Here is a 115,343-nt window from a genome sequence, read left to right as displayed (position 1 = left end):
CGGACATGCGTTGCCAGATAATCTTCAAAGCTGGCGGTAAAGTATTGTGCCAGGGCGGCAATGATAAAAACAGAAACGACCAGAATAAGCAGAAAGATACGTAAAGGAAACGCCAGACTGCGGAAAAAAGGAAACCGTGTTTTATTTTTCTGTTCTGTCATCACATTTTTCCTCACCGACGTTAACTAAAACTAATTTCTCATTGTAGTTGTAATTAAAATGTTCTATTTACACGTTATGGTATAAAACATGATCGTTGCAGATTCCCCACCTTAAATCAATTAAACAAATTAAAACCACACCTTATTTTAGGGTTAAATTAATTAAAAAACTTAAAACCATAAAACACATTAAAACCTTCTAACTTATTGTGAAATAAATCAAAAATTACCTCCAAAATACCCCTTACGATGTATGCAGCAGGGAAAAAAAGAAATACTCCGTAATAAAAAACCATTCCCTTCAATTGCAAACAAAACGTTATCAGGTTGCTAAACAGAGCAACAAAAACAGAAACCCAGTAACAAATATAGCATCGGGGCTCTATTCACTATGTTCGGTAATAATATATTCACGCAAGTTAAACGCTCAGAAAATAAAAAGATGGCGGCTATCGCGCAATTTCTGAAAGAGAATGATTTGAGCGTAGATACGACCGTCGAAGTATTTATCACCGTCACCCGTGACGACCGTCTGATTGCCTGCGGTGGTATCGCTGGGAATATTATTAAGTGTGTCGCAATCTGTGAATCTGTCCGCGGCGAGGGTTTAGCGCTAACGCTGGCGACCGAGTTAATCAACCTTGCCTATGAACGCCATTGTACGCACCTCTTCATCTATACCAAAACCGAGTACGAATCGCTGTTTAAACAGTGCGGTTTTTCTACGCTCACCAGCGTTCCCGGCATTATGGTATTGATGGAAAACAGCACCACACGTCTGAAACGCTACGCCGAATCACTGGCAAAACAGCGTCATGATGGGAAAAAAATTGGCTGTATCGTCATGAACGCCAACCCCTTCACCAACGGACACCGTTTTCTGATCCAACAGGCAGCCGCGCAATGTGACTGGCTGCATCTGTTTTTGGTGAAAGAAGATACCTCACGTTTTCCGTATGAAGACCGCCTGGATCTGGTGCTTAAAGGAACAAAAGACATTCCACGTTTAACCGTGCATCGCGGTTCGGAGTACATCATTTCCCGCGCCACGTTCCCGTGTTACTTCATCAAAGAGCAGAGCGTTATTAACCACTGCTACACCGAAATAGACCTGAAAATCTTCCGCCAGTATCTGGCTCCGGCTCTCGGCGTCACGCACCGCTTCGTCGGTACTGAGCCGTATTGCACTGTCACCTCCCAGTATAACAACGATATGCGTTACTGGCTGGAGACCCCAACGCTTCCCGCCCCGCCGATTGAACTGGTGGAAATTGAGCGGCTGTGTTTCCAGGAGATGCCGATTTCCGCCTCCTGGGTGCGCAAGCTGCTGGTTAAAAAAGATCTCACGGCTATCGCATCCCTGGTCCCTGACGCCACGCTGCAGTATCTGCAAAGCATGGTTGAACGAGCCTCATCGGGTGCGGCAGTCCGCCAAAATACCCCCGCATTAGCAACAGGTGAAAAATGAAAATAAACCAGGCAGCCGTCGCAGGCACACTCGAGTCCGGTGATGTGATGATTCGCATCGCCCCACTCGATTCGCAGGATATTGACCTGCAGGTTAACAGTAGCGTCGAAAAGCAGTTCGGTGATGCCATACGGGCCACCATTCTGGACGTTCTGTCCCGCTACAACGTACGCGGCGTGCAATTGAATGTTGATGATAAAGGCGCACTGGACTGCATTTTACGTGCGCGACTGGAAGCACTACTGGCCCGCGCTGGCGGTATTCCGGCACTGCCATGGGAGGATTGCCAGTGATTTCCGAATCTTTGCAACAACGTAAAACCCGTACTCGCCGCAGCATGTTGTTCGTACCGGGCGCCAATGCCGCCATGGTCAGCAACTCGTTCATCTACCCGGCAGATGCGCTGATGTTCGACCTGGAAGACTCTGTCGCGTTGCGTGAAAAAGATACCGCTCGCCGCATGGTGTACCACGCGCTGCAGCATCCGCTGTATCACGACGTTGAAACCATCGTGCGTGTAAACGCACTCGACTCCGAATGGGGAATCAACGACCTTGAAGCTGTGGTACGCGGCGGTGCTGACATCGTACGTTTACCGAAGACCGATACCGCGAAGGATGTCATCGACATCGAAAGCGAAATTCTGCGTATCGAAAACGCCTGTGGCCGTGAGCCAGGCAGCACCGGTCTGTTAGCCGCCATCGAATCGCCGTTAGGCATTACTCGCGCGGTAGAAATTGCCCATGCTTCCGAACGTCTGATCGGTATTGCCCTGGGTGCGGAAGACTATGTACGTAACCTGCGCACTGAGCGCTCACCGGAAGGTACTGAACTGCTGTTTGCCCGCTGCTCTATTTTGCAGGCTGCACGTTCTGCCGGTATTCAGGCGTTCGACACCGTGTATTCCGATGCCAACAACGAAGCGGGTTTCCTGCACGAAGCCGCACACATCAAGCAACTGGGTTTTGACGGCAAATCGCTCATCAACCCGCGCCAGATCGAACTCCTGCATAACCTGTACGCCCCAACGCGCAAAGAGCTGGCTCACGCCCGTCTGGTTGTGGAAGCCGCTGAAGCCGCTGCTCGCGAAGGTCGTGGCGTAGTTTCCCTGAACGGCAAAATGGTCGACAGCCCGGTTATCGAGCGCGCCCTTCTGGTTATCTCCCGTGCAGAACTTTCCGGCATTCGCGAAGAATAAGGCAAAAAAATGACGCAGAAAATCGAACAGTCTCAACGCCAGGATCGCGTGGCGACCTGGAGCCGTCATGCAGAAAGTGAGCTTTCCGCTTACCAGAGCACCGCAAAAGTAGAATTGCAGGCGCAAAAACCGCGCGACAAAAAGCTGTGCGCTAACCTGGAAGACGCTATTCGTCGTTCAGGTTTACAGGATGGTATGACCATCTCTTTCCACCACGCTTTTCGTGGTGGCGATCTGACGATTAACCTGGTGATGGACGCCATCGCCAATATGGGCTTTAAAAATCTGACGCTGGCCTCCAGCTCTCTGAGCGACTGTCATGCTCCACTGGTTGAGCACATCCGTCAGGGCGTGGTTAGCCGCATTTATACCTCCGGTCTGCGTGGTCCGCTGGCGGAAGAAATCTCACGTGGCCTGTTGGCCGAACCGGTACAAATTCACTCCCACGGTGGCCGTGTGCACCTGGTGCAAAGTGGGGAGCTCAGCATTGATGTGGCGTTCCTCGGCGTGCCGTCCTGCGACCAGTTTGGCAACGCCAACGGTTATACCGGTAAAGCGTGCTGCGGCTCACTGGGCTATGCCCGCGTAGACGCCGAAAACGCGAAACAGGTTGTCCTGCTGACTGAACAGCTGCTGACCTATCCGCATAACCCGGCCAGCATTACGCAGGATCAGGTAGATCTGATCGTGCAGATCGATCAGGTTGGCGATGCTGACAAAATTGGTGCCGATGCGACCCGCATGACCACCAACCCGCGTGAACTGTTAATCGCCCGTAGCGCGGCTGAGGTCATTGCTAATTCCGGCTACTTCAACGAAGGCTTCTCACTGCAGACAGGAACCGGCGGCGCCTCTCTGGCCGTTACGCGTTTCCTGGAAGACAAAATGCGCAGCCGCGATATCCGTGCCGACTTCGCGCTGGGCGGCATTACCGCTACCATCGTTGACCTGCACGAAAAAGGCCTGATTCGCAAACTGCTGGACGTTCAGAGCTTTGACCGTAACGCCGCGGAATCGCTGGCCCGCAATCCAAACCATATCGAAATCAGTGCCAACCAGTATGCCAACTGGAGCTCAAAAGGCGCATCCGTCGATCGTCTGGACGTCGTGGTGCTCAGCGCGCTGGAAGTTGATACCAGCTTCAACGTGAACGTACTAACCGGTTCTGACGGCGTACTGCGCGGCGCATCCGGCGGTCACTGCGATACCGCGGTTGCCGCTGCGTTGTCTATCATCGTCGCGCCGCTGGTTCGCGGACGCATCCCGACCCTGGTTGATAACGTGCTGACCTGTGTAACCCCAGGCTCCAGCGTTGACATTCTGGTCACTGACCACGGTATCGCCGTCAACCCTGCACGTCCGGAACTGGCAGAACGTCTGAAAGAAGCCGGTATGAAAGTGGTGTCCATTGAAAGGCTGCGCGAACGTGCACAGCAGCTCACCGGTCAGCCACGCGCTATCGAATTCACTGACCGCGTGATTGCCGTTGTGCGTTACCGCGATGGTTCAGTGATTGACGTTGTGCATCAGGTGAAGGAATAAACCATGCACCTGCTCCCTGAATACGCCACCCGACACGCGGTTTCCATTCCCGAGCTGCTCGCCAGCCGCGATGAGAGACAGGCAAGGCAACAGGAGTGGCTGACACGCCACTCTGCGCCGCTGGTCTCGTTTACCGTCGTCGCACCGGGACCGATTAAAGACAGCGAATTAACCCGTCATATCTTTAATCACGGCGTAACCGCCTTGCTCGCGTTGGCGGAACAATCCACCTGGATTGTCAGGGAGCAAACAGCGCTGGTTTCTGCCAGCGGTCCAGAAGGTCTTTTGTCTATTGAGGCTCCGGCCCACGACCTCAAGCTCGCCACAATTGAACTTGAGCATTCACACCCGCTGGGACGGCTATGGGACATCGATGTCCTGACCCCTGAAGGGGAAATTCTGTCCCGGCGTCATTTCGCACTCCCTGCCCGCCGCTGTCTGCTGTGCGAGCAAAGTGCTGCCGACTGTGCGCGGGGTAAAACCCACGCGCTTTCCGACTTACTCACTCAGATGGAGGCACTGCTGCATGATGCCGATTCCCGCAACATCAACCAATAACGCAGTCCTCCCTCTGGATCTGCCTGATGCTTACGCAACGCTTGCGTGGCGCGCCATGTTGACTGAAGTCAACCTGTCGCCCAAACCCGGTCTGGTAGATCGTATTAACAACGGCGCGCATAAAGATATGGCGCTGGAAGATTTTCATCGCAGCGCTGAAGCGATTCAGTCATGGCTGCCACGTTTTATTGAATATGGGGCGTTTAGCGCACAGCTGTCGCCTGAGGATGTATTGAAAGGACTGCGCCCGCTGGGCATGGCCTGCGAAGCCGATATGTTCCGCGCCACCGCCGGGGTGAACACCCATAAAGGGAGCATCTTTTCACTGGGACTGCTGTGCGCCGCCATTGGCCGCCTGCACCAGCTCCAACTCACTGTTACCGCTGAAACCATTTGCTCTACGGCAGCAACATTTTGCCGTGGCCTGACCGAGCGCGAACTGCGCCAGAACAATCAACAACTCACGGCTGGCCAACGTCTTTATCAGCAACTGGGATTAACCGGCGCACGGGGCGAAGCCGAAGCGGGATATCCGCTAGTCATCCAGCATGCCCTGCCGCACTACCGCGCACTGCTGACTCAGGGCCGCGACCCTGAACTGGCGTTACTCGACACATTATTGCTGCTGATGTCTATCAACGGCGACACCAACGTGGCTTCACGTGGCGGCGCAGAAGGTCTGCGTTGGCTACAGCAGCAGGCCACCGCCCTGATGCAGCAAGGGGGGATTCGTACCCCTGCCGATCTCGAATATCTACACCAGTTCGACCAACAGTGCATTGAACGCAACCTCAGTCCCGGAGGCTGCGCCGATCTGCTGATCGTCACCTGGTTTTTAGCTCAGATTTCACAAGTTCATCATTATCACAATTAAAGATCCTTTCCGGAGAATCACACACATGTCTTTAGCAAAAGATAAAATATGGAAGTTACTGGCCCCATTGGTCGTCATGGGTGTCATGTTTCTTATCCCCGTCCCTGATGGAATGCCTCCACAGGCCTGGCACTACTTTGCCGTATTCGTGGCAATGATTGTCGGTATGATCCTTGAGCCAATCCCGGCAACAGCGATCAGCTTTATCGCCGTAACGATCTGCGTTATCGGCAGCAACTATCTGCTGTTTGATGCTTCAGAACTGGCCGACCCGGCGTTTAAAGCGGGCAAGCAAGCGCTGAAATGGGGTCTGGCTGGCTTCTCCAGCACCACCGTGTGGTTGGTGTTTGGTGCGTTTATCTTCGCACTGGGTTATGAAGTCACCGGTCTGGGCCGTCGTATCGCGCTGTTCCTGGTGAAATTCATGGGTAAACGTACCCTGACGCTTGGCTATGCGATTGTTATCATCGACATTCTGCTGGCACCGTTTACTCCATCTAACACCGCGCGTACCGGTGGCACCGTATTCCCGGTAATCAAAAACCTGCCGCCGTTGTTTAAATCATTCCCGAACGATCCTTCCGCGCGCCGTATCGGTGGATATTTGATGTGGATGATGGTCATCAGTACCAGCCTGAGCTCCTCAATGTTCGTGACCGGCGCTGCACCTAACGTACTGGGTCTGGAATTCGTCAACAAAATTGCCGGTATTCAAATCAGCTGGTTGCAGTGGTTCCTTAGCTTCCTGCCGGTCGGTATTATTTTGCTGATCGTTGCTCCGTGGCTGTCATACGTTCTGTACAAACCAGAAGTTACTCACAGTGCTGAAGTTGCCGCTTGGGCCGGTGATGAACTGAAAGGCATGGGTAAACTGACCCGTAAAGAGATAACGCTGATCGGTCTGGTATTGCTCAGTCTGGGTCTGTGGGTCTTCGGTGGTAAACTGATTGATGCAACCGCAGTGGGCCTGCTGGCTGTTTCCCTGATGCTGGCGCTGCACGTTGTACCGTGGAAAGACATTACCCGTTATAACAGCGCATGGAACACTCTGGTTAACCTCGCCACGCTGGTCGTTATGGCGAATGGTTTAACCCGTTCAGGCTTCATCGACTGGTTCGCCAACACTATGAGCACGCACCTGGAAGGCTTCTCGCCTAACGCGACCGTGATCGTTCTGGTACTGGTGTTCTACTTTGCTCACTACCTGTTTGCCAGCCTTTCCGCTCACACCGCCACCATGCTGCCGGTTATTCTGGCCGTCGGTAAAGGTATCCCGGGCGTCCCGATGGAACACCTGTGTATCCTGCTGGTACTGTCCATCGGTATCATGGGCTGTCTGACTCCATATGCAACAGGCCCTGGCGTTATCATCTACGGCTGTGGTTATGTGAAGTCAAAAGACTACTGGCGTCTGGGTGCTATCTTCGGCGTTATCTACATCGCTATGCTTCTGCTGGTCGGCTGGCCGATTCTGGCAATGTGGAGCTAATCATCCCGGTTCACGCCTGATGAAAATGATGCCAGTCAGCTAAACCTGACTGGCATTTTTTATGATTAAATAGATGATATTCAGAATTTATATAAGTGTCCGAAATCATCATGACATCAACATGGCGTTATTCTTCGTTGCTGGCAGCACTCCTGCTGCCAGTTTCTGCAGCTCAAGCCGATGAACTTCAGGCAAAACAGTACGCTGATTTTGACAGCTACGTGCTGGCTCTCTCCTGGCAAACCGGATTTTGTCAGAGCCAACACGAGCGTAATCGTCAGGAGCCTGACGAATGTCGTTTGCAAAAAGAGAGCGCAGACAAAGCGGATTTCCTGACCGTTCACGGTTTATGGCCCAGTCTGCCTAAATCCATTGCCGCCCGTGGAGTAGACAATCGCCGTTGGATGCGTTTTGGCTGCGCGACTCGCCCCATTCCCAACCTGCCTGAAGCCCGCGCAAGCCGTAAATGCGCGGCCCCCGAAACCGGACTGTCGCTGGAAAGCGCGGCAAAACTCAGCGCTGTAATGCCCGGTGCTGGAGGGAGATCCTGTCTGGAACGTTACGAATATGCCAAACATGGCGCGTGTTTCGGTTTTGATCCCGACACATACTTCGGCACTATGGTACGGCTGAATAATGAGGTTAAGAACAGCGAGATGGGCAAATTCCTGGCGGAAAACTACGGCAAAACCGTCAGCCGTAACGCATTTGACGCCGCCGTTGCCAAAAGCTGGGGCAAAGAGAACGTCAAAGCTGTGAAGCTAAGCTGCCACGGTAATCCAGCGTATCTCACTGAGATCCAGTTATCCCTGAAAGCCGACAACATCAACCAGACGTTATCTGCCCAGTCATTCTTACCGCAACCGCATCCGGGTAACTGCGGTAAACAGTTTATTATCGACAAAGTCGGATACTGAAACTTGCGACCGACGCTGCGAGCTGGCGTCGGTCCGTAAACTTAGCGTTTTGCACGGGCGTCCGGGCGAACTAAATCAAAACGGTGTGTTTCACTGATCGAATAATACGCCGTTGGCCCACCTGCACGCAGCACCGGCTTCGCTTTCGCCGTCTGATAGATGCCGTCTTCCAGGAGCGTTTCATCTATGTGAATGCCTACCACTTCCCCCAACACCAGCCAGGTATCAACCGGTGAGCCATCAGCAGTAGTTAGTTGCAGAGTTTGCGATAAACGACACTCAAAATTGACCGGGCTTTGCGCCACGCGCGGCACGTTGACTATCCGGCTATCTGCCTTGCTAAGCCCGGCGGCAAAAAACTCGTCCTCACCGTGCGGCAAGCTGGCTGACGTTTCGTTCATCGCAGTGGCCAGCTCAAGAGTCGTCAGGTTCCAGACAAATTCACCGGTTTCGATAATATTCTGCACGCTGTCTTTCCAGCCGCTGCTGGCGAAACCGATAATCGGCGGGTGATAGTTGAAACAGTTAAAGAAACTGTATGGTGCCAGATTGTGCCGACCGTTGCTGTCACGCGACGCAATCCAGCCAATCGGGCGCGGTCCAATGATGGCATTTAGCGGATCATGCGGTAAGCCGTGTCCCTGTGACGGTTGATAGAAATACATAGCGTTCCCTGTTGAAGTTAACGTCAGCGCAGCACAAATTATGCTTCGCTCATCCCCCTGGAAAAAGAAGATCAGCGTAGAACAATCTGCCAACGATTACGACTGAATAAAGTTGAGCAGGTCACCGTTGATCTGTTGCTTATGGGTGGTGCAAATGCCATGCGAGCCGCCGACATATACCTTCAATTGCGAGTCCGGCAGTATTTCCGCCGCGACCTTTCCGCAGGTTTCAAACGGGACAATCTGATCGTCATCACCGTGGATCACCAGCGTCGGGATGGTCATCTTTTTGAGGTCTTCACGCAGATCTGTTTCCGAAAACGCGTGTATACAGTCGTACAACGCTTTGATGGAACCTTGTAAACCTTGTTCAACAAAGCTTTCGCGAACGGCTTTCGACTCTTTTGCGCCAGGACGGTTGTAGCCATAGAATGCAGCGGTCAGTTCATAGAAAAAGGCTGCGCGATCGTTCACAACCCCCTCACGGATGCCATCGAATACCTCTTTCGGCACGCCATTTGGGTTAAAGTCAGTCTTGATCATGATGGGCGTCACTGCGCCAATTAACACCGCTTTTGCCACCCGCTGCGTCCCATGCCGGCCAATATAACGAGCCACTTCCCCACCGCCGGTAGAGTGTCCAACATGTACGGCATCTTTAAGATTGAGATGCGCGGTAAGTTCAGCCAGGTCATCAGCATACTGATCCATATGATGACCATCCCAGGGTTGGGCCGAACGCCCATGTCCACGCCTGTCATGGGCGATCACACGAAATCCTTTCGATCCAAGGAACAGCATCTGATCTTCAAACGCGTCTGCCGTCAGCGGCCAACCGTGACTGAACACAATAGGTTGTCCACTTCCCCAGTCTTTAAAATGCAAATAGCTGCCGTCTTTCAAGGTAAGTTTGTCGTACTGGCTCATGAGATCTCCTGTCGCGGAACACTGAGTTGTTTGACGCGCCCGCAGCGAGCGCTTAAAAAGCATAATGCAAATTGGAGAACGATCACGTTTTTCGGCTAAAATCACACCATATGCGACAATATTGATGATTTACCTGAATGTGAACTAAATCACTTCAAACATGGGGTAAGTCTCAGTATCATCATAAAAGCTAAACCCTTGCCGCCTGACGGTGAGGGTTTTCTTTTGGGATTATTTACCTGCGCACCCGCAGTATCGACGACATGGAGTAATAAATGTCCAGACCAACTATCATCATTAACGACCTCGATGCGGAACGCATTGACCGCCTGTTGGAGCAACCTGCGTTTGCTGGTTTACCGATTGCCGACGCCCTTAACGCCGAGCTGGATCGTGCCCAAATGTGTTCTCCAGAAACCATGCCGCACGACGTCGTGACCATGAACAGCCGCGTGAAATTCCGCAATCTGAGTGATGGCGAAGTCCGTGTGCGTACCCTGGTGTATCCGGCCACTATGACTGACAGCAGCACACAGCTTTCGGTAATGGCACCTGTCGGCGCTGCACTTCTGGGGCTGCGCGTTGGTGATACCATTCACTGGGAACTGCCAGGCGGGACCTCAACGCACCTCGAAGTTATCGAGCTTGAGTACCAGCCTGAAGCTGCAGGCGACTACCTGCGCTAACTCTGTCTTATCAAAGCCACTCGCTTTATCTTACAGGGGATGCATCCGCATCCTCTTTCCGGTTAGATCTCCCTGCTCCTCGCTTCCTTTCCTGTTCGCAAAACATAAATCTGTGTCGTGACTGACAGAATCATTTTTAATACTATGCTGTTATGTGTTCATGTAATGACAAGGAGAATGTTTATGTACAACACAATCATAATGCCTGTTGATGTATTCGAAATGGAACTGAGCGACAAGGCTATTCGCCATGCAGAATTTCTGGCCCAGGATAAAGGGGTTATCCATCTGCTGCATGTGCTGCCAGGCTCAGCGAGCTTAAGCCTGCACCGCTTTGCAGCCGATGTCCGTCGTTTTGAAGAACATCTGCAACACGAAGCGGAAACCCGTCTGCAAACGATGGTCGGTCACTTCAGCATCGATCCTTCCCGTATTAAGCAACATGTCCGCTTTGGCAGCGTACGTGACGTGGTCAACGAGTTGGGTGAAGAGTTGAATGCGGATGTCGTTGTCATTGGGTCGCGTAACCCATCAATCAGCACCCATCTGCTCGGCTCAAACGCTTCCAGCGTTGTCCGTCACGCGACTTTGCCAGTGCTGGTTGTTCGTTAACAGCCACTGATTTGATAAAGAAAACCCCTGCCAGGTTAACGCCTGACAGGGGTTTTTATAGTGCAGGTGAGTCTTACTTTTTTTATGCTACTGTCGTGCGAATCAGATAATCAAACGAACTTAACGAAGCCTTCGCGCCTTCACCTGTCGCGATGATAATCTGCTTATACGGTACGGTTGTGCAGTCGCCGGCAGCGAAAACGCCTTTCACGCTGGTTTCGCACTTGGCATCGATGATGATTTCACCCATACGGTTACGTTCAACGGCACCTTCCAGCCAGTTGGTGTTCGGCAGCAGACCAATCTGAACAAAGATACCTGCCAGTTCCACATTGTGAACATCGCCGCTCACACGGTCACGATACTCCAGGCCAGTAACTTTGCTGCCATCGCCTTTCACTTCTGTCGTTTGCGCATTCAGAATGATGTCGACGTTTTTCAGACTGCGAAGCTTATTTTGCAGCACCTGGTCGGCCTTCATTTCAGGAGCAAATTCCAGCAGCGTCACATGTTCAACAATACCTGCCAGGTCGATAGCCGCTTCAACGCCGGAGTTACCGCCGCCAATCACCGCAACACGCTTGCCTTTAAACAGCGGACCATCACAGTGCGGGCAGTAGGTTACGCCTTTGGTGCGATACTGATCTTCGCCCGGAACGTTCATGTTGCGCCATTTCGCGCCGGTGGCGATGATAATGCTGCGTGCTTTCAGCACCGCGCCGGAGGCCGTTTCAATCTGATGTAGACCGCCTTCCTGCGCTGCCGGGACCAGTTTGCTTGCGCTCTGGCTGTCGATCACATCAACATCATAATCATCAACGTGTGCTTTCAGCGCGCCTGCCAGTTTCTGACCTTCGGTTTTCGGCACCGAGATGTAGTTTTCAATATCTACAGTATCAAGAACCTGACCGCCAAAACGCTCGCCCATCAGACCGGTGCGAATGCCTTTACGTGCAGAGTACACCGCTGCCGCCGCACCTGCAGGACCAGAGCCGACAATCAACACGTCATAAGCATCGCGCTTATTCAGCTCTTCAGCCGCACGTTTTTCTGCGCCAGTATCCACTTTCGCCACGATCTCAGTCAGCGTCATACGTCCCTGACCGAACTCTTTGCCGTTCATAAATACCGCCGGAACACCCATCACGTTACGATCGGTGATTTCGTTCTGGAATGTACCGCCGTCAATCGCCGTATGCTTGATACGTGGGTTCAGCACCGCCATCAGGTTCAGCGCCTGCACCACATCCGGGCAGTTATGGCAGGAAAGCGAATAATAGGTTTCAAATTCAAAATCACCGTCGAGATCGCGGATCTGCTCCAGCAACGTCTGCGCCTCTTTTGAGGGATGGCCGCCAGTCCACAACAGCGCCAGCACCAGAGAGGTAAACTCATGTCCCAGCGGAGAACCGGCAAAACGCGGTCCCTGGTGAGAACCGGGATTGGTAATAAGGAACGATGGCTTACGCACCGCCAGAGTATTGTCTTCTTTGAAGGTGACTTTTTCTGACAGTTCAGCAATTTCAGTCAGCAGTTCCTTAATTTCTGCCGATTTAGCGCTGTCATCCAGCGTCGCAATCAGCTCAACAGGTTTGGTCAGTTTCTCAAGGTAAGCCCTGAGCTGGGTTTTCATATTTGTGTCGAGCATTCTTCTTCCCTCTCTGAAAACATCATCATGCAAGCCGATTTTGCGGGACTGCATTAATGCAACTTGCGTCATGGTGCTGGAATGAAACAGGCGCAAATTTGCGCCTGTGGAATGCCGGATGCACTACGTTTATCCGGCCTACAAACTATGCGACTTAGATTTTACCAACCAGGTCCAGAGATGGCGCTAAGGTTGCTTCACCTTCTTTCCATTTCGCCGGGCAAACTTCACCTGGGTGGGAAGCGACGTACTGTGCGGCTTTGATTTTACGCAGCAGGTCAGACGCATCACGGCCGATACCTTCAGCAGTAACTTCGATTGCCTGGATGATACCCTGCGGGTCAACAACGAAGGTTGCGCGGTCAGCCAGACCTTCATCTTCACGCATGTTGTCGAAGTTACGGGTCAGGGCGCCAGTCGGGTCGCCGATCATCGCGTATTTGATTTTTGCGATGGTTTCAGAGCTGCTGTGCCATGCTTTGTGGGTGAAGTGGGTGTCGGTAGACACGGAATACACATCTACGCCCAGTTTCTGCAGTTCTTCATAGTGGTCAGCCACATCGCCCAGCTCGGTCGGGCATACGAAAGTAAAGTCAGCCGGGTAGAAGAAGAAGACGCTCCAGCGACCTTCGGTATCTTTCTCGGTTACTTCGATGAACTCACCGTTTTTGAACGCCTGGTTTTTGAAAGGTTTAATTTTGGTATTAATCAAAGACATCTGTACTTCCTCCGTGTTTTCGTTGAGAGATAAGTTAACGAAAATCTCTTCGCAGGGCTAATGCGTTTCCTTTATCAAATCAATAAGCGTTAACTAACAACCCACTCAAACTCATGTTGTGAACCTAAAGATAAAAGTAAAAAAGGCCCCCTTTGCAGGGAGCCTCATTACCCGAGCTACCCGCAGGTAACGTCAGTGCCAGCAGGGCTGGCTATGTGTTGCGCTCTACATTACCTTAACAAAGGTCGTAACAGCGATGGGGATTACATCACCCAACTCAAGAAAGGGCAATCGACAGACCGTCGATCTTACCTATGGCTGTGATAGGTTTTGCAATCAAGCCCCCTTTCCTGCTGATTTTATAAGGAAAATCAATGTTTAAACGCACCTTACTCTTAACTCTTCTCCCCGCTATCGTGCACGCAGAGGAGCTCCCTGCCCCAGTTAAAGCCATTGAGAAACAGGGAATTACCATCCTGAAGCCCTTCGACGCGCCGGGAGGAATGAAAGGCTATCTGGGAAAATACCAGGACATGGGGGTCACTATCTATGTCACACCTGACGGTAAACATGCCATCTCCGGCTACATGTATAATGAAAAAGGCGAAAACCTCAGTAATGCGCTCATAGAAAAAGAGATCTATGCCCCTGCCGGACGTGAGATGTGGCAGCGAATGGAAAAAGCGTCCTGGATTCTTGACGGAAAAAAAGAGGCCCCGGTCATTGTCTACGTGTTTGCCGATCCTTTCTGCCCCTATTGCAAACAGTTCTGGCAGCAGGCGCGTCCGTGGGTAGATTCCGGGAAAGTTCAGCTACGTACACTGCTGGTTGGCGTGATCAAACCCGAAAGTCCAGCAACTGCTGCAGCGATCCTCGCAACTAAAGATCCGGCTAAAACCTGGCATGACTATGAAGCCTCCGGCGGGAAAATGAAGCTGGAAATCCCAACTTCGGTCCATCCTGAACAGATGAAGGTACTGAATATCAACCAAAAACTCATGGATGATTTAGGTGCTAACGTGACGCCTGCTATCTACTACATGAGTAAAGACGATACGTTACAACAGGAAGTGGGATTACCCGATAAAGATAAATTAAATATTATTATGGGAAATAAATAAAGGTAACAGAATGAGTGATTGTTATGGTTCTCATTTCAATCACTCTTTTAAATGTATTTTTATCGTAACCATCACGCAATCTGTGTTATTTTAGTTTAAGTTAATTATTCATTAAGTACACAAGCATAAATTTTAAGAATGATTAGAATTTAAATTATTCAATAATTGAATTATTCAACATATTACCATCACGGGAAGGTATGCATGGCTAACCTCTATGACCTCAAAAAATTCGATCTTAACCTGTTGGTAATTTTTGAATGTATTTATCAACATTTGAGCATCAGTAAAGCTGCGGCCACACTGTATATCACCCCTTCAGCCGTCAGCCAGTCATTACAGCGACTGCGGACACAGTTTAACGACCCCTTGTTTATTCGCTCCGGCAAAGGCATTACGCCCACGGTCACAGGGGTAAATCTTCATCTTCACCTTGAAAAGAATCTTAATAATCTGGAACAAACCATCAATATCATGCACGGTTCCAGCCTGAAAAATAAATTTGTAATCTACAGTCCGCAAATTACAACCAATCTGAATGTGACATCTTTAATTAATAACCTCAGAGAAAACTCAGATATTGAAATTGAGCATCATGATATATTGATGTCAGCAGAATCGGCTGAAAATATCCTTGCCTATCGTAAAGCCGATCTGGTTATTTCAATAACACCGATCCACAATCGGTCTATTGTATGCACTCAGTTCAAGACCATTGAGTGTGTTTTAGTATGCAGCGGCAACCACCCCAGAATAAATGAAGCGAGTACGCTCAAACAAATTCAGCAAGAGCAATTTACATATTTTTCGTCTGAAGATCAGGGGATTAAAGACTATCGTTCCCGTGCCAGTGAATCGATGGCATTCCATAAAGTGGGGTTTAGTAGCGACTCCTTACTCTCAATTGCTAACGTTATCGCCACTACGGATATTATTGGTGTAATCCCCAAACAAATTTATGAACTCTATCAACCAGCATTGAAATTTAAAGAAATTAAAACCGATTTTGAATTGCCAAAAATCAAATTATTCATCATGTATAACCGCGCATCACTGAATAATAAAGCCTTTGCAGATTACATAAACAAACTGTCTTTAGATAGTTAATGATAACGCATTTAAATTCACATGAATTATACAACAGCACAATAGCATACAAATAATTAATGCATTTAAATATTGCATGCCGCAAGAAAAAGCCTATTTTATTACGGACATTTATTATGGTTGCAAATAATAAAAATTCGATATAGGTTTTGTATGTCTGTTTATAAAATACCGCTGGATAAAAATGTTCTGCAAGCTGCGCAGGAACGTATCGCATGGACACTTGAATCCTTGCCGCGTGTCTGCGTTTCTTTCTCTGGGGGTAAAGATTCAGGGCTAATGTTGCATCTGACCAGCGCCATTGCCCGTCAGTTACAGAAAAAAATAAACGTCTTATTTATCGACTGGGAGGCTCAGTTTTCCTGCACTATCGACTATGTCCAGGCGCTACGCGAGAGTTATTCCGATGTCATCGAAGAATTTTATTGGGTTGCATTGCCGCTGACGACGCAAAATTCACTGTCACAATTTCAGCCTGAATGGCAATGCTGGGAACCAGGCACTCAATGGGTGCGCCAACCGCCCGCAGATGCCATAACCGATCCCGAATATTTCTCTTTCTACCAACCCGGTATGACTTTCGAGCAATTTGTTCGTGAGTTCGCTGACTGGTTTTCGCAGAAACGACCGGCAGCCATGATGGTCGGGATCCGCGCCGACGAGTCATATAATCGTTTCGTCGCCATTGCGAACTCGAAAAAACAGCGTTTTGCCGATGATAAACCCTGGACCACCAGCGCCCCCGGCGGGCATACCTGGTATATTTATCCGATTTATGACTGGAAAACTGCAGACATCTGGACGTGGTTTGCGAAGTCAAGACTCCCTTGTAATCCCCTGTACAACCTGATGTATCAGGCGGGTGTTCCCACACGATATATGCGCATCTGCGAACCCTTTGGACCAGAACAACGCCAGGGACTGTGGCTTTACCATGTTATTGAGCCTGAACGCTGGGCGATGATGTGCTCCCGCGTCAGCGGGGTAAAAAGTGGCGGGATATATGCTGGTCAGGACAACCATTTTTACGGTCACCGCAAAATATTAAAACCCGAACATTTAAGCTGGCAGGAATACGCCATGCTGTTATTGAAGAGTATGCCGGAAACGACCGCTGAACATTACCGCAATAAAATCGCCGTCTATTTACAGTGGTATAAGAAAAAAGGCATGGAGAATATCCCACAAACCCAGGAAAGAGATATTGGTTCAGTGGATATTCCGTCGTGGCGGCGTATCTGCAAGGTCCTGCTGAATAACGACTATTGGTGCCGGGCACTCTCATTTAGTCCAACGAAACCCAAAAACTATCAACGTTACAATGAGCGCATGAAAACAAAACGCCAGGAATGGGGACTCTTATGCAACAACGATTAACTCAGGAACTCCTCGGCTTTCTTTCTGGTTTATCAGAACCAGAGAGAATTGAAGCCATAAATGAATTCAGAAAAGCAATACACAGCGTCAGTCCCTTCCGCGAGGAGCCCGTAGATTGCGTACTTTGGGTTAAAAATGATCATATTTCACCCAATGACTACAACCCCAATAACGTTGCGCCACCGGAGAAAAAGCTGCTGCTGAAGTCCCTCGAGGCTGACGGGTTTACGCAGCCCATTGTAGTGGTTCACTCAACGGCTGAAGAATACGAAATTGTCGACGGTTTCCACCGCCACGAGTTAGGTAAAGCCAAAGCCTCACTGAGGCCCAGGCTGAAAGGATATCTGCCGGTTGCCTGTTTAGAACGCGAACGCCATGAGCGAATGGCGGCAACCATTCGCCACAACCGCGCTCGCGGGCGTCATCAAATCCACGCCATGTCCGAGATTGTCCGCGAGCTATCGCAACTGGGATGGAGTGAAGAAAGAATTGGCAAGGATCTCGGTATGGACAACGACGAGGTGTTACGCCTGAAGCAAATCAACGGCCTGCAAGCGTTGTTTGCCGACCGTCGATTCTCCAAAGCCTGGACCGTGAAATAGCTACAGCGAAACCAGACGCTCGGCTGCCGCTAACAGCGTCGATTCTTGCTTGGCAAAACAGAGGCGAATCAGTTTATGCGGGAAAGGATCGGCGCAGAACACCGACAGCGGGATTGCCGCAACGCCCACTTCAGTGGTCAGCCACTGGCAAAACTCCACGTCGTTAAGCGAGGAAACGGCGCTGTAATCGACCAGTAAAAAGTACGTGCCTTCACACGGCAGAATTTCCAGTCGGCTGTCACGCAACGCGTTCACCAACACGTCGCGTTTTTTCTGATAAAACGCGGGCAGTTCGCGATAGTGTGCAGGATCTTCTCGTAGCATATCCGCCAGTGCGAGCTGAGCCGGCGTGTTGACGGAAAACGTCAGATACTGGTGCACTTTTCGTAGCTCAGCGCTAATGGCGGCTGGCGCAACGCAGTATCCGACCTTCCAGCCGGTCATGTGGTAGGTCTTACCAAACGATGAAACAGCAATAGCGCGTTCCCGCAGCTCTGAATGTGCCAGCACGCTGGCATGCCCCTGTTTGGCGAAACAGATATGCTCATACACTTCGTCGCTGATGACAAAGATCTCGCGTTCTTTAATCGCCTGCCATAGCGCGTCGAAATCGGCGTGATGCCACACAGTGGCAGAAGGGTTATGCGGCGTGTTCAGGATAACCAATCGGGTACGGTCGCTGAGTAAGGCACCAAACGCCTGCCAGTCGACGCGAAAAGCCGGTGGTTGCAGGGCGATACGTTTAACCACACCGCCGGATAATTCAACCGCAGGCGCATAGCTGTCGTAGCTCGGGTCAAAACAAATCACCTCATCACCAGGGCGCACCAGCGCAGTGATCGCGGCATACAATGCTTCTGTGGCTCCCGCCGTGATGGTCACTTCACTATTCGCGTCAGGTTTATAGCCGTACAGGTCTGCCGTTTTATCCGCGATAGCTTCGCGCAGCGGCTGCACGCCCGTCATCGGCGCATACTGGTTTGCGCCATGCGCGACGTGATACGCCAGACGCTCTTGCAAAAAGAGTGGACCGTCAAAATCAGGAAACCCCTGCGAGAGGTTAATGGCCTGATGCTGCTGCGCCAGCGCACTCATTTGCGTGAAGATAGTAGTGCCCAGATTAGGCAGTTTGCTTTGCGGAATCAGCGGGTTATTACTCATTATTGTTATCCCAGCGTGTGATGTTGTGGTTGAAGCCACTATAGCACGATGCTAGTATTTGGCAATCAAGACGTTCAGACGTCTATATAAAAATAACCAGCCTGGACAGGACAGCCAAAAGGACAACACAACATGAGTAATACCGAAATTCGCGTCGTCACCGGCCCGGCCAACTATTTTTCCCATCCCGGCAGCCTGGTAAGACTCAACGATTTTTTCTCTGCCGACCAACTTTCACGCGCCGTGTGGGTTTATGGTGAACGCGCCATCGATGCAGCCCGCCCTTACCTGCCAGAGGCTTTTCATCTTGCCGAGGCTAAACGCCTGCTGTTTACGGGACATTGCAGCGAAACCGATGTTGCTCAACTGGCAAAAGAGTCGGGAGAGGATCGCAGTGTGGTGATTGGCGTGGGAGGCGGTACATTGCTCGACACCGCTAAAGCGTTGGCCCGTCGTCTGGATCTGCCGTTTGTCGGTATTCCTACGATTGCGGCGACCTGCGCTGCCTGGACGCCACTCTCCGTCTGGTATAACGATGCGGGCCAGGCTCTACATTTCGAAATTTTCGCTGACGCGAATTTCCTCGTGCTGGTCGAACCCGAGATCGTTCTCAATGCGCCAGAAGAATACTTACTGGCGGGGATCGGCGACACGCTGGCAAAGTGGTATGAAGCCGTCGTGCTCGCACCTCAGCCGGAAACACTGCCATTGACAGTACGTCTGGGTATTCAAGCCGCGCAAACCATCCGCGATGTCCTGCTGGAAAGCAGCGAGCAGGCGCTGGCAGACAAACAACAAGGCACGCTAAGCCGCACGTTTTGCGATGTAGTAGATGCAATTATTGCCGGAGGCGGCATGGTTGGTGGTCTGGGCGAGCGCTACACCCGCGTGGCGGCGGCGCATTCTGTTCACAATGGCCTGACCGTCCTCCCACAAACTGAGAAGTTTTTACACGGCACCAAAGTGGCGTACGGCATCCTGGTGCAGAGCGCGCTGCTGGGACAAGATGATGTGCTGGCGCAGTTAATTACCGCTTATCAGCGATTCAACCTGCCAACCCGATTAGCTCAACTGGAAGTGGACATCAATAACCGCGCCGAAATCGACAAAGTGATTGCGCACACTCTGCGCCCGGTGGAGTCCATTCACGCCCTGCCGGTAACGTTAACGCCGGAGACACTGCGCGCAGCATTCGAAAAGGTAGAGTCGTTTACGGTGTGACTAGGGTGCGGGTTGCCTGATGACGGCTTCGCCTTATCAGGCCTACGACGACAAATTACGCCAATACAATGTTGTAGGCCGGATAAGCGTCAGCGCCATCCGGCAAAAAATCAACAGCACTTCGCGCCACCTTTCCCGCCATATCGTGCATCCTGGCGCTCACGGAAAAATTCTTCGTAGGTCATTGGCGTCTGGTCCGGATGCGTGACGCGCATATGTTCAACATAGTTGTCGTAATCCGGCACACCTATCATTAATCGGGCGGTTTGACCTAAATACTTCCCGGCTTTGGCGAGTGTTTCAAACATAGTGTTTCCCTGTCGTACAAACGCCCTCCCCGTTCAGGAGAGGGCTGGTTGGTTAAGAGAATATTAGTGCGCACCTTTCGCCTGCGCCACGATCTCTTCGACATTCTCAGGCATCGGCTCGTACGGTGTCTCTTTCGAAGTTGGTTTGTCCTCTTTCAATGCTGCCAGCGCAGTTTTGATGGAGAACAGACCCAACACCACAACGACGACCATGAAGAAGATGGTGAGACCCGCATCCAGGCGGTTGTTAAACACCAGTTGCGTCAGCTGCGACTGGGTGTACTGCGCCGGAATGTTACCGCTGTCGATCATCGCCTGGAACTTGTTGGCGATAGCCAGGAAGCCGATTTTCGCATCCGGGCTAAACGCTTTCTGCCAGCCAGCGGTCAGGGTACAAATCAGCAGCCAGGCCGTTGGCACCAGCGCCACCCATGCGTAGCGCTGGCGTTTCATCTTGAACAGCACCACAGCACAGAGCATCAACGCCATACCGGCCAGCATCTGGTTAGCGATACCAAACAGCGGCCACAGGGTATTGATACCTCCCAGAGGATCCACCACGCCCTGGTGTAAGAAGTAACCCCAGGCCAGCACGCACAGCGCCGTCGCCAGCAGGTTTGCAGGCAGCGAATCGGTACGTTTCAGCCCCGGTGACACCACACCCAGCAAGTCCTGCAGCATAAAGCGCGCGGCCCGTGTACCGGCATCGACCGCCGTCAGAATAAACAACGCTTCAAACAGGATGGCGAAGTGATACCAGAACGCCACATCCATCATGCCGCCCAGCGCGCCGTGCAGAATGTACGCCATGCCTACCGCCAGCGTCGGCGCACCGCCTGCGCGGGAGATAATGGATTGTTCGCCGACATCATTCGCGATCTGATGCAGCGTATCAGGCGTGATCACAAAGCCCCAACTGCTCACTACCTGTGCCGCTGATGCAACCACATCGGTAGTTCCTGCTGGTGCCAGTACTGCCATTGGGCTGTTCATCGCAAAGTACACGCCCGGGTCGATAACACAGGCAGCCACCAGCGCCATAATGGCGACAAAGGATTCCATCAGCATCCCGCCGTAGCCGATAAAGCAGGCCTGACCTTCATTCGCCAGCATCTTCGGCGTGGTACCGGAGGCAATCAGCGCGTGGAAACCAGAAACTGCACCACAGGCAATGGTAATAAACAGGAACGGGAACAGGTTGCCGCTCCAGACCGGACCCGTACCGTCAACAAACTTGGTCAGTGCAGGCATGGTCAGCGTCGGGCGCATGATCAAAATCCCTACCGCCAGACCCACAATGGTGCCGATTTTCAGGAAGGTAGAGAGGTAATCACGCGGGGCTAGCAGCAGCCACACCGGCAGCACGGCGGCAACAAAACCGTAGCCCACCAGCATCCACGTCAGCTGTACGCCGGTAAAGTCAAAGTACGGTGCCCAGGTCGGGCTTTCAGCCACCCAGCCGCCGGAAATAATGGCAAACACCAGGAACACCAGACCGATGACCGACACTTCGCCAATGCGGCCCGGGCGCAGATAGCGCAGATAAATCCCCATGAAGATCGCCAGCGGGATGGTGAACGCCACGGTGTAGGTTCCCCACGGACTGTGGGTCAGCGCTTTCACGACGATCATCGCCAGTACCGCGAGAATAATCACCATGATCATAAAACAGGCCACCAGCGCAATAACGCCCGCCGTTGGGCCCATCTCTTCTTTCACCAGTTCGCCAAGGGAACGACCATCGCGACGGGTAGAGACAAACAGCACCATGAAGTCCTGCACCGCACCCGCCAGTACCACCCCGGCGAGCAGCCAGATCATCCCCGGCAGATAGCCCATTTGCGCCGCCAGCACCGGTCCAACTAACGGACCCGCTCCGGCAATTGCCGCAAAATGGTGACCAAACAGCACTTTTTTATCGGTGGGAACATAATCCAGACCGTCGTTATGGCGCACGGCTGGCGTCATACGTGTCGGGTCCAGCGCCAGTACATTTTTCGCGATGTACAGGCCGTAGAAACGGTATGCGATAAGGTAGACACAGACCGACGCCACGACTATCCACAACGCGTTGATCTGTTCACCACGATTTAATGCGATATAGCCGAGGGCAAATGCTCCCATAACGGAGAGCACTGTCCAGACGAGGTACTTCCCTGATTTGTTCATAGTTGTTATCCGTTGTCCGATCCAGAGAGATGTTACATTTTGTTTCTATAACATCTTTTCTGAATTTAACAACCTGACAACCATGCAAACCCGAAGTATCACTGAGTATTTACATTGCATTGTTAACTAGATCACTTCATTTACCTGTTAACTCTGCAATTTCATTTTACTTTGCCGGGTGATCTCACCCCATCACCGCAGTGCCTAAACGGCAGGTGCAGCAGCGTCGTCCCTGCTCATCAAAGATGACGATTTCCCAGCTTTGATTTTGACGCCCAAGGTGCAGCGGCTGGCAAACGCCGCGCACTTTCCCTTGCGATACCGCCCGATGATGCGTGGCGTTGAGTTCCGTCCCCACTACGCATTGCCCGTCGCGGGTCATCAGATAACCCGCCATTGAACCCAGCGTTTCCGCCAGGGCCGCGGATGCGCCGCCGTGCAGCAGGCCAAATGGCTGATGCGTACGGCTATCCACTGGCATTTCGGCTTCCAGCACATCATCACCCAGCCGGGTATAGACCATGCCTAAATGCGCCACCATCGTGTTCTGACTGGTGGCATTGAGTTCATCCAGCGTTAAATGACGCTTCCAGATCATCGTCATGCCCCCAGCGTGGAACCGCCGTCCACCACGATATCCTGTAACGTAATGTGGCTGGCCAGATCAGAGGCGAGGAATAAAATAGTGTTAGTGATCTCTTGTGGCCGGGCAATTTTCCCCAGCGGAATCCCGAGTTTAAACTGCTCGCCAAATCCACGAATGCGCTGTTGCTCCGCGTCATCGCTAACCCACAGCGTGCGCTGCATATCGGTGTCGGTCGAGCCTGGCGACACCACATTACAGCGCACACCGCTGCCCGCCAGTTCAAGTCCGACGGTCAGCGCCAGGCTTTTCAACGCGGCTTTTGACGCGCCGTAAGCACTCATGCCGATACGCGGCGTGTGCGCCGCATCCGACGCGACGGTCACGATCGCCCCGCCCTGCTGGCGACGAAACTGCGCCATCGTCTGCTGAAACAGATTGAACGCCCCACCAACGTTAACCGCAAACGTCTGCTGCCACTCCTCAGCGCTCAACGCATCGGTGGCCCCCATACGCAAAATACCTGCGGCATTGACCAACACATCTAAACGCTCGCGCGCTTTGAGGACGCGCTGGCACACTTCAGCTACCTGTCCGGCATTCGCCACATCCAGCACTTCGGTCGCAAACGGGTAGTTATCCTGAGGAAATTCGCGATCGAATGCTGTCACCTCAGCGCCAGCATTCGCAAACGCCAGCGCCGTGGTGTAGCCAATCCCTTTACCCGCGCCGGTTACCCAGACGGTTTTCCCGGCAAAATCAAATCCAGCCATTACTTCACCTCTCGGGAGAGCAGCGCCCACCATGCGTCAATGGTCGGTTTTTTCGCCAGCATCACGAAATCAATGTCACCATGAACCTTACGCCAGCGCGCCGCCAGCGCCATCATGCGCACGGAATCCAGCCCGTAGTCGATCAGGTTTTCGTCATCCATCGGCTCTTCAGACTCATCCAGCAACGGCAGAATAACGCTGCGCAACGCATCTTTACTGGCCGGGACCGGCGTCGGCAATAATTCCTGGGTCATTACCACGCGTCCGGAACGTCCCGCCACGTATTTCAGCGACATCAGGTGTTCGTCACGGCTAAAGTCCGCCAGCGCATCGGCAACCATAAACGGCTTGATGTCACGCATGAAGGCGTCCGTTGCGGTGGTCATACAGCCAATATGCGCATACACCCCGGTAATGATCAGTTGATTACGTCCGGTTTCCTTGAGCATCTGTTCCAGCGGGGAGCGATGAAATGCGCTATAACGCCATTTCACCAGAATGGTATCCGCTTCATCCGGTGCCAGCGCCTCAACGATCTTTTGTTGTTCCGGGGAACGCGTCAGGCCCGGTCCCCACATATCATTGAGCAGAGCGCGGTCTTCATCACTCTGTTCTTTCGGCTGAGCGGTGTAATACACCGGAATTTTATGCTCTTTGCAGTACTGGCGCAGCGCGGCGATGTTCGCGACGACCTGCTCCATCATCGGGCAGTTATCGCCCCAAAAGCCGATAAAATAATCCTGCATGTCGTGGATCAGCAGCGCGGCGCGTTCAGGGTCAAATGCCCAGTCGACTTTGTTCACCGGAACATCGAGCGCCGTTGGTAGCGCATAAGCCTGCAGTTTAGGAATTGCCATTTCTATTTCTCCTTCAGGCCAGTGAACGTGATGCCAGCCACTGACGTAATTGTTTTTTATCTACCTTCCCCACTGGAGTCAGCGGTAATGACTCAACGCACTCAACACGATCGGGTAATTTAAATTCCGCTATGCCCTGTTCGCGTAGAAAACGGCGCACCTGCACCGCGCGCAGCGGCTCTTTCACCACCAGCCAGGCACAGCTTTTCTCGCCCATCAGTTCATCATCCATACTGACCAGCGCGGCATGGATCACCATTGGATGGCGCAGCAGCAGGTTTTCAATCTCTTCAGCGGCGATCTTCTCCCCGCCGCGATTGATCTGATCCTTTTCACGCCCCTGAACGGTGATGTAACCATCCGGATCGATAGCGATCAGATCGCCGGAACAGTAAAAGCCGTTGGCGTCAAAGGCGCTGGCATTATGCTCAGGACTTTTGAAATAACCGCGGAAGGTGTACGGACCACGCGTCATCAGGCGTCCGGTCTCTCCCTGGGCTAAGGGGTTGCCGTCAGCGTCTGCTACCCAGACTTCATCATCGGGACACATCGGGCGACCCTGGGTATTGATGATGCGCTCAGGACTGTCGTCCAGACGGGTGTAGTTCACCAGCCCTTCCGCCATGCCGAAGACCTGCTGCAACTGGCAGCCAATCTCGGCTGGAATACGTGCCGCAAGCGTGGCGGAAAGTCTCGCGCCACCGACCTGAAGCAGTTTCAGCGAAGCCAGTTGCGCATTGCTGCCCCACTCCGCAATCGCCTGCAACCACAGGCTCACCGCAGGTGGCACCAGCGCCGTGACGTTAACCTGATGCTGTTCAATCAGCGGGAAACACAGAGTGGCACTCGGGTCAGCCGCCAGCACTACAGTGCCACCGGCCAGGAATACGCCCAGCGCGCCTGGCGAACTCATGGCGTAGTTATGCGCCGCCGGAATTGCGCATAAATAACGCGTTTCCCCGGTGAAGCGGCAAATCTCATTGCTGCGACGCACGCTGTAGTAGTAATCGTTATGAGTGCGAGGAATCAGCTTTGGCGTCCCGGTCGTCCCGCCAGAAAGCTGGAAGTACGCCACCTCATCAGCGGGCGACGGTGTAGCAGTAAAATCAGTCGCAGGCTGGTTTATCGCCGTTTGCAGATTATGTTCACCTTCATCGTTGCGCAGTTGCACCACGCGCACTGAATTGTGTTCGGCCACAAAAGCGTTAAGAAAATCGTCGCCGCTAAACAGCGTATGCTGGCGATCGGCAATCAGCAGCGCCGGTTCAATCTGTTTGGCATAGGCGTTGAGTTCGTTACGCTGATGGCTGAACAGGGCCAGCACCGGGGCTACGCCCAGCTTGAGCAGCGCAAAAAAAGTGATATACAGCTCAGCCACATTGCCCAGTTGTACCAGCGCGGTTTCGCCGGGCTTGATCCCCTGACGACGCAAGCTGCAGGCAAGATTGTCAGCGGCCTGATTCAGCTGGCGATAGCTCAGATGGCGTTCACCATCAATTACCGCCGTATGCTCGCTGTCGGCGTGACGGGTCAGAATGTCGGTCAGCGGCAAATCCTGCCAGTAACCTTTTTCACGATAGCGGCGGGCAAACTCTTCCGGCCAGCGGGTGAAAGGAATACTCATTATTGATCCTTAAAACCAGTCCACAAGGCTCTTAGTGCAGTCCAAAAACATTCAACATCGTGGAGAGCTTAGCCCCCGTTTCGCGCCATTCCGCAACCGGGGAAGAGGCTGGAACAATTCCTGCTCCGGCAAAGAAACGTACCTGATTGCGCAGCAGCTTCGCACAGCGGATCGTCACTACCCACTCACCGTTACCTTCGGCATCACACCAGCCAACAATGCCACCGAACAATTCGCGATCGAACGGCTCCAGCTCGGCGATAAGCTTGCGCGCAACCTGATGTGGGAAGCCGCTCAGCGCAGGCGTCGGATGCAGCAGGCACGCCAGCGTCAGGGCGTTTTCCTGCGGGTTAGCTTTACCTTCAAACGGCGTGCCGAGGTGCCAGAGCGTCGGCGTGGTAACCAGCTGCGGAGAAGAAGGCAGTTGTAGTTCACGGCTGCGATCGCGCAATACCGTTTTCATCGCTTGCGTCACCAGTTCGTGCTCATGGCGGTCCTTCTCAGATGCCAGCAGGCGGATCCCTGCTTCGCGATCCAGCACATCATCAGGCTGACGACGTGCAGAGCCCGCCAGCGGCAGAGAACTGAAACGATCGCCTTCTTTGCGCAGTAACAGTTCCGGGCTGGCACCAATCAATACGCCGCCGTCTTCAATCGGTACATGGAAGTTGTAGCTCGCCGGGTTTTGCGCCACCAGACGCTCCAGCAGCGCACCGCTGTCAATGTTGGCATCGGCGGTGATATCGATCAGGCGTGACAACACAACTTTGTCGACTTCCGGAGTGGACGTCAGCGCAGCCGCCCGGGCGACCATATCTTCAAAAAAGTCCTGTTCCGGGATCGATTTACGTTCAACGACGTTCAGCGACTGATGCGCGGTAAAGTAACGTGATGATTGCTGCTTCGCCGTACGAGAGAAGCTCTGCCATGATTGGGGAATAAACAACGATGATGGCTGGCGGGTATCAAAGGGAATCGCCCCGACCATGACAGGGTTCGCGATGCCCTGAGATTTGGCATCAGCAAACAGTGCGTTCATTTTTTGTTGGAAAGGGCTGTCTGGCGAATCGCCATCAATTGCCGGTTCCGCATAGCGGGCGAAGCATCCTGACGTCGTAAAACTACGGTACGGCGACATAAAGAAAAAACTGTCGGGAGCGAGCGTCGGCATAGTCTGCGTTTTTTCCTCGGCCAGTGACGTATCCATATCATCCTCCAAAAATGATAAAGGCTCTAATAATGATTATCATTTATATTTTCGGTCGCTAACCTAAAAGTAAAGCGGCGGTATGTCAACTCTTGTGGTAGCACAATGTGCGACTTTGGCTTGCATCCTTGCTCGCTAACAATGAAAATGAGAAGCATTACTCATACAGATAACAGGAAGCCGATTCGTGAGTCTCCCCTCTTTTTGCCGCACCGTGTTCTTACTGGCAGGTTTATCTCTTTCAGGAATTTCTTCAGGTCACGCCGCCGACTGGCCGCGTCAGGTTACTGACAGCCGCGGCACGCATACGCTTGAGCATAAGCCGCAGCGAATTGTATCCACCAGCGTGACCCTCACCGGCTCGCTGCTGGCGATTGATGCCCCGGTCATTGCCAGCGGTGCCACTACGCCGAACAATCGCATCGGCGATGCGCAGGGCTTTTTACGCCAGTGGAGCGAAGTGGCAAAAGAACGCAAACTGAGCCGCCTGTATATCGGCGAACCGAGCGCCGAAGCCGTCGCAGCTCAAATGCCGGATCTGATTCTCGTAAGCGCCACTGGGGGAGATTCTGCCCTCGCGCTATACGATCAGCTGTCCACCATTGCGCCAACGCTCATCATTAATTACGACGATAAAAGCTGGCAGTCGCTGCTGACCCAGTTAGGTGAAATTACCGGTCAGGAGCAACAGGCAGTTGCGCGAATTGCCGAGTTTGATAAGCAGCTTCAGGCGGTTAAGCAACATATTACCCTGCCACCACAGCCGGTCAGCGCGCTGGTATATACCGCAGCGGCGCACAGCGCCAACCTGTGGACGCCTGAGTCAGCGCAAGGCAAGCTGATGGAGCAGTTAGGGTTCACGCTGGCAACGCTGCCTGCCAACTTGCACACCAGCCAGAGTCAGGGCAAACGCCACGATATCATCCAGCTTGGCGGTGAGAACCTGGCGGCAGGCCTGAACGGCGAAGCGCTGTTCCTGTTTGCTGGTGACAGCAAAGATGCCGACGCTATTTACGCCAATCCGCTTCTGGCGCATCTGCCAGCCGTGCAGAATAAACGCGTTTACGCCCTGGGTACGGAAACCTTCCGTCTCGACTACTACAGCGCCACGCTGCTGCTGCAACGTCTGTCAGCTCTCTTTTAATGGTCAGCGCCGGATGCGGCTCACGCCTTATCCGGCCTACAACCGTAGAGCACAACGCGATCAGACATTCACGGGGACCTGCCGGAATCGGCGTACTTCTCCCAACAACAGCAGCAGTAGCAGACCGACAATCACCAGCCCGAATCCACTCACGCTTGCCGAAGCAACCGGCGTCATCATCGCGCCCAGACCACCTAACAACGCCGCGCCAATCGCATCGCCGGTGACGTTTTGCGCCGTCCACAAACCGTTAATTCGTCCGAGCATCGCTTCCGGCGTCTGCGTTTGTAACAGGGTGTACTGCAACAAAGAGCTGACCGCGCTCAACCAGCCAAACAGCGCCAGACAAACCACACCAAGCTGCCAGACGGGCATCAAACCAAACAAGCCGATAGCCAGAAATGAAGCCACGGTCGATGCCAGCATAATCAGTCCCGGGCGAACGCTGTGCGCCAGTTGTCCGCTAGTCAATGCGCCCACGGCTGCCCCTAGCGGAATAGCCGCATACAACAGGCCAATTTGCGCACTCGACATGTGCCAGTTAATCGCCAACGCCGGATACAGCACACGCACGGCGCTCGCCATGGTTAACAGACCACCGAGCAGCGCAATGCCGCCAATCAGCGGGCTGGCAAGCAGAAAGCGGAATGCCGCCAGCAGCGATTTCAGCGGATGCTCGCGCGGCTGCGGCGGAGGCGGCAACGCAGGAAGGCTCAGCAACGGTAGTAAGGTAATGAAGGTTCCCGCCGCCGCCAGTCCGTAGTTCCAGGCCACGCCGCCAGTCGCGAGCAGCACCCCGCCAAGCATCGGTGAAATTACCGATCCCAGACGCACCGTCAGCATGGTAATCGCCCCAGCCTGCATCAAATTCTCGCGCCCAACCAGCGCTGGCGTCGCAGCCAGCAATGCGGTCACGCCCAGAGAGGCAAAGAAACCGTCCCATAAGCCAAGCAGATAAATCGCCAGCAACGACGGTTCGGGCAGCAGCGCATTCAGACACAGGCCAATAAAGCCAATACCACAGGTTCCACGCGCCAGCAGGATCACTTTTTTACGCTCATAGCGGTCGGCCAGCACTCCGCCCACCATCAGGCCAATAAACATTGCGCTACCGGTCAACGTCACCGACAACCCCACCTGCCAGGTCGACTGGGTCATCATCTGGATCTGTACCGGAACCGCCACGCCGAGTAGCCCCAGAGAGACAATGGAAATAAAACGGGCGAGGAAGACAGCGCGAAATGCTGGGTGGGTCTTTAACAGGCTGAGATTGAGCAGCCAGGATTGTCGATTCATTACAGAGCCTTACCAGGTACTTTTTCAATATCCATTCGATGGCTGCACATGCTAACATATCCAAATAAGATCGATAACGATAATTACTATCATTATCAGGGAAGTTGATATGTCATGCTCTGTTTCCGCGACACGTGCCTTCGCCGTGCCCGGACTATTGTTGTTACTTGTTCTCACCACGGTATTAAGTCTGGTTATTGGCGCCAAGTCGCTACCTGCCTCCGTGGTGCTGGATGCGCTCACCGGCAGTTGTCAAAGTGCTGATTGCACCATCGTGCTGGACGCGCGCCTGCCGCGCACGCTGGCGGGGCTGCTCGCCGGTGGCGCGCTGGGCCTGGCTGGCGCACTTATGCAAACGCTCACGCGTAACCCTCTCGCCGATCCCGGCATTCTGGGTGTCAACTCCGGCGCCAGCTTCGCTATTGTGCTGGGGGCCGCGCTGTTCGGCTTTTCCTCTGCGCAAGAGCAGCTGCTGATGGCCTTTTGCGGTGCGCTGGCTGCGTCGCTGATCGTAGCTTTTACCGGCAGTCAGGGCGGCGGGCAGTTAAGCCCGGTGCGTCTGACGCTGGCGGGCGTTGCGCTGGGCGCGGTGCTGGAAGGATTATCCACCGGCATCGCCCTGCTCAACCCGGACGTTTACGATCAGCTGCGTTTCTGGCAGGCCGGTTCACTGGATATCCGCAGCCTGCAAACGCTGAAGGTTGTGCTGGTACCGGTACTGATTGCCGCGGCTGTCGCACTGTTCCTCAGTCGCGCCCTGAATAGCCTGAGCCTCGGCAGCGACACCGCTACCGCGCTTGGCAGTAAAGTCGCTCGCACGCAGTTTATTGGCCTGCTGGTTATTACCGTACTGTGCGGCAGTGCGACCGCGATTGTCGGTCCTATCGCCTTTATCGGCCTGATGATGCCGCACATGGCACGCTGGCTGGTGGGGGCGGATCACCGCTGGTCACTGCCCGTAACCCTACTGGCAACGCCTTCTCTGTTACTGATTGCCGATATAATCGGTCGCCTAATTGTCCCCGGCGAGCTGCGCGTGTCGGTAGTCAGTGCGTTTATCGGTGCACCGGTGCTTATCTTTCTGGTACGCCGTAAATCGCGCGGAGGTGGCGCATGATGCACCTCTCCCGCCGCCTGATAACCAGCAGCCTGCTGCTGGTTGCAGGTTGTCTCGTCATGGGTTTGTGGAGCCTGCGTAGCGGCGTTGTTACGCTGGAAACCCAGCAAATTATTGCCGCCCTGCTCGGCGATGCGCCGCGCAGTATTACGCTGGTGGTGACCGAATGGCGTTTGCCACGCGTGCTCATGGCGCTATTGATTGGCGCAGCGCTCGGCGTGAGCGGCGCAATATTCCAGTCGCTGATGCGCAACCCGCTGGGCAGCCCGGATGTGATGGGTTTCAATACCGGGGCCTGGAGCGGTGTGCTGGTGGCAATGGTGCTATTCGGACAGCATCTCACCGCTATCGCGCTGGCAGCCATGCTGGGTGGGATCCTGACTTCTCTGGTGGTCTGGGCGCTCGCCTGGCGCAATGGTATCGACACCTTCCGGCTGATTATTATCGGTATCGGCATTCGCGCCATGCTGGTGGCGTTCAACACCTGGCTGCTGCTGAAAGCATCATTAGAAACCGCGCTGACGGCTGGGCTGTGGAACGCCGGATCGCTCAATGGCCTGACCTGGGCCAAAACCTGGCCGTCTGCCCCGCTGATTATCATCATGCTGGTATGCGCCGCGCTGCTGGTACGCCGGATGCGCTTACTGGAAATGGGTGATGACAGCGCCTGTGCGCTTGGCGTCAGCGTTGAGCGTTCACGTCTAATGATGATGCTGGTTGCGGTGGTACTAACCGCTGCCGCAACCGCGCTGGCCGGTCCTATCTCGTTTATTGCTCTTGTCGCGCCGCATATCGCGCGACGTATAAGCGGTACATCGCGCTGGGGATTAACCCTGTCGGCGCTGTGCGGCGCGTTGCTGTTGCTGATGGCGGATTTATGCGCCCAACAGCTGTTTATGCCTTATCAGCTTCCGGTGGGCGTTGTCACCGTAAGCCTCGGCGGTATTTATCTTATCGTCTTGTTAATTCAGGAGTCCCGCAAAAAATGATCGAATCAGTAGCCCGTTTGCGTGGCGACCAGTTAACGCTGGGTTATGGCAAATTTACCGTGGCGGAAAACCTCAATGTGTCGATTCCCAACGGCCATTTCACCGCGATTATCGGGCCAAACGGCTGCGGGAAATCAACATTACTGCGCACGCTGAGTCGTCTGATGACGCCCGCGCACGGCAAGGTCTGGCTCGACGGCGAGCATATTCAGCACTATGCCAGCAAAGAAGTCGCCCGCAGAATAGGTTTGCTGGCGCAAAACGCCACCACGCCGGGGGATATTACGGTACAGGAGCTGGTTGCCCGCGGACGCTACCCGCACCAGCCGCTGTTTACCCGCTGGCGGCAAGAGGATGAAATTGCGGTCTCAAACGCCATGCAGGCGACGGGTATCACCCACCTGGCATCACAAAGTGTGGATACCCTTTCCGGCGGACAACGTCAGCGTGCATGGATTGCGATGGTGCTGGCGCAGGAAACGTCGATTATGCTGCTCGATGAACCCACCACCTGGCTGGATATCAGCCATCAGATCGATCTGCTGGAACTGCTGAGTGAGCTAAATCGGGAAAAAGGCTACACGCTGGCCGCCGTTTTGCACGACCTGAATCAGGCCTGTCGTTATGCAACACATCTGATCGCGCTGCGTGACGGAAAAATTATTGCCGAGGGTGCACCGAAGGAGATCGTCACCGCGCAGCTTATTGAAAAAATCTATGGACTGCGCTGTATGATTATCGACGATCCGGTTGCCGGAACGCCGTTGGTGGTGCCGCTTGGACGCAACAAATAACACGCGTTACAGTATGGCGGCCAGCTTGCCGCCATACGACAATTCATCACACCATTTGCTGATCAATAAACGTCATTTTTTGCTTACGCGACATCATGGCATGGTTCAACAGAACACCACCACACGCCACCATTCCCCCCAGTAATGCGGCCAGAATAACGATCATTGATTTAGCCGGACCATCTTTTTTCACCGGCAGCGAAGGTGAAAGTTGATATTTAAACGGTGTGAATTTTACGTCGCTCACATTCATCGCTAACAGCTGCTCAACGTGATATTGGCGATTACGTAATTCCCCGTTAATTTCAGCAACATCCGTTACTGATTTTTCTATTTCTAATTTACGTTCGATGCCGTCAGCACCCAGTGAAATAGAGAAATCGGGGTCATCTTTCACAGCCTGACCATTACTATAAACCGGTTTTTTAATCCCGGCAGCATTGGCGATCTCCAGCGAGTAGTTCAGTCGCTGGATATTTGCTTCCAGCTGGTTTTTGAGCCTGACGCGATCCATCTCCAGTCTCTCTTTTTCATAACTGGTTTTGATGGACAATTTATTGCGAATATCTTCCAACGTTTCCTTCACCACAAGGGCAGAAATATACTGGATATATCCCTTCAGCACTGACTGGGCTTCTTCGGCCTGAGGTGCGGTAAAACTCAGCGTCCATGAGGTATACAGCGAAGTTTCGTTCTTCTTACCCAGGTTAGTATCAACCGCTTTCATTTTCTCACTGAGCCTGAGAATTGCCTGATGCAACTCCATTTCGTCGATATCAGCACCTTTCAATTGATCCATTACGTAAGGCGAAGAGCGCAGATATTCTTCTAACAATGAAGGCGACTGGAATTTTTTGATAAACAGGTTAAACACATCACCACTGCTAACGCTAATATCCATATCCAGCACGCGCAATTTGGTCAGCGTATTCTCTAATCCCTGCCATTGAACCGCTTCAGCTGGCGTCACGATGGCCTGACTGGTCCATTTTTGTGGCAGCAGAAAAGAGACCAGAATACCCACACAGGCAAAGGCGAAAACGGTCGCTATAATTTTCGTTCTTGCGTGCCATAAGGTTTCGATTAGATTCACTAAATCGATTTCATTTGCGTTTGCCGTTGGCTGAGGATACCCAGTAAATTCCGAAACGTTATCTTGCTTTATATTTAATGATGACATGTTGCGTGACCTGAAAACTTTCCTAAAAGAAAAACATTCCTGTGGGAGAAGTCTACCAGCTAGTCAGAATTATCCGAAACATTCTTTGTGCTTGTCGCCCTACCAAAAATTATATTCGGAATTTATTCACCCCTTTCATCACCTTGCACCGCACAAAGAAGAACAATTCCATAACATATTTTTTACATTATGGAATTATTCGATCACCGCGATAGCAATATTCGTCTTGTTACACAGATTTATTAATCAGTGTATTTATTACAGGTCCTATCACCTCAAATGCGGTGGGGGAAATAATATCAACATGCGCGCAATCCTGGCGGTAAACATCCAGACTGGATATCCACGGCGACCAACTGCGCTCAGGACTCACACCCGGTACTAACGTGCGCTCAGCGACGAAAAGCGTGGCGTGACCTGCAAACGGCACGCTGTGCGCCGTGGTAAGCAGGCGAACCGCATCGGCGTAGTTGCCTTCGATTGCGTTAAATAAAGCCTCTGACGCATTCCCCTGCTGCGCCGCCAGAAACGCTTCGCGTTCACGCTCGATCTCCGCCAGTACCGCTGGATCCAACCCATTAGCCTCTTTTTCTTGCCAGTTTTGCGTTTCCGGCGGCCAGGTATCCAACAGCCCGAGGAATGCAACCGTCTCTCCTCTGGCATGTAAGCGCGCGGCGATCCCCTGTGCCAGCGTGCCGCCCAGCGAATAACCTAATAAATAGTAAGGTCCATGAGGCTGTTGACTGAGCAACGTTGCCAGATGATGTTCGCATACCGCGTCGAGGTTTTCCGCCGTCTGCATAGGCCCATCCGGTCGTGGCGACTGAATACCTATAATCGACCACTGCGGGCTGAGATATCGCGACAGCACGCTAAACTGCCAGGCAAAACCCGACGCCGGATGAAAACAGAACAGCGTTGGGCCGTGACTTTCACGCAGCGGCAGCAGTGCCTCAAATCCCAGACGCTGCGACTGTTCATCATCAGTGCTCTCCAACAGAGCGCTCAGTTGTTCAACGGTAGAGGCCACCATAATCTGCCCCGGCGTCACCTGACGCTCAAAAACCCGACTCAACTGTGCTGCCAACTTCATCGCCAGCAACGAATGTCCGCCAAGCGCAAAGAAGTCTGCCGCCACGTCATTCACCTCGCAATTCAGTAAAGCCGCAAAAGACTGCGCGATGGTGGTTTCAGTCCCTGCTCGCGGTGCGCGCCCGGAAACACGCGACGTCAACTGTGGCATCGGCAGCGCTTTACGATCCAGTTTACCGTTCGCGCTAAGCGGCAGCTCCGCCAGTTGCAACAATACTGTCGGCACCATATGCGCAGGCAGTTTTTCACGCAGCTTTTCCCGCAACGCGGACGTATCCAGCGGTAAACCCGATTGTGACACCAGATACCCCACCAGTTGACGCGCATCGCCGCCTGTCGCCGCCGCCTGGTTGAATACGCAGGCGTGGGCAACGGCATGCTCGACATCTGGCAATTGCTGCATCACCCGGTCAATCTCGCCGAGCTCAATGCGTTGTCCGCGAATTTTAAGTTGGTCATCGCTGCGCCCAAGGTATTCCACCGCGCCATTTTCCAGCCAGCGAGCCACATCCCCGGTACGGTACATGCGTTCGCCAGCGTTAAACGGATCGGCGATAAAACGGCTTGCGGTCAGATCCGGACGGCCCAGATAACCTTGCGCCAGTTGGATCCCCGTCAGATATAAGTCACCAGCCACGCCGAAAGGCACCGGGCGCATCATGGCATCCAGAATACGTAAACCGGTATTCCATACCGGATAGCCAATCGGCACGCTGTTGCCGGTTACATCAGCAAGGTCTTCCCCCCAGGCCGGATACCAGCTCACATCAACCGCCGCTTCCGTTGGTCCGTACAAATTGTGCAGTGGCGCATGAGTTAACTGTTCCCACTCACGGCATAAATCTGCAGGCAAGGCTTCGCCGCTGCAAAATACCCGTTTCAGCGAGGCACAACTCTCCCGCGCGGTTTCCGGCGTCAGTGAAGCGACAAAAGCGGCCAACATAGAGGGAACAAAGTGCGTGGTCGTCACCCCATATTGGGCAAAGAACTGCTGCATCGCCAGCGGGTCGCGGTGCGCCTCAGGCTCTGCCATTACCAGCTTTGCCCCGGCAATAAACGGCCAGAAAAACTCCCATACCGAGACGTCAAAACTGCACGGTGTTTTTTGCGCCACCACATCATCCGCGGTCAGCGGATAGTGATTTTGCATCCACAGCAGACGGTTAACGATGGCGGTTTGCCCAACCATCACCCCTTTTGGTCTACCGGTAGAACCGGAAGTAAAAATGATATAGGCAGTATGAATGGGCTGAGATAGTGCCAGCGGAGCAGCATCTTCTGCTGGCAGGGGGGAGTCATAGCACAGACTTTCCAGCCCAGGAATATCGCTAAAGCGCGCCAGTTGCTCATTGGTCGCGATCAACAATTTTGGCTTCGCGTCTTCGAGCATCATCCGCAGGCGATCGTCCGGGTATCCGGTATCCAACGGCAGCCAGGCTGCACCGGCTTCAACAATACCGTGCAGCGCCAGCGTCAGGAACACGGAACGCGGTAATGCCACGGCAACGCTGTCGCCAGGCTTGACGCCGCGTGCACGCAAAAGCCTCGCCAGCGCCACGACCTGCTGGCGCATTTCGCGATAGCTAAACTGATAGCGGGCATCGGCCAACGCCGGGGCATCCGGCGTTTTATCGGCCTGCTGTGCCACCAGCGCGCTTAGCGTAGTGGACGGGATCTCGACGATCGTGTCGTTAATCTTCGTCAGCCGCTCATTTTCTGTTGGCAACAGCATCCCGGCGTCGCCGCAGCATAGCGCCGGATTGTCGGCAAACTGCTCGATAAGCCCGATTAAACGCGAGGCATGCTGCGCCAGCATTTCTGCATCGTAGCGCTGTTTATTGGCCAGAATTTCAATACTCAGCCCACCGTTTTCATCCGGGAATAACGCCAGCTCAAGATCGTTCACCGGCCCTGTCGCCAGCGTGTGGGTTTGTGCCTGAACGCCGGGAATATTCAGCTGATAGTCGAATATTTTCACGTTCAGCACCGGGCCAAACAGCGGCTCGGCACCGGCTGCACGCCCGCTGTCGCGAACGATTTGTTCGGCATCATAACGTTGATGCCGACGCATTTTCTTCAACTGTCCGGCCAGTCGTTGTGCAAGTGCAGACAAGCTTTCTGCCGCATCCAGCCTCACACCAAATGGCAGTACGTTTAAAACCGGTCCAGTGGAGGTCAACGCCGCCGACCCCATACGCCGCATAAAGATAAACCCGGCGGCATAATCCATTCGGCTGCATAAACGTCCCAGCCACAATGCCACCAGCGCGAGGGCCAGATCCGCACGCTGAACGTCAGGCATACGTGCCGCAAGCCGACGAAACGCCCCTTCAGGCGCGGTTAACTTCATACGAATAATATCCGCGCTGGCCGATCGTCCCGGCAACGGATTGTTCGACAGCGAGACAGGAGGCGGGAGTTGCTTTCGCTGCTCGCGCCAGAAAGCGCCGTCGCGTTGCCAGGCATCGCTTTGACGGTACTGTTGATACTCTTCCACCACCTCGGCGAACGGCGTAAAAGGCGAGTCAGGCGTAGGCTCGCCGTGTAGCCATGCGCGATAAATTGCGGCTATCTGGCGGGTAATGGCTGGAAAACTGAAGCCATCGACCAGCAAATGATGGTAACGCTGATACCAATACCAACGCTTTTCTCCCACCTGTATAAGCAGGTGAAAAACCAGCGGCTTATTGCCATCAGCACGTATGTCCTGCTGCAGGTCTGCCTGCATCAACGCACGCGCCGCCTCATGTGGATTGGCTTTTTCGCGCAGGTCGATAATTTCAGGTTGCGCAAAGGCGAGCGCAGAATCCACCCATTGCCAGATCTCACCGTTATCTTCGCTAAACCGCATCCGCAGAGTATCGGCCTGCTCCAGGCCCGCCACAACGGCTTTCGCCAGCAACGACGCGTCCAGTTCGCCAGTTAATTCTACGTAGTGCGCCACGCTCCACGCCGAGGGCAATGTGGAGAGTTTTTCCGCCATCCAGATCCCCGGCTGAGCCGCCACTAACGGTAAACGCTGAGTCATGGAGCCTCCTGCACATCGACGTAGTTCGTTGGCGTCAGCGTGGTCCAGTTTGCATCCAGCCATTGCTGGCAGGCTTCCTGGGATTGAGGTTCGCAAGCAATTTGCCAGCCAGCAGGAAGCGAGCACTGCTGCGGCCAAAGGCTAAACTGACGTTGGGGATTTTGCAGAATGTAAAACTGGCCCTGCGGATTATCGAAGGGGTTACTGAATTCCATACTCAACTCCTGTCGTGGAACATCGTCCGGTTAAATCGTGTCGGTAAGCGGTTGCCAGAGCGTCATTAGCCCTTGCATCAGACCGCCGCGCCAGCAAAGCGCATCGTGTCCGCCATCAACCTGACGCCAGAAAATAGACTGTGGTGCAGAAGGTAACTGGGCATATAACGCCTGATTAGCGCGATAAATAATGGGCTCGCGGATCCCCGCTTCCAGGACAATACGCAGCCCCTGAGCGCTGACGGTCCCGGTCTTCAGTTGCTCGACGATCGCCCCGTCCTGATAACCACCACGATGCGGCCACCAGTAAGAGCCCGACTGGCTAAGCACACAGCCAAAGCGCGCGGGCCAGTTCAGCCCGGCATACAGCGATGACAACCCGCCAAAACTTTGCCCAGCCACCACGGTGCGCTGCGGATCGTCACTAAACGCGGTCGTTGTCTTCACCAGTGGTAATAGCTCCTCCTGCACCGCCAACCAAAAATCCGCATTACACGGTAGCTCATGGCTGCGGTGAGCCGTATCAATGGCATCAATCAGGAGATAAACGGCAGAAGGAAGGTGTCCGCGATGCGTGAGTGAAGTCAACGCAGGCCAGACCGGCATACTCTGTGCCCAAAACTGCCCATCCAGCAGGATAGCCAACGGACGCGTTTCGGGTTGAGCATCACCGGTGGTAAACACCCATACGCGACGCGTATTGCCGAGCCTGGCGCTATGCCATTGCAGGCAAACTGCGGGTGAATCTGGGTTTTCAGGTCGATCCCATCCTGGCTGTACGGGTGCCTCCGGCATTTCCAGCGCAGACACCGCGTGGCCACGACCGCCCCGCCAGCTCTGCGGATTAAGGGGATCGGCAATGGCCTGCGGCAGCAATTGCCGCCAGCCTTCACGCAGGATGCTTCGGTCAGGCGCAGCGTCCGCCGCCAGCGAGGAGAAGATATCGTTTCGTGCTGTTGGGATAAAACAGTAGCTGCCACGCCAGTTGGCGCTGAGGGAAACACTCCAGCACCAAACATTTGTTCCATCAATGCGTCGCATCGACTGAGGGATGGCATTTTGATGGTGGTCGGTGACGCCGGTGATATAAACCCAAACGCGATGAATGGCTGACTCTTTTTCCGTTCCCTGTGGGTCACGCCACCAGAAGGTTACCCGATAATTTCCGTTGTCTTCACGCTCCCACTCCGGGCCTTTTTTCGACTGCCACCACGCCTCGCTTCCCATCTTTAACGTCGTCACAGCCATAACCCCATGTTTATTGTGAAATTTTATGATCTAGCGTGAAATATATTGATAATATTATTGATAACTATTTGCATTTGCAATAGCGTATTGTCGCGCTGTGGGAAGCGCGTACAGTTTTTCACCACTTATAAACCGACCTGGCGCTGCGTACTTTTTCTGGAATGGATAGTTTACGCAGATGCGGGCGACATCAGGCCAAATGCCGCACCACGGCACATTGGTACTCGTGGCTAAAAGAACAGCAGGACATACAATGAACAACAAGATTCATTCACTGGCCTTATTGGTCAATTTAGGGATTTACGGGGTAGCCCTGCCAGCAATGGCAGAAGATCAAACCGATAGCGTCGCTGTCTCTCATGAAGACACCATCGTCGTTACCGCCGCCCAGCAGAACCTGCAGGCGCCGGGTGTTTCAACCATTACCGCTGATGAAATTCGTAAGAACCCTCCCGCTCGCGATGTGTCGGAAATCATCCGTACCATGCCTGGCGTTAACCTGACCGGTAACTCAACCAGCGGTCAGCGCGGCAACAACCGCCAGATCGATATTCGCGGCATGGGGCCAGAAAACACCCTGATTTTGATCGACGGTAAACCGGTTACCAGCCGTAACTCCGTACGCCAGGGCTGGCGCGGCGAGCGTGATACCCGCGGCGATACCGCCTGGGTTGCTCCGGAAATGATTGAACGTATTGAAGTGCTGCGCGGTCCTGCCGCAGCACGCTATGGCAATGGCGCAGCTGGCGGTGTGGTGAATATCATCACCAAGAAAGGCGGCGATGAGTGGCATGGTTCCTGGAATACCTATTTCAACGCCCCGGAACACAAAGAGGAAGGTTCAACCAAGCGTACCAACTTTAGTCTAAATGGCCCGCTGGGCGGGGATTTCAGCTTCCGCCTGAACGGTAACCTCGACAAAACCCAGGCCGATGCCTGGGACATTAACGACGGTCACCAGTCAACACGTACGGGCGATTACGCAGATACGATGCCTGCGGGTCGTGAAGGGGTAAAAAACAAAGATATCAACGGCCTGCTGCGTTGGGATTTTGCCCCAATGCAATCGCTGGAGTTTGAAGCTGGCTACAGCCGTCAGGGCAACCTGTATGCGGGTGACACCCAAAACACCAACAACGATAACAAAACCAACGGACTGGTGAAAAAATACTACGGTAAAGAAACCAACCGTATGTACCGCCAGAACTATGCGCTGACGTGGAACGGCGGCTGGGACAACGGCATTACCACCAGCAACTGGGCGCAATACGAACACACCCGTAACTCCCGTTTGGGTGAAGGTCTGGCAGGTGGCCTTGAAGGGTTATTTAACAGTAATCAATTTACCGACACTGACCTGGCGGATGTCACCCTGCACAGCGAAATTAGCATTCCATTCGACCTGTTAGTTAACCAGAACCTGACGCTCGGTACCGAATGGAACCAGCAGCGTATGAAAGACATGAGTTCCAATACCCAGACCTTTATGGGCGGGAACATACCTGGTGCCAGCAGCACCGATCGTAGCCCGTATTCGCAAGCTGAAATTTTCTCCCTGTTTGCTGAAAATAACATGGAGCTGACCGACAGCACCATGTTGACGCCGGGTCTGCGCTTCGACCACCACAGCGTCGTTGGCGACAACTGGAGCCCGTCCCTGAACCTGTCCCAAGGTCTGGGCGACGACTTTACGCTGAAAATGGGTATCGCACGGGCCTATAAAGCACCTAGCCTGTACCAGACTAACCCGAACTATATTCTGTACAGCAAAGGCCAGGGCTGCTATGCCACCGGTTCTGCGACGGGCATTGGTTGCTACATGATGGGCAACGATGACCTGAAGGCCGAAACCAGTATCAACAAAGAGATTGGTCTGGAGTTCAAACGTGACGGTTGGCTGGCCGGCGTCACCTGGTTCCGCAACGATTACCGTAACAAGATCGAAGCGGGGACTGTACCGCTAAGCAGAACGTCAATTACCCAGAAAAACCCGACTACGGGTAAAGAAACAACAACCTACACCGATATCTATCAGTGGGAAAACGTACCTAAAGCGGTGGTGGAAGGCCTGGAAGGGACGTTAAACGTACCGGTTAGCGAAACCGTTACCTGGACCAACAACATCACTTACATGCTGCAAAGTAAGAATAAAGAGACCGGCGAACGCTTGTCGATTATTCCTGAATACACGCTGAACTCAACGCTGAGCTGGCAGGCGCGTGAGGATTTGTCACTGCAATCCACCTTTACCTGGTACGGCAAACAGCAGCCGAAGAAATATGATTACCAGGGTAAACCAGTGACCGGCAGTTCAGCCCAGGAAGTGAGTCCGTACAGCATCGTCGGCCTGAGCGCGACCTGGGATGTGACGAAAAACGTCAGCCTGACCGGCGGCGTGGATAACGTCTTCGACAAACGTCTGTGGCGTGAAGGTAATGCCCAGACCACCAGCGACAACAAGACTGGCTATTATATGGCGGGCGCTGGCGCGTACACCTATAACGAACCGGGTCGGACGTGGTTCATGAGCGTTAACACACACTTCTGATAACGCTTTCCCTCTCCTCGCTGCGGGGAGAGGGAAATCATAACTATGATGCACACCGCGCACACACCGCTCACTTTCGCAGACCACACGCTGCACATTGTCGAGTTTGATCCCGCCAACTGCCATGACCACGATCTGCTTTGGCTCCCCCACCACGCCCAGCTTCTGTCCAGCGGACGCAAGCGTAAAGCTGAACACTTAGCAGGGCGGATCGCCGCAGTACACGCTTTGCGCGAATTTGGCCTTAAAACGGTACCCGGCATCGGTACACAACGCCAACCGGTATGGCCGCAGGGGCTGTTTGGCAGTATCAGCCATAGCGCATCAACTGCGCTGGCGGTGGTATCAAGACAGCCGGTGGGTATTGACATAGAAGCCATTTTTACGCCACAAACGGCAACCGAACTGGCAAGTAGCATTGTCACTCATGCTGAGAAAGAATTGTTGGCAAACAGCGGCTTGTCTATTGAACAGGCGCTCACCCTGGCGTTTTCCGCCAAAGAGAGCGCTTTTAAAGCAACCCGGACATCAAGACAAGCAGACGCCGGGTTTACGCAATATCAAATCGTGGTGTTACAGCATAACCAGATGATCCTCCGCGCGCACCACCAAACGTATCGTGTGCAATGGCGTTTTTCGGACAACGCTGTAATCACACTGGCAACAGTATAGAATTCAAAGCAGTTCGCGGGCCAGAGCCGCGATGGCTGCGGCGTCAAAGCCATGGTGCTGGCGTAACCAGCCTCGATCCGCCGCCGCCGCGTACTCCCCATCCGGGATGCCTAAACGCTTCAAAATTGCCCCCATTCCGGCCTCTGCCAGCACTTCGGCCACCAGGCTTCCCAACCCGCCATTAATATTATGCTCTTCCACGGTAATCACCGCTTTACAGCCTTGTAACGCAGATAACAGGGCTTTGGTATCGCAGGGGCGAATTGAAGGCACACTGACCACCTTCGCCTGAATTCCCGCGTCAGCCAACAGCGCGGCGGCATCAACAATTTCATGAACTGTCGAGCCCGTTGCCACCAGCGCCACATGCTCCCCCTCACGCAGCGTCAACACCGCGCCCGGAACAAAACGGTAACTCTCGTCATGAAGTTCCGGCAGAGCTTTTCCATCAAGACGAATATATACCGGTCCCTGATAGCCAATCGCATAATCGATAATCTGTCGGCACTCTCGTGGCGAAGATGGGGCGAAAATCTGGATATTGCCGAAGCCTCGCATAATGGCAATATCATCGATCGAATGGTGAGTGCTCGCCAGCGGGCCATAGCTGGCACCAGCATTAAGACCGAATAGCTTCACATTGGTATTGTTGTAGCAAACATCGACTTTAATTTGCTCATTGGCGCGGGAGATAAGGAATGGCGCGGCGTTACAGGTGACCGCCACTTTACCGCCAAGGGCAAGTCCTGCCGCCGTTCCAACCATGCTTTGTTCGGCAATACCTACGTTAACCAACCGGCCCGGAAACTGCTTTATAAAAGGAGCAATTTTCGCGGTTGATGTCGAGTCCGCTACGACCGGCACCAGGTCAACACCTTGTTCCACTGCATCAATGAACGCCTGAACCATGACGTTCGCGAGGTGTTCTGCATTACTCATCTTTTAATTCCTCCAGAGCCAGTTCGATCTCTTCACCTTTTGGCACCCGATGGTGCCATTCAGGGCGCCCCTGGATAAAAGATATACCCGCGCCTTTCGTGGTATTGGCAATGATGACGTTAGGTTTGCCATCCTGCTTAAGTCCTTCCAGCGTGGCGACAACCGACGCCATATCATTCCCCTGACACTCAGTCACCGTCATACCAAATGCCTGCCATTTTGCGGCAAGCGGATCGGTATTCATGATTTCGCGAGTCGGTCCGGCTAATTGAAGATTGTTCTTGTCATTAATAATGATCAGGTTATCGAGGCCATAATGAGCAGCAGCCAGCGCCGCTTCCCAGTTACTTCCTTCGGCCAGTTCGCCATCGCCTGTGATTAAAAAGATGCGGCGTGAACTGTTACTTTTCTTCGCAGCCAGAGCCAGTCCCACCGCAACAGGTAAACCGTGGCCCAGAGCACCGGTATTCAGCTCAATACCCGGCGTTTTCTGGCGCACCGGGTGTCCGGGAAGATGGGAATTGGCATGTTGATAGGTTTCCAGCCAGTCAACGGGAAAAAAACCCGCCTCCGCCAGAACGCAGTAGTAACAGCCTACCGCGTGACCTTTAGACTGGATGTAGATATCCCGAGCCTCATCAGCGATACGCTCCGGAGCGACATTGAGTATACGAAAATAGAGTGCCGTCAACAGCTCAACTTGAGACAAGTCCGCACCAGTGTGCCCACCCGCAGGGCTGTTAGCATTTAATCTAACAATGTGACGGCGAACCGCCCGCGCTTTGCGCTCAAGAGTCTGGATATCATAGTTCCAGGGATTCATTTAGCACCTCTGAATTTATTTTCAATATGGAATATTTATTCCGCATGGGACTAAAAAAACCAGAATTTCCCATACGTCACATCTTCAGGCTTACGCCGTTGTATCATACTCAGGAACATTCTGCCTCCTTACCGCGACCACACTGACGCTGGTAATAATAAGTTGACCTGTAACCACCATGAATATATATTCACAAATGATTCTTTATTCAATTATGCAACCTAATTTTCGTATTTGTCCATAGCTGTTTTGGAGGATTGGTTAAAGTTAGAGCTTTATCACACTTACCTGTCTTCAATTTTCGCGTATGATAAAACGCATTAAGATAATGGCGGTACGTAAATGATTTTCGAGGAAATATATGGCTAAGCAGGACGAACAACGGCTATTGGTTAAAATCGCTACCCTTTACTATCTTGAAGGACGCAAACAGTCCGATATTGCTCAACTTCTCTCGCTTTCTCAGTCGTTTATCTCCCGCGCCATCACCCGCTGTCAGAAAGAAGGGGTGGTGAAAATCAGCGTTGTCCAGCCCTCAAATATCTTCCTGAATCTTGAAAAAGGGATCGAGGAACGTTACGGCATTAAGCAGGCCATTGTGGTTGATACCGAAGAGGATGCCAGCGACCACACCATCAAACGCGCCATTGGTTCTGCCGCAGCCCACTATCTGGAAACCAGGCTGCGCCCCAAAGATCTGGTGGGCGTTTCCTCATGGAGTTCGACTATCCGAGCGATGGTGGATGAAGTCCATACGCAGAACCTGAAGGCCGGCGGCGTAATTCAATTGTTGGGCGGCGTGGGTCCCAACGGCAACGTACAGGCCACAATTCTGACGCAGACGCTGGCACAACATCTGAATTGTGAAGCCTGGCTTCTTCCTTCGCAGAGTATCGAAGGCTCGGTTGAAGAGAAAAACCGTCTCGTTGCCAGCAAAGATGTCGCCGATGTGATTTCACGCTTTGATAATGTAGACATCGCCATTGTTGGCGTCGGGATCCTCGAACCGTCCCAATTGCTGAAAACATCAGGCAACTACTACCACGAAGATATGTTGCAGGTACTGGCAGATCGCGGCGCGGTCGGAGACATTTGCCTGCATTACTACGACAACAAGGGCCAGCCGGTATTGCAAGATGACGAAGATCCAGTGATTGGCATGGCCCTGGACAAGGTAAAAAAATGCCCGAATGTCGTGGCGCTTGCTGGCGGTACAGACAAAGTCGCGGCAATTAAAGGGGCGTTGAACGGAGGTTATATCGACGTGCTCATTACCGACTATCCTACGGCCCGCATGCTGGTCACCTCCTGATCCTCAATTCGCTGATAGCCTTTGCACGAAAGATAAAAAGCAAAGGCTGTGACTAAAATCCATATATTTCAATAGACTGAATGGTTTCACCTCGCCTTAATTTACTCTTCTTTCTGTTATTGTCCCGTCTGTGTAAGTGTGATTCTCAGCACAATTGATGATTTTTTCTGTAGCCCAACGGAAAGATTGTGGCTAAGGTATTAAATAAATAATCACTATCGAATATATATTCAATAATTGAAAAGCGATGTCACAGCCAGGCCTGATGTAGTAATGACGCGACAATGAGGGGGCTTTATCCTCCAAACCGGGACGCAATGTGACTCAGGAGATAATCTATGTGTGCAGCGAAGAAAGAGTTCATCATTGCGCTGGATGAAGGCACAACTAACGCCAAAGCGGTTGCGCTTGATGCACAGGGCAATGTGGTGGCAAAGTTTTCTCAGCCACTGGCGATTCAGACCCCTCGGGATGGCTGGGTTGAACAATCTGGCGAGGTGTTGATTGATGCTTCTATTGGTGTCATTGCCAAAGCTGTGAATCATGTTGGTGCTGAAAACGTCGCAGCACTGGCTATCAGTAATCAGCGTGAAACCGCCATAGGCTGGTATCGCCAGACTGGCAGACCGCTAAATTCCGCAATCACCTGGCAATGTACGCGCAGTGCGGCTTACTGCGAGGAACTGCGGCATGAAAATAAAGAACAACTAATAAAATCAACCACTGGTCTGCCAATCGCACCACTTTTCTCCGCATCAAAAATGCGCTGGCTACTGGAATCTGTGACCGATGGCCCACAGCTGGCTGCGCAGGGACAAATTTGCCTGGGAACGATCGACAGTTGGTTGCTATGGAATTTAACCGCTGGTGAAGCCTTCTGCTGTGACTATTCCAATGCCGCCCGCACACAGTTGCTAAACCTGCACTCTGGAGAGTGGGATGAAGCCATGCTGGCACTCTTCCACATTCCGCGCGCCGCCTTACCGGAAATAAAACCCTCCAGTGGATTATTTGGTCATACTCGTGGACTCAATGGCATCCCAGACGGCATTCCTGTGATGTCGATGGTGGGTGACTCACATGCCGCTCTGTTTGGCCATGCTCTTGGCGAAATGGGATGCGTTAAAGCAACTTACGGTACCGGGTCATCGGTGATGGCGCCGGTCAAATCAGCCCAATGTGATATTGACGCACTGGCTACCACCATCGCCTGGCACGATGGAAATAGCATCATATACGGTCTGGAAGGCAATATCCCGCACACGGGTGATGCGGTGGCATGGATGGCGGACAGTACTGGTCTGAGCGAACTTTCGGATGCCGAACTGGCCTACGAACTCAACACCCTTCCCGCCTCCGTTGATTCGACCCTCGGCGTTTATTTTGTGCCAGCACTGACCGGGCTTGGCGCACCGTGGTGGGATGACAGTGCCCGTGGAGTCATCTGCGGACTCAGTCGGGGAGTTAAACGAGCACATCTCATTCGTGCCGCACTTGAGTCGATTACCTATCAAATCGCCGATGTTGTAGTTGCCATGCAGCAGCACGATGATTTCAAGTTAACTGCATTAATGGTTGACGGTGGCCCCACCAAAAACGACTGGCTAATGCAATATCAGGCAGACTTGCTTGGTTATCCGGTTATGCGTAGCGATGTGCCAGAACTTTCCGCCATTGGCGCGGCATTACTGGCGCGTAAAGCGCTTTACCCTGGCTCACTGACTGATTTAAAAGCTTTTTTAACCGTACATAGCACATTTCAACCCGACATGGATCGCCACCATCGGTTGCAAAAAAGATGGCAGGAATGGCGCCATGCGGTAAACAGAACATTATGGAAACCGGCCCCGTCCGCCTGATGCCTCACCAGGGAAAACGCGCGACGTTATTTACCACATATACAGGAGGACACCGGACCATAAGAAATTCAAGCTTTACGTTGTTTCACCGTACCCGACAATAACAACACAGAGAGAACATTGTCATGAAATTACGTTTAACGCTGTTAACTGCTGCAACCCTGACTGCTTTGTCTTTTACTGCTCATGCAGCGGAAAAAGGGACAATCATGATTATGGTGAATTCACTGGATAACCCGTATTACGCCTCAGAAGCAAAAGGTGCCAGTGAAAAAGCCAAGGAACTGGGCTACAAAACCACAATTTTGTCGCACAGTGAAGATGTGAAAAAACAGAATGAATTGATTGATACGGCAATCGGCAAAAAAGTCCAGGGTATCGTTCTGGATAATGCAGATTCAACGGCCAGCGTCGCGGCAATTGAAAAAGCGAAAAAAGCTGGAATTCCCGTCATATTAATCAACCGTGAAATTCCCGTTGATGATGTTGCACTGGTGCAAATTACCCACAATAACTTCCAGGCGGGTTCCGAAGTTGCAAATATTTTCGTCGAGAAGATGGGCGAAAAAGGTAAATATGCTGAACTGACGTGTAACCTTGCGGATAATAATTGTGTTACGCGCTCCAAATCCTTCCACCAGGTTATTGATCAGTTCCCGGATATGGTTAGTGTCGCCAGACAGGATGCCAAAGGTACGCTTATCGACGGTAAACGTATTATGGACAGCATCCTACAGGCCCACCCGGACGTGAAAGGTATCATCTGCGGTAACGGTCCTGTTGCACTGGGCGCTATTGCTGCATTAAAAGCGGCGAACCGCAGCGACGTGGTAGTGGTCGGTATCGACGGCAGCAACGACGAACGTGATGCGGTGAAAGCAGGCACTCTACAGGCAACCGTCATGCTCCAGGCTCAGGCTATCGCAGCACAAGGGGTTACCGATCTGGATAACTACCTGCAAAAAGGCATAAAACCCGAAAAGCAACGCGTCATGTTCCGCGGAATTCTTATCACTAAAGAAAACGCAGATAAAGTGCAGGATTTCAATATCAAGTCCTGATCCCGGGTTGTTGCGCCTCTCAGGAGGCGCAGAGGAGAACATTATGTCTAAAAAAGCCTGGCTTGCGCTGGCCTTGTTGACCGTGGGCGGATGCCGCATCGTCTCGCAGCAGGAACTTGCGGACCTCAAGTCGCCACCGAATCCACACATGGCCAATATTGATCAAACGTGGCAAAACAAAATTGTTCCGCAAATTGTCGGGCAGGCTCGTCCGGTGGCCGATTTATTAATGGCCTTGCATGCTGAAAAAGATTTTGATAGCGCCTGTAAAAATCTCGGCTACCGTTCTCAGGAAGAGAATCCCTGCATCTTTTACGTACAAGTAGAAGGAAAAATTAGCAATCTTGATACCGCCTCTCGTAGTGGAAAAATGACTATCGCCGATAAAAGCGGCAACAGCATTATTGTGCAGATTGGTCCGACGCTGCGCGGCACACAATTACGCGATGCCTTTAAAGGCACAAGTTATAGTGATTTCAATGACCAGGTATTATTTGGTGAATATGGTCGAGGAATTAACGAACAAGCAATAAAGATGATCCAATCTGCGCAGCTTAAAACCGGAGAATCAGTACACGTTTATGGTGTTTTTTCTGAGTGGGAGATACCAAAATCCATCCCGGTTATTACACCAGCGAAAATTGAATCTGTAGGAGGACAATAACATGCAGCAGCAAGATATCGTCACTCCTCATTCCGTCGAATCTGAAGTTATTATCGAAACACACGATTTATCGCGTGTTTACCCTGGGGTAGTGGCATTAGATAGCGTCAACTACCGGGTATATCGGAATAAAGTAAACGTGCTGATCGGAGAAAATGGTGCGGGTAAGTCCACCATGATGAAAATGCTTGCTGGTGTCGAAAGTCCCTCTTCCGGACAAATTATTATGGATGGCATACCCGTCACATTAAATTCGACCCATCAGGCCGAAAAACTGGGTATCAGCATTATTTTTCAGGAGTTGAATTTATTCCCAAACATGAATGTCATGGATAATATTTTCATGGCTAACGAGTTCTTTCAAAAAGGGAAAATCAACGAAAAATACCAATACGCACTAGCAAAATCCTTACTGGAAAGACTCGAGCTGGATGTTGATCCGTATACACCTCTGGAGGAACTAGGGATCGGTCATCAGCAACTGGTCGAAATTGCTCGAGCGCTCTCCAAAGATACCCGCGTTTTAATCATGGATGAACCAACCTCCGCACTCAGCCAGTCTGAGGTGAAAGTGTTGTTTAACGTCATTGAGCAACTTAAACGGCGCGGTGTCACCATCATCTATATATCTCACCGTCTGGAAGAGTTGATGGAAATTGGTGATTACATCACGATTTTCCGCGACGGTCGTTTTATCAGCGAACGCCCAGTCAATGATGCCAGTATTCCGTGGATCATTGAACAAATGGTGGGTGACAAGAAAAAACATTTTGATTATCAACCCGCACCAAAAGGTGAAACGGTTCTGTCCGTACAGGGTCTCACAGCCCTTCATCCGAGCGGCGGCTATAAGCTTAATGACGTGACGTTTAGCCTCAGTAAAGGCGAAGTCATCGGAATCTATGGTCTGCTGGGCGCTGGACGCACGGAACTGTTCAAAGGTCTGGTGGGACTTATGCCCTGCCAGAGTGGGAGCGTGCAGCTTAACGGCGAATGCATTGATAAAGCCCATTTTCAGTCACGTCTTAAAAAGGGGCTGGCGTTGGTGCCTGAAGACCGTCAGGGCGAAGGCGTTGTTCAGATGATGTCGATTCAGTCCAACATGACGCTGTCTGACTTCAGCCTGCAAGGCTTTCGCCGTGCCTGGAAATGGCTGAACCCGCACAAAGAGCAGTCCAGTGTGAAGGCAATGATCCAGCAACTGGCTATCAAAGTGAGCGATCCCGAACTGCCTATCACCTCATTAAGCGGCGGTAATCAGCAAAAAGTGGTGCTGGGTAAGGCATTGATGACGCAACCGCAGGTGGTTTTCCTTGATGAGCCCACCCGAGGCATTGATGTGGGTGCGAAAACCGACGTGTATCACCTTATTGGCAAAATGGCGCAGCAAGGGCTGGCGGTGATGTTCTCTTCATCAGAGCTGGACGAAGTGATGGCGCTGGCGGACCGCATTCTGGTGATGGCCGATGGCCGAATCACCGCTGATGTCCCCCGTCATGCGGTTACCCGCGAGACATTAATCGCGGCTTCTACACCTCAAGATTAATCAGGCTGGAATCCATCATGAACCAGAAATATATGATTTATATGTACCTCCTGAAGGCCAGAACGTTTATCGCACTGCTGCTGGTTATCGCATTCTTTAGCGTGATGGTACCTAATTTCCTGACCACCTCTAACCTGTTGATCATGACCCAGCACGTCGCCATCACGGGCTTACTGGCAATTGGTATGACGCTGGTGATACTCACTGGCGGTATCGATCTGTCCGTCGGGGCGGTAGCGGGTATTTGCGGCATGGTTGCAGGCGCCTTGCTTACCAACGGTCTGCCCATCTGGGGTGGCAACATCATCTTCTTCAACGTACCAGAGGTCATAATCTGTGTTGCCCTCTTCGGCGTTGTCGTTGGTTTTGTCAACGGTGCCGTCATCACGCGTTTCGGCGTTGCGCCGTTTATCTGTACGCTCGGCATGATGTATGTTGCCAGAGGATCTGCTCTTCTGTTTAACGACGGCAGCACTTACCCAAATCTTAACGGCATGGACGCGCTGGGCAATACCGGTTTTGCCACGCTGGGTTCAGGTACTTTGTTGGGGATTTATCTCCCTATCTGGCTGATGATTGCCTTCCTGCTGCTGGGCTACTGGGTAACCACCAAAACCCCACTTGGCCGCTATATCTACGCGATTGGAGGGAACGAGTCCGCCGCACGTCTGGCGGGTGTCCCTATCGTAAAAGCGAAGATCTTTGTGTACGCCTTTTCCGGCCTGTGTGCCGCTTTTGTTGGGCTGATTGTGGCTTCACAACTGCAAACCGCACATCCGATGACCGGCAATATGTTTGAGATGGATGCCATTGGCGCAACTGTGCTGGGCGGAACTGCGCTCGCGGGAGGACGCGGACGCGTCTCCGGCTCCATTATCGGTGCCTTCGTAATTGTCTTCCTCGCCGATGGCATGGTGATGATGGGCGTCAGCGACTTCTGGCAGATGGTTATCAAAGGTGTGGTTATCGTCACCGCCGTTGTTGTCGATCAGTTCCAGCAAAAGCTGCAGAACAAAGTCATTCTGATGCGTCGCCATGAAGAAAAGCTGGCGGCAGCACCTTCAGTAAATACCGTATCCAGTTAAGCAGCAACATTCCGCCGGGCATCTTTTGCCCGGCCTATACAGGGGATAAAAATATGCAACGTGATTTTCATGGTAAGACAATTGTCATCACTGGTGCTTGTCGAGGGATTGGCGCAGGTATCGCCGAACGTTTTGCCCGCGACGGCGCAAACCTGGTGATGGTATCTAATGCAGAGCGCGTCCACGAAACAGCGGAACAGCTTCGTCAGCGCTATCAGGCAGATATTTTATCTTTGCAGGTGGATGTCACCAATGAGGCGCAGGTGCAATCTCTGTACGAGCAGGCCGCAGCGCGCTTCGGCACCATTGATGTCTCGATTCAAAACGCGGGTGTTATCACCATCGACTATTTCGACCGCATGCCGAAAGCCGATTTCGAAAAAGTCCTCGCCGTAAATACCACTGGCGTATGGCTCTGCTGTCGGGAAGCAGCAAAATATATGGTTAAGCAAAACCAGGGCTGTCTGATTAATACCTCTTCCGGTCAGGGACGCCAGGGTTTCATCTATACCCCACACTACGCCGCCAGCAAGATGGGCGTAATTGGTATTACGCAAAGCCTGGCGCATGAGTTGGCACCGTGGAATATCACCGTCAACGCCTTTTGCCCAGGGATAATCGAAAGCGAAATGTGGGATTACAACGATCGTGTCTGGGGCGAAATTCTCAGCACAGATGAAAAACGCTATGGCAAAGGTGAACTGATGGCGGAATGGGTTAAAGGCATCCCCATGAAACGCGCGGGCAAACCTGAGGATGTCGCCGGACTGGTCGCTTTTCTCGCCTCTGACGATGCGCGTTATCTCACCGGACAAACCATCAACATCGATGGCGGCCTGATTATGTCTTAATGCCCACCAGGGTATCTGTTAAGAGAGTCATCACTATGATTACAAAAGATTTTGCTCAACAACTGTTTAATCTTGAGGGGCGCGTCGCTTTCGTTACTGGCGCAGGTAGCGGCATCGGTCAGACTATCGCCTGCGCACTTGCCAGCGCGGGCGCGCACGTGATCTGTTTTGATTTGCGCGAAGACGGCGGGCTGAACGCGACCGTTGATGCTATCACCGCTATTGGCGCCCAGGCTGCGCTCTATACGGGCGATGTCCGCCAGCTTAGCGACCTTCGCGCCGCGGTAGCCCTGGCGAAGGAACGCTTTGGTCGTCTGGATATTGCGGTCAATGCCGCAGGCATTGCCAACGCCAACCCTGCGCTGGAAATGGAAAGCGAGCAGTGGCAGCGCGTTATCGACATTAACCTCACTGGCGTGTGGAATTCCTGTAAAGCCGAAGCCGAGCTGATGCTGGAATCCGGTGGTGGCTCGATTATTAACATCGCATCCATGTCCGGGATTATTGTTAACCGAGGCCTTGAACAAGCCCATTACAATAGCGCTAAGGCGGGGGTGATTCATCTGTCGAAAAGCCTGGCGATGGAGTGGATTGGAAAAGGAATACGCGTGAACTCCATCAGCCCGGGATATACCGCCACGCCGATGAATACTCGACCGGAAATGGTTCATCAGACGCGGGAGTTTGAAAGCCAGACGCCAATTCAGCGCATGGCAAAAGTGGAAGAGATGGCGGGCCCGGCACTCTTTCTGGCCAGCGATGCCGCTTCATTTTGCACCGGTGTAGACCTGGTTGTAGATGGCGGATTTATCTGTTGGTAAACAGCAATACGCCCGCAGCCATTGTTAGCTGCGGGCGTTAATTTATTCGCGGCTACAGGCAGCCAGCGTTTTTCGTTGCCGCCCGTGTTCATCAAAGTTCTCTGCGGCCAACCAGCGCTGTAACACGGCGTCACACTGGGGCCATTCGCTATCAATCATTGATAACCAGTCGCTGTCGCGATTACGCCCCTTGCGCACAATCTTCTGGCGAAAGCGACCTTCGAAGATAAACCCAAGGCGTTCCGCTGCCCTTCGAGAAGCGGTGTTCAGAGAATCGCATTTCCACTCCACGCGACGATAGCCCAACGCAAATGCCTGGCGTAACAGCAGCCAGATGCTTTCGGTGCCAAGAACCGTATTTTTCATACGCGGTGACCAGGTCACATGACCAATTTCGACCGAACCGTGCTCTCGTTCAATCGCCATAAAACACACCAGTCCGACAGCTCGTCCTGAACGCTGTTCAATGACGGCATAGGGAACCAGAGATGCATCAGTAACTTTCCCCTGCACCCAGCAAGCTGCGGCCTCAACGCTTGTGGGGCGAGAGCTTGCAAGCCAGGTCCAGTCGCGATCGTCCAGCGCCTGCGCGTAGGCATCAAACAGATCGGCGGCATGGCTGTCGGCATCCAGGGGAACCAGTCGACAATATTGCCCTATCAGCGTTTCCCGTGGCAGTACGGCAGCGCCATTCCAGTCCGGCACGACATCGCCGACGGTCTGCCCATAAAGATTTATTTCCGGCACGATTCAACCCCAGTAGCGAAGTAAAAAATAGTTATAACACCGGCCATTACACCTTCAAAGCGTCGCAAGGGTGATTTTGACGACGAACAGAAAATCAGCAGTCCTTCTATACTGATTAAAAATCAACGCGGAAGAGAGCCTTATGCCACTACCCGATTTTCATGTTTCCGACCCTTTTACGTTAGGCATTGAACTGGAAATGCAGGTGGTCAATCCGCCAGGTTACGACCTGAGTCAGGACTCCTCCCGGCTGATTGATGCCGTCAAACCGCAGCTCTCCACCGGAGAAGTGAAGCACGATATCACCGAAAGTATGCTGGAGATGGCGACCGGAGTTTGCCGAAATATCGACCATGCTGATGCTGAATTGTCCGCTATGCAGCAGATAATTATGCGAGTTGCTGCAGAGCATCACCTCGCCATTTGTGGCGGTGGCACACATCCATTTCAAAAATGGCAACGTCAGGAAGTCTGCGATGACGAACGCTATCGGCGCAACCTGGAAAATTTTGGCTATCTTATCCAGCAAGCGACGGTATTCGGCCAACATGTGCATATCGGCTGCGCAAACGGCGATGATGCCATTTACCTGCTACACGGCCTGTCGCGATTTGTCCCCCATTTTATTGCGTTCTCGGCCGCCTCACCTTATATGCAGACGTCCGACACGCGGTTTGCCTGCGCGCGCCTGAATATTTTCTCCGGATTTCCCGATAATGGCCCGATGCCATGGGTGAATAACTGGCAGGAATTCGAGGGGCTATTCCGTCGACTGGCTTACACCAGCATGATTGATAGCATTAAAGATTTACACTGGGATATCCGCCCCAGCCCGCACTTTGGCACGGTAGAGGTTCGGGTAATGGATACGCCGCTGACCCTTGATCATGCGGTCAATATGGCAGGACTTATTCAGGCTACCGCCCACTGGTTACTCACCAAACGCCCGTTCAAACACCATGAGCGTGATTACCTGTTGTATAAATTCAATCGTTTTCAGGCCTGTCGCTTTGGTATGGCGGGAATCGTCACCGACATCAATACCGGCGACGGCTGCCGCCTGTCAGAAGACACATTGCGATTACTGGAGAATATCGCTACCTCTGCGGGTAAAGTGGGCGCAACCAGCGCGATTGAAGCTATACATCTGCAGGTTAAAAATGGTCATGATGAAGCACAAAACATGCGTGACTTTGTCGCCGAAGGCGGGTCACTGAGTGGCCTGGTGAAAAAACATTGTGAGATTTGGGCGGGGTTGTAAGCGTGGGTATTTGCGTTGCCCGCTGAGATCCCGGACAATAGCTTTTTAACTCAAGTTTAACAATGTTATGAAACACCCGCTTGAATCACTGATGACTGTCGCAGGGATCCTGCTACTGGCTTTTTTGTCTTGCCTGCTGCTGCCCGCCCCCTCGCTTGGCCTGGTGCTGGCGCAAAAACTCGTCGCCATTTTTCATCTGATGGATCTCAATCAGTTTTATACTTTGCTGTTTTGCCTGTGGTTTTTACTGCTAGGCGTGATTGAATATTTGGTGCTGCGCTTCATCTGGCGGCGCTGGTTCTCGCTGGTGGATTAGGCCCGCGAGAACCCCTCTGCTGTTAATGCGTTCGGCTATGATTTTCTTTGCGATAAGCTCCCGGCGGCTGGCTGAACGTACGGGTGAAAATACGCGTAAAGGTCTGCTGCGAATCGAATCCGTATTTCAAACAGATGTCGTACACTTTCTGGTCGGTATCGCGTAGATCGCGCGCCGCCAGCAGCAGCTTGCGCTCGCGGATGTAACGCCCAAGACTTTCGCCTTTGTACTGCATAAAAAGACGCTGCAGGTGCCATTTGGAATATCCCGCATGGCGTGCAATATCATCAATGCGCAATGGCTGATTCAAATTATCATCAATCCATTCAACAATCGTATCAATTACCTGAGCAGAAATCGTCATCATGCTCTCCCCTGTATTCATTGAGTCACCTGTTGCCACCAGGCCGTAAACGGTTGGTCCGGTTCGGACAGTATTACCGGTTCACCCAGCATTGGCGTCAGCAGTCGGTAATCCTGATGACGGCTGGCAAGCGCCAGTCGTTTGTATGGATCATCCCAGGTATGTTTCGCCAGAACGAAACGGCCGGCATGCCCTGGCAACACAGCCTTCGCATGTAGATCTGCCGCAGCCTGCGCCGTCTCTTCCGGCATCATGTGAATAAACTTCCAGTCCTGGTCATACTGACCGTTCTCCATAATCGCCAAATCGACAGAGCCAAACTGCTCGCCGATGGCTTTAAAATGCGGTCCATAGCCGGAATCGCCGCTGTAATAAACGTTCTGCTCCGGCGTTTCGAACATGAAGCTCACCCATAGCGTTTGGTTGCGTTTGATACCGCGTCCCGAGAAATGACGAGCAGGCAGCACATGAACGATCAGCGAATCCGTCACTCTGACGGACTGATTCCAGTCCCGTTCTTCGATTATCTCGCTGCGCATTCCCCAGTAACGCAGATGCGACCCGACGCCAAGCGGTGTAATCACCCGCTTAATTTTTGGCATTAGCGCCTTGATAGTGGCGAGATCCAGATGGTCATAGTGATCGTGGGAGATGATGAGCAAATCAATCTCCGGCATCGTCTGCGCAGTCCATGGATAATCACCGGCAAAGGCCTTGTTCAGGAACGAGAACGGTGCGGCATAATTGCTGAACACCGGATCAATCAGGATACGTTGACCCGCCAGCTGTAAATACCACGAAGAGTGGCCCAGCCAGACCAGGGTATCCTGCTGCGGCGAAAGCCCGGCGAGATCGGTCGCGACCATAGGTAACGGCTGCGCTGGACGTGCATTTTCACGCTTAGCGACCAGAAACTCCCACCAGGCCGCCAGCATACCTTTGTTGCCGGTATAGCCCGGTGTCGGCACCTGGTTATGAAACTGTCCATCACGATAGTGCGGTGACTGTTCAACCTGACTCAGCTGTGCCCCTTGCGGTGCCTGACCAAACCCGGCATTGAGTACAAACGGTAAACTTGCAGCTGCGGCAATAAGCATAATAACAACCACACAAACTGTGAGACGCTTCATATCCTGACCTTAAACGCGCCCCCTTTCCGCTGGTTTGCGCGACTGACTCTTGATTATGAGTGAGTAAGCACTCATTATAGAAATCGAAAGTTCTCCGTCAAGATGATTTTCAATCTTTGACATTCGCCGTTGCGGCGCAGCAATCGCCGTGATTCAATCATGTTTTTTACAGACTTAAGGGTAAAGTGTAGTGGCTCGTCCGAAGAGTGAAGACAAAAAACTGGCATTACTGGAAGCTGCAACCACAGCATTTGCACAATCAGGTATTGCGGCGTCTACCGCCGTGATAGCCCGCAATGCAGGGGTTGCGGAGGGAACGTTGTTTCGCTATTTCGCAACCAAAGATGATTTGATCAACGAGCTTTACCTCTTTTTAAAGCAAGACCTTTGTCAGTCGATGATGGCAAATCTGGATCGCTCAGTGACCGATGCCAAATCCATGACTCACTACATCTGGAACAGCTACATTAGCTGGGGCCTGAACCACACCTGCGGGCATCGCACGATTCGCCAGTTAGCCGTTAGCGAGAAAATCAGCAAAGAAACAGAACAGCAGGCTGACGATATGTTCCCGGAACTGCGCGATCTTTGTCATCGTTCCGTACGACCCGAGTTTATGTCTGACGAATATCGCGCCTTTGGCGACGCGCTGTTTCTTTCTCTGGCAGAAACCACCATGGAGTTCGCCGCCCGCGACGCTGCCCGCGCAAATGACTATATTTCGATGGGATTTGAAGCCATGTGGCGAGCACTGACCCGCGAGGAACAATAATGGACGGCCAGACCCTACCTGCCTGTGCGAAACGCCTTGCGCTTGAACTGCCTTTTACCGAACACTGCTGGCCATTTGGCCCGGAATACGATGTCTTCAAGGTTGGCGGTAAAATTTTTATGCTGGTCACGGAGCTTCGCGGACGGCCGCTTATTAACCTGAAATCCGATCCGCAAAAATCACTGTTAAACCAGCAGATCTATCCCAGCATTAAGCCCGGCTATCACATGAATAAAAAGCACTGGATCTCGGTCTATCCTGGTGACGATATTACCGAGTCATTACTGGCAGAGCTGGTGAATGATTCCTGGCACCGCGTCGTCGACGGCTTGCCGAAGCGGGATCAAAAACGCCTGCGTCCAGGTTGATTTATCGCTAACCCCGATAAGTGTTTTTGCATTTTCCTGTCTTATCTTTTTCCTGCTAACCCTGTACCCTGCTGAAACAAAACGCACCCGCAGGGTATGAAAAATCACCAGGAGTAGTTATGGATATTGTTTCTGTCGCCTTAAAACGTTACTCCACTAAGGCATTCGATCCGAATAAAAAACTGACCGCTGAGCAGGCCGAAAAATTAAAAACGCTGCTGCAGTTTAGCCCGTCCAGCACCAACTCTCAGCCATGGCACTTTATTGTCGCCAGCACTGACGAAGGTAAGGCGCGTGTGGCTAAATCCGCAGCCGGCGGCTTTGTATTCAACGAACGTAAAATGCTGGATGCTTCCCACGTCGTGGTGTTCTGCGCCAAAACGGCGATGGACGATGCGTGGCTGGAACGCGTGGTGGATCAAGAAGAAAGCGATGGTCGTTTCGCCACGCCTGAAGCGAAAGCCGCAAACCACAAAGGCCGCACTTTCTTTGCCGACATGCATCGCAAAGAACTGAAAGATGACAACCACTGGATGGCAAAACAGGTGTACCTGAACGTCGGTAACTTCCTGCTGGGCGTTGCGGCGATGGGTCTGGATGCTGTGCCGATCGAAGGCTTTGATTCAGCAGTCATGGATGCAGAATTTGGCCTGAAAGAAAAAGGTTTCACCAGCGTAGTGGTGGTTCCTGTGGGTCATCACAGCGTAGAAGATTTCAACGCCGCGCTGCCGAAATCTCGTCTGCCGCTGGAAACGACGCTGACGGAAGTCTAATCCTCCGCATTTGCATAAGCTCCGCACAGCGGTCATCATAGACCGCTGTTTATTAAGGAGACATTATGCAGGAATTGATATCTCAGGTAGAAGAACTCGGCATTGAAATAAATCACACCACCTCGCTGGTGATGATTTTTGGCATTATTTTTATCACCGCCATTATTGTTCACGTTATTTTGCACTGGGTGGTACTACGCGCATTTGAAAAGCGCGCCAACGCCAGCTCCCGCCTGTGGCTACAAATCATCACGCAGAACAAGTTATTTCACCGGCTGGCATTCACCCTGCAGGGTATCATTGTCAATATACAGGCCGCACTCTGGCTACAGAAAGGCAGCGAAGCCGCAGAAATATTAGTAACCTGCGCACAGCTGTGGATCATGATGTACGCCCTGCTGTCACTGTTTTCTCTGCTGGACGTTATTCTCAATCTGTCACAAAAACTCCCTGCTGCGTCGCAACTGCCGCTAAAAGGCATATTCCAGGGCATCAAGCTAATCAGCGCAATCCTCGTCGGAATATTGATGATTTCCCTGCTGATTGGCCAGTCACCGGCAATACTGATAAGCGGTTTGGGTGCAATGGCCGCCGTGTTAATGCTGGTATTTAAAGATCCAATTCTCGGACTGGTGGCCGGAATACAGCTCTCCGCCAACGATATGTTAAAGCTTGGCGACTGGCTGGAAATGCCGAAATACGGCGCAGACGGTGCTGTTATCGATATTGGCTTAACCACCGTCAAAGTGCGCAACTGGGATAACACCATCACCACGATCCCAACCTGGTCACTGGTATCAGACTCTTTTAAAAACTGGAGCGGAATGTCGGCTTCGGGTGGTCGGCGAATTAAACGCAGTATCAGCATTGATGCCACCAGTATCCATTTTCTTGATGAGGATGAGCGTCAGCGGTTGCATAAAGCCCACCTGCTGAAACCGTATTTAACCACACGTCACCAGGAAATCAGCGAGTGGAATCAGCAATTAGATGCGCCTGAATCGGTATTGAATCACCGCCGGATGACGAACATTGGCACCTTTCGCGCTTATCTGAACGAGTATTTGCGTCATCATCCGCGTATTCGCAAAGATATGACATTAATGGTGCGCCAGCTTGCGCCAGACGATCATGGTTTACCGATTGAAATTTATGCCTTTACCAATACGGTGGTCTGGCTGGAATATGAAAGTATTCAGGCTGATATCTTCGACCATATATTTGCCGTAGTCGAAGAGTTTGGCTTGCGCATTCATCAGTCGCCTACCGGAAACGATATTCGTGCGCTGTCTGGCGCGTTTCTGCGATAAAGCTCAGGTACTGGCGCGTGAAATATAGCGCCAGTCCATCATCACCCTTTCCGTCTGCGCGTCAGGATTTTCTATTTTATTCAGCAACAATCCTACCGCTTTGCGGCCTATATCCCGTGAGGGCTGCTCAATGGTCGAAAGCTGTGGAGAAACCATTTCTGCCAGTTCCGTACCGTCGAAACCAACAACGGCGATATCCTGCGGGATCTGTAATCCGGCATCGAAAATAGCGCGCATCGCACCCGCGGCTAGCGTGTCCGATACGGCAAACACCGCGTCGGGTTTCACCTCTGCGGCAAGTAGTGTTTTCATCGCCGCAATTCCTGCACTGGAACTTAATTCACTGGCATATTCCACAGCCTGATATTCAAGCGACAATGCATGCAGCGCCGCTTTATAGCCGCGTTCGCGCAAACGAGCATATTTATAACTCAGGTCATGATTGATTAAGGCTATTCGTCGGTAGCCCTTATCCACCAGGTGAGATATCACCGACTGTGCGGCGTCAACATCGTTAATCCCCACGCAGGAAACCGCGCCTTTGTCAGCATATTCCGCGCACTGAACCCAGGGCGCATCGCCAATCAGCGTAGTCAGTTCCGGTAATTTTGAGAATGCATCCATGGTGATAATGCCATCGACGATTTTCCCCGACAGGAGCTTCAACGCCGATTTTGAGCGGGCTGTATCCGAGCCGGAATTACACAGCAAAATGCGATAGCCATTCTTCTCCGCCTCCTCTTCAATACCTTTAACAACCTCTGCACAAAAAGGGTTGGCAATGTTGGAAACCATCACCAAAATCATCGAACTACGTGCCGTACGCAGCTGACGCGCCAGCAGGTTGGGCTGATAATTGCTTTCTTTAATAGCCTGTAGCACACGCTCGCGATTTTTGGCTTTGACGGTATCACTGTGATTCAGCACACGCGATACCGTCGCCACCGACACACCGGCAAGCTGGGCGATTTTTTGAATAGACATAACGACGACACATCCTGCGGTTTACGCTTTGCGTTGAGGCTACCATAAAATCGCCGACTGGCGAACCGGATGCGTGTTTAGCGCTGTACTGATATCCAACGCTGCTGCTGATGGCTTTTTATAATTGCATCAATGATATACATCACATCCGCACCATCAGAAAAAGACGCAAATCGACGCTCTGCCGTCGCGGGCATTTTGCCTGCCAACACAGCCTGATAAAACTGCTGCATCATATTCTTGAACGCATCCGGCCAGCCCTCAATATGCCCGCCCGGAAAGTGCGCACTGGCAGCTACATCAGCATTCATCAATCCAGGGTCGTCCGTCAGGATCTGGTTCGCCTGCTGACGGTGCCCGACCCAAAGCTGTTGCGGCGTTTCCTGATCCCAGTGCAGTGAACAGTGGCTACCGTTAATTTCAAAGCTCAGGTGATTCTTGCGCCCTGCACTCACCTGCGAAACGCTAAAGCAGCCTTTGCTGCCATCATCAAAACGTACTAGCACCGATCCACGATCTTCCGTCGTAACCGCTTTATCCTCAAATTGCACATCAGCCGTTTGCTGGCCAAACGTAGCGTTACTGGCAATGCTGGCTTTACGTACCGACCAGACGATAGCCAAATCGGCCATCACCTCGACAATACGTTTTCCAGTCACGAATTGCACCGTATCACACCAGTGCGAACCGATATCCGCTACCGCCCGCGAATCCCCACCCTGTGCGGCATCGACCCGCCAGTTGTAGTCAGTCTCCAGCAGCATCCAGTCCTGCAAATAGCTCCCCTGAACGGCAAACAGACGGCCCACGCTGCCGCTTCTGACCATACTGGCCGCCTGCTGCACCATTGCAAACTGGCGATAGACAAAGCTCACGCCGTGCACCACTCCCGCCCGTTGTGCCAGCGTTTCCAGTTCACGAGCCTCATCCGGCGTCATACACAGCGGCTTTTCTGAAAACACGTGCAGGCCCGCGCGTAAAATCTGCCGATTGATGTCGGCATGCAGATGATTCGGCGTACAGTTATGCACTACCAGCAGTCCGGGATGCGCCAGCAGCGCCTCAACGCTGCCGTACGCATGAGGAATATGAAGAGCATCTGCGCGTTCCTGGGCAACCGCCAGCGAGCTATCACAGAGCGCCACCACGTTCACACCGCCGAGTCGACGCAATGCCTCAATATGTGCAGGCCCAATAAATCCGCTGCCAATAATGCCAACCTGTATCATTTGCGTACCTCATCGCCAGCGGCGAAATCATCAAATGCGCGTGCAGAAACCGGAATAATATGGCGGCGTATAAAATCGCTCCCTTCACTCGCCCCGGTTTGCGCGTCTTTCAGGCAACACTCCCATTCCAGCACCGCCCAGCCAGGGAAATCATATTGTGTGAGCTTGCTGAAGATCGTTTTGAAATCAACCTGCCCGTCCCCCAGGGAACGGAAACGCCCGGCGCGATCGAGCCACGGCTGATAGCCGCCATAGACACCGCTGCGGCTACTGGCGTGGTACTCAGCGTCCTTGACGTGGAACGCTTTAATACGCGAGTGGTAGACATCGATAAACCCAAGGTAATCCATCTGCTGCAATAACAGATGGCTCGGGTCATAGAGAATGTTGCAGCGAGGATGATTATCAACCAGTGCCAGAAAACGCTCGAACGTCACGCCATCATGCAGATCTTCGCCGGGATGGATCTCAAAGCAAACATCCACCCCATGATGATCAAAGCGATCGAGAATCGGTCTCCAGCGACGTGCCAGCTCCAGAAAAGCCTCTTCAAAGCGCTGACGATTATGCGGTGGCCACGGATAAAAGAAAGGCCAGGCGAGCGAACCTGAAAACGTGGCATGTGCCGTCAGCCTCAGTCTTTGTGAAGCCGCAGCGGCCTGGTGTAAGGTTTCGATGGCCCACGCCTGTCTGGCCTGCGGATTAGCGCGTACAGACGGCGGAGCAAATCCGTCAAAAGCGTCATCATAAGCCGGATGGACGGCAACCAGTTGACCTTCAAGATGGGTAGATAATTCGCTAATCACTAACCCATGCCCGGCCAGCATTCCGCGAATATCATCACAATAGGCCTGACTTACAGCAGCTTGTTCGACATCAAACAGCGACTTGTGATTACACGGGATTTGTAATGCCTTATAGCCCTGCTCCGCCGCCCATTTTGCCACGCCCTCCAGGGTGTTAAATGGTGGACGCTCCCCGATAAATTGCGCCAGAAAAATGCCAGGCCCTTTGATGGTTTTCATAACCCCTCCTGAAAATTACGCCTGCTCTTTGTCGTCATACTTGAAAGAGAAAAGGAAAATCACGGCAATCACTGCGGCAGCGACTGCCGGGATCCACCAGAATGTAGTCCACGCCTGAGGCACGGTTTGCCCCGCCACCAGCCGGTTGTAAAGTGCGCCTGAAATTTGCGAACCCAGCAGCATACCGATCCCATAGGTAAACATGACGATCATGCTTTGCGCCTGACCTTTTACTTTTTCCCCGGCGATACGATCGGTGTAAATAAAGCCGACCACGAAGAAGAAGTCGTAGCACACGCCGTGCAGCAGAATGCCGAGATACAGCAGGAATCGGCCCTCTTCGCTGATGCCGAGGGCAAAGAAGGCATAACGCACGAACCAGGCGCACATCCCGATTAACAGCATGTATTTCACGCCCAAACGTCTGAACAGGAACGGGATCACCAGCATGAAGAATATTTCAGACATCTGACCAAACGACATCGCCGTACTGACGTCGCCGACGCCCGCATCAGCAAGAAACGACGCGGTATACGCGTAATAGGTTCCCAACGGTACAGAGATAAGCGTCGCGCAGAGCGAGAAGACAAAAAAGTGACGGACCTTGAGTAAGGCAAAAGCATCCGCACAAAACAGATCACGAACTTTCACCGGCAGTCCTTTCGCCGGTGCAGGCGTGTTGGGCAGCGTCAGGCTGTAGAGCGCCAGAATCACAGAGATAATCGCCGCCAGCGTAAAGATGCCGGTGGTGTCCGAAATTCCGGTTACACCGATAAAGATCCCCGCGACAATCCAGCCAATGGTGCCAAACACCCGTACCACTGGGAAGGTTTTGTCCTTATCCGACAGGCTATGAAAAGCAATATTGTTGGTAAGCGCCAGCGTTGGCATGTAGCACAACGTGTAGCCAAACAGCAGACCAATCAACAGTGCACCGTTTTGCGCCATCAATGCCTGCGGAACAAACCACAGGATTGCCGCGCCAGCAAGGTGCATCACCGCCATCACCTTTTGCGAGGCAAAAAAGCGGTCTACCAGCATCCCTAAGACGAATGGCGACAGAATAGAGGCAATGGGCCCGGCTGAAAACGCATCGCCAATCAACAGCGACATGTTGTGCTGGCTCATCACCAGCCCCAGCGTGACGGACCAACTTCCCCAGATAAAGAACTGTAAGAACATCATTAGCGACAGCCGGGGCACCAGCAGCCGGTACTGTACGCTCTGTTTTCCACTACTTTCGGTTGTTGACACCATTTTTTGCCCCACCCTTAAAAAGTAATCGATTACAAAATAGATTCAATAGAAAAGTAATCGATTACAAAATAAAGATCCTGTCAGCAGCAACAAAATTGCGAGAACGGTCACGATAAACGTTGAGTGAGGATCCGATCCCATCCTGACGATGGGATCGGTAATAACAAGATCGGTAGAAACTTAACGGGACTTACGACGCAGCAGTTTGAAGGCAACAAACAGGAACAGGATCCACACTGGCAGCAGGATAGCTGACAGGCGCATCTCATCCATCGTACACATCAGCACCAGAATCATGCCAAGGAAAGCAATACACAGGTAGTTCCCTGCCGGATATAGCAGCGCTTTAAACTGCGTGTCACGTCCCTTACGACGCATCGCCGCGCGGAATCGCAGATGTGCCAGGCAGATCATAATCCAGTTCAGCAGCAGCGTCGCCACCACCAGCGCCATCAGTAGGCTAAAGGCCTTTTGCGGCAGCACATAGTTGATGAGTACCACCAGCGACGTAATAGCACCGGAAAGGATCAGTGAGTTCACCGGTACGCCGCGACGGCTGACGCGGGTTAAGAACTTCGGCGCGTTCCCCTGAACCGAGAGACCAAATAGCATACGGCTGTTAGAGTAAACGCCGCTGTTATACACCGACAGCGAAGCCACCAGGATGACAAAGTTCAGCGCAGAAGCCACCACGTTGCTGTCAAGATTATGGAAAATCATCACGAACGGGCTGCTATTGGATTTCACTTCCACCCATGGGTACAGCGCCAACAGCACCACCAGAGAACCGATGTAAAACAGCAGAATACGGTACACCACCTGGTTTACCGCTTTCGGAATGCTTTTTTGCGGATCCTGCGCTTCTGCGGCAGTAATTCCGATAAGCTCCAGCCCGCCAAAGGAGAACATAATCACCGCCAGCGACAGAATTAATCCGTTCCAGCCGGTAGCAAAAAAGCCGTTGTAACGCCACAGGTTATCGATGCTTGCATGTTCCCCGCCGTTACCGGAAAACAGCATCCACACACCAAAACCAATCATGCCGATAATAGCCAGCACTTTAATCAGCGCGAACCAGAATTCCGTTTCGCCATACAGGCGTACGTTGACCAGATTGACGGCGTTGATGATCACGAAGAATGCCGCGGCCCAAATCCAGGTCGGGACATCTGGCAGCCAGTACTGCATATAGATCCCGGCCGCTGTCAGTTCCGCCATGCCGACCAGCACAAACATCACCCAGTAGTTCCAGCCGGAGAGAAAACCCGCGAACGGTCCCCAGTATTTATAGGCAAAATGGGCAAAGGATCCGGAAACGGGTTCTTCCACTACCATTTCGCCCAGTTGACGCATAATCAAAAAAGCGATGATCCCGGCAACACCGTAACCCAGTAACACCGCAGGTCCCGCCATCTGAATCGCCGGGCCAATGCCCAAAAACAGGCCGGTACCAATTGCACCGCCCAGTGCAATTAACTGAATATGGCGGTTTTGCAACCCCCGCTGAAGCGTCGGCTCATTCGTTGACGCGGCATCAGACACGCTGGTGTCAGATGCAGTTGACGCGTTTTTCACGCCCTTCCCCTGTGTCGTTTTTATTGAAGGGGCTTCTTTTAACATTTCAACCTGGTTGTCGCAAGGCGCAATAATCGATTGGATGCGCCGGGCTTCCTTGCCCAACGCACCGAGGCTCGGGAGAAAAATCAGAAGTCGTAACTGACGGAAACCTTCAGCGTGCGCGGCTCACCCTGGAACAGATAAGTCCCGGTATCATCAATACCTGACCAATAATTCTCGTTGGTGACGTTATCAACCCCTGCACGCAAAATCATCTGATTCTGGTTTTGATTGAGTGACATACGGTAACGCACACCTAAATCCAGTGTGGTAAAACTGTCGAGTTTCTTGGTATTTGCCGCGTTGGCATATTGAGCACCAGAATGGTTCAGCCGCGCCGTCGCGGTGAGTCCTTCAACAGGTTTAATATCATATTCAGCACCCAGCACCGCATAGAAGTCCGGTACGCCGATTGCCGTCTTACCGTCGTTGACACCGTTTTGATTTTTACTGAGCGTCGCATCCAGCCACGTTGCACTGGCATTCAGCCGCAGTCCTAACATCGGCTCACCAAAAACATTCAGCTCCACACCACGGTTACGCTGCTCGCCGTTGATTGCGTAATACCGGGTCTGGCTATCCAACTGGGCGACCGGCATTTTGATTTCAAACAGCGCCAGTGAACCGCCTACACGTCCAAAGTCTGTTTTGACCCCAACCTCATTCTGTTTTGCATGGATGATTCCGGTGCTTTGACCGTAGTTCACTGCACTGCTTGGCGCGGTGCTGCCTGGCTGTAACGATTCGGTATGGTTCGCGTATAGGGAGAGTTCCTGCCACGGCTTGTATACAACACCGTACGTCGGCATCCAGCGGCTGTCGTCAAAACTGTTCTTAACGTTTTCAGCGCCAGTTTCTTTGTTGTAATCACGCACCACGACCTTTTGGTGGCGCGCGCCGACGGTAAACAGAAGCTGATCATCAAGCACACCCAACGTATCGCTGAGTAACCACCCCTGACTACGCGTACGTCCACTGGTTAGTGGATCGCTATAGTTGCCTCCCGTCGCCGTCACCGCCGGTTTTGGTACATTCTGTGTATCGTAGATATTGACGTCCGGGCGCGCGGCACGTGACCCCATGCGCCAGGCGATTTTGTCTTCTTTAGTGACGGCGGAATAACCTACATTAACCTTATGCGACACAAAACCCGTATCAAAATTCCCGCGCAGTCCTGCCATCCCGCTGAACGCATCAATAATACGATTGGTATCAAGGCGTCCGGCTTTCGCATCACCGGCCTGGTTGTATATTTCCGGAGCGCTGTACAAGCCAATCTCATGCGCGTGCTGCGCACCTAAACCGGCATAAGCGGTCCAGTTCTCGGTCAGATCATATTCCGTGCGCGCCATCCCGAACTCATTCTCAATATCGCTATAACCCCATCTCTGGCTATAGTTGTGCGTATTTTTCGGCAGATCGGGGACAAATGGCACATAGTAAATATTGATCCCCATGTTGCCACCGTGAAACGTCTTTTTCTGATACCCAACGTCTAATGAACTGCGGAAACGGTCGCCACGGTAATCCAGTCCCAGTGATGCCAGCGTGGTACGACGTTTATCGTCGTCAACCGCCCCCTCCCCTTCACGATGCAACAGATTCACACGAGCACCGAACTGGTTATTGTCACCAAAACGGCGTCCAGCATCGAGCGACGTTCCCACCTGTGAGTCACTGGTGTAATCCATACCGAGGCGAGTGATCGGCGTATCGTCTGCATGCTTGGGTTCAAGATTAATCATTCCGCCAACGCCGCTACCGGCAGCGCCATTGAGTAATCCATTCGCGCCTTTAAAGATTTCAACACGATCGATCATCTGCGTATCCACCACCTGACGCGGCAGCACACCAGATAATCCACCAAAGGTCATATCATCGCCGTCAAGTTTCAGACCGCGAATACGGTATGTCTCTGCATAGTTACCGTAGCCTTGTACCGCCTGCACGCTCGCGTCATTGGCGACAACATCGGCAACGGTCTTAGCTTGCTGATCTTCGACCAGTTTTGAGGTGTAGCTTATAACGTTAAATGGTACATCCATGGCATTTTGCTGACCAAGCATCCCCAGCCTGCCGCCATTAGCAACCTGACCGTCGAGAAAAGCGGGCAGTAACGTATCTCCACCGGGTTTAAAATCACTTCTCTCTGCGGCCTGCACCACAATGGTCTCTTCCGCTTCCGTGGGGGTCTCAGCAGCATTCACCGTGCCGGAAAGCGCGCCAATAGTTGCGGCCAGCACAGTTTTTCTCATTAAGAGTGTGTATGTTTTAGTGTTGTCCATAGCCATGCCATTAAAAGTCTGACGACGTTGCCGGAGAGCCCCCGGCAACATGTTGTTATTATTTATTCAGATCGATACGCACCACGTTATCTGGCGCAGAGGTGGAGTGGTCTTTATTAAATTTCTGTTTCACGGTAACAAACAGGGTTTGCCCATCCGCCGAGAGCAGCAGGCTGTTAGGGTTAGGCGGTAAGTCCCAGCTTTTCTTCACGCTGTAATCGGTCGCATTCAGGCTGAGTAATTTCCCTGAATCACGCTGGGTAATATAGATTTCGTTGCGTTTTGCGTTGAATTTCACCGCCAGCGAATCGCCTACATCCAGTTTTTTCAGCAGCTTACCGGTATGGATATCCAGCACCAAGGTGGTCTTCGCTTTCGAGTTGTCGGTGACAAACAGGCGACCCGTTTGCGCGTCCTCTGCCATATTCAGCAGCAGCGCAGGTTGTTCACCCAGCGGCTGCCAGCGTTTTTCAACACGCTGGTTACGCGGGTTGATGACGAGGATTTCACCGCCGCCGTTAGCTGCATAAATTCGCTGCGTCACGTCGGAATAATGCAGTCCGGTCATCCATTTACCCGTATTTTTAATGCGGGTTTTCAGCTTCAGGGTTTCAGCGTCAACCACCCAAATCACCGCCGGATCCGCCACGGCACCAATATAGAGCAAACCGTTATGCAGCAGCACCTGGCGCGCACCATACGGGAAACCTTCTGGGTTACGTTCCGGGAACAGTACGCGATTTTTCACTTTGCCGTCAGCGGTATTCAGCGCGCTCAGGCCACCATCCAGTGAGTTGGTGACATACACTGTTTTACCGTCCGGCGAGATAGCCATACCAAAGTTTTTCATATCGGTATGACTCAAGCCGAGCGTTTTAAGCGTTTTTGGATCCAGCTTGTAAACCACGCCGCCCTGCACATCTTTAAATCCTTCGGCGCTGGCAACGTACAACGCATCTCCTGCCGGGCTAAGCGCCATTTCATATAACCCATCCGCCAGCGCGCGTTGTTGCACATCACTGACGGCAGGTTGCGCTGTTTTTTCCGTAACGCTGGCGTTGCTGGCTGGCGTGGTATGCGCCGCACAACCGCTTAACGCCGCAGCAATCAGCAATGCCAGCGCGGATGTTGTTTTTTTCATTGTCGGGATCCTTACCAGAAGTAATACAGGGAGTTAATAACAAAAGAGAATGAGAACTATACGCATTATCTTTACTGAATCAAGAATAATTACCCGAGAGTAAAAAACATGAAACAGAGGTTTGAAGATGCAGACAGGTGCGCGCGACTTCCGGTTTTTCATAATTACAGTGAATTATTCTGGACGAAAAGGCATCGCAGGCCACAGAATGCGCTTTACTGTTTTTCTAACATTTTCAAACGGGTGAACCTGTTGTACTTCAGCCACTCGTTTTTTAGTCAGGCCAGGCAACGACTGTCATGAATAAGATCATCAAACGACTGGAAATCGTCAAAAGCGCTATTGAACTGGAAGATGAGGAGATTATTTTCCAGCAGGTGGCGCATCTTAAAAATGAGCCTTTGTCAGTCGTACCTGGCACCATTGTGCAGGCGATCGAAGAACGACGCTTTAGTGATGCCCTGCGTGAAATATCGGCCTGGCTGCAATCTCAACGAGCAGTCTCTACGTGGCAGGATCCAGCCATTGCCGCCAGTAAGCTGGAACTCAAAGCGCTCGAAACACAGCTGCGTGACCTGATCGATAAGCGCAACACGCGCATTCAAATCCTCGATGATTTCAACGATCTGTATCACCTTCGTCTTGGACCGCTGATGAGCCGCATCCTCGAACTGCGTAAACAGCTCGCCGCCAGCGCCCAGCGCAAACAGGAAGCAGAGCGAAAACGCCGGGAAAAAGACTATCAATCCTGTCAGCACTATATTTCCCAGGCTGTTGATCAACTGGCCAGGCTCAAGCAGCACTGGATGAACCAGAATTCAGATTCGCGCGAATCGGTGGAAACACGCCAACGTATTCAGCAGCAAACTGAACTGATTACCGCCCTGCTGGCGGAGATTCGTGAGCTGGAAAACGACTTTTCTCGCCAGGACGACAGCGCAACCCGTCGGGCACAGGAAGAGGCCAGCCATGAATATGATGAATATCAGGAGCAGCAGCAGGATGCACAGCATCGTTTTAGCCGTGACCAGCGGCTTTCCTCTGATGAACGTAATGAGTTAAAACGCCTGTGGCGTCAGGCCAGCCGTCTTTGCCACCCGGACGTGGTAGCCGATGATCTGAAAGAGAAGGCGCATCAGATGATGGTGCAGCTTAACCAGGCGCGCCAAAATGCCGATCTTGCCACCGTCCGGGCGCTACTGACTCAATTGCAAAGCGGCCTCGAACCGATGATGGCGAGTGACCGATTGAACGATTTGCAGCATTTACGCAGCAAAATACAGCAGCTCAGAGAACAAATTAACGCGCTGCTCAAAGAGATTACCGAACTGGAAGCCGAGAACGCCTGGCGGCTTGCCACCTCCGTGACAGATAAAGAAGCCTACTTCTCCGATCAACAACGGGCGCTTACGGAAATCCGCAATACGCTGGAACAGCAGGTGCATCAGGTTGAACAGGAACTGTTGGCGGGCTAAGCCCTATCAGCAATAGCAATCAGAAAAAACAACCTCTTCAAGTGAGTTTTTAAAATTAAGCACAAAAAGCCAAAAATAGGATAATTCCCTAAAAAATTCACAACACTAAGAATTATCAACCTGAATACTCGAGTTTCAGGTCGATAACTGCAAATTTAGCGATATTTCTCTCTTCCCCTCGACGCCCCTGCTCTTTGTCCTGGTCTTGATTAAGAATTCTCCTACCAACCAGTAAGCCCATTAAGAAAAACGGGTATCCATCTGAAATATAATGTTTTTCATATAAATCCCCTCCAAAATGGATAGGAATACCCTGTCTTTATAGTAATCACTCAATCATTATTCACGCGATTCATAAGCGAAATCTATCAATCATTTACGCAGAGCTGAAATAAACGATTTATCTTAAATTTTAACAAAGTGTAATATCTACTTTAAGAATAGTTAATGATTCTAATAAATACAGAAAATATCTGTTTAATCTGGAATTAATAAGGATACGTTCACAGCACAGAACGTTATACGAGATTTAATTAACATTTCACGCGTCGCAAGAAACTCTTTTTTAACCTACAAAAAGAGGCGGCTGCTTGCACCAAAATTTCAAGGAGATCGTTATGTCAAAGGCTATTTTTTTGGGTGACTCAATTTACCCTTGGCTAGGCATGCGAGAAATCCTACGTGGCTCATCATTATATATTGATATCGCGTATTACTCCTCCCAGACGCTATCTGCTGTCAAAATGCTTCCTTATGAAACGGATTGCATCATCATTAATCCTGACAAATCAGATTTTTTAAAATATGCCAGGATTATCCGCAACATGGCTTTACGACCTGTCACCAAAATTATTGTTTTGGCAGATGAAGCTACTTTTACTCTTTTTCAAACCGTTTGTGGGAAGAACATGCTGTTTCTTGATCAAGATACCAGTCTTGATCGGCTACACCATACCGTTACACGTATCACAAAGAACAATAACCAACATAATATCAAAGCATTACAAAACAAGATCACAGCAAACGAATTCAACGTAATGATGATGCTTGCCCGAGGATGGTCACTGACACAAATCGCCGGGGCATCACAAAAAAGTGAAAAAACCATCGGGGCGTACAAAAGCAATATTGCCAGAAAACTCGGCAAAAATAACACCCGGCTCAAGTACACCATTTCCCACTATAGCCAGCCGTAACTGACTTATTTAAGGACAATTATCACGGTTATTATTTAAAAAGGTTTTCTTTCGACTCGCTTTTTAATTCCGCATCGCACGGAAGGAAACCCTATTCCCAAAAATCTATTACCGGGTAGCACATCCGCGTGCCAACCATAGCCAACAACTCAATGTATTAACACATGCATAACAGGAATGTAGACGAGGGTTATATATGAACAAAGTTTACAGCATTATTTGGAACGCGGCGCTCGGTATCTGGGTGGTCGTTTCTGAATTAACCAAAGGAAAGAAAAAAAGCAGCTCGCGTAAAACGGTTGCGGTATTGGCAGCAACGGCATTACTCAGCACCTCTCCGCTTGTTATGGCGGATGAAACTGGCGATCATGATATTTCCGTTGATTATAACAATGTTGTTATTCAACCGGGCACGAACGACGACATCCACAATGATGGCTTCCTCTACAAGAACGCCACTAACGGTGCAGTGTTAAACGTCACTGGCGCATTGCCGAAAATTGAACAAGGCCAAACCGGGCTGGTCGAATCAGCCACTATTGAGCAGTTGCTAGAGCAAAAGAAGATTACGCTCACGGCGAACATTGGGGGCGTTAGCACCCCGATTACCGAAGTTGAAGATCTGAAAAAGTATTACTTCAACCAGCCATCAACGACACCTTCGCAAGATAAAGAAATTCCTATCATCGATCCTGCATTAGAAACCCCTGCGGCTATGCAGGTCTACAACACCGATGAACTGGTTCGCTATCTGACCGAAACTCCGTTAGATGGCATAACGTTAAATACCTATGACTCAACCCTTTCTAAAATCTACAACAACTTTGGCATTGCGCAGGCCAGCGACGGTTCGACGGCCAATCTGAACATTGGTAACGATCAGAAAAATGCCCGCGATGCAGAAAACACCATCAAACTCCTTGCCAAAAATAGCGCCTTGCTTGAAGCCAGCGGTACAGGCAGCAAGGTTAACTGGATTTCCGATAACTACATCTCTTTTGGCGCCGCCCCCGTCGTCCCGAACGAAACCTTTAACGGTTCTCAGACAATGGACCAGTTCGGCAAAGTATTGACTATCGATACCTACGGATACGATAGCAACGGTGATGCAGTGAAAACCGGCACTCAGGAGTTTGATATCACCAATACTCAGGAACTGGGCGATCTTAACGACTGGCTGCTGGGCGAAAGTGATGCAACGGTTTTAAATTCGCAGGGGCAAAAGGTCAGTCAACTTCAGCTGATGCTGGATGCCAATCGCGGCACGATGTCGCTCAAAGACGTTGAAGATTGGTATGCGGATCTGATTAGCAGCGTTTTGCAATCCGATACCGTAACCGGCTCGGTTGATTGGCAATACCAGGTCTGGAAGGATGGTAAAAGCCATACCAATAACGCCACGATCGGTAATACCGAGCTGCACGCCGTATACGCGCATGGCGCGGGTGCGACCGGCACTGTGACCAAAGATTCTGTGCTGGCGGTAGATGGCAGCATTAATGGCGTGATGAAAGGCGCAGATGGCGCTGTCATTACTAACCAGGGTTCCCTCAACGCACTGCGTACTTCCACAGGCCACAGTCTGGCGATTGGTATGCTGGCGGAAAATGCTACGGCAACCAACACCGGCACCATCAACTCCGGTTTGTTCATCGATAAAGATAGACGACAGGCTGTTAATAGCTACGGCGCTATCGGTATGCAGGGCAAAGGGACCAGTACTGTCACCAACGATGGCATCATAAACCAGGCTGTCACAACAGGTAACTATGGTACCGCCTCTGCGGCCAACCCGTGGGATACCAATACCACGGTAACAACGCCAATTACGCTGGCCATTGGGATGCTGTTGTCAGGAGACTCAACCGGGGTTAACAACAAAACGATCAATGTGGTGGACGGTAACGCCAACGGCACCTCCTTCGGGAAAGGTACCGCTTATGGCGTTGAAGTGGCTGAAAATGCCAATTTCACTAACAGTACTGACGCCACGATTTATCTCGGTCGTGATGGTTCTAACACCGCACAGGATGTCGAATTGACTGGCGGCGCTAACCTCAGCGCAGGTATCCATGTGCGCGGCGCAGGGACTGTGACTAACGAAGGGAAAATTACCCTCGGAACCGGCGTACGTAACGCAGCTGGCTTACTGGTCGCTGGTGCGAGCGGGAATGTTATCAACTCCGGCGAAATCTCAGTTAATGGTGCGACATCCGGACTGTCAAACTACGGGATGTCGGTGCATAACAGCGGCGCAAATGCTGGTCAAACTATTCGTAATGACGGCCAGATTAATGTTAACGGCAAAAGTAATATTGGCATTCATGTTCGTGCAGGCAGCTCGGATGCCAAAGTCACCACCAGCCAGGCCGGTCAAATTACAGTGAACGGTGAAGGTAGTACCAACGAGCGTAACTACGCTATTTGGGTTGAAGGCTCCGCTGGAAAGCAGGCGATTGCGGATATCTCTTCCGGTATTACGCTGAAGGGCACCGGGGACATCGGGGTGCACGTTCGTGGCAGTGCGACGGCGAATATCAATAACGACAGTAGCCCTGTATTTAACAGCACCGACCAGATAGGCTACTTTTTATACGGCTCCAATGCTGTCGCTAACATTGGCAAGACGGAGATGAATGATAATGGTCAGGTTAATACCACTATCTTCCGTGTTGCTGAGGGCGCCAAATTTGCCGGTAACAGTAAGGACCCCGTGAGCGGAGCTTACTCCGATCTTAAACTATCACTCAGCGGTAACAACTCTGTTGGTGTACTGGGTACAGGGAAAGGTACTGACGTTGTCACCGGTGAAGCGACATTCAACATTGGGGGGATGGGCGCAACTGCCATTGTGATTGAAGGCGGCGCAAGCGGTAATATTAGCGATAAAACCATCATCAATTTGACCAGTGTAGGAACCACTGCCGGGATTGTTGACGGCAAGGGGCATAATTTAAACGGCTCCGAACAGGGTAAAACGGTGGAGACAACCCTCACCTCTGATGCCAGCATTACCTCTGAAACCAGCGGCAACAAGGTTATCGCCTATGTGGCGAGGAATCTGGGTAACCTGATCCTCAACACCAAATCGATTATCGATCTGGACAGCGTAAACAGCATCGGCGTTGATGTGCAAGAAGGCGGGAGCTTAACTAACAACTCTTCCAGCGCCCTGCATGTCAGCAACGGTATTGGCGTACTGGCTTCAGGTGACAGCGCCCAGATAAAAAGACTGGGCCAGGTAGCCGTTGATGATGGAACCGCAGGGGTTCTGCTGACCAATCGTGCAAGCCTGAGTATTACCGGTGATGCCGGCGATGCCATCACGACCAATGGTTCAGCAGACGGTATTCGTCTCGATACGGGAGCGGGTAAGCTGGCTGCAAAAGGTGTGACTATCAGCGCGAAAGGGACTGGTGCAGGTATTCAGAACGATGCCAACAACACCGATATCTCGCTCAATGATGTGACCATCAATGCCAACGATGGTCCGGGGATTCGGACTAGCGTGGCGCTGAACATGAACGATGGGTTGAACAACATCCTCAACGTCAACGGGAAAGGTACCGGCTTCGCTTTTGAAGAACGCAATGGCGACTCGGTAACGGGCGATCTGACCATCGGCAAAGGCTATACCATTGAGGTGCGGAACGGCGAAGGCAGCGGTATCCGCGCAAATACCAGCGGTCGTATCACCACCAATGCCGACATCAACGTGCATAGCAGCGCAGGCGGTTCGGCGATCATTGCAAAAAATATTACAGAATTGAACAACAGCGGCAAGATTATTTCTGCCAGCACCACCTCACCGGTGATTGACGCCAGCGGCGACAGTAATAAAACCATTACCAACACGGGAACCCTGCAGGCCATCAACGACACGTCCGTGGCCATTCAGTCCGGTAAAGGTAATGACACCATTGATATCAGCGGCGGTGTAACCAGTGGCGTAATCAATACCGGCGAAGGTACGGACACCTTTAACTGGCGTAGTGGCTCCTATGCGGGTGAAGTGAATTTCGCCGGTACTGGCGGCAACAATAAAGCCAACATCGGCAATGTGACGCTGGATAAAACACGCCACGTCACTACTGAAGCAGGTAGCGGAAACGCCCTCACCTTCACAGATACAAAAGGTGCGAAGATTGGTACGCTGGCAAGCGACAATCTGACCACTGGCACCAACATCGGCACCGGCTGGGATTCGCTGACCATCAGCGGCTCAAACGCGGATGTCCGCGTCGTAGAAAACCTGACGCTGGCAAGCAAAACCATCGCCGTAAACAATGGCGCAACCCTGAGCACCGGCGACCACGTCGAGCCGACCAGTACTGCAGCAAGCATTGGCGATTACAATGTTACGACCCAGGGCGCAGGCAGCCGGGTTATCTTCGATACCCAGGGTGATGCTTCAGCGGCGCAAATTTATCGCGGTATCATCAGCGGCAACGGGAAATTTGAACGTGCAGCGGGCGGCACCACGGTCTTTACCGCCAACAATACCTATACCGGCTCTACCACTATCGCTCAAACCGGTACGCTGCAGTTGGGTGACGGTGGAAATACAGGCGAAGTCAGCGCCGTGTCGAATATTCTCGATGACGGCGTACTTATCGTTAATAGAGCTGATAAAGTTTGGCTCAACGGCGTAATCTCCGGTATCGGCGCGCTGCAGCAAATCGGCGGCGGCATTACCCGTCTGAACGGCAACAACACCTATACCGGCGACACCACCGTTACCAACGGCACGCTGCTGGTGAATGGCGATCAAAGCTTGGCTAACGGTGCCACCACCGTTAGCGGCACGTCCACACTTGGCGGTAAAGGCACTATCGGCGGCAACGTACTGATGAACGATGCCACGACCCTCAGCGCCGGTGACAGCGGTGCGGGTACGTTATCCATTAACGGTAATCTGCAGCTTGGTAGCAAAACGACTTCCGCTTTCGAACTGGGTCAGGCCTATACGCCAGGCGGCGCGCTAAACGATCTGATTAACGTCGCAGGCGATCTGCAACTGGACGGGACTCTGGATGTCACCACTTCACAGGGCGGTAACTTCGGACCGGGCGTTTACCGTATCTATAACTACGGCGGCACGCTGGATAACCAGACGCTGGAATTAGGCGCGATACCGGATAGCCAGGACAAGAGCAATATTTTTGTCCAGACCTCCATCGACAAACAGGTCAACCTGGTGAACGCCAACGGCGTTACCCTGCAGTTCTGGGACGGCGCAACCGTCAATCAGAGCCACGGCGCGTCGGGCATTGAAGGCGACAACAAAATTGACGGTGGCGATGGCAAATGGATGGCAATCGGCAGCCAGGGTGATAACAACTGGACCACCGCAACCGGTGAAGGTAACGCCCCTTGGGCACAGAAGTCCTTCGCCGTCTTCACCACCAAAGGCGGTACAGTTACCGTGGACAACGCCGCGGGAGAAGTTAACTTCTCCGGGGCACAGTTTGATGCCGATGGCTATGTCGTTAAAGGCGATGCGCTTAACGCGTATGCCACCACGGAAAACGCGACCCACGCAGGCCAGACGCCGGGAACTGGCGAACTGCTGCTGCGCGTTGGCGCCGGTGGCGCGGGGCAAAACTATACCGCGACCATTGAGTCTGTTATCCGCGAAGCCAGTACTGCTGACAAGCTGACGCTGGTGAAAACCGACCTTGGCCGTCTGATCCTCAGCGGCGATAACGAGTATCGCGGCGGCACACGCATTGATGGCGGCACGTTGCAGATCTCCTCCGACAGCAATCTCGGCCAGAGCGGAACTGACCTGGCAATCAATAACGGTTCAACGCTGCAACTGGGCGCGGACCTGACCAGCAATCGCACCATTGAGCTGGGAGCGAATGAGAACGCAGCGGTATTCGATCTCAATTCGCACCACTTCACGCCAACCGGGGAGATTACCGGCGACGGTAAACTGAAAGTCACCAGTAGCTCTAGCGATGCGGGCAGCACCTTGTCGCTCGACCGCGCAAACAGCTACAAAGGCGACACAGAAATTGCCGGTACCGGAAACGCCAACAATGTGACGGTCAACGTCAGCAAAACCGGAGCCTTTGGCAGTAATGAAAGCAGCACCGTGAACGTCAATAAGGGCGCGACGCTCAATGTCAGCGGGACAGATACCAGCCTGAAATCACTGACCATGAACATCGCCGACAGCCTGTTAACGCTGGCAGATAACGTCACCGCCGCCAGTGCAATGCTGAACCTGACGGGCACGGCGAAAGCGGTGTTAACCAACAACGCCACCGCGGGCAACGCGACGGTTAACGTGTCAAAAGACAGTACTCTGGCGCTGGAAGAAAATGCCAGCGGCGGCAATGCCACCGTGAACAACAGCGGACTGATGACCTTTGCTGACCAGGCGATGGCAGAGAACACCGTCGTTAAAAACCTGGCGGGCGGTAAGGTCGATATCAGCGCAGTCGACAGCGCAACGTCTATCGGCTCGTTGTCCGGCGCGGGTAATGTCGAACTGGGCAATAAAGAACTGTCGCTGGGTAATCTGCATCTTGATGACACCATCAGCGGCATTATCAGCGGCAACGACGGCAGCCTGGTGAAAATCGGTGACGGTACCTTAACGCTGACCGGCGACAACACGTACACCGGTACCACTGACGTCAATGAAGGCGTGCTGCTGGTCAACGGTAATCAGTCTGCGGCTACCGGCCAGGTGACGGTGAAATCCGGGGCAACGCTCGGCGGTAACGGGATTATCGGCGGCGCGGTTGATGTGCTGGACGACGGCCATATTACCGCGGGTGCAGCTATCAACAGCGTGGGTAAACTGACTACCGGTTCGCTGACGCTCAGTGATAACGCACAGCTGGATTATCAGTTTGGTCAGGCTTACACCCCGGGCGGTGCCTTCAACGACTTGATTGACGTAAACGGCGATCTGACGCTTGACGGTAAGCTCAACATTGAAACCTCACCGGGCGGCAGCTTTGATGTCGGCGTTTACCGCGTCATCAACTACACCGGCACATTGACCAATAATGTGATGGATATTGCTAACGCGCCGGAAGCGGCAGACAGCCTGTACGTGCAGACATCGGTGAAAAATCAGGTCAACCTGGTCAACCACGCCGGACTGACGCTGCGCTTCTGGGACGGCACCGGCGGTGAGAATGGCGAGCTGAAAAATAACGGCGTCATCAACGGCGGCGACGGTATCTGGCAATCCAGCCAGGGTAACGACAACTGGACTACCGATGAATCAACGCCGGAAGGCGCGCTGAACGCACCGTTTACCGATGCCGCGTTTGCCGTCTTCCAGGGTGAAGCAGGCAACGTGACCGTCGATAACAGCAAAGGCGACGTCATCATTAGCGGCGCGCAGTTCGCCACCGATGGTTATCGCGTGGGCGGCGAAGCCATTACCACCGATACGGCCAACACCCTGATTCGCGTTGGCGATGGCACAGTAGACGGCGCCAATTACACCGCGACTATCGACAGCGTTATCCGTGGTACCGGTGGCCTGAATAAAGGCGATCTCGGTACCCTCATCCTCACGGGCGACAACACCTACAGCGGCGGAACGACCATCACCTCCGGGACGCTGCAGGTAGCGGGCGATACCAACCTGGGTGCGGCAGATACGGGAATTACCTTTAATGGCGGTACGCTGAAGTATGGCGAAGCGTTTGATACTGCCCGTCAGGTGACGCTGGAATCCGGAGGCGGGACATTCGACACCAACGGGCATGACGTTTCTCTGCTGACTGAAGTCGAGGGTAACGGTCAACTGACCAAAACCGGTAAAGGCTCCCTCACCCTGACGCTGGATAACACCTACACCGGTGGCACCACCATCGAACAAGGTGTTTTACAGCTGGGTAACGGCGGTGATATCGGCAGCATTCAGGGGGATGTCGTTGATAACGGCGTACTCAACGTCAATCGTGGCGATACCCTGGCGCTGACCGGCAACATCAGTGGTAAAGGCCAGTTGCATCAGACCGGTAGCGGCATTACCGAGCTGCAAGGTGAAAACAGCTACAGCGGCGCGACGTTGATCGCCAACGGCGTGTTGCAAGCAGGTAATGCCAACACCCTGAGTGCCGCATCTCACCACTATGTGGTCGCAGACACCACGTTGAACACTCAGGGTTACAACCAAACGGTAGCAGGCCTGAGCAACGGTGGCGATGTCTCGCTCATCGGTCAGCAGACTGGCACAACCTTAACCGTCAAAGGGGATTACACCGGCGAAAAAGGGACTATCAACATGGCGGCTATCCAGAATGGTAGCGGCGCAGGCATTGCCGACCGTCTGATTATCGATGGCGGTAAAGCCAGCGGTAGCACGCTGCTGGATGTCGATGGTTCTGGTCTCGGCGCGCCGACCATTGGGGATGGTATCGAAGTGGTGACAGCGCTCAATGGCGCAACCACCACCGCACAAACGTCGCGGGATGCCTTCCATCTTGCCGCCGATCGTATGGCTGCAGGTGCGTTTGAGTACCAACTGCATGCGGGTAATGCTCAAGGCCTGGGTGAAAACTGGTATCTGAGAAGTGAATACCGTCCAGAAACCATGCTGTATTCTGGCCTCGCCAGCGTCGTACGTCAGGGTGATATTAGCCTGTTGGGTAACATGCACCAACGTATGGGTGACGAGGTTAAACCGGGCATTGATGAAGACAATCGCGCGTGGGCAAGAATGATTGGCTACTCCGGCAAAACCAAACTGGATGACGCGGCCGGTACGCAAACCAGCTCCCATACCATGGGCATTCAGGTCGGCGTTGATATGTATGCTAACGAAAGCTGGAAAGCCGGGATGTATACCAGCATCCTTGATATCGACAGCAACGTAAAAGGCACGAAGACAGGCAGCGATGGCAAAGGCGGTAACATCGACGACAACGCATTTTACGTCGGCGGCTATGCTACCTGGTTCTCGGGTGACGGTATGTATGTTGATAACGTCCTGCAGTACGGTAACCATAAATCCCGCCTGGAGGCGACCGGTAACAACGGCTCGTATACGGTCAGAGGCAACACGCTGACGGCGTCGACAGAGGTAGGTAAATCGTTCCGTTTAGGTGCCAGCGCATGGAGTCTGGAACCTCAGGCTCAGTTGATCTACCAGTACAGCGACTTTGATAACAGCACGCTGGATGGTGTGACCCCAACGAAAGTGAAAATGGATACCGCGGATTCCTTTACCGCGCGTCTGGGCGTGCGTCTGGTCGCTGACTATGACACCAACCATGGCAAATTCCAGCCGTACGGCAGGGTTAACGTCTGGCAGGGTCTGGGTTCAAAAGACAAAACGCACTTTAGCAATGCGGTAGCCACCACCACGCTGGAATCTTCACAGCAGTACTCCAGCACTGAAGTTGCAGCCGGCCTGTCATGGTCCATCGACAGAAACCTGCAGGTCTACGGTGAGCTGGGTACGCAATTCAGCAACGGCGACAGTAAATCGCAGGTAGAAGCGCCGGTCAATGCCTCTATCGGCTTTAAGAAATCGTTCTAAGCAGACATAACTCACCAGCCCCCTGTTCTGCAGGGGGCTTTTTTTTGCCGTTCAGGGCCGCCTGATGCGCTACGCTTATCAGGCCTGCAGACTTAACAGCAACGCGGAACAACCAAGGGGGTTGGGAAACGTGAAAAGGAGGGATTAACGATTATATTGTGCTAAGAGTGAAGGGATCTCTTCTGCCAGCACCGGGGGAGAAATGAAAAAGCCTTGAATTTTGTCACAACCAATCTGCATCAACCGCTCCAGTTGGGACTGGGTTTCCACCCCTTCGGCAAGAACTTCAATGCCAAAATTATGCGCCAGGGAAATAATACCCTCAACAATCTTTGTTGATCGGGTGTCGGGCTCAATACCGGTGACAAATTCCTTATCAATTTTTAAGGTATCAAAAGGATATTTCAACAGGTAATTAAGATTAGCATGACCGGTTCCAAAATCATCAAGCGCAAGCTTGACCCCTATCGCCTTTAATTCCGTCATATTTTTAGCCGCAATCTGGCTGTCACACAGCGGTGACGTTTCCGTGACCTCTATTTGGCATCGATGGACCGGCAATCCGGAAGTGGCAAGATTTTGTCTGACGCGTTGGGGTAACAGAGGATCGCAGAATTCAAGCGCGGAAATATTGACGGATAATACAATGGGGTCAGGCCAGGAAGTTGCAACATCCCACGGAGAGTGAGTAACCATATCTTCAATGGAAATAATATTGCCGCTATCTTCCAGTAAGGTAATAAAAACATCGGGAGAGATCATACCCATCTGAGGACTATTCCAACGCATTAATGCTTCAAATCCGCTTATACGCTGAGCATGCAAGTTGAAAATAGGTTGATAAACCATATAAAGTTGACTGGTATTCAAAGCCTTTTCAAGCGCAGTTAGCACCTCATTGGAATTAAACATTCCCCTCTCCCTCTACAAATCATAAAATTAAAAACCAGTCAAAATCACTCCCGAATTGTATCTACTATTAGGTGTATCACATCAGAAAAGAATGGTCAGGTTAGGGTAAAAAAGACATACGATGGGTAAATCTGACAATTAACTTATTTAAATCAGAGGTATTGATCAGGCCAAGCTTGGCGACGACTCTCATCTTATGTGCCTGAATCGTTTTATAGTTCAGGCTAACTAACTCAGAAATTTCTTTGGCTGTATAACCACTTACCAGTAAGTTCAGGATCTGCTGTTCTCTTTCGGTTAATCTCTTCTGCGAACGATACAGTCGGGGGTTCCATTTCCCGACTGATAATGTCGCCAATTGACCAAAATCACGCAGTGAAGATTTTTCAGTCAAAACTATTGTTTTTTCGACATATAATAACTCTACGCATAATTTCGCCACCAAACTATCAGCAACAATCACCACGACGTTATTATAAAATTTGAATCGGTTTTTATTCAAAAACTGAACAATGTCTGAACACGCTTGTTCATTATCAATGATATTAAAAACCATGGTTTGATGCTGGCATAATGATGACTGATGCAACATATCCTCAAACTGGAATGTTTGTATCGGTACATGTTTGCTGGTCAGGTAGGCAAACATACCATTGCCCACAAAATTATCACTGCCACACATCAACATCCTGTTCACCGTTCCTTATAAGCTTCTAATCTTGTTACTCATTAAAAATTTAATAATGATTTTCTCGACTTCAGTCTCTTCACGACGATTTTTAAAGTCGAACTCACATGAAATCTGATGACAGGAATACAACTGATTATCCTCATCAAATTCATTGATCGGGACGACATCGATCACTTTTAAGTCCAGTTGTAAACTGCCAAAGGTATCGAAATCCAGAGATGCATTTTTAATCGCCGCATCTTTATAAAGAAAACGGGCGTTTACATCTTTAACGATTAACGCACAACCCCCTGCGAGATATTTTTAATCTTGAGAGAGTAGTTTTCTCCATTTTTGTAACGACCAAAACAGAAAAAGTCATAACCCTTCAGGAATGAAAAACGCTGATTTTGTCTCTGCTGGGCAAAGAAAATCATATCCGGGATGAAGTAGGATAATCCTGCTTCCGCACCTGCTGACGAGGTTTGTTCGAACCTGGCACTAAATTTTACAATCCCGCTTTCGCTGTGCAGGATAAAGTATTGGACCTTTTCAGGAACAATATCTCCGTGTCCGGAGATGACAAACCGTTCGAAATCAACCTTCTCTAACTGCGTGATAACGCTACTGTCTCCACACAGGATTTCCAGTTTCGTTTTCTTATGAAGCTCTTCACGAAGGATAGCGATGATTTCAAACTTGTCTTCCTTTGCTAAGCCAAAGCTCATTCTAAAACCCTTATTTCCATATTTAAGATATGTCCCGCCTTTGGTTACTCACAAAACGCGAGATCAGCATCCACCCCTGGTGCTTAATTACCATAGTGGATTCCATGTCAAACAGTTGGTTAAAAATTAAGTTTTTAACTATCTTTAGTCATTTATTGATACGTAAAAACATTTAATCAGGATTAATTCTAGCTTAAGACATGCCTAAAACCACGCGAACTTGTTGATTAACTATAACAAAAATGAATAACAAGCTTTTTTGAGATATGATTTTGAGATAACAAATAGCAAGAATTGTACAGAAAAAAATAGAGAAAAATGGAGCTTTTATGGCCGGAAGACTACGCAGTATGCGGGTTGCCGCGCTTTCACAGGAAGGAGGAAAAATGCTTACAGCACTATATCATTAATCAGGGAAATAGAACTGATTAGTTATTCTTCTAAACTGAATAATCTTATATTTACAATAAATTTCCCTTAAGGCAGAAAAAAAGCCAGCATCCTGCTGGCCCGGTAAGTACCGAATCGAACTATAGTGGCTTACTATCTTACAGAGGGCACAACGTTAAAAATTCAATACTGCTGCTTAATTATTGATCGGGATGAATCTGCGATGATCATCACTGCTCCCGCCAACATTAACGTGTCTTTCAACACCAACCGTCCGGCGCCTGACAAGTACGGAAATCCGTAGTGTAAATCACCCAGTGGCATTACCCATGCCTCTGGTGTGGTTATTAAAAATGATAAGGTAACAATTGGTGTGGCAAATGCCAGAACGCCGCCAATTAATCCCAACCAACGGCTAACAGGATTAGCCAGCACCAGCAAAGCGATAAGAACTTCGACTACGCCCAGGCCATTTGAGAACGTATACGTGTTATTCGCCGTCTGCCATTCACGAGCCTGCGGTTTGAATTCACCTTCGTGGGTTAAATGTTGTTTGTATTCTTCTGGATGCTCATAAAAAAATGACATTACCGGACTATTGGCGACAAACGGCGTAATGCTGTCGGCTTCGTAAGGTACAAATTTTAATAAACCAATCCAGATAAAAACAATCGCGATACTCAAGCGAATCAAGGTTAATCCAACCCTATCGCCTTTGCCCAATATACGAAGATACTTTTCCATCCCGGCTCTCCTCACTTGTACAAAATTGCCGTTGCGTGAGTGCTGCTATCAATGCGCATTGAGGTAATTTTCCAGGAAGTCGCATTCTTTTCCTGCGCCAGTTTCGCAATGGCATCTTCCACCACGGAAGGAGAGCCAGACACGGCTGATACGCTAATGTGGGCAACCTCTGTTTGCGCTAACGCGGAAAATGTCACCGGAGCAGTCAGTAACGCAGTCATTAGTAACGTAGATTTAAACATGTTCATTTCTATTTCCATTAACGAGTTATTTCAGTGGGAATATAATAAAACATGTCACTTTATTTTATTCCATCCGTAACGCCAGAATAACTGTCAATTAGTATCAGGAATATAAAAAACAAATAAAAAAAAGCCCCACACGGGTGGGGCAAATATGCAGACTACGCTATTATCATTTAATGAGAGAAAAGAGATCGTTTAGTGATTCGCTCATGCTTGGATGGGTAAATATTTGGTCACGCAATGTGGTATAAGGTAACCCTGCATCCATAACCGTCTTGATGATATTAATCATTTCATGAGAATCCACACACAACAGCGATACGCCTAATATTTGTTTCGTTTCACTATCCACCACCGCTTTAAGAACACCACGCGTATCATTCATCACCCGCGCTCGCGGGATAGCCGCTACCGGCAACGTCACGACTTGCACCGCCGCACCGCTGGCGCGAGCCTGTTCTTCAGTCATTCCGACGCGGGAAAGCGGCGGCGTCATAAAGACGGAATACGGTACGTTTTGACGATCGCCCGTGTTACGTAACCCCTCGCCTAGCAGGTTGTCACGCACAATACGGAAGTCATCCAGCGAGATATAGGTAAATTGTAATCCACCAGTGACATCGCCCATTGCCCAAATGTTATCTGCCGATGTACGCAAATATTTATTCACAACAATGGCACCACGATCGTTTACATCCACACCCGCTTTCTGCAATTGCAGGTTTTCTGTCGCCGGTTTGCGACCTGATGCTACCAACAGCGCATCCACCGTCTGGGCCCCCTCCGGCATGTGCAGCTGTACTGCACCATCATGAGAGGAGACCGACTGCACGTTGGCATTGAGGATCAGCTCGACGCCTTTGTCGCGTAAAATGTTGGCGATAGCGTCAGCAATATCCCGGTCTTCACGAGGCAAAAACTGCGGAGCTGCTTCATAAATAGTGACTTTGCTACCAAAGTTGGCAAACATTGATGCGAATTCAACGCCGATATACCCACCGCCCAAAATGCCCAGACGCTCTGGACGTTGCGTCAAATTCAACAGCCCGGTGCTGTCAAATACGCCAGGTGTCGTGGTTAATCCCTCAACGTTTGGAATCGTTGACTGGGCGCCAGTATTAATAAAGATTTTCTCGCCGCTCAGCTCAATCTCGCCTGTTGACTGCACGACTCGCACAGTATGGTTATCAACGAATTCAGCACGACCTTCAATCACATCCACGTTTTCCAGATCGGCAAGATTATGGAAATTTTTATCGCGCAGAAAACTGACAACAGAGGCCTTGCGTTGCATTGCTTCGGTAAAGTCATGCTGAAGTTCAGCATCATGTACCAGGGTTTTGGTTGGGATACAGCCGATATTGATGCATGTCCCGCCATACATGGTGTTTGACTGTTCAATAATCGCTACCCGCCAACCCGTTTTGGCCAGTGTTGCCGCCAGCGTTTTACCCGCTTTGCCAAATCCAATAATAATCGCCTGATACTGATTCATGCTGTCTCTCCGCCAAGTCACTGTTCGTTTGATGAACTGAAATATAGCTCTAACTCTGCCTGAACAATGTATCCACAACTCGCCGATAACTGTCAGATCGTCTAAATTAGCCTTAAAGATGACTAACATTTCTAGAATGAATCATTACACTAACACTTTGAAGGTATTAATATAATAATGAAATAAAGAGATAGTAGCGTTTCAATAAACGACAACAAAAAAATGTTCAGGAGTCTCCATGGATGCCCTTAGCCGATTACTGATGCTTAACGACCCACAAGGCTCAATTGACCAAAACTGCCTACTGAGCAGGGACTGGCAACTGCCGCACGCAGCAGGTGAATTGTCCATTATCCGCTGGCATACGGTCACACAAGGTGCAGCCCAACTGGACATGCCCGATGGGACATCTTTTACTCTGCGGCCCGGTACTATCGTGATCCTGCCGCAAAACTCCGCACATCGGCTCTGCCAGTCTGGCGATGAACAAACACACATTGTTTGTGGCAGCCTTCGATTGCACGCTTCCTCACGCTATTTTTTAACTGCGTTACCGGAAGTATTGGTTCTGGCACCTGATGAAAATAGCCCTGTCAGCCATTGGCTCAAGGCCATGATTGCTTTGATGCAACAGGAATCCATGAGTACTCTGCCAGGTTCCAGTGTAGTCTGCAGTCAACAATGCGCCACACTGTTCGCCTTAGCCGTTCGCGAATGGTTAACCAAGGCGACCCCCGTTCAAAACGTGTTGAATCTACTGCTTCATCCCAAACTAGGGGCTGTCGTCTTCATGATGCTGGAGTCCCCGGCGTTTGCCTGGACCGTCGAAGAACTGGCGAAACGTGCGCATATGTCGCGGGCCAGCTTCGCGCAGCTATTTCGTGAAGTCTCAAACTCCACGCCGCTCGCAGTATTAACCACTTTACGCCTGCAATTCGCTGCCCAGATGCTGTCACGTGGGTCGCAGCCATTGGTTGTGGTGGCCGAGTCGGTGGGCTACGCCAGCGAATCGTCATTCCATAAAGTCTTTTTACGAGAATTTGGCTGTACGCCGGGCGAGTACCGCAAACGCGTGAAGGCACTGGAGGTATAACGCAGCGCCTGCTTCGGCGACCAAACCGACGCAGGCGAGCGTTTCAAAGCATTACTTTTGGCTACGGTGTCTGTGCAGCCACATCAGCTTATACGCAGCCGGAATAATGAATAGCGACAGCAATGGCGCGGTGATCATGCCGCCAATCATCGGCGCGGCGATGCGGCTCATGACTTCTGAGCCTGCTCCCGTCCCCCACAAGATAGGTAACAGACCCGCGATAATCACCGCCACGGTCATCGCTTTTGGCCGCACGCGCAGCACGGCACCGTGATATAACGCTTCATCCAGCTTGTCCGCCGTAAAGGTTTGCGGATTTTCCAGCGCGGGTTCGGCTTCAATAGCGTGGCGCAAGTACATCAGCATCACCACGCCAAACTCCGCAGCAACACCTGCCAGGGCGATAAATCCGGTCCCTGTTGCGACCGACATATGGAAACCCATCCAGTAAAGGAACCAGATGCCGCCCACCAGCGCAAAAGGCACACTGGTGATAATCAGCAGCGCTTCGCCAAAGCGACGGAAGGCCAGATAAAGCAAGACGAAGATAATCATCAGCGTCATTGGCACCATCAACTTGAGCTTATGGCTGGCGCGCTCAAGCAGCTCGAATTGCCCCGAAAACGCCACGCTGGTCCCCGGCTTTAACTGGACCTTTTCAGCAATAGCCTTTTTCAGATCGTTCACCACTGAGACCATGTCACGATCTCGGGCGTCGATGTAAATCCAACTGGTTGGTCGCGCATCTTCGGTTTTCAGCATCGAAGGCCCCGAAACCACCGTCACATCGGCGACATCCGCCAGCGTAATTTGCTGTTTCATGGGCGTCAGAATCGGCAGATTACTCAATGCTTCCGGGCTATCACGATAGCTCTGCGCATAGCGCAGGTTGATAGGATAGCGTGCAATCCCTTCCACCGTTTCGCCCACCATTGCCCCTCCTACCGCTGAAGTGACAAACAGCTGCACTGCACCTACGGTCATGCCGTACCGGGCCGCTTTTTCACGATTGATATCTACGTTGAGATAGCGTCCGCCCACCAGACGCTCGGCCAGCGCCGAAGAGACACCCGGCACGGTTCTGGCCACCTCTTCAATTTGCTCCGCCGTGGCGTCGATATCTGCCAGAACATTACCCGACACCTTAATGCCAATTGGGCTTTTGATCCCCGTAGAGAGCATGTCGATACGGTTACGAATCGGCGGAACCCACAGATTCGCCAACCCCGGCAAGCGTACGGTTTTGTCCAGCTCGGCGATGATTTTGTCCATCGTCATCCCCGGACGCCACTGGTCCTGCGGCTTCAGTTGGATCGTCGTTTCAACCATTTCCAGCGGCGCGGAGTCTGTTGCGGTTTCTGCCTTACCGGTTTTACCAAACACGCGTGCCACTTCAGGAATGGTCATGATCAGCTTGTCGGTTTTTTGCAGCATGTCCGCTGCCTGCGCCGCTGAGATCCCCGGCAATGTCGAAGGCATATACAGCAGATCACCTTCGTTAATCTGCGGCAGGAATTCACCACCGACTTTATTCAGCGGGTAGACAACCGTCAGTATTGAAAGCACCGCCACCAGAATGGTGGTCTTGGGCCAGTGCAACACCTTCAGCAACAACGGATGGTAAATACGGATCAGAAAACGGTTAAGCGGGTTGCTGCTTTCGGCCGGTATTTTTCCACGGATCCAGAATCCCATCAGGATCGGAATAACCACAATCGCCAGAAATGCCGCGCCTGCCATGGCATACGTTTTGGTGAACGCCAGCGGGCCAAACAGTCGCCCTTCTTGCCCCTCAAGCGTGAAAATGGGGATAAACGACAACGTGATGATCAACAGGCTGATGAACAATGCCGGGCCGACTTCTACCGAGGCGTCAGTAATAACCTTCCAGCGCGTTGCGTTATCGAGCTTTTCATTCGGATGATGATGCCCCCACTCTTCCAGCCGCTTATGGGCGTTTTCAATCATCACGATTGCGGCATCAACCATCGCCCCGACGGCAATGGCAATTCCCCCTAGCGACATGATGTTGGCGTTCAACCCCTGGAAATGCATCACGATAAACGCGATACACAGCCCCAGCGGCAGGGAAATAATCGCCACCAGCGCCGAACGCAGATGCCACAGGAACAACGCGCACACCAGCGCCACGACGATAAACTCTTCCAGCAGCTTGTAGCTGAGGTTATCAATGGCGCGATCGATGAGCTGACTGCGATCGTATGTTGTAACTACCTCTACGCCTTCCGGCAGGCTGCTTTTCAGCGTATCGAGCTTGGCTTTAACGGCAGAGATCACCTCACGCGCATTTTTACCGGAACGCAGGATAACCACCCCGCCCGCGACTTCGCCTTCGCCATTCAGTTCGGCGATCCCACGGCGCATTTCCGGCCCAATCTGTACGCGCGCCACATCGCGCAGGTAAACAGGTACACCGTCGGCCCCTGTTTTCAGGACGATGTTATTGAAATCATCAAGCGTTTGCAGATATCCACTGGCACGGACCATATATTCCGCTTCGGCCATCTCAACAGATGAGCCGCCCGCTTCCTGATTCGACGTATCCAGCGCCGATTTCACATCCGCCAGGCTGATGCCATATTGCGTCAGCTTCATCGGATCGATAACGACCTGATACTGTTTAACCACGCCGCCTACCGAGGCGACTTCCGCCACGTTAGGAATCGTTTTTAACTCATACTTTAAAAACCAGTCCTGAAGAGAACGTAATTCCGCCAGATCATGTTTCCCGCTGCGATCCACCAGCGCATACTCAAATATCCAGCCGACGCCCGTAGCGTCCGGTCCCATTTCCGCGCTAACGCCAGCCGGTAATTTTCCCTGAACCTGGTTGAGGTACTCCAGTACGCGCGAGCGCGCCCAGTAAGGATCGGTACCATCTTCGAAAATGACGTATACGTAAGAGTCGCCAAACTGCGAGAAACCGCGCACCGTCTTCGCGCCCGGAACCGACAGCATGGTGGTGGTCAGCGGGTAGGTCACCTGGTTTTCAACAAGTTGCGGCGCCTGACCCGGATAGCTGGTTTTGACGATCACCTGAACATCAGAGAGATCGGGCAGCGCATCAACCGGCGTATTGATGATGGTCCAGGTTCCCCAGACGCTGAGAAACAGCGCCCCCATCATCACCAGAAAACGGTTTGCCACCGAACGACGGATAATCCATTCAATCATTTATCATGTCCTCAGTGTGAATGGGTTGCCTGGGCTGGCATGGCGGCTGCGTCTTGCGTCTTACTGTACTGGGCGCGCATACGGTCCAGTGCGCCAGAGATATTCGCTTCGGAATCAATCAGGAACAGGCCACTGGACACCACTTTTTCGCCTTCGGTCAGGCCGGAGCGGATAGCCGTCAGCCCCTGAGATTCATGGAATACCGCAACCTGTTTCGGCACAAATCGGCCTTCGTTATCAACGGTGATTACCCGCTGCTCGGTACCCGTATCAATCAGCGCTTTAGACGGGATCAGCAGCATTGGCTCGCTTTGTGTTTTCAGTTGCAGGTAAGCATTCATCCCAGGCTTGAGCGCCTCATCGGGGTTATCAACCTGCAAACGGATTTGCAACGTCCGCGTGGTCGCATCAACGCTTGGTAAGATACTCCACTTGCTGATGGTGAAAGGCTTATCCGGCCAGGCGGGCACGGTGATGGTAAATTGCGAGGCATCTTTAATCAGCCAGGCGATTGATTCCGGAACCGACGCGCTGACCCATACCGGGTCCATACCCTGAATTTTCGCGACCACATTGTCTTTAGAAATGTTCATACCGGTACGCAAATCGAATGCGGTGATCACCCCATCGATAGGGGCTTTCAGGGTAAAGCGGGTCTGAATTTTACGCGTCGATTTTAAGCGCTGAATATCCGCTTCAGGCATTCCAGCCAGACGTAATCTCTCCAGAATCCCTTCCACCTGCGTCGCGCTACCTCCCGTTTCCCGCAGCAATAAATATTCACTCTGCGCCTCAACCCAATCAGGAATAGTCAGGTCGATCAGCGGCGAACCCTGCTTAATTTTGTCCCCCACTGTCAGCGGGTAAACCTTCTCGATAAAGCCCGCAGAACGTGCCTGAACAATAACAAACTGGTATTCGTTATAACTAACGTTGGCCGGGAAAGTTTGCGCGTAGTGCAGTGGTCCACGACGCACTGGCTCTGTTTTCAGCCCCAGGTTCTGGGTCTGTGTAGGATCGATGCGCACGCCTGGTGATGACGCGTTCGCGGTCTCTTCATCGGCATATTTCGGGATCAGATCCATATCCATAAACGGCGATTTACCCGGTTTATCGAAGCGCGTGTTCGGATACATGGGGTCATACCAGAACAACACTTTTCTGGCTTCTTTTTGCTGAACTGGCCCGGCTACAGACGATATTTTTGCCGATGAATAATAAGTATAAACACCGACAGAAATAATCCCGCCGGCAATCATGCTACCGAGAATAAGCGCGGTATTTTTAATATTTAAAGACGCCATAGTGATTTCCATTGCGCGATAGTCTCGCCCGCGTTCGCAAAAACCCGGGCAAGAATAAAAGAGACCAGCGAGAACGTTATTTACTGATGTGAATATCGCGTAACACAGAGAGATTTCCCTGCTGAACAAACGTAAACGCGACTTTATCGCCAGGCTTAATATCATCAGCCTTCGTATCAGCAACCAGCGTAAAGCGCATCGTCATGGCCGGCCAGTTCACCGCTGGAATAGGGTCATGTTTGATCGTGATTTTTTTACTCTCCATATCAACAGCTTCAATCACCCCGGTAGCACTAATGAGTTGTTCCTGTTGAGCCGCTGGCTGCATATTCATCATCTCGCCATGCTGATTTTCATTGGCCTGGGCGTTAAACATAACCACAGAGAAAAGGCTAAACAGTACGGCTTTGGCGGTAGTATTCATACATCATGCTCCTGAAAAGTTAATATTAAGGATTACTCCACCCAACCGCCGCCTAAGGCAGCAAACAGTTTAATTTCATTAACCTGTTGGGCGTAATTAAGATCGAGCAGCGATTGCCGCGTAGCGAATAAAGAACGTTCTGCGTCTAATACTTCGATATAGCTAACTGCACCATTCTGATAAAGCGCTCTGGCGCGCTGTAGTGTGATTTGCAATGAATCCAGGTAACGCTGCTGCCCGCTAATTTGATCGGCAATGCTTTGGCGCAACACCAGTGCATCCGCCACTTCTTTAAATGCGTTCTGAATTTTCTGTTCGTAATTCACTACCGACTGTTGCTGGCGAATTTCTGCCAGGTCGAGATTGGACTGATTACGTCCGGCGTTGAAGATTGGAAGATCTATTTTGGGGACAAAATTCCACATGCCGCTGGAGGCATTAAATAAATTGGAAAGATCGCTACTGCTACTGGACACGGAACTGGTCAAGGTTATAGACGGAAAAAATGCCGCCCGCGCAGCACCGATATTGGCATTTGCCGCCAATAATCCGTGCTCAGCTTCCATAATATCCGGGCGCTGCAACAGTATTTGCGATGAAAGCGATGGCGGCAGCGTTACCGGTTTAAGATCCCCACGGCTGCGCGCCTGGTCATCGGGTAATTTCCCGTATGTACCCAGCAACAGTTGCAGCGCGTTATTGGCCTGTGCCAACTCACCTTTACGCTTGGCAATTTCGCTACGCGTACTTTCAATCACACCGCGCGCTTGTTCCAACGCCAGTACGTTGGTGCTACCGGTTATCAGTTGCTTCTCTACAAAAGCGTAAGAGCGCTGATAGTTTTGCAGCGTTTCTTCGGCAACTTGCAACTGCGCGTAAGCGAGGCGCTGGTTGAAATAACTTTGCGACACGTTGGAAATTAATAAGATATGCACCGCCCGACGCGCCTCTTCGCTGGCGAAGAAGTTCTGCCGTTCGGCTTCACTCATATTTTTAAGTCGCCCAAAGAAATCCAGGTCGAAACTAAGATTGAGTCCAGCTTCGAATTCACGATCGGTGCTGCTATCACCTTTTAATTTACCGCTGTAGGTACCGCTGGAGCCTGCCGTGATTTGCGGATAACGGTCAGCGTCCGTGACGCCATACTGCGCTCGCGCTTCCTGAACCTTCAGCGTCGCCATGCGTAAATCGCGGTTATTGATCAGCGCCTCACCAATCAACGCCTTCACCTGGTCGTCAACAAAAAAGGTTCGCCACCCCGTGTCCTGGTATTCACCAGGAGCCGACACCAGGGAATTCTGGCTTAAAGAAAATTGCTGTGGCACCGGCAAAGCGGGGCGCTGATAGTCCGGCGCCAATGAACAACCAGCGAGCACGAATATAGCGCTGAGAGTAAGAAGCTTAAATTTGCTCATAGTTCTTCTCGTCCTGACCGGACTGATGTCCCTAAAATAAGTAGGAATTTATAGTCTTGTACTTTAACGAAGTGACTCTGTTTAACCGGTGACAGGAAAATGACAAAACTGTCATTTTCCTAATAACAGATTGCTATCCGATCCCGCTTCCCTAGAATTGAAAGTCCGCACAACCTGTGCGAGAAGGAGAATGCGATGAAGGTTTTGATAGTCGAAGATGAGAAAAAAACCGGTGAATACCTGACAAAAGGCCTGACGGAAGCGGGTTTTGTCGTGGATTTAGCGGATAACGGCCTGAACGGGTATCACCTGGCGATGACCGGCGATTACGACCTGCTCATACTCGACATCATGCTGCCGGATGTAAACGGCTGGGATATCGTGCGGATGCTGCGTTCCGCCAACAAAGGAATGCCCATTCTTCTCCTCACCGCACTGGGTACCATTGAGCATCGGGTTAAAGGTCTGGAATTGGGTGCTGATGATTACCTGGTTAAACCGTTTGCCTTCGCCGAACTGCTGGCACGGGTCAGAACGTTGCTACGTCGAGGCGCTGCGGTGATTGTCGAAAGCCAGTTTCAGGTCGCGGATTTAATGGTCGATCTGGTCAGCAGGAAAGTCACCCGCAGCGGTACGCGCATCACCCTGACCAGCAAAGAGTTTACGCTGCTTGAGTTTTTCCTGCGCCATCAGGGGGAAGTTTTACCCCGCTCACTGATCGCCTCCCAGGTCTGGGATATGAATTTTGACAGCGATACTAATGCTATCGACGTCGCTGTTAAGCGTCTGCGCGCCAAAATTGATAACGATTTTGAGCCGAAACTGATTCAGACCGTGCGCGGTGTGGGATATATGCTTGAGGTTCCTGATGACCAGTAAACGATGGCGGCGCCCTTTTTCACTGGCGACACGACTGACCTTTTTTATCAGCCTGGCGACAATTGCTTCATTTTTCGCCTTTGCATGGATAATGATCCACTCCGTGAAAGTCCACTTCGCCGAGCAGGACATCAACGATTTACAAGAGATTAGCGCCACGCTTGAGAGGATTATTAACCAACCCAACGAGCCAGAATCACGCCGCCTGGAAACGCTAAAAAATGTGGTGGAGGGTTATTCGAACGTCATTATTTCTCTGGAAGATAGCAACCAGAAGGCCATTTTCCATTCGCCCAATGCGCCGGATCTTCGGCAGTTTATCGCCAGTGCAAGGCCCGATAAAAATGCTCATGCCAGCGATGTTTTTATTATCTCAGGCCCCACACTGCAAACCTCCAAACATATCCACGGACAGAAAACATCGTCTAACTGGCGAATGATTCGCCTGCCGGTAGGACAACTTGCCGATGGAAAACCAGCGTATACGCTGTATCTGGCATTATCGATCGACTTTCATCTGCACTATATTAACGATCTGAAAAACAAGCTGATTATGACAGCATCGCTGATTAGCATGATGATTGTTTTTATCGTGTTGTTCGCCGTATACAAAGGTCATGAACCGATTCGTAACGTCAGTCGTCGCATCCAAAATATCACCTCGAAAGATCTCGATGTACGCCTCGATCCGCAAGCGGTTCCTATTGAACTGGAACAGCTGGTGAGTTCGTTTAATCACATGATCGAACGCATCGAGGACGTATTTAAACGCCAGTCGAACTTCTCAGCGGATATTGCCCATGAGATCCGCACGCCAATAACTAACCTCGTCACTCAAACGGAGATTGCGCTCAGCCAGACCCGCAGCCAAAAAGAGCTGGAAGATGTGCTGTATTCTAATCTCGAAGAGTTTGGCCGTATGTCGAAGATGGTGAGTGATATGCTGTTTCTGGCGCAGGCGGATAACAATCAGCTGATCCCAGAAAAAAAAGCGCTCAATCTGGCTGATGAGGTCGGTAAAGTATTCGACTTTTTCGAAGCCTGGGCTGAAGAGCGTGAGGTTGGTTTACGTTTTGAAGGACGTGCATGCTGGGTTTCTGGCGACCCATTAATGTTACGCCGTGCAATGAGTAATCTGCTGTCAAATGCCATGCGCTATACGCCAAAAGGCGAGTCGGTAACCGTGCGGGTGAAAGAGGCGGATGGCCAGGTGCAGATAGTCGTTGAGAATCCCGGAAACCCCATTCCCCCGCAACATCTTCCGCGACTCTTTGATCGCTTTTATCGAGTGGACCCTTCACGACAACGTAAGGGCGAAGGCAGCGGCATTGGTCTGGCGATTGTGAAATCGATTGTGACTGCCCATCAAGGAAAAGTCTCGGTGACTTCCGACCCTCATGCCACTCGCTTTATTCTGACGCTGCCCAAGCACGCGATGTAATTTATGGTGATGACGCTTATACCCGTCATCACCTGTTGTCTGACACAACCGTCATAATCCTGTCACGCCACTGACAGCCCCTATTAATTATACTTTCTTCCGTAAACCCAAACAGGAGAAATATGATGAATAAGATGTCCTCTTTTTTAGCTATCGCGTTTTTTATTTCAGCTGGCGTTAATGCGGCAGAAACACCCAAAATGCATCAGCAGGCCGCAATGGCTCATGAAATGATGAATAACAGCGACGCTCCTGCACATCAACAAATGGCACAAGCACACGCCGCGCAGGCAAATAATTCATCGTCAACATCAACCAATGCGCAATCATTTTCACAAATGAATGAACATGAAAAAGCGATGGTTGTTCACCAGTCAGTCAACAACAGCCATTCGTTTGCTCATGAGGTACAGGCTGAACAGCATCGTGCACAGATCTCCACTCAAGGGTAAAGACAAACTGTATTGACGACGATATCCATTAATAGGCTAAGTTTGAATATTGTGGACTACTCTCCCCACGCGGGTCTGTTTATAGACAAGCCCGCATCCTTGTTCACTGTTAATGTCAATATTAATAATTCATTAAATCCTTCATCTAAAAGTAACCACCTCTTAGTTCTCTATCCAAATTGTACAAAACAAGTAAATAAGCTGCTTATTATGTTGCGTATTACAACATTCATCACCTAATACTAATTATAAATTAGGATTCCCCCTGATATGCGTCGTTAATATTTAATGGGAGACTGCCGTCGTCATAAACATGACAGCCAAAAAGTTCGTATTCCTATAAATAAGCTTAATGATGATAGTGAGTGAAAAATGAATAAACGTCTGCTGACCCTCCTGGTCCTTGGCCTGACAACGGCCACAACGGCATGTGCAATTACCCCGGCAATGCAGAAAAAGTATGAACGTTCAGGTTGTACGCAAATGAGCGAACTCAATGGCTGTGATGTGAATAAATCCTATCAGTGGAACCGCGATCATGGCTTTATCGAGAACGATAACAGCCAGCAGAATCGTCATCATCGCCATGGTGAAGAGCAGCAAAATACCGCAGACCGGGATAACCACGATAATGCCGGTATTGATGGCAAATTCAGCGGAAATTACGTAGCCAAATTTGCCAATGGTCAACGCAGCGTTGATATTCACGTGGAAGATTCCGGCGTTTACGTCAATGGTAATGAAGTGCGTGACGTAAATACCTATAAGGATACGATGACCTTCCGTGTCGGCTATGCCACCTATACGATTAAAACAAATGGTCACGGTAGCTGGAATGACAGCGATGCAGGAAACGCAGGCAAAATTGTGCGTGAATGACGGATAACGTTAAAGAGCGCTGAGATCACAGCGCTCTCAAAACCGATGCATTACAATATGCCGTTTTAATACGGGAGTCAGGCATGGCTTTAACCCTCACGGTGCTGCTTGAAAACCGACGCGCTGCTGGCGCTGGAAAATCATTACTGGCCAAGCCTGGATTAAGTCTGTTAGTTCAGGATGAAACAACCACAATATTGTTTGATACCGGGCCGGATGGCAGCTTCATGCACAACGCTACGCAAATGGGCGTAGACCTGACCCAATTAACCGCCGTAGTACTTTCGCACGGTCATTATGATCACTGCGGCGGCGTGCCGTGGCTTGCGGATAACAGCCGTATCATTTGCCATCCTCAACTGGCCTGCGAGCGTTACGCATCGATAACGGTTGCGGGAATACCACGAAAAATTAAAAAACTCTCGCGAGATAACAACTACTCTCGATTCATAATGGAATACACCCGCGAGCCGCTGGCTATCAGCGATCGCTTTTTGTGGTCCGGAGAAATTAGCGTCCCCACGCCACAGTCCTATGGCGTGATTAGCGAGAAAAAACTCCAGCCAGATTACATCAGTGACGAAGGCGTATTGATCTATAAATCTGCACGCGAGTTAGTCATCATTACCGGTTGCGGGCATCGGGGAATAGAAAACATCGTACGCCATTGCCAGAAAATCACCGGGGTTAACAAAATTTATGCCCTCGTCGGTGGGTTTCATTTACGTGCAGCCTCCCCCGCTAAGCTATGGCGGACCCGACAATTTATTAAGCAACAACACCCCGAAAAACTGCTTGGCTGTCATTGCACCGGTTCGTGGGGGCGATTGTGGCTACCGCGAACTGACGCCCCGGCAACGGGAGATGTGATTGAGCTGGCTGAGTAACAACAGTAAAGCGTTGCCCAAACAGCAATAAAAAACGGGAGCCTTACGGCCCCCGTTTATCAGTCATCATTACATGGTGACAATTGCTGGTTCATCAAAGACGGTGAGTTTTGGCGCTTCACCGGTGTATTTTTCTGCGTATACCAGGCTGGTATTCCCGGCACAACCATTCGCCAGTCTTGAAGTCGGGATATCCGCCGTCAGCACGTTCGCACCGCCATTTTTACAGATACCGTTTTCAATATCCGGCCATGCGCCTTCATGAATACAGATGATGCCCGGTTTGATGCCGTCGCTGACATGCGCCCCAACCAGAACCTGTCCGCGAGCATTCCATACGCGGACCAGATCGCCCTCGGCAATCCCTCTGGCTTTTGCGTCATCCGGATGAATCGTCACCGGTTCACGATTGGCAATCGCGTATTCTTTACGCAGCGACGCGTAGTTCAGCTGGCTATGCAGACGATGTGCCGGGTGCGCCGTCAGTAGCTGCAGCTGATCTTTATCCGCAGTTCCTTTCCATTCATCCGGTTCAATCCAGGACGCATGCGGCGGACAGTCTTTATACTGATAGCCTTCAATCGTTTTCGAGTAGATTTCTATCTTGCCGCTCGGCGTTCCGAGTGCGTTCATCACCGGATCGCTGCGGAAATCCGCGTAGCGCACATATTTGTTATTCTTTTCATTCTCACGCATTTCGATCAGTTTATTCTGCTGCCAGAACGCGTTGAACTGAGGCATGGCGACACGCTGGGCGCGGGCGGCTTTTTGCGCGACGTCATAGAACTGCTTCAGCCACGCCATTTCGTCTTTGCCTTCGGTGTAGACAGCTTTCCCCCCCGGCTTGAGCATCTCAGCCAGATCGGCAAAGACGTCAAAATCACTACGCGCTTCAAACTGCGGCTCAATGACCTGCTTCATCGGTACCAGATGCTGGTTACTGTAATCACCGGTCATGGTCAGATCGTTACGCTCAAACGAGGTGGTGATTGGCAGAACGATATCGGCGTGTTTGGCCGCAGCGGTCCAGTAGCATTCAGAGATGACAACCAGTTCAGGCTTCTGCCAGGCTTTGATTAAGCGGTTGGTATCCTGATGATGGGTAAAGTTAGCGCCGCCCGCCCACCAGATCATTTTGATATCCGGGAAGGTTTGCTCTTTACCGTTATGTTGATATTTGCCGCCTGGGTTTTCCAGCGCCTCGACAATTCGCGCTACCGGCAGGCTGGTCACCGCATCGGAAACCGCCCAGTCATTACCTGCCGATGACCCACCCTCAATTTTGGCGGAGATCGCCGGTAAGACCCCACCGGTGCGCGTTGGGTTACCGCCGTTGGAATAGTGATAAGAGAACCCGAAGCCGCCGCCTTCGGTACCAATTTGCCCCAGCATCGCCGCCAGAGTCACCAGCATCCAGTGTTTTTGCTCACCGTATTGCTGGCGCTGAATCCCCCAACCTGCCATGAGCATGGTTTTGTTGCTGGAGAAAATTTCCGCCAGCTTTTCCAGTTGCTCAGCAGGCACGCCACACACGCCAGATGCCCACTCGGCGGTTTTCTCTACTTTATCGCTCTTGCCGAGCAGGTACTCTTCAAACTGCGGATATCCGGTGGTGTATTTTTCCAGGAAGGCTTTGTCGTGAAGGTTTTTCTTCACCAGCGTATGGGCTATCCCTAACATCATTGCCACATCGGTCCCCATATGTGGCGCAATCCAGGTCGCGTTATCACCAAAGAACTCGATAGTTTCAGAACGCATCGGATCGATGGCGATGACGCTTTTCCCTGATTTCTTCAGCAGATTAAAGTATTCAATCCCTTGTTCATCCGTGCTGCTCCAGGCAATCTTAAGGGTGTTGAGCGGATTCATCCCCCACAGCACCACGACCTGACTGTGCTCAAGCACCATCGGCCAGGTGGTTTGCTGCTCATAAACCTCAACCGATCCCACAACGTATGGCATGATCACCTGCGCGGCACCGGTTGAATAATCTCCGGTATGCCCGGCGTAGCCACCGGCCATGCTCATATAGCGTTGCAGTAAGGTTTGCGCCTTATGCAGAACGCCGCTGGATCGCCAGCCATAAGAACCGGCAAATATCGAAGCGGGACCATAGCTGCTGCGGATCCGGCTGTGCTGTTCATGAATGAGCTTCAGCGCTTGCTCCCAGCTAACCCGCACGAAAGGATCGTTACCGCGTTTGCCATCCGCTTTACCCGGGTTTTCCAGATAGCTTTTGCGCACCATCGGATACTTAACGCGGATATTGGTATGAACCTGATCTGGCGCGGTTTGCTGTAATGAGTTCGGCACCGTTTTCAGCAACGCACCTTTTGAGGAAACCACTTTTCCGTCTTTTACTTCCACGTATACCGCACCCCAACGTGCTGCCGTCAGGATTGCCCCGCCATTCTGGCCTTCGGCCCAGGCTGGCATTGGGATCACCGAAGAAATCGCCATTGTCCCGGTTGCCACGCCAGCCGTCTTAATAAAGTCACGTCTTGTGAGTTTCATGATTTCTCCTGATTGATCGCTTATTTATTCATGTCTTTAGCGTTGTACTGGAAGTAACGGCTCAGGATATCCAGTTCGGTTTCACTGATATTGGTGCGAGCCCCCATCCCTTTGGCTACTGAAGGCCAGGCGTTGAGCGTGAAATGATTCGCCGGAATTGGCGCATGACAGCCTGCGCAGTACACATTGTCGAGTTTGCGCGCGTAATCCCACATAGGTTCACGGCTGGCGAGAGCGGAACCACTCCATTCCCCTTGCAGCACGACATCTCGCCACGCATTGCCGTAATCATCCTTTTTCCAGTTGGAGAGGATCTTCAGCGACTGTTGACCTTTTTCACTCAGGCTGGCGAGAATCAAACGCTGCCCTGCTGCGTAGTAAATAACCTGTTCACTTCCTTGCATCTGGCTACCGCGAATCTCGACCAATCGCGTGTTGTCCGTTGTTTTCAGGACCTGCATTTTGGTTGCCGGGTAAACGGTTCCCAGATCGCCCAACGCGGTGTTGCTTACAGCATAAAGTTCAGTTGCTGAAGCTGGGGTGGAGGCTGACTGCGCTTCAAGCCCTTTAAGCGCGCTGTCATCCATTTTTATTTCAGGTGGGAAATGGGCGACGCCTTTATGGCAATCAATACAGGTTTGCTTTTCCGCGATGCCCATTTTGTGCATCTTCTGAGCATCCGCGCTTTGTGCGGCAAGATCCATGGCGTCCATACTGTGGCAGCTACGGCAGGTCGCAGAATCATTAGCCTTGAGCTGTGCCCAAACGGTTTGCGCCATCTCCAGACGGTGTTCTTCAAATTTTTCCGGGGTATCGATTTTTTTGGTTATGAACTGATGATAAACATCTTTTGAGGCCCGCAGCTTAGCCACCAGAAAATCCAGACCGCCCTCCGGGATATGACAGTCCGCGCATTCTGCGCGAATGCCTTTCTGATTCTGGAAGTGAACCGAGCCGGTATATTCCTCATAAGGTGCCTGCATCGTATGGCACGACAAACAAAATTCCGTGCTCGAGGTTTTGTGCAATGTCCATTGCCCAGCCAACACAATAATAGCCCCAAGAGCAATGCACAGCAGCATCGTCCATAGGATAGTTTTATTTATTTTTCTCATCTTTTATTTCCATCAGACGAATACCCTTTTAGGGGTAGACAATAAATATACTAAAGCAGCTACTTATTGATATTCATCAAGCGAAGAGAGAAATAAGAATCAGCTAACGGGTAAGTTTGAAGGGGCTCGCATAATTAATGAGAACGAAATGTAAATATCAAATTCCGTTTAAAATCAGAATTTTAATCTCAACCTACGGTTTAATTAACTATTAATTATGGAAATATAAGAATAAAAATCCAATAATTACTGAGGTGCGTTAAAATTCATCCCTTAGCGACACTCGTTATATAATAAAATATACAATGAAAAGACATGAAAATGAATCCTTTTCTATTTCGAGATGACAAGCATTTACGAAGAGACTTCCCTTTTAGTTTTTGCTCAGATATATATTCACGATAAGACTTGCGGCGCACACCTTTCATTGACGTACATTTTATGCATGCAATCTTGATCTGGTCACTTATTATACAGAGACGACTTTCGCTACACTCAGAGTAGAGGTAAACAAACAGGAGGTAGTGAATATGTATCGCTCAATTCTGGTGCCCATTGATATCTCTGAAACCGATTTAACTCGTCATGTTGTTCCGCAGGTCCAGGCGCATGCCAAAACCGCGAAGGTTCACTTTTTAGCCGTTATTCCTACCGTTCCGTTCTATGCCTCGCTGGGGCTGGCCTACTCTACCGAATTTCCGGACAGAAGTGGTTTGCAGGCCAAGGCCAGCGAAAAACTCGAAGAGATTATTAAGCAGTTCAATATTCCTGCGGGCAGGAGTCAGACTCACATCGTTTACGGCCCACCAAAAGATCAGATCCTCAAGGTGGCGGAAGCGGTGGACGCCGAGCTTATTGTCATTGCCTCACATAAGCCCGGTTTTAGCACGTATTTGCTGGGGTCAACGGCGGCAGCCGTAGTCCGCCACGCGAAATGCCCGGTGCTGGTTGTGCGGTGATAGGGTTAAAACGGGAGCGAATGTGCTCCCGTTTTTCTGTGGCTCAGGCCATCACTCAGTTCTGATGATCCAGCCTGACAAATGCCAGCAGCAGCTGGCTCAACGCACCGTAGAAACCAAAGTCATCATATCTGCGGCATTTAGTGGTGAACTCCGGTAACCAGCGTAACAGCCCCGCCAGCGTTTCTCTGCGCAACGCATCAATACGCTGACGGCTAACCCCTGGCTCACCAAGAGAAAAATGCAGATGACTCAGCAGTTCGATAAAAATCGCCAGATGATCGGCTGATTCGCTAAACGTATCGCTTACCTGCATGCCCGCATCAGATAACAGTTGTTTAATGACCCCGTAGTTTGGCCCTTCTTCAAGATGAGCCGATGCGTAGGGTAACGCTGCGTGTTTATCCGACATCAGGAACAGGCTGCAAAAATCAGCCGCCAGTTCCAGAGTAGCGTCTTCACGGACCTTGAGCGCGGCAATTTTCGCTTCCAGTTGAAGAACCTGCGCCTCAAGCAGCGGCTCGCCTTTGAGCACCGCGAACCACTCAGCCATTTCGCTGGACTGCAATTGCGCTAATCCTTCACCGTCACGCTCCTGGGAAAACATTTGCGCCAGCCAGGCATAAACGCAGGCCATCTGTTCTGTTGTCAGGGAGGTGTCTTTTATCATGACTTCACCTGCTCAGCCGGGACATATTCACACTGCGCCACCATTTTTATTGGGCCGCTGAACGCCGTCACGTTATCCACTTTGCCGGTATACTTCTCAATTTCCACCAGCGTAGTATGCGCACTGGTCGCCTGCGCCAGCTGAGACGTGCCGATATCCAGGGTTAACACGTTCGGATTGCCATATTTACACAGCGCTCCGATTTCTCCACCGTTATCAGGATCGTACCAGGCACCTTCATGGATGCGCGCCACGCCCGGCGAGTAGAGATCGGAGACAACCGCGCCGGCCAGCACTTGTCCACGCGCGTTAAATACACGAACTATATCGCCGTTGCGGATCCCCCTGGCGCTGGCATCCTGCGGATTAATAAACACCGGCTCTTTGCCACCTACCGCGTAATGCTTACGCAGCGCTTCGGACTCGCAGAGCTGTGAATGCAAACGGAAATCCGGGTGGACGGATTGCAGATGCAGCGGCCAACGTTGCGATCCAGGCCCACCGTGTGAACGTTCGATTTTCTCAAACCACATCGGATGTCCCTGGCAATCGTCATATTGCATATCGGCAATAGTTTTCGAATAGATCTCGATCAAACCGCTCGGCGTCCCCAGAGGTTCAAGGTCAGGATCTTCGCGGAAGGCCTGATGGCGGACAAACATCTGCGGATGTTCGAATTCAACGTACTCTTGCTGATTCCAGAAAACGTCGAAAGCCGGAAGATGAACACCGCGTCCCTTCCCTTGCTGGCTTCCTTCCTGCCAGATGCGCTTCAACCAACCCATCTCATCCAGCCCTTCTGTGAACGCTTCTTCACGGTTAAAGCGGCGGCAAAGATCGCGGAAAATATCGAAATCATTACGCGCTTCAAACTGCGGCTGCACCAGCTGCTTCATAGCGATAATGCCGCGGTTGGAGTGGTTGCCATACTGGTCAAGATCGTTACGTTCAAACTGGGTCGTCGCCGGCAATACGATGTCAGCGAACCGACAGGTCGACGTCCACTGATTGTCGATGGCGATAACGGTTTCCAGCTTACGCCAGCCCTCAATAATACGGTTGATCTGCTGGTGACGATGGAACGGGTTGGTCCCGGCAAAAACGCACATCTTCAACGGTGGCAGCTTGACGGTTTTACCGTTCCAGTTAATGCTCTTGCCCGGCTCCAGAATCGCATCGATAAAACGCGCGATCGGGATGGTACTGCTGTAGCCCTTATAATCGGTACTGTCATGTACCGGTGGAACGGTGGTGGAACCAGAAAATCCGCTCAGGATAACGCCTTTACGCCCTGGGGTGCCCGCGCCGTTGTAGTGCCAGCCAAAGCCAAATCCTCCCCCGGGTAAGCCAATTTGCCCAAGCATTGAGGCCAGCACCACGATCATCCACGCCCACTGTTCCCCGTGCTGCATACGCTGCACGCACCAGCCGGCAATAATTTGCGTTCTGCCGCCCGCCATCTGCCGTGCCAGTTCACGGATTGTCTCAGCATCAATCCCGCAGATTTTTTCCGCCCACTGGGCATCTTTAGGCTGTCCGTCACTTTCTCCCAGCAGATAAGGCCGAAATTGCTCAAACCCAACGCAGTAGTTCTCGAGGAAATGCTTATCGTAGAGCTTCTCGGTATACAGCGTGTGTGCCAGCGCCAGCTGTAGCGGTACATCAGCCTGCGGATTCACGGCGATGTGCTTAACCTTGTCGCGGCCCAGGTAGTCATGAGTCGAGGTGACGACCGGGTCAACGCTGATGACCGAAATCTCGCCCCGTGCCACTTTTTCCTTCAGTTGCTCGTAGTATTCGTAGACATCATGATCCGGACACCACCAGTTCGCCTGCTGGTTTTTGATGAGATCAGAACCCCACAGCACAATGGTTTTGCTGTTTTCGAGTACCAGTGGCCAGGAGGTTTGCTGCTCATAGACCTCCATTGATCCCACCACACGTGGCAGAATGACCTGAGCGGCACCGGTGGAATAGTCGCCCCCCGTACTCACGCTGTTGCCATGCAGCGCAATGGCACGCGCCAGCATCCCGGAAGCATTGTGGAACATCCCGGTCGATTGCCAGCCGCTGGCCGTTAGCAGCGCGCTCGGACCATAAGTCTTCTGAATGCGCTCCAGTTCCTGATAGAAGAAATCCAGCGCTTCATCCCACGAAACGCGCACAAAGCGGTTATCTCCACGTTGCGAGGTATCGCTCTGATGGCGTTTACGCAACCAGTCCACGCGAACCATCGGGTAGCGAATACGCGCTCCACCATGTACGTGATCCGGGAGTCCGGCGATCATTTTTGACGGGTATTTATCGCGCTCGAACGGCCTGGCCTCAATGAAACGACCGTCAACCACGGTGGCACGAATGGCCCCCCAGTGAGAACCGGTCAGAATCCCCTCTTTGACGCCTGCCCCCTGCACCTCTGCGGCATTAGCGCTACGCGGCGTGAGCAGCGAAGGCCCTAACATGCCTGCTACGGTCAAGCCGCCCAGTTGCAGCAAAAAACGTCGGCGCGATGCCTGAAAGAGATCGTTATTTTTCATTGCTTTCTCCCTTATCGCCATGCGGCTTATCCGTAGTGTCAGAGGCATTCATTTGCAGATATTTCAGCAAGGTACGTTCTTCACGTTTATCCAGACTGGTAAATCCAATCATGCCGTTCAACGTGCCAATCCAACCGTTAGCATCAAAGTGTTCTTTCTCTGGTGCGCCGTGGCATTGGTTACAGGTTCCGTTATAGAGTGAGTCGGCATAAGCCCAGATCGGTTTGATGTCGTTGACCATATCGCCCTTCTGCATCCAGGCAGTGGCCTGCAATTTACTCCATGGCGTATTCGTTTCCGCAACGGTGGTTTGCTCCAGCGTCTTCACGTGCTGCTGGATGTCGCCACGAATGGAAGCCACAAAAATGCGCTTGCCCGGCAGTTGCGCCAACACGCGCTGACGCCCATTACTCTCGGTCCAGCCGACAATTTCAATTTGCAGCCAGTCACCATCACGCTTTAACACTTTCACTTCAGAAGCGGGCAGCAGTGAGCCTGCAGGTTCTTTATCACCTTTGGCGGCATAAATAGGTTTGATGTCCAGAGAGTAGAGCGTCTCGCCATCGTCGTTCGCCCTGGCGCGTAACTCATCAAACTGCTTGCGGAAACCGCTGCTCATATCGGGAAGCTGGTGTGCAATACCTTTATGGCAGTCGATACAGGATTGGTTGTCCTTGGCCGCAATCTTCATCTGGCGCGCAGCTTCAGGATGTTGTTTAGCGTGGTCCATCGCATCATAGTCATGACAAGAACGACAGGTCGCGGAGTTGTTCTCCTTCATTCGCGCCCATTCGCGCTCCGCCAGCTCAGCGCGTTTGGCTTCGAATTTCTCTGGAGTATCAATAGAGTGGGCAACAAAGGTTTGGTAAATATCGTTGCTGGCCTCCAGCTTACGTTTCACCATGCCTGGAATATCGGATGGAATGTGGCAGTCATGACATTCTGCGCGTACCCCGGAGGCATTCTGAAAATGTGCAGACTGTTTATATTCTTCGTAAACCGGCTGCATACTGTGGCAGCTCACGCAAAACTCGGTAGAACTGGTTAATTTAATACCAACGTGCGGCAAGACGATCAGCGCAATACCGACCACAATCCCGATAACGACCAGCGCCAACACTGACCAACGTGCGCTCGGTCTGAGCAGCGCCCTCCATAGTTTCCGCATAATAGCCCCTGTAATCTTATGGTTTAGTTACAGAGGATCTTATTTCTCAAATGTGAACAGCAACACTGGTCAGGATGAATGGCTTACGGCACAATGTGAACAGATATGAACAGAAAGAGAACGCCATCAGGATGCCGCATCACATTGTCATTGTTGAAGATGAACCGGTCACCCAGGCACGGTTACAGGCTTATTTTGAACAGGAAGGTTATCATGTCTCTGTTACCGCCAGCGGAGCTGGTCTGCGTGAAATCATGTCACAACATCCTGTCGATCTCATTCTGTTGGATATCAACCTCCCGGACGAAAATGGCTTAATGCTGACCCGCGCCCTGCGCGAACGCTCAACGGTGGGGATCATTCTGGTGACAGGTCGTAGCGATCAAATTGACCGGATCGTTGGCCTGGAAATGGGCGCTGATGATTATGTCACCAAGCCGCTGGAGCTACGTGAACTGGTGGTTCGGGTTAAAAATTTGCTCTGGCGTATCGATCTTGCCCGCCAGGCACAGCCGGAAACCAAAGATAACTGCTATCAGTTTGCCGGATACTGTCTGAATGTCTCCCGGCATACCCTGGAGCTGGACGATGAGACGATCAAACTCACCCGCGCCGAGTATGAAATGCTGGTCGCCTTTGTCACCAATCCGGGGGAAATTCTCAGCCGCGAACGTTTACTGCGTATGCTTTCGGCACGACGGGTAGACAATCCAGACTTACGCACCGTGGATGTGCTGATCCGCCGTTTGCGCCACAAGCTACGGGCTGATTTACTGGTGACGCAGCACGGCGAAGGTTATTTTTTAGCGGCCGACGTGTACTGATACAGATAAATCGGACGGAACCCGCCAGGAGACAGCGAGCGCTGAACATGCTGGCTGTCGGCATTTTTCGGGGTGAGCACCAGGATCGGCGGACTGATATTTTCCGGTACCGGTTGCCCTTGTAGCACCCTGATCGCCTGTTGAATCGCCAGTTCACCTTGCCAGACCATCTGATCGCTGGCAGCCATAATGATTCTTTCGCGTTTAAGTCCACGATACACCTGATGCGACAGGTAAAAAGAGACCACGGTTAGCGGCGTCCCCGGATTCCGCTTCTCTCCCATCGCTGCTTCCGCAGCAATTGCCGTACCGGCAACCACATCGACCTCCGGGTGACGCTCAAGCATCTCCTGTAACAGGTTGCGCTGAACTTCAATATCATTATCCCCCAACGCCACATCCACGATGTGCACCTGACTACCGGCAAGCGCCTGACGGAATCCTGCCACCATTTCGCGGCTGCCTCCGGCGTCATCAGGTCCTGGCAATAACAAAACCTTTAACGGTTTGCCACCGCTCCACTTGACCAGATAGCGGCCCGGCTGATACCCCATCTGGAACCACGGAACGCCGACCCGTGCTTTCACCGTCGGATCGTGTATCGCATTCACTACCTCAATGACCGGCAACGCGCCCACCTGCGCTCGTAAATCCGGAAAAGTCGTCGTGCTGCTGCTCAGCAATATGGCATCTGCTCCCCATTGCTGACACTGGGCGATTTGTGTTTTTTGCGTGGTGAACTGGCGATACCCTCCCGCCTCTAACACCTTCAGACTTACTCCGTATTTTCTCGCCGCCTCAAGCATGCCGTAATTCACTGAAAGCCAATAGGAGTCTTTCAGGCTGGGATACAGCGCGCACAGTTTCCAGACTTTGTTTGCAGTAACGTCCGATTGCAGTTCCGGGACTGCCTGCTGCATATCCTGCCAGCGCAGCAATGCGGCTCCAGCCGCATGACTCAAACCGGGAAAAATCGTGATTAACAGGAAAACCAATACGCGCATGATAGCCTCAACATTGATAAGGCTTTATCCTAGTTGCTTTCCTCTTTTGGACTCAACCTTTTTAAACTGTGGCGACCAGACAGTGAATTTATCTCTGACTAAACGACTGTGGATAGGCTTTGCGCTGATGGCGGCACTGACTCTCATCAGTACGCTGACAGGCTGGTATAACCTGCGTTTTGTCAGCAAGGTTGAGCAGGCCAATACCCAGGCGCTAATTCCAACCATGGATATGGCGCGCCAGCTCAGCGAAGCCAGCGCCTGGGAACTGTTTTCCGCACAAAATCTGACCACCGCAGACAATGAAAATATGTGGCTGGCTCAGGGGAGAATGTTAACCGCCCAGAGCCTGAAAATAACCACATTACTCAAAACCCTTCGTGAACAGGGCTTTGATACTTCTGCTATTGAACAGCAGGAGAAAGAAATCGCCCGATCGTTAAGCCACCAGGGGGAGATGGTTGGCGAACGCCTGAAATTACGCGCTCAACAGCAACAACTCAGCCAGCAAATTATTGAGGCCACCGCTGACGTTGCCGAAATGGCACGCGGACAGGCCAGTAATGCCGCCACATCGGCAGGTGCGACACAGGCCAGCATTTACGATTTGATTGAGAGCCATCAGGGGCAGGCCGCTGAACACGCGCTGGACAGGCTCATCGATATCGATCTGGAATATTATAACCAGATGAATGAACTGCGCCTGAGTGCGCTACGCGTGCAGCAAATGGTCATGAATCTGGGGAATAACCAGGCGCAGAATAACCTCGCTGCGCTGGAAAACCAGTTGAATGCCGCCGTCAGAGTACTTCAGCGCCGACAAATACGTATTGAAGATCCCGTGGTGCGCACTCAGGTGGCCAACACCGTCAATACGATTAGCCGTTATGTTGAGCTGCTGTCCCTGTATCGCCAGGATAATGACATCACGACCCAATTGCAGATCTTATCGCAGAATAATATCGAGCAATTTACCCGTTTCAGTAGCGAAGTCAGCCAGTTGGTGGAAACCATCGGCCAGCGTAATCAAAGTGGACTGGCGCATCTCAAACAGACCAGCCAGCGCGGGCAACACTTGCTGCTGCTGTTAGGTGGCGTGTCATTATGTTTGCTGATTCTTATACTTTGGCGTGTGGTTTATCGCTCAGTCACTCGACCACTGGCACAGCAAACCCAGGCGTTACAGCGTCTGCTGGAGGGGGATATTGACTCCCCATTCCCGGAAACCGCAGGCGTTCGTGAACTGGATACTATCGGGCGGTTGATGGATGCCTTTCGCGGCAACGTTCACGCCCTCAATAGCCATCGCGAACATCTGGCCGCACAGGTTAAAGCTCGCACCGCCGAACTGCGTTCTATGGTATCTGAACACCGACAGGCCCGTGCAGAAGCTGAAAAAGCTAACCAGGCAAAATCGGCGTTTCTTGCCGCCATGAGCCATGAAATACGCACCCCGCTGTATGGTATCCTCGGCACTGCGCAGTTGCTCTCAGACAATCCCGTCCTGGCACAACATCGGGAAAATCTACGCGCAATCACCGACTCGGGCGAGTCTTTGCTGACCATCCTCAACGATATCCTGGACTATTCCGCCATCGAAGCCGGTGGAAAAAATGTGGCAATAGGCGATGAGCCTTTTGAACCCAAACCCTTGCTGGAAAGTACGATTCAACTCATGAACAGCCGCGTTGCTGGTCGCCCGGTCGTGCTGGTTGCGGATTTTGCCGATGACGTTCCCGCTTCCCTGCGTGGCGATCCGCGCCGCATCCGGCAAATCATTACTAATTTATTAAACAACGCACTACGCTTTACCGATCGGGGACACATCATCCTGCATAGCCGATGTGAGGGCAAAAACTGGTACATCGAGGTTGAAGATACGGGATGTGGAATTGACCCTGCCCGCCAGCACGATATTTTTCAGCCGTTTGTTCAGGTAAGCAGTAAACGAGGTGGAACCGGACTCGGACTAACCATCAGCGCCAGTCTCGCCCAGGCAATGCAGGGAGAGCTGAGCGTCACCAGTACGCCAGGAGTCGGAAGCTGCTTTCGTTTGCGTTTGCCATTACGGGCTGGCGCGATGCCGGTAGCGAAATCCGTTCCGCGGGCCATATCGTTACAGGGTTTACGCTTACTGCTTATTGAGGATAATCCCCTCACGCAGCGCATCAGCGCAGAAATGCTCACGCTCAATGGCGCACAGGTTACTGCTGCCAGCAGTGCCGCTGAGGCGCTAAAAATATTGCAGGAAGATACACGCTACGATGCTGCTCTGGTTGATTTCGATCTTCCTGATATCGACGGGATCACGCTGGCACAGCAGTTAGCCCACGACTATCCGGCACTTAGCCTGATCGGCTTTAGCGCGCACGTCATCGACGAAACGCTAAGCCAAAGAACCAGCACCCTGTTCCTTGGCATTATTCAAAAACCAGTCCCCCGGGATGAACTCAGTCGACTTATTACGCATTATCTGCATGGTAGTGCGACTCCCCCGCTTGCATCAGAAAATGACAACAAACGGTTAGATTTTCAGCAGTTGGCTGGAGATATCCAGGTTATGGGATGGCAAAAGGTGCACGAATGGTTAGCGCTCTTTAAGCAACACACTCTTCCTGTATTAGATGAGATTGACGCTGCCCGCGCAGCACATGACGATGAGCGGATAAAACGTCTGACGCATCAGCTAAAAAGCAGCTGCGCCAGCATGGGAATGCGCTCAGCCAGCACGATGTGTGCAGCACTTGAACAGCAGCCGTTGGGTGATTTTTCACTCAGAGAGGAGATCCAACAAAGTCTTTATGAGGTAGAACGTTGGCTGGAAAAAGAAAAATTGTCCCGCGCTAAGATAACGACATCCTTTTGGGGTTGATTGAATGACCTCAGTAAAGGCATTATGAATGTCTGCTGTGCATGGCATGGTCCCCCCGTTCTCAATTGTATATACATGCAGAACATTTAATCGTCGGTGTCGATCAAGTGCAAATAGGATGCTAAACTCCTGGCGCGCCCATATAGCGCCCTATTTTTATGAGTTAAAATTTGCCGTTTCACACATGCGGGTAAGCTAACTTTTTGGGACAGTGCTTTCTGGGTAACAGGCAGGCTTTTGCGGACTTGATGACATGGTTACCTCTTTCATCGAGCAAAGTGATAAGGATTCCTTGTCACTTTCGGTAATGCGGGAACCAAATGTTCATTATATTGCTTTAAGGATTATGGTATATTAGGTATGGCAGATTATTTATTATGACCTATCTTATTATTTTATTTTTGCTATGTACTGCACTCCACATGAGTGCTATAAAATGGATGAAATGCAATATCACATCGCCATTGTCATTAACACTTTTTTCTTGGTATTCAATGGCATTTGTTGGGATGTTATCTTATGATAGTTTTGATTCTTTCAGATCAGCTACCTTTTACTGCCTTTTGACATGGATTTTGATATGTTCGTTTGCATACGCAGCCATGGAAATGGCACAACCTAATAAATCAAAGAAGTATGATTCTGAACCGCGAAGAGTTTGTTCAAAATATTCATTATTAGTAATCCCTGCATGCATAATTACCGCATATGAGATTTATAAAGTTGGCTCAAACGGCCCTGTAAACTTTCTACTTAATCTTCGCCTTGCAAATATTGAGGAAGACTATCAATATACAACATTTACCTATATGCCGATGTTCTACCCTATAATAATGGCTATGTTTGCGTCAGTATGCATACACAAATCCAGACTTATAGAGAAAGTATCTATTTGCACCTGGCTTATTCTTTTTGCGCTTGGCACGATGGGTAAATTTGCAGTTATAACACCAATCTTAATGTTTGTTACTATTTATGAAATGAGATATGGAATTCGCAAAGGAATAATATTCATATACGCACCGTTAGTTCTGGCTGGAATTATAGTAATGCATTTTTATAGAATGTCATCAGATGACTCCGCAACAATACCTTATATTTTAGGGACTTACATTTACTCCCCTATAATAGCATTTGGAACACTGGTTGATAACGGAATTAACTGGAATGGAGAGTACACGCTTAGATTCATTCACGCCATAGCATTTAAACTTGGGCAATCTTCTAGTGAGCCGGTAAAAACCATCCTCGACTATGTCTATGTTCCGTCTCCTACTAATGTGTATTCCGTAATGCAACCATTTTACAGTGACATGGGGATATATGGCATTATACTTGGAGCTGTTATATATGGGTGTTTTTTGTCTTTCGTTTACGCCTCAGCAAAAAATGGCAATTTTGTTATGCTAGGCATTTATTCTATCTTTAGCGTAAGCCTTATCACGCAATTCATGAGCGAGACCATAATTACGAACCTCTCTGGAAACATAAAGATAGCCATTTTCATGTTTATTATATTTAAATTCTTCACAAAAAAACAAAGCAATTTATGATATATAATATCAGGCGCGAAAATTTATATTATCTCCATGCCTAATACTAATGTCTCTTTTAAGAATTAAACCACACCCGCTGGGTGTAGTTATGGCTTGCATCTATGGTGTGCAATATCTTGGGGTAAACGCGTTGAGTGGCAAATTGTCGATGATGTTATGGATTTCAATCCACTCTTCGCGCCATGATTACCTTCCTCATGATGCAGAAAGCAATCTATAAACCGCACGATATAAATTACACCCGCAAGCCGACAGCTATACTGACGCTGCATCTGGGCGCTAGCATCAGTGATGTTACCAGAACGTTATGCTGTGCCCGTTCCCCAGTCTCACGCTAGATTAACTGG

Annotated in this window: 93 protein-coding genes and 2 pseudogenes (2 of these 95 only partly in view); 49 read left to right on the top strand and 46 right to left on the bottom strand. The window is 51.6% G+C overall.

Features of this window, described 5'->3' with window-relative positions; all coding sequences use genetic code 11:
• A protein-coding gene (gene dpiB / locus OGY72_RS02775; protein ID WP_126318852.1) for a sensor histidine kinase DpiB crosses the window boundary here: on the bottom strand, positions 1-161 show its start. Its footprint begins 1,501 nt before the window's first position; 161 of the gene's 1,662 nt are visible here — the first part of the coding sequence; its start codon is at positions 159-161; its stop codon lies off the left edge, out of view.
• A 391-nt stretch (positions 162-552) separates the two neighbouring features.
• On the opposite strand from dpiB, the gene citC reads away from it, so the two are divergent.
• The 8 genes from citC to rna all read left to right on the top strand — a co-directional run bounded on the left by citC (position 553) and on the right by rna (position 8,207).
• Positions 553-1,629, top strand: coding sequence for a [citrate (pro-3S)-lyase] ligase (gene citC / locus OGY72_RS02770; RefSeq protein WP_003831277.1), 1,077 nt, complete (start codon positions 553-555; stop codon positions 1,627-1,629).
• Positions 1,626-1,922 carry a citrate lyase acyl carrier protein gene (citD, locus tag OGY72_RS02765; protein ID WP_003831276.1) on the top strand — a complete coding sequence of 99 codons (297 nt, stop codon included), beginning with the start codon at positions 1,626-1,628 and terminating at the stop codon, positions 1,920-1,922. Before citC ends, citD begins: the two co-directional genes overlap by 4 nt.
• A complete protein-coding gene (locus tag OGY72_RS02760; RefSeq protein ID WP_126318854.1) occupies positions 1,919-2,827 on the top strand; it encodes an aldolase/citrate lyase family protein in 909 nt (302 codons plus the stop codon). The genes citD and OGY72_RS02760 overlap by 4 nt, the downstream gene beginning before the upstream one ends.
• A 9-nt stretch (positions 2,828-2,836) precedes the next feature.
• Positions 2,837-4,369 carry a citrate lyase subunit alpha gene (gene citF / locus OGY72_RS02755; protein ID WP_286546693.1) on the top strand — a complete coding sequence of 511 codons (1,533 nt, stop codon included), beginning with the start codon at positions 2,837-2,839 and terminating at the stop codon, positions 4,367-4,369.
• A 3-nt stretch (positions 4,370-4,372) separates the two neighbouring features.
• Positions 4,373-4,927 carry a citrate lyase holo-[acyl-carrier protein] synthase gene (citX, locus tag OGY72_RS02750; RefSeq protein ID WP_126318858.1) on the top strand — a complete coding sequence of 185 codons (555 nt, stop codon included), beginning with the start codon at positions 4,373-4,375 and terminating at the stop codon, positions 4,925-4,927.
• Positions 4,896-5,801: a triphosphoribosyl-dephospho-CoA synthase CitG gene (gene citG / locus OGY72_RS02745; protein ID WP_003831272.1), complete on the top strand. Its 906-nt coding sequence runs from the start codon at positions 4,896-4,898 to the stop codon at positions 5,799-5,801. Before citX ends, citG begins: the two co-directional genes overlap by 32 nt.
• Positions 5,802-5,826: 25 nt before the next feature.
• Positions 5,827-7,290 carry a citrate/succinate antiporter CitT gene (gene citT, locus OGY72_RS02740; RefSeq protein WP_003831271.1) on the top strand — a complete coding sequence of 488 codons (1,464 nt, stop codon included), beginning with the start codon at positions 5,827-5,829 and terminating at the stop codon, positions 7,288-7,290.
• Positions 7,291-7,400: 110 nt separating this feature from the next.
• Positions 7,401-8,207, top strand: a complete 807-nt coding sequence (gene rna, locus OGY72_RS02735) for a ribonuclease I (protein ID WP_286546689.1) — start codon at positions 7,401-7,403, stop codon at positions 8,205-8,207.
• Between the two features lie 41 nt (positions 8,208-8,248).
• On the opposite strand, the gene OGY72_RS02730 is transcribed toward rna, so the two are convergent.
• Positions 8,249-8,872, bottom strand: a complete 624-nt coding sequence (locus OGY72_RS02730; protein ID WP_063940716.1) for a flavin reductase family protein — start codon at positions 8,870-8,872, stop codon at positions 8,249-8,251.
• 96 nt (positions 8,873-8,968) lie between these two features.
• Positions 8,969-9,799, bottom strand: coding sequence for an alpha/beta fold hydrolase (locus OGY72_RS02725; RefSeq protein ID WP_003831266.1), 831 nt, complete (start codon positions 9,797-9,799; stop codon positions 8,969-8,971).
• A gap of 275 nt (positions 9,800-10,074) precedes the next feature.
• Between OGY72_RS02725 and rnk the strand changes: the two genes are divergently transcribed.
• Positions 10,075-10,485 (top strand): nucleoside diphosphate kinase regulator, encoded by a 411-nt coding sequence (gene rnk, locus OGY72_RS02720; RefSeq protein ID WP_003022104.1) that lies wholly within the window; start codon positions 10,075-10,077, stop codon positions 10,483-10,485.
• Positions 10,486-10,668: 183 nt separating this feature from the next.
• Positions 10,669-11,097 carry a universal stress protein UspG gene (gene uspG / locus OGY72_RS02715; protein WP_003022101.1) on the top strand — a complete coding sequence of 143 codons (429 nt, stop codon included), beginning with the start codon at positions 10,669-10,671 and terminating at the stop codon, positions 11,095-11,097.
• An 82-nt stretch (positions 11,098-11,179) separates the two neighbouring features.
• On the opposite strand, the gene ahpF is transcribed toward uspG, so the two are convergent.
• Together ahpF and ahpC are read right to left on the bottom strand one after the other, a co-directional pair.
• Positions 11,180-12,745, bottom strand: coding sequence for an alkyl hydroperoxide reductase subunit F (gene ahpF / locus OGY72_RS02710; RefSeq protein ID WP_003831260.1), 1,566 nt, complete (start codon positions 12,743-12,745; stop codon positions 11,180-11,182).
• A 154-nt stretch (positions 12,746-12,899) separates the two neighbouring features.
• On the bottom strand, positions 12,900-13,463 hold the full coding sequence (gene ahpC / locus OGY72_RS02705; protein ID WP_002894394.1) for an alkyl hydroperoxide reductase subunit C: 564 nt from the start codon (positions 13,461-13,463) through the stop codon (positions 12,900-12,902).
• A gap of 374 nt (positions 13,464-13,837) precedes the next feature.
• On the opposite strand from ahpC, the gene dsbG reads away from it, so the two are divergent.
• From dsbG to OGY72_RS02685, 4 genes are all read left to right on the top strand, one after another.
• Positions 13,838-14,584, top strand: coding sequence for a thiol:disulfide interchange protein DsbG (gene dsbG, locus OGY72_RS02700; protein ID WP_126318861.1), 747 nt, complete (start codon positions 13,838-13,840; stop codon positions 14,582-14,584).
• Positions 14,585-14,788: 204 nt separating this feature from the next.
• Positions 14,789-15,691, top strand: coding sequence for a DNA-binding transcriptional repressor CitR (gene citR, locus OGY72_RS02695; RefSeq protein ID WP_148362274.1), 903 nt, complete (start codon positions 14,789-14,791; stop codon positions 15,689-15,691).
• 153 nt (positions 15,692-15,844) lie between these two features.
• Positions 15,845-17,068, top strand: coding sequence for a phosphoadenosine phosphosulfate reductase (locus tag OGY72_RS02690; protein WP_286546679.1), 1,224 nt, complete (start codon positions 15,845-15,847; stop codon positions 17,066-17,068).
• On the top strand, positions 17,053-17,670 hold the full coding sequence (locus OGY72_RS02685) for an IbrB-like domain-containing protein (protein WP_286546676.1): 618 nt from the start codon (positions 17,053-17,055) through the stop codon (positions 17,668-17,670). The genes OGY72_RS02690 and OGY72_RS02685 overlap by 16 nt, the downstream gene beginning before the upstream one ends.
• On the opposite strand, the gene OGY72_RS02680 is transcribed toward OGY72_RS02685, so the two are convergent.
• The gene (locus tag OGY72_RS02680) at positions 17,671-18,831 is read right to left on the bottom strand and encodes a pyridoxal phosphate-dependent aminotransferase (protein WP_286546674.1); all 1,161 of its coding nucleotides are present in this window, start codon (positions 18,829-18,831) and stop codon (positions 17,671-17,673) included.
• Positions 18,832-18,963: 132 nt separating this feature from the next.
• On the opposite strand from OGY72_RS02680, the gene OGY72_RS02675 reads away from it, so the two are divergent.
• Entirely contained in the window at positions 18,964-20,052 is a 1,089-nt protein-coding gene (locus OGY72_RS02675) for an oxidoreductase (protein WP_191235666.1), read from the top strand.
• Positions 20,053-20,162: 110 nt separating this feature from the next.
• On the opposite strand, the gene OGY72_RS02670 is transcribed toward OGY72_RS02675, so the two are convergent.
• The 7 genes from OGY72_RS02670 to entC form a co-directional block, all read right to left on the bottom strand.
• On the bottom strand, positions 20,163-20,360 hold the full coding sequence (locus tag OGY72_RS02670) for a YbdD/YjiX family protein (protein ID WP_003022064.1): 198 nt from the start codon (positions 20,358-20,360) through the stop codon (positions 20,163-20,165).
• A gap of 63 nt (positions 20,361-20,423) precedes the next feature.
• Positions 20,424-22,529 (bottom strand): pyruvate/proton symporter CstA, encoded by a 2,106-nt coding sequence (gene cstA / locus OGY72_RS02665; protein ID WP_016152202.1) that lies wholly within the window; start codon positions 22,527-22,529, stop codon positions 20,424-20,426.
• Between the two features lie 184 nt (positions 22,530-22,713).
• Complete coding sequence (entH, locus tag OGY72_RS02660) at positions 22,714-23,127, bottom strand: proofreading thioesterase EntH (RefSeq protein ID WP_003022055.1); 414 nt, start codon at positions 23,125-23,127, stop codon at positions 22,714-22,716.
• A 2-nt stretch (positions 23,128-23,129) separates the two neighbouring features.
• Entirely contained in the window at positions 23,130-23,885 is a 756-nt protein-coding gene (gene entA, locus OGY72_RS02655; protein WP_286546671.1) for a 2,3-dihydro-2,3-dihydroxybenzoate dehydrogenase EntA, read from the bottom strand.
• Positions 23,885-24,742 (bottom strand): isochorismatase, encoded by an 858-nt coding sequence (locus OGY72_RS02650; protein WP_286546668.1) that lies wholly within the window; start codon positions 24,740-24,742, stop codon positions 23,885-23,887. Before OGY72_RS02650 ends, entA begins: the two co-directional genes overlap by 1 nt.
• A 13-nt stretch (positions 24,743-24,755) precedes the next feature.
• Entirely contained in the window at positions 24,756-26,366 is a 1,611-nt protein-coding gene (entE, locus tag OGY72_RS02645; RefSeq protein WP_003831196.1) for a (2,3-dihydroxybenzoyl)adenylate synthase EntE, read from the bottom strand.
• Between the two features lie 31 nt (positions 26,367-26,397).
• Positions 26,398-27,573: an isochorismate synthase EntC gene (gene entC / locus OGY72_RS02640; RefSeq protein ID WP_048235908.1), complete on the bottom strand. Its 1,176-nt coding sequence runs from the start codon at positions 27,571-27,573 to the stop codon at positions 26,398-26,400.
• A gap of 187 nt (positions 27,574-27,760) precedes the next feature.
• Between entC and fepB the strand changes: the two genes are divergently transcribed.
• Positions 27,761-28,717, top strand: coding sequence for a Fe2+-enterobactin ABC transporter substrate-binding protein (gene fepB / locus OGY72_RS02635; RefSeq protein ID WP_197385144.1), 957 nt, complete (start codon positions 27,761-27,763; stop codon positions 28,715-28,717).
• Between the two features lie 60 nt (positions 28,718-28,777).
• Here fepB and entS read toward each other — a convergent pair whose 3' ends face one another.
• A complete protein-coding gene (entS, locus tag OGY72_RS02630) occupies positions 28,778-30,013 on the bottom strand; it encodes an enterobactin transporter EntS (protein WP_003831193.1) in 1,236 nt (411 codons plus the stop codon).
• Positions 30,014-30,122: 109 nt separating this feature from the next.
• Here entS and fepD point away from each other — a divergent pair, with 109 nt between their 5' ends.
• From fepD to fepC, 3 genes are read left to right on the top strand one after another with little or no spacing between them, the layout of a single operon-like run.
• Positions 30,123-31,130, top strand: a complete 1,008-nt coding sequence (fepD, locus tag OGY72_RS02625; protein ID WP_003831192.1) for a Fe(3+)-siderophore ABC transporter permease — start codon at positions 30,123-30,125, stop codon at positions 31,128-31,130.
• A complete protein-coding gene (gene fepG, locus OGY72_RS02620; RefSeq protein ID WP_286546657.1) occupies positions 31,127-32,119 on the top strand; it encodes an iron-enterobactin ABC transporter permease in 993 nt (330 codons plus the stop codon). Before fepD ends, fepG begins: the two co-directional genes overlap by 4 nt.
• Positions 32,116-32,913 carry an iron-enterobactin ABC transporter ATP-binding protein gene (gene fepC, locus OGY72_RS02615; protein WP_003831189.1) on the top strand — a complete coding sequence of 266 codons (798 nt, stop codon included), beginning with the start codon at positions 32,116-32,118 and terminating at the stop codon, positions 32,911-32,913. The genes fepG and fepC overlap by 4 nt, the downstream gene beginning before the upstream one ends.
• A gap of 46 nt (positions 32,914-32,959) precedes the next feature.
• On the opposite strand, the gene wzz(fepE) is transcribed toward fepC, so the two are convergent.
• From wzz(fepE) to fes, 4 genes are all read right to left on the bottom strand, one after another.
• Positions 32,960-34,093, bottom strand: coding sequence for an LPS O-antigen length regulator Wzz(fepE) (wzz(fepE), locus tag OGY72_RS02610; RefSeq protein WP_286546648.1), 1,134 nt, complete (start codon positions 34,091-34,093; stop codon positions 32,960-32,962).
• Positions 34,094-34,322: 229 nt separating this feature from the next.
• Positions 34,323-38,213, bottom strand: coding sequence for an enterobactin non-ribosomal peptide synthetase EntF (entF, locus tag OGY72_RS02605; RefSeq protein WP_286546645.1), 3,891 nt, complete (start codon positions 38,211-38,213; stop codon positions 34,323-34,325).
• Positions 38,210-38,428 (bottom strand): MbtH family protein, encoded by a 219-nt coding sequence (locus OGY72_RS02600; protein WP_003831185.1) that lies wholly within the window; start codon positions 38,426-38,428, stop codon positions 38,210-38,212. Before OGY72_RS02600 ends, entF begins: the two co-directional genes overlap by 4 nt.
• A 30-nt stretch (positions 38,429-38,458) precedes the next feature.
• Positions 38,459-39,676: an enterochelin esterase gene (fes, locus tag OGY72_RS02595; RefSeq protein WP_286546639.1), complete on the bottom strand. Its 1,218-nt coding sequence runs from the start codon at positions 39,674-39,676 to the stop codon at positions 38,459-38,461.
• Between the two features lie 253 nt (positions 39,677-39,929).
• Here fes and OGY72_RS02590 point away from each other — a divergent pair, with 253 nt between their 5' ends.
• Both OGY72_RS02590 and entD read left to right on the top strand, forming a co-directional pair.
• Positions 39,930-42,224: a TonB-dependent siderophore receptor gene (locus tag OGY72_RS02590; protein WP_079934798.1), complete on the top strand. Its 2,295-nt coding sequence runs from the start codon at positions 39,930-39,932 to the stop codon at positions 42,222-42,224.
• 48 nt (positions 42,225-42,272) lie between these two features.
• Positions 42,273-42,896 carry an enterobactin synthase subunit EntD gene (gene entD, locus OGY72_RS02585; protein WP_286546998.1) on the top strand — a complete coding sequence of 208 codons (624 nt, stop codon included), beginning with the start codon at positions 42,273-42,275 and terminating at the stop codon, positions 42,894-42,896.
• A gap of 3 nt (positions 42,897-42,899) precedes the next feature.
• Here the strand turns inward: entD and OGY72_RS02580 are convergent, their stop codons facing one another.
• A complete protein-coding gene (locus tag OGY72_RS02580; RefSeq protein WP_003831178.1) occupies positions 42,900-43,835 on the bottom strand; it encodes a transketolase family protein in 936 nt (311 codons plus the stop codon).
• The gene (locus OGY72_RS02575; RefSeq protein ID WP_003831177.1) at positions 43,828-44,658 is read right to left on the bottom strand and encodes a transketolase; all 831 of its coding nucleotides are present in this window, start codon (positions 44,656-44,658) and stop codon (positions 43,828-43,830) included. The genes OGY72_RS02580 and OGY72_RS02575 overlap by 8 nt, the downstream gene beginning before the upstream one ends.
• 361 nt (positions 44,659-45,019) lie before the next feature.
• Between OGY72_RS02575 and OGY72_RS02570 the strand changes: the two genes are divergently transcribed.
• The 8 genes from OGY72_RS02570 (at position 45,020) to OGY72_RS02535 (ending at position 53,857) form a co-directional block, all read left to right on the top strand.
• A complete protein-coding gene (locus OGY72_RS02570) occupies positions 45,020-45,970 on the top strand; it encodes a sugar-binding transcriptional regulator (protein ID WP_003831176.1) in 951 nt (316 codons plus the stop codon).
• 338 nt (positions 45,971-46,308) lie between these two features.
• Positions 46,309-47,829, top strand: coding sequence for an FGGY family carbohydrate kinase (locus OGY72_RS02565; RefSeq protein ID WP_148362283.1), 1,521 nt, complete (start codon positions 46,309-46,311; stop codon positions 47,827-47,829).
• Positions 47,830-47,954: 125 nt separating this feature from the next.
• On the top strand, positions 47,955-48,890 hold the full coding sequence (locus tag OGY72_RS02560) for a D-ribose ABC transporter substrate-binding protein (protein WP_003831174.1): 936 nt from the start codon (positions 47,955-47,957) through the stop codon (positions 48,888-48,890).
• Between the two features lie 43 nt (positions 48,891-48,933).
• The gene (locus tag OGY72_RS02555) at positions 48,934-49,554 is read left to right on the top strand and encodes a DUF2291 family protein (RefSeq protein ID WP_100272793.1); all 621 of its coding nucleotides are present in this window, start codon (positions 48,934-48,936) and stop codon (positions 49,552-49,554) included.
• Position 49,555: 1 nt separating this feature from the next.
• On the top strand, positions 49,556-51,100 hold the full coding sequence (locus OGY72_RS02550) for a sugar ABC transporter ATP-binding protein (protein WP_057066476.1): 1,545 nt from the start codon (positions 49,556-49,558) through the stop codon (positions 51,098-51,100).
• Positions 51,101-51,117: 17 nt separating this feature from the next.
• Positions 51,118-52,185: an ABC transporter permease gene (locus OGY72_RS02545; RefSeq protein ID WP_003831171.1), complete on the top strand. Its 1,068-nt coding sequence runs from the start codon at positions 51,118-51,120 to the stop codon at positions 52,183-52,185.
• 53 nt (positions 52,186-52,238) lie between these two features.
• Complete coding sequence (locus OGY72_RS02540; RefSeq protein WP_003831170.1) at positions 52,239-53,036, top strand: SDR family oxidoreductase; 798 nt, start codon at positions 52,239-52,241, stop codon at positions 53,034-53,036.
• Positions 53,037-53,071: 35 nt separating this feature from the next.
• Positions 53,072-53,857: an SDR family oxidoreductase gene (locus OGY72_RS02535; protein ID WP_003831169.1), complete on the top strand. Its 786-nt coding sequence runs from the start codon at positions 53,072-53,074 to the stop codon at positions 53,855-53,857.
• A gap of 42 nt (positions 53,858-53,899) precedes the next feature.
• Here the strand turns inward: OGY72_RS02535 and OGY72_RS02530 are convergent, their stop codons facing one another.
• Complete coding sequence (locus OGY72_RS02530) at positions 53,900-54,604, bottom strand: GNAT family N-acetyltransferase (RefSeq protein WP_003831168.1); 705 nt, start codon at positions 54,602-54,604, stop codon at positions 53,900-53,902.
• 142 nt (positions 54,605-54,746) lie between these two features.
• Between OGY72_RS02530 and OGY72_RS02525 the strand changes: the two genes are divergently transcribed.
• Positions 54,747-55,865 carry a YbdK family carboxylate-amine ligase gene (locus tag OGY72_RS02525; protein WP_286546622.1) on the top strand — a complete coding sequence of 373 codons (1,119 nt, stop codon included), beginning with the start codon at positions 54,747-54,749 and terminating at the stop codon, positions 55,863-55,865.
• Between the two features lie 67 nt (positions 55,866-55,932).
• On the top strand, positions 55,933-56,181 hold the full coding sequence (locus OGY72_RS02520; protein WP_148362285.1) for a DUF1158 domain-containing protein: 249 nt from the start codon (positions 55,933-55,935) through the stop codon (positions 56,179-56,181).
• A gap of 22 nt (positions 56,182-56,203) precedes the next feature.
• On the opposite strand, the gene OGY72_RS02515 is transcribed toward OGY72_RS02520, so the two are convergent.
• Both OGY72_RS02515 and OGY72_RS02510 read right to left on the bottom strand, forming a co-directional pair.
• Positions 56,204-56,545, bottom strand: coding sequence for a RamA family antibiotic efflux transcriptional regulator (locus tag OGY72_RS02515; RefSeq protein ID WP_003021996.1), 342 nt, complete (start codon positions 56,543-56,545; stop codon positions 56,204-56,206).
• A gap of 17 nt (positions 56,546-56,562) precedes the next feature.
• Positions 56,563-57,675: an MBL fold metallo-hydrolase gene (locus tag OGY72_RS02510; protein WP_286546620.1), complete on the bottom strand. Its 1,113-nt coding sequence runs from the start codon at positions 57,673-57,675 to the stop codon at positions 56,563-56,565.
• Positions 57,676-57,865: 190 nt separating this feature from the next.
• Between OGY72_RS02510 and OGY72_RS02505 the strand changes: the two genes are divergently transcribed.
• From OGY72_RS02505 to OGY72_RS02490, 4 genes are all read left to right on the top strand, one after another.
• The gene (locus tag OGY72_RS02505) at positions 57,866-58,447 is read left to right on the top strand and encodes a TetR/AcrR family transcriptional regulator (RefSeq protein WP_149281865.1); all 582 of its coding nucleotides are present in this window, start codon (positions 57,866-57,868) and stop codon (positions 58,445-58,447) included.
• Complete coding sequence (locus tag OGY72_RS02500) at positions 58,447-58,815, top strand: MmcQ/YjbR family DNA-binding protein (protein WP_008784040.1); 369 nt, start codon at positions 58,447-58,449, stop codon at positions 58,813-58,815. The genes OGY72_RS02505 and OGY72_RS02500 overlap by 1 nt, the downstream gene beginning before the upstream one ends.
• A 119-nt stretch (positions 58,816-58,934) precedes the next feature.
• Positions 58,935-59,588 carry an oxygen-insensitive NAD(P)H nitroreductase gene (gene nfsB, locus OGY72_RS02495; protein ID WP_003831162.1) on the top strand — a complete coding sequence of 218 codons (654 nt, stop codon included), beginning with the start codon at positions 58,935-58,937 and terminating at the stop codon, positions 59,586-59,588.
• A gap of 65 nt (positions 59,589-59,653) precedes the next feature.
• On the top strand, positions 59,654-60,898 hold the full coding sequence (locus OGY72_RS02490) for a mechanosensitive ion channel family protein (RefSeq protein WP_148362287.1): 1,245 nt from the start codon (positions 59,654-59,656) through the stop codon (positions 60,896-60,898).
• 3 nt (positions 60,899-60,901) lie between these two features.
• Here OGY72_RS02490 and OGY72_RS02485 read toward each other — a convergent pair whose 3' ends face one another.
• The 7 genes from OGY72_RS02485 to OGY72_RS02455 all read right to left on the bottom strand — a co-directional run bounded on the left by OGY72_RS02485 (position 60,902) and on the right by OGY72_RS02455 (position 70,436).
• Positions 60,902-61,882, bottom strand: a complete 981-nt coding sequence (locus tag OGY72_RS02485) for a LacI family DNA-binding transcriptional regulator (protein ID WP_003831159.1) — start codon at positions 61,880-61,882, stop codon at positions 60,902-60,904.
• A gap of 77 nt (positions 61,883-61,959) precedes the next feature.
• Positions 61,960-63,111, bottom strand: coding sequence for a Gfo/Idh/MocA family protein (locus OGY72_RS02480; protein ID WP_286546614.1), 1,152 nt, complete (start codon positions 63,109-63,111; stop codon positions 61,960-61,962).
• Complete coding sequence (locus OGY72_RS02475) at positions 63,108-64,136, bottom strand: sugar phosphate isomerase/epimerase family protein (protein WP_286546612.1); 1,029 nt, start codon at positions 64,134-64,136, stop codon at positions 63,108-63,110. The genes OGY72_RS02480 and OGY72_RS02475 overlap by 4 nt, the downstream gene beginning before the upstream one ends.
• A 15-nt stretch (positions 64,137-64,151) precedes the next feature.
• Entirely contained in the window at positions 64,152-65,393 is a 1,242-nt protein-coding gene (locus OGY72_RS02470; protein ID WP_126318905.1) for an MFS transporter, read from the bottom strand.
• A gap of 180 nt (positions 65,394-65,573) precedes the next feature.
• The gene (gene pheP, locus OGY72_RS02465) at positions 65,574-66,968 is read right to left on the bottom strand and encodes a phenylalanine transporter (protein WP_008784036.1); all 1,395 of its coding nucleotides are present in this window, start codon (positions 66,966-66,968) and stop codon (positions 65,574-65,576) included.
• Between the two features lie 128 nt (positions 66,969-67,096).
• Positions 67,097-69,265: a TonB-dependent receptor gene (locus OGY72_RS02460; RefSeq protein WP_370613235.1), complete on the bottom strand. Its 2,169-nt coding sequence runs from the start codon at positions 69,263-69,265 to the stop codon at positions 67,097-67,099.
• 88 nt (positions 69,266-69,353) lie between these two features.
• Entirely contained in the window at positions 69,354-70,436 is a 1,083-nt protein-coding gene (locus OGY72_RS02455; protein ID WP_149384106.1) for a YncE family protein, read from the bottom strand.
• Between the two features lie 299 nt (positions 70,437-70,735).
• On the opposite strand from OGY72_RS02455, the gene OGY72_RS02450 reads away from it, so the two are divergent.
• From OGY72_RS02450 to OGY72_RS02440, 3 genes are all read left to right on the top strand, one after another.
• Positions 70,736-71,911, top strand: coding sequence for a coiled-coil domain-containing protein (locus OGY72_RS02450; protein WP_149384105.1), 1,176 nt, complete (start codon positions 70,736-70,738; stop codon positions 71,909-71,911).
• A gap of 617 nt (positions 71,912-72,528) precedes the next feature.
• Positions 72,529-73,107 (top strand): LuxR C-terminal-related transcriptional regulator, encoded by a 579-nt coding sequence (locus OGY72_RS02445; RefSeq protein WP_003831151.1) that lies wholly within the window; start codon positions 72,529-72,531, stop codon positions 73,105-73,107.
• Between the two features lie 196 nt (positions 73,108-73,303).
• A complete protein-coding gene (locus tag OGY72_RS02440; RefSeq protein ID WP_286546604.1) occupies positions 73,304-82,624 on the top strand; it encodes an autotransporter outer membrane beta-barrel domain-containing protein in 9,321 nt (3,106 codons plus the stop codon).
• Positions 82,625-82,768: 144 nt separating this feature from the next.
• Here OGY72_RS02440 and OGY72_RS02435 read toward each other — a convergent pair whose 3' ends face one another.
• From OGY72_RS02435 to rclA, 6 genes and pseudogenes are all read right to left on the bottom strand, one after another.
• Entirely contained in the window at positions 82,769-83,536 is a 768-nt protein-coding gene (locus tag OGY72_RS02435) for a putative bifunctional diguanylate cyclase/phosphodiesterase (protein ID WP_003831149.1), read from the bottom strand.
• A gap of 100 nt (positions 83,537-83,636) precedes the next feature.
• On the bottom strand, positions 83,637-84,218 hold the full coding sequence (locus OGY72_RS02430) for a helix-turn-helix transcriptional regulator (RefSeq protein WP_174785022.1): 582 nt from the start codon (positions 84,216-84,218) through the stop codon (positions 83,637-83,639).
• Between the two features lie 21 nt (positions 84,219-84,239).
• Positions 84,240-84,934, bottom strand: a pseudogene (locus tag OGY72_RS24755) (flagellar brake protein).
• 573 nt (positions 84,935-85,507) lie between these two features.
• On the bottom strand, positions 85,508-86,068 hold the full coding sequence (gene rclC, locus OGY72_RS02420; RefSeq protein WP_126318916.1) for a reactive chlorine resistance membrane protein RclC: 561 nt from the start codon (positions 86,066-86,068) through the stop codon (positions 85,508-85,510).
• Positions 86,069-86,079: 11 nt separating this feature from the next.
• Entirely contained in the window at positions 86,080-86,310 is a 231-nt protein-coding gene (gene rclB / locus OGY72_RS02415) for a reactive chlorine resistance periplasmic protein RclB (RefSeq protein ID WP_186336574.1), read from the bottom strand.
• A 172-nt stretch (positions 86,311-86,482) separates the two neighbouring features.
• Positions 86,483-87,808, bottom strand: a complete 1,326-nt coding sequence (rclA, locus tag OGY72_RS02410) for a reactive chlorine resistance oxidoreductase RclA (protein ID WP_003831143.1) — start codon at positions 87,806-87,808, stop codon at positions 86,483-86,485.
• A 238-nt stretch (positions 87,809-88,046) separates the two neighbouring features.
• On the opposite strand from rclA, the gene rclR reads away from it, so the two are divergent.
• Positions 88,047-88,901 carry a reactive chlorine-specific transcriptional regulator RclR gene (gene rclR, locus OGY72_RS02405; protein WP_048214745.1) on the top strand — a complete coding sequence of 285 codons (855 nt, stop codon included), beginning with the start codon at positions 88,047-88,049 and terminating at the stop codon, positions 88,899-88,901.
• 51 nt (positions 88,902-88,952) lie between these two features.
• On the opposite strand, the gene OGY72_RS02400 is transcribed toward rclR, so the two are convergent.
• The 4 genes from OGY72_RS02400 to OGY72_RS02385 form a co-directional block, all read right to left on the bottom strand.
• Positions 88,953-92,096, bottom strand: coding sequence for a CusA/CzcA family heavy metal efflux RND transporter (locus OGY72_RS02400; RefSeq protein ID WP_286546594.1), 3,144 nt, complete (start codon positions 92,094-92,096; stop codon positions 88,953-88,955).
• An 11-nt stretch (positions 92,097-92,107) separates the two neighbouring features.
• Positions 92,108-93,400, bottom strand: coding sequence for an efflux RND transporter periplasmic adaptor subunit (locus OGY72_RS02395; protein WP_149281858.1), 1,293 nt, complete (start codon positions 93,398-93,400; stop codon positions 92,108-92,110).
• A 76-nt stretch (positions 93,401-93,476) separates the two neighbouring features.
• Positions 93,477-93,824 (bottom strand): cation efflux system protein CusF, encoded by a 348-nt coding sequence (cusF, locus tag OGY72_RS02390; RefSeq protein ID WP_008784023.1) that lies wholly within the window; start codon positions 93,822-93,824, stop codon positions 93,477-93,479.
• Between the two features lie 32 nt (positions 93,825-93,856).
• Positions 93,857-95,239 carry an efflux transporter outer membrane subunit gene (locus tag OGY72_RS02385; RefSeq protein ID WP_126318928.1) on the bottom strand — a complete coding sequence of 461 codons (1,383 nt, stop codon included), beginning with the start codon at positions 95,237-95,239 and terminating at the stop codon, positions 93,857-93,859.
• A gap of 195 nt (positions 95,240-95,434) precedes the next feature.
• On the opposite strand from OGY72_RS02385, the gene cusR reads away from it, so the two are divergent.
• The 5 genes from cusR (at position 95,435) to OGY72_RS02360 (ending at position 99,777) form a co-directional block, all read left to right on the top strand.
• A complete protein-coding gene (gene cusR / locus OGY72_RS02380) occupies positions 95,435-96,118 on the top strand; it encodes a copper response regulator transcription factor CusR (protein WP_003831137.1) in 684 nt (227 codons plus the stop codon).
• Entirely contained in the window at positions 96,108-97,559 is a 1,452-nt protein-coding gene (locus OGY72_RS02375) for a Cu(+)/Ag(+) sensor histidine kinase (RefSeq protein ID WP_126318930.1), read from the top strand. Before cusR ends, OGY72_RS02375 begins: the two co-directional genes overlap by 11 nt.
• A 125-nt stretch (positions 97,560-97,684) precedes the next feature.
• Entirely contained in the window at positions 97,685-98,011 is a 327-nt protein-coding gene (locus OGY72_RS02370) for a PcoE/SilE family metal-binding protein (RefSeq protein ID WP_286546993.1), read from the top strand.
• A gap of 372 nt (positions 98,012-98,383) precedes the next feature.
• A complete protein-coding gene (locus tag OGY72_RS02365; protein ID WP_286546585.1) occupies positions 98,384-98,890 on the top strand; it encodes a hypothetical protein in 507 nt (168 codons plus the stop codon).
• A gap of 83 nt (positions 98,891-98,973) precedes the next feature.
• Positions 98,974-99,777 carry an MBL fold metallo-hydrolase gene (locus OGY72_RS02360; RefSeq protein ID WP_286546583.1) on the top strand — a complete coding sequence of 268 codons (804 nt, stop codon included), beginning with the start codon at positions 98,974-98,976 and terminating at the stop codon, positions 99,775-99,777.
• Between the two features lie 69 nt (positions 99,778-99,846).
• Here OGY72_RS02360 and OGY72_RS02355 read toward each other — a convergent pair whose 3' ends face one another.
• Both OGY72_RS02355 and OGY72_RS02350 read right to left on the bottom strand, forming a co-directional pair.
• On the bottom strand, positions 99,847-102,291 hold the full coding sequence (locus tag OGY72_RS02355) for a trimethylamine-N-oxide reductase 2 (protein WP_286546581.1): 2,445 nt from the start codon (positions 102,289-102,291) through the stop codon (positions 99,847-99,849).
• Between the two features lie 20 nt (positions 102,292-102,311).
• A complete protein-coding gene (locus OGY72_RS02350) occupies positions 102,312-103,406 on the bottom strand; it encodes a NapC/NirT family cytochrome c (protein ID WP_286546579.1) in 1,095 nt (364 codons plus the stop codon).
• A 530-nt stretch (positions 103,407-103,936) separates the two neighbouring features.
• On the opposite strand from OGY72_RS02350, the gene uspF reads away from it, so the two are divergent.
• A complete protein-coding gene (gene uspF / locus OGY72_RS02345; RefSeq protein WP_286546574.1) occupies positions 103,937-104,365 on the top strand; it encodes a universal stress protein UspF in 429 nt (142 codons plus the stop codon).
• A gap of 55 nt (positions 104,366-104,420) precedes the next feature.
• Here uspF and torD read toward each other — a convergent pair whose 3' ends face one another.
• The 3 genes from torD to torC are packed head-to-tail and all read right to left on the bottom strand — an operon-like array spanning position 104,421 to position 108,740.
• Positions 104,421-105,035 (bottom strand): molecular chaperone TorD, encoded by a 615-nt coding sequence (torD, locus tag OGY72_RS02340; RefSeq protein ID WP_149384097.1) that lies wholly within the window; start codon positions 105,033-105,035, stop codon positions 104,421-104,423.
• Entirely contained in the window at positions 105,032-107,572 is a 2,541-nt protein-coding gene (gene torA / locus OGY72_RS02335; RefSeq protein WP_286546565.1) for a trimethylamine-N-oxide reductase TorA, read from the bottom strand. Before torA ends, torD begins: the two co-directional genes overlap by 4 nt.
• Positions 107,562-108,740: a pentaheme c-type cytochrome TorC gene (gene torC / locus OGY72_RS02330; RefSeq protein ID WP_003831126.1), complete on the bottom strand. Its 1,179-nt coding sequence runs from the start codon at positions 108,738-108,740 to the stop codon at positions 107,562-107,564. Before torC ends, torA begins: the two co-directional genes overlap by 11 nt.
• 131 nt (positions 108,741-108,871) lie before the next feature.
• On the opposite strand from torC, the gene torR reads away from it, so the two are divergent.
• On the top strand, positions 108,872-109,564 hold the full coding sequence (torR, locus tag OGY72_RS02325) for a two-component system response regulator TorR (RefSeq protein WP_286546992.1): 693 nt from the start codon (positions 108,872-108,874) through the stop codon (positions 109,562-109,564).
• On the opposite strand, the gene torT is transcribed toward torR, so the two are convergent.
• Positions 109,537-110,568: a TMAO reductase system periplasmic protein TorT gene (gene torT, locus OGY72_RS02320; protein ID WP_286546562.1), complete on the bottom strand. Its 1,032-nt coding sequence runs from the start codon at positions 110,566-110,568 to the stop codon at positions 109,537-109,539. The genes torR and torT overlap by 28 nt on opposite strands.
• An 82-nt stretch (positions 110,569-110,650) precedes the next feature.
• On the opposite strand from torT, the gene torS reads away from it, so the two are divergent.
• The 3 genes and pseudogenes from torS to OGY72_RS02305 form a co-directional block, all read left to right on the top strand.
• Positions 110,651-113,440 (top strand): TMAO reductase system sensor histidine kinase/response regulator TorS, encoded by a 2,790-nt coding sequence (gene torS / locus OGY72_RS02315; protein ID WP_286546560.1) that lies wholly within the window; start codon positions 110,651-110,653, stop codon positions 113,438-113,440.
• 377 nt (positions 113,441-113,817) lie between these two features.
• Positions 113,818-114,993 (top strand): O-antigen polymerase, encoded by a 1,176-nt coding sequence (locus tag OGY72_RS02310; protein WP_286546557.1) that lies wholly within the window; start codon positions 113,818-113,820, stop codon positions 114,991-114,993.
• 185 nt (positions 114,994-115,178) lie between these two features.
• Positions 115,179-115,343, top strand: a pseudogene (locus tag OGY72_RS02305) (transposase); its annotated part runs 318 nt beyond the window's last position; the annotation flags it as partial.

Origin of the sequence: Citrobacter sp. Cpo221, assembly GCF_030332345.1 — a bacterium.
Classification (GTDB): Bacteria; Pseudomonadota; Gammaproteobacteria; order Enterobacterales; family Enterobacteriaceae; genus Citrobacter; species Citrobacter portucalensis.
Note: the sequence above shows the minus strand (reverse complement) of the source record. Positions and strands in the feature narration are given on the sequence as shown.

Excerpts from the sequence above, each read along its gene's own strand:
- citC (WP_003831277.1), top strand. The coding sequence starts at position 553 with ATGTTCGGTAATAATATATTCACGCAAGTTAAACGCTCAGAAAATAAA.
- citD (WP_003831276.1), top strand. The coding sequence starts at position 1,626 with ATGAAAATAAACCAGGCAGCCGTCGCAGGCACACTCGAGTCCGGTGAT.
- citF (WP_286546693.1), top strand. The coding sequence starts at position 2,837 with ATGACGCAGAAAATCGAACAGTCTCAACGCCAGGATCGCGTGGCGACC.
- citX (WP_126318858.1), top strand. The coding sequence starts at position 4,373 with ATGCACCTGCTCCCTGAATACGCCACCCGACACGCGGTTTCCATTCCC.
- citG (WP_003831272.1), top strand. The coding sequence starts at position 4,896 with ATGATGCCGATTCCCGCAACATCAACCAATAACGCAGTCCTCCCTCTG.
- citT (WP_003831271.1), top strand. The coding sequence starts at position 5,827 with ATGTCTTTAGCAAAAGATAAAATATGGAAGTTACTGGCCCCATTGGTC.
- rna (WP_286546689.1), top strand. The coding sequence starts at position 7,401 with ATGACATCAACATGGCGTTATTCTTCGTTGCTGGCAGCACTCCTGCTG.
- OGY72_RS02730 (WP_063940716.1), bottom strand. The coding sequence starts at position 8,872 with ATGTATTTCTATCAACCGTCACAGGGACACGGCTTACCGCATGATCCG.
- OGY72_RS02725 (WP_003831266.1), bottom strand. The coding sequence starts at position 9,799 with ATGAGCCAGTACGACAAACTTACCTTGAAAGACGGCAGCTATTTGCAT.
- rnk (WP_003022104.1), top strand. The coding sequence starts at position 10,075 with ATGTCCAGACCAACTATCATCATTAACGACCTCGATGCGGAACGCATT.
- uspG (WP_003022101.1), top strand. The coding sequence starts at position 10,669 with ATGTACAACACAATCATAATGCCTGTTGATGTATTCGAAATGGAACTG.
- ahpF (WP_003831260.1), bottom strand. The coding sequence starts at position 12,745 with ATGCTCGACACAAATATGAAAACCCAGCTCAGGGCTTACCTTGAGAAA.
- ahpC (WP_002894394.1), bottom strand. The coding sequence starts at position 13,463 with ATGTCTTTGATTAATACCAAAATTAAACCTTTCAAAAACCAGGCGTTC.
- dsbG (WP_126318861.1), top strand. The coding sequence starts at position 13,838 with ATGTTTAAACGCACCTTACTCTTAACTCTTCTCCCCGCTATCGTGCAC.
- citR (WP_148362274.1), top strand. The coding sequence starts at position 14,789 with ATGGCTAACCTCTATGACCTCAAAAAATTCGATCTTAACCTGTTGGTA.
- OGY72_RS02690 (WP_286546679.1), top strand. The coding sequence starts at position 15,845 with ATGTCTGTTTATAAAATACCGCTGGATAAAAATGTTCTGCAAGCTGCG.
- OGY72_RS02685 (WP_286546676.1), top strand. The coding sequence starts at position 17,053 with ATGCAACAACGATTAACTCAGGAACTCCTCGGCTTTCTTTCTGGTTTA.
- OGY72_RS02680 (WP_286546674.1), bottom strand. The coding sequence starts at position 18,831 with ATGAGTAATAACCCGCTGATTCCGCAAAGCAAACTGCCTAATCTGGGC.
- OGY72_RS02675 (WP_191235666.1), top strand. The coding sequence starts at position 18,964 with ATGAGTAATACCGAAATTCGCGTCGTCACCGGCCCGGCCAACTATTTT.
- OGY72_RS02670 (WP_003022064.1), bottom strand. The coding sequence starts at position 20,360 with ATGTTTGAAACACTCGCCAAAGCCGGGAAGTATTTAGGTCAAACCGCC.
- cstA (WP_016152202.1), bottom strand. The coding sequence starts at position 22,529 with ATGAACAAATCAGGGAAGTACCTCGTCTGGACAGTGCTCTCCGTTATG.
- entH (WP_003022055.1), bottom strand. The coding sequence starts at position 23,127 with ATGATCTGGAAGCGTCATTTAACGCTGGATGAACTCAATGCCACCAGT.
- entA (WP_286546671.1), bottom strand. The coding sequence starts at position 23,885 with ATGGCTGGATTTGATTTTGCCGGGAAAACCGTCTGGGTAACCGGCGCG.
- OGY72_RS02650 (WP_286546668.1), bottom strand. The coding sequence starts at position 24,742 with ATGGCAATTCCTAAACTGCAGGCTTATGCGCTACCAACGGCGCTCGAT.
- entE (WP_003831196.1), bottom strand. The coding sequence starts at position 26,366 with ATGAGTATTCCTTTCACCCGCTGGCCGGAAGAGTTTGCCCGCCGCTAT.
- entC (WP_048235908.1), bottom strand. The coding sequence starts at position 27,573 with ATGGATACGTCACTGGCCGAGGAAAAAACGCAGACTATGCCGACGCTC.
- entS (WP_003831193.1), bottom strand. The coding sequence starts at position 30,013 with ATGAATCGACAATCCTGGCTGCTCAATCTCAGCCTGTTAAAGACCCAC.
- fepD (WP_003831192.1), top strand. The coding sequence starts at position 30,123 with ATGTCATGCTCTGTTTCCGCGACACGTGCCTTCGCCGTGCCCGGACTA.
- fepG (WP_286546657.1), top strand. The coding sequence starts at position 31,127 with ATGATGCACCTCTCCCGCCGCCTGATAACCAGCAGCCTGCTGCTGGTT.
- fepC (WP_003831189.1), top strand. The coding sequence starts at position 32,116 with ATGATCGAATCAGTAGCCCGTTTGCGTGGCGACCAGTTAACGCTGGGT.
- entF (WP_286546645.1), bottom strand. The coding sequence starts at position 38,213 with ATGACTCAGCGTTTACCGTTAGTGGCGGCTCAGCCGGGGATCTGGATG.
- OGY72_RS02600 (WP_003831185.1), bottom strand. The coding sequence starts at position 38,428 with ATGGAATTCAGTAACCCCTTCGATAATCCGCAGGGCCAGTTTTACATT.
- fes (WP_286546639.1), bottom strand. The coding sequence starts at position 39,676 with ATGGCTGTGACGACGTTAAAGATGGGAAGCGAGGCGTGGTGGCAGTCG.
- OGY72_RS02590 (WP_079934798.1), top strand. The coding sequence starts at position 39,930 with ATGAACAACAAGATTCATTCACTGGCCTTATTGGTCAATTTAGGGATT.
- entD (WP_286546998.1), top strand. The coding sequence starts at position 42,273 with ATGCACACCGCGCACACACCGCTCACTTTCGCAGACCACACGCTGCAC.
- OGY72_RS02580 (WP_003831178.1), bottom strand. The coding sequence starts at position 43,835 with ATGAGTAATGCAGAACACCTCGCGAACGTCATGGTTCAGGCGTTCATT.
- OGY72_RS02575 (WP_003831177.1), bottom strand. The coding sequence starts at position 44,658 with ATGAATCCCTGGAACTATGATATCCAGACTCTTGAGCGCAAAGCGCGG.
- OGY72_RS02570 (WP_003831176.1), top strand. The coding sequence starts at position 45,020 with ATGGCTAAGCAGGACGAACAACGGCTATTGGTTAAAATCGCTACCCTT.
- OGY72_RS02565 (WP_148362283.1), top strand. The coding sequence starts at position 46,309 with ATGTGTGCAGCGAAGAAAGAGTTCATCATTGCGCTGGATGAAGGCACA.
- OGY72_RS02560 (WP_003831174.1), top strand. The coding sequence starts at position 47,955 with ATGAAATTACGTTTAACGCTGTTAACTGCTGCAACCCTGACTGCTTTG.
- OGY72_RS02555 (WP_100272793.1), top strand. The coding sequence starts at position 48,934 with ATGTCTAAAAAAGCCTGGCTTGCGCTGGCCTTGTTGACCGTGGGCGGA.
- OGY72_RS02550 (WP_057066476.1), top strand. The coding sequence starts at position 49,556 with ATGCAGCAGCAAGATATCGTCACTCCTCATTCCGTCGAATCTGAAGTT.
- OGY72_RS02545 (WP_003831171.1), top strand. The coding sequence starts at position 51,118 with ATGAACCAGAAATATATGATTTATATGTACCTCCTGAAGGCCAGAACG.
- OGY72_RS02540 (WP_003831170.1), top strand. The coding sequence starts at position 52,239 with ATGCAACGTGATTTTCATGGTAAGACAATTGTCATCACTGGTGCTTGT.
- OGY72_RS02535 (WP_003831169.1), top strand. The coding sequence starts at position 53,072 with ATGATTACAAAAGATTTTGCTCAACAACTGTTTAATCTTGAGGGGCGC.
- OGY72_RS02525 (WP_286546622.1), top strand. The coding sequence starts at position 54,747 with ATGCCACTACCCGATTTTCATGTTTCCGACCCTTTTACGTTAGGCATT.
- OGY72_RS02520 (WP_148362285.1), top strand. The coding sequence starts at position 55,933 with ATGAAACACCCGCTTGAATCACTGATGACTGTCGCAGGGATCCTGCTA.
- OGY72_RS02515 (WP_003021996.1), bottom strand. The coding sequence starts at position 56,545 with ATGACGATTTCTGCTCAGGTAATTGATACGATTGTTGAATGGATTGAT.
- OGY72_RS02510 (WP_286546620.1), bottom strand. The coding sequence starts at position 57,675 with ATGAAGCGTCTCACAGTTTGTGTGGTTGTTATTATGCTTATTGCCGCA.
- OGY72_RS02500 (WP_008784040.1), top strand. The coding sequence starts at position 58,447 with ATGGACGGCCAGACCCTACCTGCCTGTGCGAAACGCCTTGCGCTTGAA.
- nfsB (WP_003831162.1), top strand. The coding sequence starts at position 58,935 with ATGGATATTGTTTCTGTCGCCTTAAAACGTTACTCCACTAAGGCATTC.
- OGY72_RS02490 (WP_148362287.1), top strand. The coding sequence starts at position 59,654 with ATGCAGGAATTGATATCTCAGGTAGAAGAACTCGGCATTGAAATAAAT.
- OGY72_RS02485 (WP_003831159.1), bottom strand. The coding sequence starts at position 61,882 with ATGTCTATTCAAAAAATCGCCCAGCTTGCCGGTGTGTCGGTGGCGACG.
- OGY72_RS02480 (WP_286546614.1), bottom strand. The coding sequence starts at position 63,111 with ATGATACAGGTTGGCATTATTGGCAGCGGATTTATTGGGCCTGCACAT.
- OGY72_RS02475 (WP_286546612.1), bottom strand. The coding sequence starts at position 64,136 with ATGAAAACCATCAAAGGGCCTGGCATTTTTCTGGCGCAATTTATCGGG.
- OGY72_RS02470 (WP_126318905.1), bottom strand. The coding sequence starts at position 65,393 with ATGGTGTCAACAACCGAAAGTAGTGGAAAACAGAGCGTACAGTACCGG.
- OGY72_RS02460 (WP_370613235.1), bottom strand. The coding sequence starts at position 69,265 with ATGAGAAAAACTGTGCTGGCCGCAACTATTGGCGCGCTTTCCGGCACG.
- OGY72_RS02455 (WP_149384106.1), bottom strand. The coding sequence starts at position 70,436 with ATGAAAAAAACAACATCCGCGCTGGCATTGCTGATTGCTGCGGCGTTA.
- OGY72_RS02450 (WP_149384105.1), top strand. The coding sequence starts at position 70,736 with ATGAATAAGATCATCAAACGACTGGAAATCGTCAAAAGCGCTATTGAA.
- OGY72_RS02445 (WP_003831151.1), top strand. The coding sequence starts at position 72,529 with ATGTCAAAGGCTATTTTTTTGGGTGACTCAATTTACCCTTGGCTAGGC.
- OGY72_RS02440 (WP_286546604.1), top strand. The coding sequence starts at position 73,304 with ATGAACAAAGTTTACAGCATTATTTGGAACGCGGCGCTCGGTATCTGG.
- OGY72_RS02435 (WP_003831149.1), bottom strand. The coding sequence starts at position 83,536 with ATGTTTAATTCCAATGAGGTGCTAACTGCGCTTGAAAAGGCTTTGAAT.
- OGY72_RS02430 (WP_174785022.1), bottom strand. The coding sequence starts at position 84,218 with ATGTGTGGCAGTGATAATTTTGTGGGCAATGGTATGTTTGCCTACCTG.
- rclC (WP_126318916.1), bottom strand. The coding sequence starts at position 86,068 with ATGGAAAAGTATCTTCGTATATTGGGCAAAGGCGATAGGGTTGGATTA.
- rclB (WP_186336574.1), bottom strand. The coding sequence starts at position 86,310 with ATGTTTAAATCTACGTTACTAATGACTGCGTTACTGACTGCTCCGGTG.
- rclA (WP_003831143.1), bottom strand. The coding sequence starts at position 87,808 with ATGAATCAGTATCAGGCGATTATTATTGGATTTGGCAAAGCGGGTAAA.
- rclR (WP_048214745.1), top strand. The coding sequence starts at position 88,047 with ATGGATGCCCTTAGCCGATTACTGATGCTTAACGACCCACAAGGCTCA.
- OGY72_RS02400 (WP_286546594.1), bottom strand. The coding sequence starts at position 92,096 with ATGATTGAATGGATTATCCGTCGTTCGGTGGCAAACCGTTTTCTGGTG.
- OGY72_RS02395 (WP_149281858.1), bottom strand. The coding sequence starts at position 93,400 with ATGGCGTCTTTAAATATTAAAAATACCGCGCTTATTCTCGGTAGCATG.
- cusF (WP_008784023.1), bottom strand. The coding sequence starts at position 93,824 with ATGAATACTACCGCCAAAGCCGTACTGTTTAGCCTTTTCTCTGTGGTT.
- OGY72_RS02385 (WP_126318928.1), bottom strand. The coding sequence starts at position 95,239 with ATGAGCAAATTTAAGCTTCTTACTCTCAGCGCTATATTCGTGCTCGCT.
- cusR (WP_003831137.1), top strand. The coding sequence starts at position 95,435 with ATGAAGGTTTTGATAGTCGAAGATGAGAAAAAAACCGGTGAATACCTG.
- OGY72_RS02375 (WP_126318930.1), top strand. The coding sequence starts at position 96,108 with ATGACCAGTAAACGATGGCGGCGCCCTTTTTCACTGGCGACACGACTG.
- OGY72_RS02370 (WP_286546993.1), top strand. The coding sequence starts at position 97,685 with ATGAATAAGATGTCCTCTTTTTTAGCTATCGCGTTTTTTATTTCAGCT.
- OGY72_RS02365 (WP_286546585.1), top strand. The coding sequence starts at position 98,384 with ATGAATAAACGTCTGCTGACCCTCCTGGTCCTTGGCCTGACAACGGCC.
- OGY72_RS02360 (WP_286546583.1), top strand. The coding sequence starts at position 98,974 with ATGGCTTTAACCCTCACGGTGCTGCTTGAAAACCGACGCGCTGCTGGC.
- OGY72_RS02355 (WP_286546581.1), bottom strand. The coding sequence starts at position 102,291 with ATGAAACTCACAAGACGTGACTTTATTAAGACGGCTGGCGTGGCAACC.
- OGY72_RS02350 (WP_286546579.1), bottom strand. The coding sequence starts at position 103,406 with ATGAGAAAAATAAATAAAACTATCCTATGGACGATGCTGCTGTGCATT.
- uspF (WP_286546574.1), top strand. The coding sequence starts at position 103,937 with ATGTATCGCTCAATTCTGGTGCCCATTGATATCTCTGAAACCGATTTA.
- torD (WP_149384097.1), bottom strand. The coding sequence starts at position 105,035 with ATGATAAAAGACACCTCCCTGACAACAGAACAGATGGCCTGCGTTTAT.
- torA (WP_286546565.1), bottom strand. The coding sequence starts at position 107,572 with ATGAAAAATAACGATCTCTTTCAGGCATCGCGCCGACGTTTTTTGCTG.
- torC (WP_003831126.1), bottom strand. The coding sequence starts at position 108,740 with ATGCGGAAACTATGGAGGGCGCTGCTCAGACCGAGCGCACGTTGGTCA.
- torR (WP_286546992.1), top strand. The coding sequence starts at position 108,872 with ATGCCGCATCACATTGTCATTGTTGAAGATGAACCGGTCACCCAGGCA.
- torT (WP_286546562.1), bottom strand. The coding sequence starts at position 110,568 with ATGCGCGTATTGGTTTTCCTGTTAATCACGATTTTTCCCGGTTTGAGT.
- OGY72_RS02310 (WP_286546557.1), top strand. The coding sequence starts at position 113,818 with ATGACCTATCTTATTATTTTATTTTTGCTATGTACTGCACTCCACATG.